The following is a 113,364-nucleotide window of genomic DNA, read 5'->3' on the forward strand; positions in this document are numbered from 1 at the left end:
GTAATGGATCTGGGATAGTATGCTTTTTGGTCCGGAAACAGGGATCGAGGGTTGTTCCAGCTTCCCATATCGATCGCGATGGATCTTGATCGTTCTACCCGCTACCTTTGGGCACCCATTGCCCTCAAGTAGCAAAGCGGTAGGGCATTATATCATGTCTGTCTCTTTCTGGATCAAATCAAGCGCGAGAAGGGCGTTTGGTGAATGCCTTGGCAGTAAGAGGCGATGAAGGACGTGATACTCTGCGATAAGTCCTGGGGAGCTGAGAATAAGCTTTGATCCAGGAATTTCCGAATGGGGCAACCCACCAGAAAGTTTGTTATAATTGCCTTATGGCAGCTTATAGCGGGCTTAATCTGGTACTTATTACCTGAATACATAGGGTTTTAAGAGCAAACCCGGGGAACTGAAACATCTAAGTACCCGGAGGAAAGGACATCAATAGATACTCCCCTAGTAGCGGCGAGCGAACGGGGACCAGCCGAGCCTTGAGAGTGAGAAGAACATGTTGGGAAGCATGGCCATAGCGGGTGACAGCCCCGTATTCTAAGCTCGATGGGACGTATTAAGTAGGGCGGGACACGTGAAATCCTGTTCGAAGATCGGAGGACCACCTCCGAAGGCTAAGTACTCCTTACTGACCGATAGTGAACCAGTACCGTGAGGGAAAGGTGAAAAGCACCCCGACGAGGGGAGTGAAACAGTACCTGAAACCGAACGCCTACAATCAGTCGGAGCCCTTCGGGGTGACGGCGTACCTTTTGTATAATGGGTCATCGACTTGGTCTCACGTGCAAGCTTAAGCCGTTAGGTGTAGGCGCAGCGAAAGCGAGTCTTAATAGGGCGTCGAGTTCGTGGGATCAGACCCGAAACCGAGTGATCTAGGCATGATCAGGCTGAAGGTTGGGTAACACCAACTGGAGGGCCGAACCCACACCTGTTGAAAAAGGTCGGGATGAATTGTGCCTAGGGGTGAAAGGCCAATCAAACTCGGAGATAGCTGGTTCTCTGCGAAATCTATTTAGGTAGAGCGTCATCCGAATACCCCGGGGGGTAGAGCACTGGATGGGTAATGGGGCCCCACAGGCTTACTGATCCTAACCAAACTCCGAATACCCGGGAGTACTAGATGGCAGACACACTGCGGGTGCTAACGCCCGTAGTGGAGAGGGAAACAACCCTGACCTCCAGCTAAGGCCCCCAATTCATGGCTAAGTGGGAAAGCAGGTGGGACGACCAAAACAACCAGGAGGTTGGCTTAGAAGCAGCCATCCTTTAAAGATAGCGTAACAGCTCACTGGTCTAAACAAGTTGTCCTGCGGCGAAGATGTAACGGGGCTCAAGCCATGAGCCGAAGCTGAGGATGCCGTAAGGCATGGTAGCAGAGCGTAGTGTGACATAGTCTCATGTCTCCTTAGCAGGTTCGCCTGCATTGGAGACAAGAGGCTTTCGATGAAGCCGGGGCGTGAGCCATCCGGTGGAGAGATCACTAGCGAGAATGATGACATGAGTAGCGACAAAGAGTGTGAGAGACACTCTCGCCGAAAGTCCAAGGGTTCCTGCTTAAAGCTAATCTGAGCAGGGTAAGCCGGCCCCTAAGCCGAGGCCGAAAGGCGTAGGCGATGGGAACCAGTTTAATATTACTGGGCCAGGAGGATGTGACGGATCGTGGCGGCGTGCGTATCTTATCGGATTGATGCGTATCCAAGACGGTTCCTGGAAATAGCCCTCCATCAGACCGTACCCTAAACCGACACAGGTGGACTGGTAGAGCATACCAAGGCGCTTGAGAGAACGATGTTGAAGGAACTCGGCAAAATACCTCCGTAAGTTCGCGAGAAGGAGGCCCGGTACATGAGTGCCGGGGGCACAAACCAGGGGGTGGCGACTGTTTATTAAAAACACAGGGCTCTGCGAAGTCGCAAGACGACGTATAGGGTCTGACGCCTGCCCGGTGCCTGAAGGTTAAAAGGAGGGGTGAGAGCTCTGAATTGAAGCCCAGGTAAACGGCGGCCGTAACTATAACGGTCCTAAGGTAGCGAAATTCCTTGTCGGGTAAGTTCCGACCTGCACGAATGGCGTAACGACTTCCCCGCTGTCTCCAACATCGACTCAGCGAAATTGAATTGCCTGTCAAGATGCAGGCTTCCCGCGGTTAGACGGAAAGACCCCGTGCACCTTTACTACAACTTCAGACTGGCAACAGGACTGGGATGTGCAGGATAGGTGGTAGGCTTTGAACCGGGAACGCCAGTTTCCGTGGAGCCTCCCTTGAGATACCACCCTTCGCATTCTTGTTGTCTAACCGCGGCCCGTTATCCGGGTCCGGGACCCTCTGTGGTGGGTAGTTTGACTGGGGCGGTCGCCTCCTAAAGCGTAACGGAGGCGCGCGAAGGTTGGCTCAGAGCGGTCGGAAATCGCTCGTTGAGTGCAATGGCAGAAGCCAGCCTGACTGCAAGACTGACAAGTCGAGCAGAGTCGAAAGACGGCCATAGTGATCCGGTGGTCCCGAGTGGAAGGGCCATCGCTCAACGGATAAAAGGTACGCCGGGGATAACAGGCTGATACTGCCCAAGAGTCCATATCGACGGCAGTGTTTGGCACCTCGATGTCGGCTCATCTCATCCTGGGGCTGGAGCAGGTCCCAAGGGTACGGCTGTTCGCCGTTTAAAGAGGTACGTGAGCTGGGTTTAGAACGTCGTGAGACAGTTCGGTCCCTATCTGCCGTGGGTGTAGGAGACTTGAGAGGAGTTGCCCCTAGTACGAGAGGACCGGGGTGAACGATCCACTGGTGGACCAGTTGTTATGCCAATAGCAGTGCTGGGTAGCTATGATCGGACAGGATAACCGCTGAAGGCATCTAAGCGGGAAGCCCCCCTCAAAACAAGGTCTCCCTGAGGGCCGTGGTAGACGACCACGTCGATAGGCCGGAGGTGTAAGCGTAGCGATACGTTCAGCTGACCGGTACTAATGGCCCGATAGGCTTGATTTGATCCAGTAACAGGCAGACTGTTACCCAAATCAGACCAAATCGCATACACATCACATGATGTACAAAACCTGGACAACACGTTGATATTGACTGCAGGCCGCATGTGACATCCTCACATGCGCGCCTGGAACGTCAACGTGCGCCAACGCGCCTTTTGCCATGCAAAAGACGCTGCCTGGCGCCCGTCGCGCAAAGCGCGACGTTGGCTTTTTACTCGGTTTGGTGGCCATAGCGCGAGCAAAACACCCGGTCCCTTCCCGAACCCGGAAGTTAAGTGCCGCCGCGGCAATGGTACTGCGTCTCAAGACGTGGGAGAGTAGCTCACCGCCAAACCTAGCAAAAAGCCAAGCCTCTCTAACGTGTAAATCGAAAAGTGTCGCGGGGTGGAGCAGCCAGGTAGCTCGTCAGGCTCATAACCTGAAGGTCAGAGGTTCAAATCCTCTCCCCGCAACCAACTTTCCCAAAAAAACAACAACACGCCCAGCCCGCATAATGCGGGCTTTTCTGCGTTTGTCCTGTCGTCTGCCGCTCGATCACCCCTCGATCGGAAAGAGGGGCACGGGCGCAAAGCCGGGTGCGGACAAGTCTGAGGTCGGGGCCGTCACGCAATAGGGCAGGCCGGTCGCCCGATCCTCGGCGAAACAGGTCAAGCCGCCATCACCCACCAATGGCGCGGTGATCTTGTCGTAATCGGGCGCCCCGAAATCGCGCAGGCGAAACACGCCCTCTTTCCAGGGCTGGTCGGGGTCTTCGCGTGCGACCTGGGCGCGATACCTTTCGGCAAAACGGGCGGGGTCTTCGATCACGCGATAGGCGCGGCCCCGGGCAAAATGCACCACTGCACGGGCCAGGATCACCGGCGCCTCGGACACCAGATCCGGCACCGCGGCGACCAGCGCCTCGACCGATGCGTATTCATCGTCGCCGACAAAGGCCACGCGCGCATCACCCTCTGAAAATCCCATTTCGATGTCAGCCAGATCGACCATCACGGCGCTTCCTTCAATTGATACCAGCCGCAGGCGGCGAAATCCGCCTCATTGGGCATTTTCGACAGTTTCCCCGGCGGTTCGGTCCATAAACCCAGGAAGGGTTCGCCCAGGACCGGATCGGCGGCAATGACAAAATACTCGTTCGAGCTGGCATCGCCCCAGTTGGAATCCGCCACGACAATGTGCGGGACCTGCAGATCGTTCATCAGCTCGTCTTCCGTGCCGGTCCGCAGGATATCCAGCAACTTGTCCTCGATCCTGGTCTGCTCGGCCGCCTGTTCACCTGCGGTGGGCGCTGCGGGTTGGGCCGCGATCCAGGCCTGCAATCGTGCCTGGGTCTCGAGGTTGCGGCAGGCGATTGTCGCGTTTTCCACATGTTGCAGGTATTGCGCGGGGGTCATCCGGTTCGCCGGCATGCCATTGTCAAGATCGGTGATCAGTTGTGCCCGCGCTCCGGCATCGGTCATCCGGCGATAGAGTGGGTTCAACGCCTTTTCGAAACTACGGCAAAGCCGCTCGGTCGCAACCGCCTGGTTCGACAAATTCTGTGCGGGTGTCACCAACTGGGCCTGGATATTCGCCAACAGATTCGGCGGGCCGCCGGCCTTGAGCGCGTCTAGATCGGCGTGGCCGGGCAACAGGTTGTAGGCATGTACATGGTTGAACGCCGTCGACATCGCATCCGGCGCGGCACCCGGGGTTTGGTCGGCCATCTGCACCGCGGATTTCAGGATTTCCTTGGCCCGGTCGCTGCGGCTGTGCCCCTGCATGGCGTTGTGACGGGCCATCTCATCTTCCTGGTAATTGCCTTCCAGCGCCAGGAAAGCATCCCGGGCCGACCCGCCACCAGACAGATCCCAGGGGAATTTGCCATTGATTTTTATCGCATCCGCGAACTCTGCCAGATTAACCTGATCGAGCACTTCATTGACGCTATGGAAATAGGGCGTATCGCTCTCACGGACCTCAGCCTGGACGATATCCTGAATCAACGCCTGGTATTCATTCAGGTTTTGGATCGGCCTGTCATTGCGCGTATCCTTCAGAATGTAGCCGCCGTGGCTCGACCGGCCATCGGGGCCCGGGGGCAGCACGCGCTCGGGATCGTAGATCAGCTTGACAGATTCGCTGATCACCCGGCGCAGGCGGGCGCCGACAGACTTGCGACGCGTGCGGCCGATCTTGCGATCCAGAAGAGCGCCCACCCGTTCGACCGACTGATCGAGCTGTTCGTTCCGGCGGGCCGGGGCCTGGCGCGCGCCGGCCGTGGCCAGGGTGTATTCAAAGCTGCGCATCAGCGCATTGCCTCGCCCGTGCATGTTGGTGACCGCGTGCACCGGATCGCCCTGCACCGGCTGGAAGGTGCCGTTGACGGCCAGATCGTGCAGGATCTGCATGGTTTCCAAAGGTTTGTTCCCGCGGTGCTTGATGACCGGCCCGGTGGCAAAACAGGATCCGACGTCGCCCTGGCGCGGCGGGGTCAGCATCGCCCCCAGTAGGGCCCGACGGGTGTGATCTGCCGTCAGGGGCGGCGGGGGAGCGCCGGCGGCAGGGGTCATCCCGGTATCTTTGCGCACCAGCGTGTCGCCCTGGCCCGGAGCGGGGGCCGTGGCATTCGCGATCAGCGCCTGGGCCTGTGGCGATTGTTCGAGCCAGTCCAGCGTGTCCTTCATGAAGGCGACCTGGGCCGCAGTCGGCGCGGCGGCGCAATCGGGATGATAGGTCAGGTCCTCCAGCGCAGCCCGGGCGCCGGCGAAATCCAGCGCGCCATTCGCGCCCAGAAGCGCCCTGCTCAGGAACCGCACGCGATCCTGGCCGACCTCTTCGACGCCCTTGCCGGCTGTGGCCAGTTGCGCGGGCAGGGGCTGCTGGTGGCGCCCGGCGTCCAGGTAGGCATCCAGCCCGTCCATATGTTCGGGCGGCAGGTTGGCGGCCAGGCGGGTCAACCGCCGGGCATAGGCCCGGGCAGCCCGGCCGGGCATCTGAGGCCCGCCATTGGCATCGGCAAAGCCGGCATCCAGCCGGTCGCACATCTTGGTGGCCTGCTTGACCACGTGTTCGGGATGGGGAGACCGGCCGGCCATTTCGACGGTGCTGGCGCCCAGCCCGTGATGACGGTCGAAGATGTCGATCATGTCGGACTTGGCGTCGCGCGGAATGGCGTTGGCCGGTTCGCCCGACAGCGGCCCCCCGGCCAGTGCCGACAGGAATTCCCGTTTCTGCACAAGCGCCACGTATTCGCGGGCCCGGTCGCGCCGGGCTTGCCGGGCCTGGTTGTACAGGGCCTGGGCATTGGCCGGTGGCGGCACCAATTGCGTGTCGGCATAGGCCTGCTGCTCGGCCTGTTCTGCCAACTCGAACTGTGTCCTTGCGGTGCTGACCGCCTGGCGGGTGGCCGGTCCACCGCCCGATGCAGCGTCCAGCCGGTTCAGCAATTGCCGGGCCTTGGCAAAGGCCGCAACATCGTCCTGGCCCATGGCGACCAGCGCGTCTTCTTCGTCGGGATCCAGGTTCAAGGCACCGACCTGGGCGCGGACCTCGGGGCCGAGATCGGTTTTCATGGCCGCGTCCAGCTGCTCGATCCGGGTCTGCAGCGCGGCCAGCCCGGCCGTATGGGCCTGGATCTGCACCGGGTCGTCCAGCAGCACGGCCATGCCGATCGGGGCAACGCCGTTGGTGCGGATGTCCTGCAACTCCTGTTGGTGCTGGGCAAAATTGGGAGCGTTCATCAGCCCTTGCAACTGGGCGTCGAGGAAATCCATCCGCTGGCGCAGGGCCGTGTGCTCTTCGGTCAGCCGGGCGCGGACGGCCGGGCGCGCGGCGATCTCGGCCAGGCTGGCGTCGATCCGCTGGCGCAAGGCAGCCAGGTCGGCCGCGGCCTGGGTCAGGTCGACCTGGGTCGGAAACTCGGCGGCCAGCAGCAGGGGGATCCCGTTGCGCAGCTGGTCCATCGCCTGGATGTCGGCGGGCAGGGCCCCGGCGGGATTGGCCGGCAATGCGGCCAGGTCGCGGGTCAGCTCTTCGCCGCGCACGCGCCGGGGGGCGAAGGTCAGCACCAGCTGGCGGGCTTCTTCGAGGATCGCCTGGGCCCGGGTCGTGGCCTGGTCGAGCTGGGCCGGCACAAGGCCTTCGGCCTGGGTGAGGTCGGTCGACAATTGCGCCACGCGCGGGTCGGCCCCGGTGATCATGCCCAGCTGGAACCGGGCCTGGTCGCGGATCCGTTCAAAGGCGGCCTGTTGCGTCGCCTGGTCGGGCGCACGGCCACGCCCGCCCAGCAGGTAGCTATTGCAGAAAAACCACCCAGTGACGTCCATCGCGCGACCTCGTCCCAAAAACCTTTCACCAATGCGCCCAGCCTGCCCGCCGAGCGTTGTCACCACCGTTGTAACCGGCCGGCGAAACGCCCCGATGACGGGGCGGTGGCCTGAATTGCCCGGAAAATGGGCAGATCAGATGCCGTGCCGGGCCAGGAAATCGCGGATCGCCGTCTCGCAGCTTTGCCAGGCTGGTTCATAATCGACCAAGACATGGTTGCGGCTGTCAAGCGGCACGAACTCGGCTCCCGGTATCCCCGAGGCCACGGCCCGGCCCTCGGCCAGCGGAATGCGCTGGTCGTCGCGCGAATGCAGCACGATGGTCGGCGCGCGCACATCGGCCAGCCGGTCGCGCACGTCGATCGTGCCAAAGGCCTCCTGGAACCGCGCGGCATTCTCGGGCGAGGTTGTCAGCCTCTGGAAATCGTCGAACCAGGCCAGCTCGGCCGGGGCGGCGTCGGGCATGAAGGTCTGCGAGAAGATATGGCGATAGGCCGGGTTGTCGGTGCCCCAGCCGACGCGGGTCAGGGCCTGGACGGCCTCGCGCCGGGCCTTTTCCTCGTCGGTCGCATGGTGCAGCCAGCCGGCGGCATAGCTGCCGATCAGGATCAGCCCGGACACCCGTTCGGGGTGGCGCACGGCATATTCGATCGACACCGCCGCCCCCTGCGAGATGCCCAACAGCGGGAACCGGTCCAGCCCCAGCCGGTCGGCCACGATTTCCAGGTCTTCGACAAAGGCGTCAAAGCCCAGGTCGCGCACGTTCCAGTCGGACAGGCCGCAGCCCCGCTCGTCATAGCGGATAAAGGTCCGGTCACGGGCCATGGCGGCAAAGCTCTTGCCCCAGATCGGGCTGGTCCAGTCGAATTCCAGGTGGGTCAGCCAGTTGGCCGCCTTGAGCAGGGGCGGGCCGGACCCGACGCTGGCATAGGCGATCTTGGTGCCGTCCGGCACGTCGCAGAACCCGATCCGCTGGGCCCGCAGCCCGGTTTCGGCGGGCGGGCGCGGTTGAGCAGGGGGCGGGGTGGCGGTATCGGCTTCGGCGGCCTCGGGATCGGCCTCGTGCCACAGCCGCCGCCATTTTCCGGCCTCGACGGCGGGCAGGTCGGGGTGGCGGGCCAGGGCGCGCAGCACCCGGATGCGCGCGCTTTCGGCATCGGCCCTCTCGGCGAACAGCCAGGTGTCAAAGCCATCGTCCCCGGCCCCGTCCAGCCCGTCGCAGGGCGGCTGGTCCAGCTGGCGGGCCATGTGTTCCAACAGGGTCACGGGCAGGTCCTCGGGCGGCTGGCGCAGGGCCGCGCGGATCTGGTGCAGGTCAACGGTCACCCCGGCCAGGTCCAGTGCCACCCGCTCGCGGTCGGCCAGGATGCGCGGATGGTCGGGCGCGTCCATCACCTTGCGCAGCTTGCTCAGCGACCAGCGCAGCGCGGCCTTGGGGTCGTCGGGCAGGTCCCAGAACAATTCGCACAGCCGCTCCCGCCGATGCGGCCGCTCGGTGGCCACCAGGAAGGCCAGCAGGGCGCGCGACTTGCGCGAGGCCGGCAGGGCAATGTCCTGGCCATCCCGGCTCAGCCGCAACTCTCCCAGAAGTGACACGTTCAGCGTTTGCCCGGTCTCCATGCGCGATGTCCCCCAGGATCATCCATGCGGGCGGCAAGGCCCTTGATCCGCCACGAAAATACACGGTTCGGTCACCGGATTACCACCGCGAAAGCGACGGCTTTGCCCGGGTGGGGCGCGCGGATGCGGGGCATGGGCAGGCCGGCGCCGAAGAGCCCGGCGCATGGGCCGGGCCGGATGCCCAAGGTCTGGGCGTTTGCGACCCGATCGGGCAACATCGGGGGAATGCGTCCCGCCTGCTGCCGCCCGATCTTGCGCCCGGCGCCCCGGATGATTGGGTGGCGGCCCGGCCCCAAGGTATCACGAAGGACAGCCCATGACCTCCACGCTCATCACCGGCGCCACGATCGTCAATGCCGACGGGCGCCAGGCGGCCGACATCCTGATCCGCGACGGCCTTGTCGCCGCGCTGGCCAAGCCCGGCCAGATCGCTCCCGAAGGCCACGAGGTCATCGATGCCACGGGGCTGTTCGCCCTGCCGGGGCTGATCGACGTGCATGTCCATTTCCGCGATCCGGGCATGACCCACAAGGAAGACTGGCTGACCGGCAGCCAGGCCGCCGCCCTGGGCGGGGTGACCACGGTCTTCGACATGCCCAACACCGTGCCGGCCGTCGACAGCCTGGCCAATTTCCGGGCCAAGGCCGCCGAGGCCGAGGCCAAGAGCATCGTCGATTACGGCATTTACGGGCTGCTGGGCGAACACAACCTCGACCAGCTCGACGACCTGGCCGAGGCCGGGGTCATCGGGTTCAAGCTGTTTCTCGGCAATACGACCGGCGATCTGCCCTGCCCGAATGACGGGGCCGTGCTGGAAGGCTTCGAGATCCTGGCCCGGCTGGGCCTGCGCTGTTCGATCCATGCGGAAAACTCGCCGATCCTGTTCTGGCGCCAGAACCGCATGAAGGCCGCCGGGCGCACCGATCCGCTGGCCCACCTGGCCGCGCGGACCGATGTCGTGGCTGTCGAGGCTCTGACCCGGTCGGCCGTGCTGGCCGAATGGACCGGCGCGCGTATCCACATCGTGCACGAAAGCTGCGCGGCCTCGATCCCGCATATCCGCTGGCACAAGTCGCGGGGTGTCGACATGACGGTCGAGACCCTGCCGCAATACCTGTACCTGTCGGCCGAGCAGATGCTGGAGCCGGGCGGCCATATCCTGCGGATGAACCCGCCGATCCGCCAGGCAACGCACCAGGAACCGCTGTGGCAGGCGCTGCTGGACGGCACGATCGACATGGTGGCCACCGATCACGCGCCCCATGCGCCCGAGGAAAAGGACGGCGCCACGATCTGGGACATGGCCTGTGGGTTCCCGGGGGTTCAGACCTCGGTGCCGCTGATGCTGGATGCCGTGTCGCGCGGGCGGATGACGCTGGAAGAGCTGGTGCGGATGATGACCACGGCCCCGGCCCGGGCCTTTGGCCTCTACGGGCGCAAGGGGGTGCTGCGGGTCGGGGCCGAGGCCGATATCGCCCTGGTCGATCCGGCCCGGCCTCATGTGATCACGGCGGCGGGGCTGGCCTCGCGGGGGAAGGTCACGCCTTATGACGGCTGGCAGGTCACCGGGTCGGTGGTGCGCACGCTGGTCCGCGGCCAGAGCGTGGCCGTCGACGGGCGGGTGGTGGGACGGCCGGGCAGCGGCCGCATGCTGCGCCCCGAGATGCCCGCACCGGCCCCGCGCAACGAGGCCACGACCACCCGGGCGATCCTGGAACCGGGCCGCCAACCGTGGTGACCGGCCCCGCCCGATGGTGAGGTGTGTCCCTGAAATCGGACAATGTCCCATTTCAGGGACACAAAGGATGCACCGGCGCGCACGCGGCATTTGACAGGCCGGGCCATTGTCGGAACTGTCACCGGACAGACCCAGGAGAATGCCCAGGAGCACCCATGTCCCAGGACCCGTTGCTGCAGCCCTACCGGCTGAAACATCTGACGCTGAAGAACCGGCTGATGATTACCAGCCACGAACCGGCCTATGCCGAAGACGGGATGCCCAAGGCGCGTTACCGGGCCTATCATGTCGAACGGGCACGGGCCGGGGTGGCCATGACCATGACGGCCGGCTCGGCCTCGGTCTCGCGCGACAGCCCGCCGGCCTTCAACAACATCCTGGCCTGGAAGGACGAGGTCGTCGGCTGGATGAAACAGCTGGTCGACGAATGCCACGACCACGGCGCGGCGGTGATGATCCAGCTGACCCACCTGGGCCGGCGCACCCGCTGGGACCAGGGCGACTGGCTGCCCGTGCTGTCCTCGACCGGCGATCGCGAGCCGGCGCACCGGGCCTTTCCCAAGCTGGTCGAAGACTGGGACATCGCGCGGATCACCCGCGATTATGCCGATGCGGCCGAACGGATGCAGGCCGCCGGGCTCGATGGGATCGAGCTGGAGGCCTATGGCCACCTGATGGACCAGTTCTGGTCGCCGCTGACGAACCAGCTGGATGGCGATTACGGGGGCAGTCTCGACAATCGGCTGCGGTTCACCTTTGACGTGCTGGGCGCGATCCGCGAGCGGGTGGGCCCGGATTTCATCGTCGGCGTGCGCTATTCGGGCGACGAGGTCATGGCCGGAGGGCTGACGGCGGCCGACGGGATCGAGATCTCGCGCCGGCTGCGCGACAGCGGGATGGTCGATTTCCTCAATGTCACGCGCGGCCATATCGACACCGACGCGGCGCTGACCGACGTGATCCCGGTGCAGGGCATGGCCTCGGCGCCGCACCTGGATTTTGCCGGCGAACTGCGCGCGGCGACTGACTTTCCGACCTTCCACGCCGCGCGCATCCAGGACGTGGCCACCGCGCGCCATGCCATCGCGGCGGGCAAGCTGGACATGGTCGGCATGACCCGGGCCCACCTGGCCGATCCCCATATCGTGGCCAAGATCCTGCGCGGCGAGGAAGACCGCATCCGGCCCTGCGTCGGGGCGAATTACTGTCTCGACCGGATCTACCAGGGTGGCATGGCCCTGTGCCTGCACAATCCGGCCACGGGGCGAGAGCTGGAACAGCCCCATGCCGTGCCCCGGGCCGACACGCCCCGGCGGGTGGTCATCGTCGGCGCCGGGCCGGCCGGGCTGGAAGCCGCGCGGGTGGCCGGTGAACGCGGGCACGAGGTGATCGTGCACGAGGCGGCCAGCGATGCCGGCGGCCAGGTCCGGCTGACCGCGCGCAGCCCGCGCCGGGCCGAGATGATCTCGCTGATCGACTGGCGGCTGGCCGAATGCGAGCGGCTGGGCGTGCGGTTCCACTTCAATTCCTATGCCGAGGCCGACACGGTCCTGGCCGAGGCGCCCGACGTGGTCATCGTGGCCACCGGCGGGCTGCCCCATACCGATGTGCTGGCCGAGGGCGAGGGGCTGGTGCTGTCGGCCTGGGACATCCTGTCGGGCGATGCCCGGCCGGGCAGCAACGTGCTGATCTACGACGATGCCGGCGATCCGGCCGCGCTGCAGGCTGCCGAGATGATCGCGGCCAGCGGCGCCCGGGTTGAGATGGTCACCCGCGACCGGGGGATTTCGTCCGAGGTGATGTCGATGTCGCTGACCCCGGCGATGCGGGCGTTGCAGCGGATGGACGTGACATTCACCGTGACATGGAAGCTGGACGCCGTGCGCCGCGAGGGCAACGGTCTGCTGGCCGTTCTGGGCAGCGATTTCACCGATGCCACCCGCGAGAGGCAGGTCGACCAGGTTGTGGTCAATGCCGGCACCCGGCCGATGCACGAGCTGTATCTCGACCTGCGCCCGCTGTCGTCCAACCTGGGCGAGATCGACCATGCCGCGCTGATCGACGGCCGGCCACAGGCGGTGCGGCGCAATGCCGACGGGGCTTTCCAGCTGTTCCGCATCGGCGATGCCGTGGCCGCGCGCAACACCCATGCCGCGATCTACGACGCCCTGCGCCTGGGCGCGCGGCTGTAGCCGGGGCGGGTCCGGTCGCGGACCTGCCTTGCTGGTTCAAATCCGGGCCAAGACCCTGTCCGGATGCGCGGGCCGCCGGCTTGGCGCTGCCTGTTTCGCCCTGTCCCTGCCGGCCATCTGTGCTTGATGCTGCACCTGCGGCAGAATTACGCGGCAACGCAGCATGATCCGTGCTAGACTGATCCGGCCAACGGATCATTCAGGCGCAGGGAGCGGGGACAGATGTTGGACCAGGAGCATGCCGGGACCGGCAGGCCGTATCTTGTTGCGGCCGGGCAGGCCGCGCTGGGGTTGGGGGCCGATCCCGACCGGGGGCTGAGCAGCGACGAGGCCGCCGCCCGGCTGGCCCGCCACGGGCCGAACAAGCTGGCCGAAGCGCGCCAGGCCTCGGCGCTGGACCTGCTGATCGAACAGCTGAAAAATCCCCTGCTGGTCATCCTGATGATCGGCGCGGTGATCTCGGCCTATACCGGCCATTGGGTCGATGCCGTGGCCATCTTTGTCATCGTGCTGATCAATGCGGGCATTGGCTTTTGGCAGGAATACTCGGCCCAGAAATCCATGGCCGCGCTCAGCGCCATGGCCGCGCCCCATGCCATGGTCCTGCGCGATGGCCAATGGGCCGACATCCTGGCCGCCGACCTGGTGCCCGGCGACATCCTGCGGCTCAAGGCCGGTGACATCGTGCCCGCCGATATCCGCCTGGTCGATGCCGCGCGGCTGGAAATCGACGAAGCCGCGCTGACCGGTGAAAGCGAGCCGGTCGACAAGCATACCGATCCGCTGGCCCCCGATGCCGGCGAGGACGACATCACCCTGGCCGACCGGCGCAACATGGGGTTCATGTCGACGCTGGTCACCGGTGGCACCGGGCTGGGCCTGGTCACGGCGACGGGCATGCAGACCGAGGTCGGCCATATCGCCGGGCTGATGGCCGCGGCCGAAGAGCCCCGCACGCCCCTGCAAGAGCGCATCGACGCCCTGTCGCGCGTGCTGATGGGCGCGGCCTTCCTGGTCGTGGCCATCGTCATCGGCATCGGGCTGAGCCATGGCATGGATGCCGTGGAAATGCTGAACACGGCCATTTCCCTGTCGGTCGCGGCCATCCCCGAGGGCCTGCCCACCGTGGTGACCATCGTGCTGACCCTGGGATCGCAGGCCATGGCCCGGGAAAACGCGCTGGTGCGCAAGCTGTCGTCGGTCGAGACCCTGGGCACGACGTCGGTCATCTGTTCCGACAAGACCGGCACGCTGACCCAGAACCAGATGCAGGTCATGCGGGTCTGGACCGGCGGGCAGGAATGGCAGGTCACGGGCGAGGGGTTCGACCCTCGCGGGGCCTTTGTCGACGATGCGGGCCAGGCCGTCGAGGTGGCGCCGGGCTCGGACCTGATGCGCATGTTGCAGATCTCGGCCTATTGCAACGAGGCCGTGCTGACCGAGACCGACGGCCGGGCCGGCGTGCAGGGCAACCCGACCGACGGCGCGCTGATGGTGGCCGCGGCCAAGGCCGGGCTGACCCGCGAAGGCATGGAGGCCGAACACGGGGTGCGCCGGTTGCGGGTCTTTCCCTTCGACAGCAGCCGCAAGATGATGAGCATCCTGGTCGACGTGCCGGGCATGGGCCGCATGCTGGCGGCCAAGGGCGCGCCGGATGTCATCCTGTCCCATGCCAGCCACCTGTTGCAGGACGGCCAGGCCGTGCCCCTGACGGATGATCACCGGGCCTGGATCGAGGGCATCATCGCCGGTTTCGGGGCCGAGGCCCTGCGCACCCTGGCCGTGGCCTACAAGGCCGTGCCCGACGATCACCCCGACAACGACATGGAACACCACGAACAGGATATCGTGCTGGTCGGCATCCACGGCATCATGGACCCGCCCCGGTCCGAAGTGCGCGACGCCGTGGCCGATGCGGCCTCGGCCGGGGTGCGCGTGGTCATGATCACCGGCGATCATGCGGTGACGGCCGAGGCCATCGCCCGGTCGATCGGCATCAAGACACGCGACGACCAGACCGTGCATACCGGGGCCGAGCTGAACGCGACGAGCGACGAGGAACTGGTCGAAAAGGTGCGCAACGCGGCGGTCTTTGCCCGGGTCACGCCGGAACACAAGCTGCGCATCGTCCGGGCCCTGCAGGAAAACCAGCTGGTCACGGCCATGACCGGCGACGGGGTCAACGACGCGCCGGCCCTGCGCACGGCCGACATCGGCATTGCCATGGGCATCACCGGCACGTCGGTGGCCAAGGACAGCGCGTCGCTGATCCTGCTCGACGACAATTTCTCGACCATCGTGGGCGCCGTGCGCGAGGGCCGGCGGATCTACGACAACCTGCGCAAGTTCGTGCGCCAGGGGCTGACGGCCAACGTGGCCGAGGTGTTCTCGATCCTGCTGGCCTTCCTGCTGATGGGCCAGGATCCCCAGCTGACCCTGGCGCCGCTGATGATCCTGTGGATCAACCTGGTGTCCGACGGGCTGCCGGCACTGGCCCTGGGGGTGGAGCCCGCCGAGGACGACATCATGCGCAAGGCCCCGCGCGGGCGGGGGGAATCGCTGTTTGCCGAAGGGCTGAAAGAGCGGATCATGATCCGCGGCCTGGCGATCGGGGGGCTGACCTATTATGCCTTCCACGCCGCGCTGCAATCGGGGGCCAGCGTCGATTATGCCCAGACCACGGCCTTTGCCACGCTGATCTTCGCCCAGCTCTGGCATATCTTCGACAGCCGCACGACCACCACGCTGTTCCAGCGCAACCCCTTGGAAAACCGTGTGCTTCTGGGCGCCGTGGCGCTGTCGGCCGGGCTGTCGCTGCTGGCCATCTACACCGCGCCGGGCCAGTTCGTTCTGGGAACGACCGGGCTGGCCCTGCACGACCTGGTCGGCTGTTTCTTCCTCGCCGCCCTGCCGACGCTGGGCCTGTCGGCGATCAAGGCCCTCTTCGGCTGGCGCTGGCTCTAGGCCGCCCTGTGCAACCGCAGCGCGCCTGAAAGGCGCGCTGCCCGGCCCAACGCCCTGGCCCGGCACGGCAAGGCCGTGGTGGGCCGGGGGGCGGGAGCATCATGCGGGGAAAAGGGGGAAAGGGCGCGCCGGCCGGGGGCCTGGCACGCGCCGGTCGTCCTGCCCGGGGTGCGGTCACCCGCCCGGGCAGGCCAGGCTCAGCGGCTGAGGCCGCCGGGCAGGGTCGGCACGTCGAGCGCCGAGAAACCGTAATGGCGCAGCCAGCGCAGGTCGCTGTCGAAGAAGGCGCGCAGGTCGGGGATGCCGTATTTCAGCATGGCAATCCGGTCGATGCCCATGCCAAAGGCAAAGCCCTGGTAGACCTCCGGGTCGATCCCGCCGGCCGCGATGACCTTGGGATGCACCATGCCCGAGCCCAGAATTTCCAGCCAGTCGTCGCCTTCGCCGACCTTCAGCGTGCCGCCTTCCCAGGAACAGCGGATGTCGACCTCGGCCGAGGGTTCGGTGAAGGGGAAGTGCGACGCGCGGAAGCGCAGCTCGACCTCGTCGACCTCGAAGAAGGCCTTCACGAATTCTTCCAGCACCCATTTCAGGTTGGCCATCGAAATGTCCTTGTCGAGCGCGAGGCCCTCGACCTGGTGGAACATCGGCGTGTGGGTCTGGTCGTAATCGGCACGATAAACGCCGCCCGGGCAGATGATGCGCAGCGGCGCGCCCATCTTTTCCATCGAGCGGATCTGCACCGGCGAGGTATGGGTGCGCAGCACGTGCGGCGGACGATTGTCGCCCTCGGCGCGGGCCATGTAGAACGTGTCCATCTCGGCCCGCGCGGGGTGGTGGCCGGGGATGTTCAGCGCGTCGAAATTGTACCAGTCGGTGTCGATCCGCGGCCCTTCGGCCACCGAAAAGCCCATCTCGGCGAAGATCGCCGTGACTTCCTCGGACACCTGGGAAATCGGGTGCAGCGTGCCCTGGCGGACGGGCCGCGACGGCAGGGTGACATCCAGCCATTCGGTGCGCAGCCGCTCGTCCAGCGCCGCATCGGCCAGCGCGGCCTTCTTGGCGGCCAATGCCGAGTTGATCTCGTCCTTCAGCGCGTTCAGCGCGGGGCCGGCCGTCTGGCGCTCTTCGGGCGTCATCTTGCCCAGTTCGCGCATCTTCAGGGCAACCTCGCCCTTCTTGCCCACGGCGGCCAGGCGGATCGATTCCAGAGCCGCTTCATCGGCGGCCTCGGCGATTTGGCCCAGGTATTTGCCCTTCAGATCGTCCATGTCGGCCTCATTCCTGCGTGTTGCGCCCTGCTATCACAGGGACCGTCAAACGCAAGGGTTCTGCCCCTGGCGGAGGGCCGGGGCGGAGGTCGCGTGGTCGGAGCCGAGTGGAGGGGGAACCGGTGGAGGGCAATGGCCGAGCGGGGGCAGGGGCAAGGCGTTGGCCCCGCCGGCGGCCACGCGCGGGTTGTCGGGAAACACCCCGGGGACGCCCCGCGGGCGCAGAGGCGATCATCCGCGGGCGCGGGGCATCAAGCCTGGGCCGCCCGCACCCGGGGAGAGGGCGGCGGTGGTCCGGCGATCCGGCGACATGGCGTCGGGGATCGCCGGTGGCGGGTCAATCGGTGAGCGTGATGCCCTTCTGGTCCAGCCAATGGTCGAAATCGATAACGATCTTGCCGTCTTCCGAGGCAAATTGCGACACGGCCTCGCGGGTGCCGGCATGGTGCAGCACGTCGTCGATGACATGGCCCTTGAACCGGCCCGCGGCATCGACCCGCTCCAGCGCGCCGTCCGGGATGTGGCTGCCATGGCCCAGCTCGGCGCTGCGGTAGGTCGGCCAGTTGCGCAGGACCTTGCCGCACAGGGGATCACCTTCGAAAACGGCGATGTCGATCTGCAGCACGTGATCGCCCCAATTGCCCATGCCTTCGACCATGAAGACCCGCGCGGCGGTGCCCCGGTCACAGGCCTCCTGGTCGAGGATCCAGTTCAGCACCCGGTCGCCGTGGTCGTAGTTCCAGGTCAGCACGACCTTGTGCCAGGTGTCGGCATCCTGCTGGCCCAGCCAGGCGATGATCTGGTCGGTCTCGCCGGCCGGGATGATCGTGGTTTCCGGGTCGGTCCAGTATTTCATCAGGGCGTCCATGCGGGTCATGTTCATGGTCTTCACGTCTCTGTCTGTGTCTGTCTGGCGCGGCCGTCACGCGGAAGGAGCATGGCTGGGCGCGCGCCGATCAGGGCGCGCACGGGGCGATCGGCGCGCTATCTCTGGCCCGGAACGGAGCAAAGATGCAAGCGGAGCGCGGGCTTGCCACGCCCTGGCGGGCGCCGCGCGCGATCTGTGGCGTGGTGAGTGCCGCGCGGAACCGATGGCGCGGCGGGGCTGGGTCAGTACAGCCGTTCGGTGTTCGACACCCGCACGATCTCTTCCAGCTCTTCGATGGGCTGGGGCAGCTCGGCATGGGCCTTGACCATCTCGGCCACCGAGGGCACGTCGGACGTGTCGGGCCAGGCCTCGGGCTCCCAGATCTTGCCGCGGATGAAGGCCTTGGGGCAATGGCCCATCACCCGGCTGACCCGGATCAGCAGGATGAATTGCGGCGGCTTGCCGTTCACGGCCAGGCGCTCGCCCAGGGCCTTGTCGCGCACCAGGCGGGCCGTGCCCGAGACGCGCAGCGTGTCGCGGATGCCCGGGATGACGAAGATCAGCCCGACCTGGCCGTTGTCCATGACATTGGCAAACATATCCATGCGGAAATTGCCCGGCCGGTCGGGCAGGGCCAGGGTCTTGGGGTCGAGCACGTGGACAAAGCCGGCGGGATCGCCGCGCGGGGTCATGTCGAGCACGCCATCGGGCCGGCGCGACGACACGAAGGCCAGCGGCGCGGCGGCGATGAACCGGGCGGCCAGCGGGTCGACGTGATCGGTGACCTTGTTGCGCACGACCTCCGAGGGGGCCTTGGCATGGGCGCGCAGGGCCTCTTCGCTGTCGATCGCCTCGTCGACATCATACCCGAATACCTGGTCCATGGTCCTGCTCCTTGGGTTGTCCGGCCTGGTGGCCCGCCGGGGCCCGGCAGGCAGTGACACGCGGCGTGGCCGGGCGCATCAGGTCATGGCCCGGCCGCCCGCGGCGGTCGTCGTGACGTTAGGGCCGGCGGCGGGCGGGCTCAATCCGATACTTGCGCCTTGGGCGCCCCGCCGCCCGGCCGCGCCCGGGCAATGGACAGAAATCAAGCGCCCGCCTAGGCTTGGCCGGCCGGACCGGGCGGCGCGGGCGATGCCCGTCCGGGGTCCGGCATGGGGAGGAGGCGCCGGGGAGGAATGGCCATGGACATGCGCAACACCACGCTGGACGACACGCTGGCCCGGGCGGTGGAGGACGGCAGCCTGCCCTTCGTCGTGGCCATGACGGGCGATGCGGCCGGGCCGCGTTGGGCCGGCAGCGCGGGTGACATCGCCCCGGATGCGCTGTTTCGCATCTATTCCATGACCAAGGCCATCGGCGCGCTGGCGGCGACGATCCTGGTCGATCGCGGCCAGCTGGCCCTGGACACGCCCGTCGCGCAGATCCTGCCGGAATGGGACGACCTGCCCCTGCTGGCCGGCTGGGACGGCGACCGGCCGGTGCTGCGCCGCCCGCGCCGGCAGGCCACGATCCGCCACCTGGCGACCCACCGGTCGGGGCTGGAATACGACATGTGGAATGCCGACGTGAAACGTTATGCCAAGGTGGCCGGCGTGCCGCGGGCCGGGTCGGGCCAGCTGGCCGCCCTGGCCGGCCATCCGCTGACCTTCGAACCGGGCACGCGCTGGGGCTATGGCATATCGACCGACTGGCTGGGCCGCGTGGTCGAAGCCGTGGACGGGCGGCGCATCGATGCCTTCTGCCGCGACGAGATCCTCGGCCCGCTGGGCATGCACGATACCCTGTTCGAACTGGGCGAAAGCGCCGGGCGGCTGGCCCCGGCCTATCGGCGCCAGGCCGACGGCGGGTTCGAGGCGCTCGACCTGGCCCCGCCGTCGCAGCCGGGGTTCTACGGCATGGGCCATGCGCTTTATTCCACGGCGTCCGATTACATGCGCTTTCTGCGGATGGTGCTGAACGGTGGGGTGCTGGACGGTCGGCGGCTGCTGTCGGCCGGGGCCATGCGGGCCTTTTGCGCCGACCAGATGGAGGGCGTGCCGATGACCCCACTGCGCAGTGTCATGCCCTGGATGACCGAAGACCTCGATCTGTTTCCCGGCGTGCGGGCCAGCCATTCGCTGGCCTTCCTGCGCATCGAAGAGGACATTCCCGGCCGCCGGTCGGCCGGCAGCCTGGGCTGGGCCGGAGTGTGCAACACCCATTACTGGATCGACCCGGCCCGCGACCTGGCCGCTGTTTTCATGACCCAATGCCTGCCTTTCATCGAACCGGGCGTGCGCGGGGCCTATGACCGGTTCGAACAGGCGGTCTATGCCGGGATCTGAGCGGGGCAGGGGGGCGGGTTAGCCCCAGGGGCCTTTCGGCTCGTCCTTGGGCCGGTCCGTCGGGGCCGCACGCCGGCCTGTCCGGGGCACCCGGCTGGGTGAGAGCGGTTCGGCGTCGGATTGCGGTTGCGGGGCCTGCGACTGAGGGGCCTTCGGGGCAAAGGCCCGGGCAGCCGGCCGGTCGGCCATCGGGCCGGGGCGCGGCGCCGCCGGTCGTCCTGCCGATCGGGCCGCAGGGGCGCCACCCGCCTGGCCGGCCATCGCCCGCAGCGCGGCCACCCGGTTTTCGGTCGCCGGATGGGTGGCAAAGAGATTGTCGCGCTTGTGGGCATGCAGCGGGTTGATGATGAACATATGCGCCGTGGCCGGGTGGCGCTCGGCCGCGTCATTGTCGATCCGCGCCGCGCCGCCGGCGATCTTTTCCAGCGCCGAGGCCAGCCACAGCGGATGGCCGCAGATCTCGGCCCCGGCCTTGTCGGCGGCATATTCGCGGGTCCGGCTGATGGCCATCTGCACCAGCGCGGCGGCCATGGGCGCCAGGAACATCATCAGCAGGCTGCCCACCAGGCCCAGCCTTTCGCGCGATCCGCCGAAGAACAGCGCGAAATTGGCCAGCATGGAAATCGCCCCGGCAAAGGTTGCCGTGACCGTCATGATCGCCGTGTCGTGGTTGCGGATATGGGCCAGCTCATGGGCCACGACCCCGGCCAGCTCTTCGCGGCTGAGGCTGTGCATCAGGCCGGTCGTCACGGCCACCGCCGCATTGGCCGGGTTGCGCCCGGTGGCAAAGGCATTGGGTTGGGGCGTGTCGATCAGGTAGACCCGGGGCTGGGGCAGGCCGGCATTGCGCGCCAGTTCGGCGACCATGTCATACAGCCCGGCGCGGTCGTTATGGGCCACCGGCTGGGCATTGTGCATGCGCAGGACCATGCGGTCGGAATTCCACCAGGTGAAGACATTCATCCCCGCCGCGACCACCAGGGCGATCAACGCCCCGCCCGATCCGCCGATCAGGTAGCCCACGCCCATGAACAGCGCCGTCATGGCTGCCATCAGCATTGCCGTCTTCACGTATCCCATCGTTTTCTCCGCGTTCCTGCCCTTGGGCAACGAAGCAGATATGTGCCCGGTTCCGCGCGGTGCAAGCGTCGGGGCGGTCATGTGGTGGCATGTGGCGCGCCGGGGGCAGGCTTCGGGGTGGCAATGTGGGGGACATGTGAGGTGCCGGCGCAGGCGTCGGGGCGGACAAACGGGGGCATGTAGGGCGCCGAGGCGGTCATGCGCGGGAGGTACGGGAAGCGGGGGCGTCTTGCCGGTGTCATGGGCGCCGAGGGGGATAGGTGGCCGGGGCGTCATGCTTGGGGACATGGGGCGTGGTGGCATTGAGGGCAGGCCTGGCCGAACCATAGGAGCGCCCTTTGGCCGGCGTTCTGGCGGACCGCTCGGGTCACTGTCTGACTGATTGCCCCGGCGGCCTGGCCATGCCCTCCGCCGGGCCCACCCCTGTCTTGAGGCCTCCCCTGGCCAACCTCCTGTCTTGAGGCTTCCGCCGGCCAACCCCCTGTCTTGGGGCCTCCTCCAGCCAACGTCGTGTCTTGGGGCCTCCCCCTGGCGTGTCTTGGGGCCTCCCCCTGGCGTGTCTTGAGGCCTCCCCAGTCAACCTCCTGTCTTGAGGCCAGCCTCGGGCTGACCGACAAACCTGCCACGGGGCCTCGTTGGCGTCGGCCTACGCACCTGCCCACGATCCTGCCCGAACATCTGCCCGAATCCGAGGCACTACGCCGCCCCGTTTTCACCCCGCGTTGCCCTGATTCCTACGGTCACCGGGCCATCATCCCGTCCGGCCGGAACAGTCCCGGCGGATGTGTCGCAATTGTCCCGCATTCGATAATTGCTCCATGTTCTCGCCGCATTCCTTCCCCATTGCCGTCCCTCCCTCCGGCCAGAACTTCAGGCGAAAGGCCGCCCACCCGGCGCGCCGCAGGACACAACGCAAGACACACCGCAAGATACGACCCGGAAGGACAGACATGACCCGCCTCGCCCTGATCTTCGCCCTCGGCCTGAGCACGCTCGGCCTGACCGCCACCGCCTCCCTGGCCCAGGGCAAGGCCGCCAAGGTCCAGCGCCCGCCGGTCACCCATGCCGGCCAGTGGTACACCGCGCCGAACGGCTGTTCCTACAGCCGTGCCCAGGCCCCGGGCTATCCTCCGACCTGGCATCTCATCCAGAACCCCCACCACATCGGCAAGCCCAATGCCCGTGGCGGTTGTCCGGCCATGCTCTGACCGCAGGCCATTGGCCCGAGACCTCGCCAACCGCGTCCCCCGGGGCGCGGTTTTTGCGTTGTGGGCCAGTTGCTTGAAATAATTTGAATTGCAAATCAAATTATTTGGGGCCATATGGCCCCCATGACCGATCTTCCCCCCGCCGATTCCCGGCGCTTTTCCTTCGGCATCCGCTTTTCCCTGCTTGCCCGGCGCTGGCGGCGCGGGCTGGATCGCCAGCTGGCCGCGGCCGGCCTGACCGATGCCACCTGGGTGCCCCTTGTCCATCTTCAGAACACCGGCGGCGGCATCTCGCAAAAGGTGCTGGCCGAGCTGGTCGGCGTCGACGGCTCCAGCCTGGTGCGCGTGCTGGACATTCTCGAACGCCAGGGCCTGGTTGAGCGCCGGCGCGATGCCCGGGACGGCCGTGCCCGGCTGATCCACCTGACGGCCACCGGCCAGAGCCGGGTGGACGCCATCCGGGCCGAGCTCTTTGCCGCCGAGCGCCGCATGCTGGCCGGGCTGGACGATGCCGCCATTGCCGCGATGCTCGGCCATTTCGATGCCATCGACGCGGCCATCACGGCCATGGAAGAGGACGCCCGCCCATGACAGCCGCCGCGCCCCGCATCCGCCGCATCGACGCCCTGCGCCAGCTTCTGCAACGGGACGAACTGCGCGCGTCGATGGCGCTGTCGCCCCAGCCGACCCTGCTGATGTCGGCCCTGGCCGGGCTGCAGGCCGGGGCGGCCATGGCCATTGCCCTGCCGCTGGCCCACCTGTCGCCCTGGCCGCACCTGATCGGCTATGCCGCGCTGGGCGCCATCGTTGCCCTGTTCGGCCGGTTCGAACCGGGGCGCAGCCGGCACCGCGTGGTGGCGCTCTGCGCCCTGACCCAGACCCTGGCCGTGCTGGCCATGTCGCTGGTCGCCTGGGCCGGCGCGCCCGATGCCCTGCGACTGGGGCTGCTGGCCCTGTCCTGCGGGCTGTTCTTCCTGGTCAGCGTGTCGGGGCGCTTTGGTCCGCCGGGCGCGCTGATCTTCGTCTTTGCGGCGGGCGCGGCGATGCAGGATGCCGACAGCCTGCGCGTGGTGATCGAACGCACCCAGGCCACCGGGCTGGCCGCCACGCTGGCCTGGGCGCTCTGCCTGGCCAGCGACGGGCTGCGCCGGCGGCTGGCCCCCGACACCCTGCCGCAGGAGCCGCTGCAACCCCTGTCCGAACGGTTGCGAGCGGCCCTGCGCATTGCCGCCGGAGCCGGGCTGGCCATCTTTGCCAGCCGGGCCCTGGGCGCCAGCTTTCCGGCCTGGGCCGGGATGGGCGCGCTGACCGTGATGCAGGGCGCGCATCTGCGGATCAGCCTGCACCGGGCGGTGCAGCGCATGGCCGGCACGCTGGTCGGCACCTTCATCGCCTTTGCCATCCTGATCCAGGAGCCGGGCCTCTGGGTCATCCTGCCCCTGCTGGTGTTGCTGCAATTTGCCACCGAACTGATCATCGGAGCGAATTACGGGCTGGGCCAGGTGCTGGTGACGCCGATGGCCCTGCTGATGACCCATCTGGCCGCGCCGCATGTGCCGGCGGCCCTGATGGCCCCCGAGCGGGTCATCGACACCATGCTCGGCGCGGCCATCGGCCTTGTCGCCGCCGTGGTCATGTCATCGGCCCGGGCCCGCCAGGACCTGGCCCGGAGACAGCCCGCCTGAAGGCGGGATAGGCGAGGCCGTGCGCCCCCCCGGTGCATGGCCCGTGACCACCCCTGGCCAACTGAAAACCGGCAATGGCCTTCCCCGAAACGAAAAATCCCCCGAAACAAAAAATCGCGCCGGGCCGCAGCCAGACGCGATTTCCAATTCCATCGGGCACGCCGGGCGTGCCCTGCCGGGGGCCAGGTCAGGCGGCCAGGGCACCCTTGGCCTGCTCGACGATGGCGCCGAAGGCTTCGGGCTCGTGCACGGCCAGGTCGGCCAGCACCTTGCGGTCGACCTCGATGCCGGCCAGCGTCAGGCCGTTGATGAAACGCGAATAGGTCAGCGCTTCGTCATGGGCCCGGACAGCGGCGTTGATCCGCTGGATCCACAGCGCCCGGAAATTCCGCTTGCGCGTCTTCCGGTCACGGGTTGCATACTGGTTGGCCTTGTCGACGGCCTGGGTCGCGGTCTTGAAGTTCGACTTGCGGCGGCCGTAATAGCCTTTTGCAGCCTTGATGATCTTCTTGTGACGGGCGTGGGTGACGGTACCACCTTTGACACGGGACATGTGCTAGTCTCCTTCCGATCAGCGGTCGTAGGGCATGTAGCCCTTGACGATCTTGGCGTCGGGGGCCGACAGGGTGGTCGTGCCGCGCGCGTCGCGGATGAATTTCTTGTGACGCTTGATCATGCCGTGGCGCTTGCCCGCCTGGCCTGCCATCACCTTGCCGGTGCCGGTCACCTTGAAGCGCTTCTTGGCGCTCGACTTCGTCTTCATCTTGGGCATTTCGGTCTCCTCATCTTTTCGAGTCCGGATTGGCGCGACTCGGCATGCCACTATCGGCCGGCCGCGCATGAGAGGCGCCCACTACAGCTTTCCGGTGAACTTGACAAGGGCCAATGCAGAGCCGGGCCGCCCCCGGATCGTGCTGGCCTGCGTTTATTCGGGCGCAGGCCCGTCGCGTCAATCCCGACCGGAGCGTGGTGCCGTCCACGGGCGGGATGTCGAGGTCGCGTCCGACCCACGGCCGAGATCAGCCCGGCGATTGGGGCGTCCTCGGACATCTCGGCGATGTCCAACTCGACAACCTTAACCTCCCGGTGCTGCGCCCGCACCCGGCAGGGCAGGTGGCCCCGGGCTGCCAGCCCCCGAAACGCAGACAGCACCGCGGGCAGATGCGCGCGGTGCTGTCTGGAAATCTCGGGTCCGGCCAGCCGTTTGCCAGCCCCGGCGCGGTCAGCGCCGGATGATCAGGTGATCACCCGGGCGATCACGTCGATGAACGCATTGGGCACGTCGGGCCAGGAATAGCCCCCGGGCTTGGACGTCACGGCCGAAAAGATCAGGTATCCGCCCCCTGCGGCCAGCAGAAAGGGCAGTTTCGGCAGCCGCCGCTCGACCACTCCGGCCAGAAAGCCGGGCACGGCCAGCCCGGCCAGCAGGATGCCGATGACAAGCGAAAGATCGGGGTCCATCACATCTCCTTCAACGTCGGGACATGCAGCTTATTCGCCCGGATCCATATAGTAAATCATCCGCTCGTCGCAGGGCGCGACCCGCAGGATGTTGGTCGTGCCGGCCACGTTGAACGGCACCCCGGCGGTGACCACGATCTGGTCGTCGGGCTCGGCATAACCTGTCTGGATCGCCGCGCGCACGGCGTTGACCACGGCCATCTTGAAGCGCGTCAGCTGCTCGGTCATCATCGGGCTGGTGCCCCAGGTCAGCGCCAGCTGGCGCGCCGTGCTGCGCATGTTGGTCATCGCGATGATCGGCACCGTCGGACGTTCCCGGGCCGTCAGCAGGGCCGTCGTGCCCGATTGGGTATAGGCCACGATGGCCTTGATGTCCGTCGTTTCGGCAATCTCGCGCGCGGCGGCCACGATCCCGTCGGCCACCCGGCTCTGCCGGCCTTCGCGCGAAGCGGCGATGATCTTCATGTAGTTCGGATCGGCCTCGACCTCGCGGGCGACGTTGTCCATCGTCTGCACGGCTTCGACGGGGTACTGGCCGGCCGCCGATTCGGCGCTCAGCATCACCGCGTCGGCGCCTTCGTAGATCGCCGTTGCCACGTCCGACACCTCGGCCCGTGTCGGCATCGGGCTTTCGATCATGCTTTCCAGCATCTGCGTGGCGATGACCACCGGCTTGGCCGCGGCCCGGCACTGGCGCACCAGCCGCTTCTGGATCGGCGGCACGGCATGGACGGGCAGTTCGACGCCCAGGTCACCCCGGGCCACCATGACGCCGTCGCAGACCGCCAGGATGTCTTCGAATTTCTCGACGGCCGCCGGTTTTTCGACCTTGACCATGATGTTGGCCCGCACGCCCACCAGCCCGCGCGCTTCCTGCACGTCCTCGGGCCGTTGCACGAAGGACAGCGCCAGCCAGTCGACACCCAGCCGGCAGGCAAATTCCAGGTCCTTGCGGTCCTTCTTGGTCAGCGCGGCCAGCGGCAGCACCACGTCGGGCACGTTCACGCCCTTGCGGTCGGAAATCGTGCCCCCGGCGATCACCGTGCAATCGGCGTGATCCTTGCTGCAGCTGTCCACCCGCAGGCGGATCTTGCCGTCATTGACCAAGAGCCGCGCGCCGGGTTCGAGGGCGGCAAAGATCTCGGGGTGGGGCAGGCCGACCCGCGTCTTGTCGCCGGGCGTGTCCTTGTCCAGGTCCAGCCGGAAGGCCGCGCCTTCCTCCAGCTCTTCCGAGCCGTTGGCAAAGGTCGACACCCGCAGCTTGGGGCCCTGGAGATCGGCCAGGATGGCGATCGTGCTTTCCAGGTCCTCCTCGACCTGGCGGATGATGGCATGACGGGCCTTGATGTCCTCGTGCGTGCCATGGCTCATGTTCAGCCGGAAGACATCGGCGCCCGCCTCGTGCAGGGCGCGGATCGTGTCATAGTCGCTGGAGGCCGGCCCGAGGGTGGCCACGATTTTCACTCGACGATTTCGGATCATGCGCCTTTTGCTCCCGAATTAAGGCTTGTTACCGCAAACATGGGTCTAGCGGGTTTCCGTGCGAATTTCCATCCCCGCCGCAATGCCATAAGCAGGCGGTCAAGGAAGTGACAGGCAGATGACATATACCCCCTTTTTCCTCGATGGCGATACACGCCCCGCCCGCTGGCGCGTGACCTGCGACCATGCGGCCAATACCGTGCCGCCGATGATCTCGGGCGGCGATCTCGGCCTGCCGGCCGCCGACATGGCCCGCCACATCGCCTGGGATGTCGGCGCCTGGGGCGTGTCGCTGGCCCTGGGCCGGCTGCTCGACGCGCCGGTTGCTGGGGCCAATTTCTCGCGGCTGGTCATCGATCCCAACCGGGGCGAGGACGATCCCACCCTGCTGATGAAGCTCTACGACGGCACGATCATCCCCGGCAACCGCCACGCCGATGCGGATGAATGCAATCGCCGGCTGGACCTGTGCTATCGGCCCTATGACCGGGTGCTGGCCGGGCTGATGGCCCCCGCGGGCAGCGTGCAATTGTCGATCCACAGCTTCACGCCGCAATTGCGCGGCCGCCCGCCCCGACCCTGGCATGTCGGTATCCTGCATGCCGGGGCCAATCCCCTGGCCGAGGCCCTGCTGAGACTGCTGCGCGCCGAGCCCGACCTGGTCATCGGCGAGAACGAGCCCTACGGCGGGCATCTGCCCGGCGATGCCATCGACCGCCACGCCCTGGCGCTCGGCCGGGCCAACGTGCTGATCGAGCTGCGCAACGACCTGATCGCCACGCCCGAGGGGCAACAGGCCTGGGCCGCCCGCCTGGCCCCGCTGCTGACCCGCGCCCTGGCCGACAGCGGCCTCTGACGCCGGGTGCCGCCCGTGCTCCCTTCGGGGGCCGGGCCCGGCCTGCTGCTTCTTTCTCTTTGAAAATATCCGGCGACCGGCCCGCCACGGGGCGCGCCGTTTCCAGAAAAGGGCGCCCCGGCCGTCGCCCCGATCTGCGCCGCCCGTTGAAGCGGTGCGGCCGGCTTGCTACCTCAGTCACAGCCCCGCATGAGACAAAGAGAGATGCCGATGGACACCCAGACCGAGATCGAGCTTCAGGCCGCCGCCTTCCGCCGCCTGCAGAAACACCTGATGGAAGACCGCCTGGACGTGCAGAACATCGACCTGATGAACCTGGCCGGGTTCTGCCGCAACTGCCTCAGCCGTTGGTACAAGGAAGCGGCGCTGGAAAAGGGCATCGAGATGGACGACGCCCAGGCCCGCGAGACGTTTTACGGCATGCCCTATGCCGAGTGGAAGGCCCGCCACCAGACCGAGACCAGCGCCGAGCAAAAGGCCGCCTTCGGCACGTCCTTCGCCGAGAACGTCACCGACCGGTCATGAAAAAGGCCCGGCGCCCCACCGGGCCCGGGCCTTTCCGAAATCGCGCGTGGACCCCTTCCGCCGCACCGGCCCTTCGGGGCCGGGCGGGTCAGGGCGCCCGGGCCGATCAGACGGCGGCCTTGCGGCTTTCGTCCAGGTAGATCTCGCGCAGGCGGCGGGCCACCGGGCCCGGCGTGCCGCCACCCAGGGCCGCGCCGTCGATCTCGACCACCGGCATGACGAAGGACGACGCCGAGGTGATGAAGGCCTCGTCGGCCGACTTGGCCTCGTCGATGGTGAAATTGCGTTCCTCGATTTCCATCTGCGCCTCTTCGGCAAAGCGCAGCACGGCGGCCCGGGTGATGCCGTGCAGGATGTCGGTCGACAGCGCCCGGGTGATGATCTTGCCGCCCTTCACGATATAGGCGTTGTTCGACGTGCCCTCGGTGACAAAGCCGTCCTCGACCATCCAGGCATCATCGGCCCCGGCCTTCTTGGCCATCATCTTGCCCATCGACGGATAGAGCAGCTGCACGGTCTTGATGTCGCGTCGGCCCCAGCGGATGTCCTCGATCGAGATCACGCTGATGCCCTTTTCGGCCTGCGGGCTTTCGGCCAGGCCGGGCTTGGACTGGGTGAAGAGCACGATGGTCGAACCGACCTCGGCCGGATCGGGGAAGGCGAAATCGCGGTCGCCGGCCGAGCCGCGTGTGATCTGCAGATAGACCAGCCCGTCAGTGATCTCGTTCCGGGAAACCAGCTCGCGGTGGATGGCCAGCAGCTCGTCCATGGTCACCGGCGCGGCCATGTCCAGCTCGGTCAGCGAGCGCTGCAGGCGCCGGGCATGGCCGTCGAAATCGATCAGCTTGCCGCCCAGCACGCTGGTCACCTCGTAGACCCCGTCGGCCATCAGGAAGCCGCGGTCGAAGATCGACACCTTCGCTTCGGTTTCCGGCAGGTACTCTCCGTTGACGTAAACGGTGCGGGTCATGGGCGTGTCTCCGAGAATTGGGTCGTGTCTCTGTCGTCGCTGCGCCGGGGCGCGTCAAGATCGGTGTTGCGAAGGGGGGCCGATGTCCGGCCGGATATTTGAGAAGAGAAAGAAGCAGCAGGACGCCGCTTCGATCCCGGCGTCATCCCCAGAGGGCGGCCCGGGGCGGGTGCACGCCCTTGTCGTCGTAGACCAGCGGCGTGTCGCGGTCGCGGGCCATCAGCAGGGGGCCGTCGAGATCGGTGATCATCGCGCCCTGGGCCACCAGCGTCGCCGGGGCCATGGCCAGCGACGAGCCGACCATGCAGCCGACCATGACCTTGTAGCCCTGTTCCAGCGCGGCCTTGCGCAGGGCCAGCGCCTCGGTCAGCCCGCCGGTCTTGTCCAGCTTGATGTTCACCACGTCGTACTTGCCCTTGAGATGCGGCAGCGAGGCCCGGTCGTGGCAGCTTTCGTCGGCACAGACCGGCACCGGGCGGTCCATCCCCGCCAGGGCCTCGTCATCCGCGGCGGGCAGGGGCTGTTCGACCAGCGCCACGCCCAGCCGGACCAGGTGCGGGGCCAGGTCGGCATAGACCTCGGCCGACCAGCCTTCGTTGGCATCGACGATGATCTTTGCGCCGGGCGCCCCGGCCCGCACGGCTTCCAGCCGCGGCATGTCGTCGGGCGTGCCCAGCTTGATCTTGAGCAGGGGGCGGTGGGCATTCTTTGCCGCCTGGGCCTGCATCGCCTCGGGCGTGTCCAGCGACAGGGTGTAGGCCGTGATCTCGGGCCCCGGTACCGGCAGCCCGGCAAGGTCCCAGGCACGTTTCCCCGCCCGCTTGCATTCCAGGTCCCACAGGGCGCAATCCACGGCATTCCGCGCCGCCCCGGCCGGCAGCAGATCGGCCAGGCCGACCCGGCCGAAATCCGACGGCAGCCCGCGGATCTCGGCCTCGACACTGTCCAGCGTTTCATCATAGCGCGCGTAGGGCACGCATTCGCCCATCCCGACGGCTTCGCCATCGGTCACCCGCACCGTCAGCACCTGGGCTTCGGTCCGCGAGCCCCGGCTGATCGTGAACACCTGTGCCAGCGGGAACACGTCCCGCGCGACCTCGATCCGCATCGCCGGACCTCCTGCTTCTTTCTCTTTCCAAATATCCGGCCGGCGGCCGGCCCGGGGGCCAGACTAGATCGCCTTCAGCGCCTCGACCAGCCGCATGGCGCCTTGGCGGAACGGATCCACCGTCGGCAGGCCCATGCGTTCCTCGACCTCGGCCATGTAGGCCAGGGCCTCGTCTTCGGACATGTGCTGGGTGTTGATCGAAATCCCCACCACCTGGCAGGACGGGTTGGCCACCCGTGCCAGCGCCAGCGCCGTGTCGCGCACCGCTTCCAGCGTCGGCATGGCATAATCTGGCAGGCCCCGCATGTGCGGCCGCGTCGGTTCATGGCTGAGGATCAGCGCGTCGGGCTGGCCGCCATGGATCAGCGCCATGGTCACCCCGGAATAGGACACGTGGAAGATCGAGCCCTGGCCTTCGATGATGTCCCAGTGGTCATCTTCGTTGTCGGGCGTCAGCCATTCCACCGAACCGGCCATGAAGTCGGCGATCACCGCGTCCAGCGGCACGCCTTCGCCGGTGATCAGGATGCCCGTCTGGCCGGTGGCCCGGAACGTGCTTTTCATCCCCGCTTCGCGCATGTCGCGGTCGACGGCCAGCGCGGTGTACATCTTGCCCACCGAACAATCGGTGCCCACGGCCAGCACGCGCTTGCCCGTGCGTTTCTTGCCGTTGGCGATCGGATAGACCACGCTCGGCACCCGCACGTCGTGCAGCGTGCGCCCGCAGGCCTTGGCCACGGCCACCAGGTCGGGCTCGTCGCGCAGCAGGTTGTGCAGGCCCGAGGCCAGGTCGAAGCCCTCTTCCAGCGCCTGGATCAGGACCTTCTTCCAGGTCTGGCTGATCAGCCCGCCCCGGTTGGCCACGCCGATCACCAGCGTCTTGGCCCCGGCGGCCTTGGCGTCGGCCAGGGTCATGTCGGTCAGGCCCACGTCGGCCTTGCACCCCTCCAGCCGCAGCTGCCCCACGGCATTGTCGGGGCGCCAGTCGCGGATGCCCTGGGCCACCTTGGCGGCCAGCTGGTCGGGGGCATCGCCGAGGAACAGAAGGTAGGGGGTCTGGATCATGGGGGGAGAACTCCTTGCGTCGGGCCACACTATCCCTTGCCGGGCCGTGGATGTCCTGCCGAACTTCGCCGCCCTGCGGCATGATTGGTGAAGATTGTGCGCCACTTGCGCGCATTTGTCGAAGAATCGTGCGCCGAAGAAACGGTTTGCGCCCCGATCCGTTCCGCGCCGGTGCAGCATTTTCCGCATCCTTGCTGCGCGCGCAAAATAGGTCTTGCGTGGCGCTGCGCAATTTAATAGCCGTTTTGCCAAAGTTAAACGCAACAATATGACCGAAAGGCCGCCTCATGAGCTTTCGCCTCCAGCCCGCCGCGCCGGCCCGGCCCAACCGCTGCCAGCTGTTCGGCCCGGGGTCGCGCCCGGCCATCTTCGAAAAGATGGCCGCCAGCGCCGCTGATGTCATCAACCTCGATCTCGAGGATTCGGTGGCCCCGTCCGACAAGGACGCCGCCCGGGCCAACATCATCCAGGCCATTTCCGACATCGACTGGGGCACCAAGACGCTCAGCGTGCGGATCAACGGGCTGGACACGCCGTGGTGGTATCGCGACGTGGTCGACCTGCTGGAACAGGCCGGCGAGCGGCTCGACATGATCATGATCCCCAAGGTGGGCTGCGCCGGCGATCTTTATGCCGTCGACGCGCTGGTCACGGCGATCGAGGCGGCCAAGGGGCGCAGCAAGAAGATCGCCTTCGAGGTCATCATCGAATCGGCCGCGGGCATCGCCCATGTCGAGGAGATCGCCGCGGCCTCGCCCCGGTTGCAGGCCATGTCGCTGGGCGCCGCCGATTTCGCGGCCTCGATGGGCATGCAGACCACGGGCATCGGCGGGACGCAGGAAAACTATTACATGCTCCAGGCCGGGGCCAAACACTGGTCCGACCCGTGGCACTGGGCCCAGGCCGCCATCGTCGCCGCCTGCCGCACCCATGGCGTTCTGCCGGTCGACGGCCCCTTCGGCGATTTCTCGGATGACGAGGGCTTTCGCGCCCAGGCCCTGCGCTCGGCCACGCTGGGCATGGTCGGCAAATGGGCGATCCATCCCAAGCAGATCGCCCTGGCCAACGAGGTCTTTACCCCCTCTGACGCCGCCGTCACCGAAGCGCGCGAGATCCTCGCCGCGATGGAAGAGGCCAAGGCCAAGGGCGAAGGCGCGACGGTCTACAAGGGCCGGCTGGTCGATATCGCCTCGATCAAGCAGGCCGAGGTCATCGTGCGCCAGTCGGAAATGATCGCCGGGGCCTGAGCCCGCGCGACATGAAAAGGGGCGCCGTGTCGAACCGGCGCCCCTGTTGATCCTTCCGGGGTCTTTCGGCGTCGGGGCGATCCCCCGGCGCCGTTACCGTTTCGGGCGTTTCGGCACCTGGTTGGCGCCCCGTCCGACACGGACCGAAGACCGCGGCTTGCCGCCCGGCGGGGTGAAGCGCTTGGACGTATCCGATGCATTGGCCTTCGGCTTGCTGTCGCCGTACGGTTTTCCGCCAGTTGGTTTGGCGCCGGTCGGTTTCGGGCCGGTGGGCTTGCCGCCAGTCGGTTTGCCGCCAGTCGGTTTGGCCCCCCCGGGCTTGGCCTTGTAGGGCTTGCCCGTGCCTTTCGGCTTGTCCGACGGGCCGCTGCGGTCAAATCCACCCGGCTTGCCCTTGGAATAGGGCTTGCCGGCCCCTTTCACCGGACCTTTCGCAGGCGCTTTCGACGGTTTGTTGCCGGTGCTCTTGGCCGGCCCCTTCGAGAACGGCTTGTCGCGGCGCGGCGCTTTCGGGGTCACCTCGGCCTTGCCATAGCGGCGCGGAGCCTCTTCGGTCGCCTCACCGGGCGCGTCGCTCCGATCTTCGGACTTGTGCGATTGCGGAGGGCTCTTCTTGTCGGACGACCAGCGCGACTTGCCCGGGCGCGGCCCGGCGGGCACGCGCGGCCCGGACGGCCGTCCCCGACCGCCATCCCGGCCACCTTCGCGACGCGGCTCGGATGCGGGCGGGCCATCCTGAGGCGCAACGCTCACGCCGTCTTCCAGCACGGCATCCGGCCCCAGCGTGTCCAGGAAACCCTGCACCTGCGCCTCGGCGATCTCGACAAAGGTTTCCGACTGGCGCACGCGGATGGCGCCGATGGCCTCCTTGTCCAGCCCGCCGGCGCGGCAGATCAGCGGCAGCAGCCAGCGTGCCTCGGCATTGTCGTCACGGCCCACGGACAGGCTGAACCAGCGGCTCGGCCCGAACTCCTTGCGCTCCTTCGGCTCGGGGCGGGCATTGGGGTCCGACAGCTCCTCGGGGGCGGAATGCTGGGTGCGGTACAGCCGAAGATAGGCCGCCGCCACCGTCTCGGGCGATTGCTGCTCAAGCAGGCGCGCGGCAAAGGCCGCCTCGTCTTCGGTGATCTCTTCCTGCCAGACCGGATTGGTCAGCAGGCGTTCTTCGTCCATCCGCAGGATCTCGTCGGCGCCGGGCGCGGTGATCCAGTCGGCGGAAATCTTCGCCCAGCCCAGCAGCCGCTGCGCCCGCTTCACCTGTTTCGGAGGCACCACCAGCGCCGAGATCCCCTTGCGCCCGGCCCGCCCGGTGCGGCCCGAGCGGTGCAGCAGCCCTTCGGTGTTCGACGGCAGCTCGGCATGGATCACCAGTTCAAGGTTCGGCAGGTCGATCCCGCGCGCCGCCACGTCGGTCGCCACGCAGACCCGCGCCCGCCCGTCGCGCATCGCCTGCAGCGCATGGCTGCGCTCCTGCTGGCTCAGCTCGCCCGAGAGGCACACCACCGCGAATCCCCGGTTGGAAAAGCGCGCCGTCAGCCGGTTCACCGCCGCGCGGGTATTGGCAAAGACGATGGCGTTCTGCGCGTCGTGATAGCGCAGCACGTTGATGATCGCGTTCTCGGCATCCTGCTGCGCCACCTGCAGCACCTGGTAGGTGATGTCGGCATGCTGGCTGCGGTCCGAAATCGTCGTGACCCGCTCGGCATTGCGCTGGAATTGCTCGGCCAGCTTGGCAATCGCCGGCGGCACGGTGGCCGAGAACAGCAGCGTGCGCCGCTCCTCGGGCGCCTCGCCCAGCATGAATTCCAGGTCCTCGCGAAACCCGAGGTCCAGCATCTCGTCGGCCTCGTCCAGCACGATGGCGCGCAGGCTGCCCATGTCGAGCGATTCCCGCTGGATGTGATCGACCAGCCGCCCCGGTGTGCCCACGACGATATGCGCGCCACGCTCCAGCGCCCGGCGCTCGTCGCGCATGTCCATCCCGCCCACGCAGGACGCCACCCGCGCGCCCGCCTTGGCATAAAGCCACTCCAACTCGCGCTTCACCTGGAAGGCCAGCTCGCGCGTGGGCGCGATGATCAGGGCCAGGGGGGCTGCGGCGGGGCCGAAATGGCCGCTCTCGTCCAGGATCGTCGGCGCGATCGCAAGGCCGAAGCCCACGGTCTTGCCCGACCCGGTCTGCGCCGAGACCAGAAGGTCGGCCTCTTGCAGGTCGGGGTTGGTGACGGCCTCCTGGACGGGGGTCAACGTGTCGTATCCGCGCTCGGCGAGCGCATCTGAGAGAGTCTGGATCATGAGGAAGCCGATCTGCGAGGTGCGGGCTGCGCCTGCCGGCGCGGCTGGTCGCCGGAAGAGGCGGAATGGACGCTCCTATCGCGTTCTCGTGCACATGTACACCGTGGATTGCATGACGTGGTTGAAAACCTGCCCGGCCCGTGGGGAAACCCTGGGCGGGACATCAGGAAGGGCTCGCGGCCCGGACCCCGGCCAGGCGTGGCCCTGCGCGGCCCGGGCAACGGCCGGGCAGGGGCCTCAGCTGCGCAGGTCCTTCGGCGAGCCCATCACCACGTAGGAGGTCAGCGCGTTGACATGGGGCAGGGTGCCCAGCACGTCGGTATGAAAGGTCTTGAAGCTGGGCAGGTCGGCGCATTCCACCCGCAGCAGGTATTCGATGGCCCCGGTGATATTGTGGCATTCCACCACCTCGGGCGACAGGGCCACCGCCCGTTCAAAGCTCTCCTGTGCCTGCTTGGTATGGCTGGACAGGCCGACCCCGATATAGGCCACAAAGCCCACGCCCATCGCCCCCGGGTCCAGGACGGCCCGGTAGCCGGCGATGACGCCCCGGCGCTCGAGTTCCTGCACCCGGCGCAGGCAGGCCGAGGGCGACAGCCCGACCCGTTCGGCCAGGTCGAGGTTGCTGATCCGCCCATCCTGCGACAGGGCCTGCAATATCCGGCGGTTTATCTGGTCCAGCTTCGTCATTTGTTGCAAAGAATGCCCTATCGGGCGCGATATCGCAATTTCATCGCCCTGTCTTTCGCCAAGTATTGCGCCGATACACCGATCCGCCCCGACCCGCATCCGACACCGCGCCGTAGCGGAACCGGGTGCAAGACCTGACGCTGAGCCCGACACAGGACCCGCCGAATGACCCATGACCTGCTTGTCGCCCTGGCGCTCTTTGCCTTTGTCTCGTCGATCACGCCGGGGCCGAACAACCTGATGCTGATGGCCTCGGGGGCCAATTTCGGCTTTCGCCGCTCGCTGCCCCACATGCTGGGCATCGGCATCGGCTTTACCCTGATGGTCCTGCTCGTCGGCATCGGCCTGTCCCAGGTCTTTGCCGCCTTTCCCGCCCTGCACCAGGTGCTGCGGGTGGTCAGCATCGTCTACCTGCTGTGGCTGGCCTGGAAGATCGCCCATGCCGCCCCGGCCCGTCCCGGGGCCGCCACCGGCCGGCCGATGACCTTTCTGCAGGCCGCGGCGTTCCAGTGGGTCAATCCCAAGGCCTGGACCATGGCCCTGACCGCCACGACGGCCTATGCCCCGGCCCAGACCCTTGCCGCCATGGCCCTGGTCGCCCTGGTCTTCGGCCTGGTCAACCTGCCGTCGGTCAGCACCTGGACCCTGGCCGGCCAGCAGCTGGCCCGCCTGCTGACCAGCCCGGCGCGTCTGCGGGCCTTCAACTGGACGATGGCCGGCCTGCTTGTCGCCTCGCTGATTCCCGTCATCCTGCCCTGACCCTGCTGCCCTGATCCCGCCGCCGGGCCCGTTGCCGCCGGCCCAGTTGCATCCCTCGCGCCGCTTGGCCATATACGGGCCAGACATGTTTCAAGGGGGCGCTGAATGACCCAGTACCTGGACTTCGAGAAACCGCTTGCCGAAATCGAAGGCAAGGCCGAGGAATTGCGCGCCCTGGCCCGCAAGAGCGAAGGCATGGACGTCTCCTCCGAGGCGGCCGCGCTGGACGCCAAGGCCGCGGCGATGCTCGTCGACCTCTACAAGGATCTCAGCCCCTGGCGGAAATGCCAGGTTGCCCGCCATCCCGACCGGCCCCATTGCCGCGACTATGTCGAGGCCCTGTTCACCGAATACACCCCGCTGGCCGGGGACCGGAACTTTGCCGACGACCATGCCGTGATGGGCGGGCTGGCCCGGCTGGGCGACCGGCCGGTCATGGTCATCGGCCATGAAAAGGGCTCGGACACCAAGTCGCGGATCGAACACAACTTCGGCATGGCCCGGCCCGAAGGCTATCGCAAGGCCATCCGCCTGATGGAAATGGCCGACAAGTTCGGCCTGCCCGTGGTGACCCTGGTCGACACGCCCGGCGCCTATCCCGGCAAGGGCGCCGAGGAACGCGGCCAGTCCGAAGCCATCGCCCGTTCGACCGAAGCCTGCCTGCGCCTGGGCGTGCCGCTGGTCAGCGTGATCATCGGCGAAGGCGGATCGGGCGGGGCGGTGGCCTTTGCCACGGCCAGCCGCGTGGCCATGCTGCAGCATTCGGTCTATTCGGTGATCTCGCCCGAGGGCTGCGCCTCGATCCTGTGGAAGGATGCCGAGAAGATGCGCGAAGCCGCCGAGGCCCTGCGCCTGACCGCCCAGGACCTGATCAAGCTGGGCGTGATCGACCGGATCATCGACGAACCCAGCGGTGGCGCCCATCGCGATGCCAAGGCGGCGATTGCCGGTGTCGGCCGGGCCATCGAGGCCATGCTGGCCGAATTCGACGGCAAGGACCGGGCCGATATCATCAGCGACCGGCGCAACAAGTTCCTCAAGATGGGCGATCGCGGCCTGGCGGCTTGATCGCCACGGTTGCGCCTGGCTCTCGCGCCCGCGCAACCGCCCGCGCCGTCACGGAATTTTCGAAAATTCCGGGCCCCTGGCGGATCGTGCCGCGCGGGCCCGGCCTCGCTCAGCTGGCCAGCAGCCGCAGGCCCTGGGTCACGTCCGAGCGCACGGCCAGCCGCAGCCCGGGCTCGTCGCCGGCCTTGAGCGCGGCCACGATCAGCTTGTGATAGCGCGGCGGCTCGGTGCGCCGCAGCTTGCCGTAAAGCGCATGCATCGTCGGCCCCAACTGCAGCCAGACCGTTTCCGCCATGGCCAGCATCGCCGGCGCCTGCGCCCGCAGGTAGAGCGTGCGGTGGAATTCGAGGTTGGTGCGGATATAGCCCGTCGCGTCGCGCTGGGCGATGCGCTCGGCAATGCTGGCATCGATGGTCTGCAACCGCTCGATCAGCGCGAAATGGGCCCGGGGCATCGCCCGCGAGGCCAGCTCGACCTCGATCAGCGCGCGCAGGGCGGCCAGTTCCTCGATTCGTTCGTTGGACAGCTCGGGCGTCGACACCCGGCCCGAGGACGACAGGAACAGCGCGCCTTCGGCCACCAGCCGGCGCACGGCCTCGCGGGCGGGGGTCATCGACACGTCGAAATCCTTGCCGATGCCGCGCAGGGTCAGCGCCTGGCCGGGCGAGATCTCGCCATGCATGATGCGCGTGCGCAACCCGCGGTAGACGCGGTCATGGGCCGAGGGCGTGGCGTTGTCGGATCGGGGGGCAGCTGTCATGGCGCATGTGTGATCACAAAATCCGCGCCCGTCAATGACGCGGTTTCACCCGGCGCTTTCAAAGCGGTAGCGGTGAAGGGTCGAGCCTTCGTTGCGCAGCCAGGCCCGGGCCCGGTCATGCGGGCCGTAAAGCCGGTCGACCTGGGCCCAGAAGGCCGGCGAATGGTTCATCTCGGCCAGGTGGGCCACCTCGTGCGCGGCGACGTAATCGAGGATCTCGGGCGGGGCCAGGACCAGCCGCCAAGAATACATCAGCGCCCCGGCGGACGAACAGGACCCCCAGCGGGACCGGGTGTCACGCAGGGTCAGCCGGGTATAGCCGCGCCCCAGCGTGGCGGCGTGGCGGTCCGAGGCGGCGGCCAGCCGGTCGCGGGCCATTTCCCGCAGAAAGGCCTGGGCGCGCAGGCCGGGCCGATCGGCCGGCAGGATCAGCGCATCCTCTTCCAGCCGCACCCGGCGCGTGGTCTCGCAGATCACCCGGCGCGGCCGGCCCTCGACCGGCAGAACGGCGCCCTGGGTGACGGCCACGTCGCCCTGGCGGCTGGCCAGGTGGCCGCGCACCCAGTCGGACTTGGACAGGGCGAAATCCAGGGCCTCGGCTTCGGACACCCCGCGCGGCACCGTCAGGGTCACCCGCCCGTCCAGCTGCGACACCCGCAGGCTGATTCGCCGGGCCCGGGCCGAGCGGCGCAGCAGGACCGGAACCGGCGGAGATCCGGGCAGGTGATGTTCGGCCATGGGGTGAGGCTCCTTGAAGGCGGGGGTCAAAGTCTTTGACAGCTTCGGCCCGCTGTGGCAGTTGGCCAGAATCTCCAAAGCGACTCATACCTCTTTGACAAGGATAGTGACATGCCCAAGGAAGAATGGGGCGTCAAACGCGTTTGTCCGACCACTGGCAAACGGTTCTATGACCTCAACCGCAACCCGATCGTCAGCCCCTATACCGGCGAGGTCGTCGAGCTTGATACCGGCAAGAGCCGGATGATCGCCGCCGACGCCGAGGATGCGGCCACGCTGAAGGCCAAGCAATCGAACGAGGACGACGATGTTGTCCTGGACGATGACGACGATTCGGTCGACGTCGACCTGGGCGATGACGTTCTCGACGATGACGACAACGAAGATAACGTCTCGCTGGACGACCTGGCAGACGTGGCTTCGGACGACGAGGACTGATCTGAAAATTTCCTCGCATCGGGTGGAATTTTTCGCTTGATCCCACCCGATGGAGGGCATAGACAGCACCTCACCTTAAGGGGCCTTAGCTCAGCTGGGAGAGCGCTACAATGGCATTGTAGAGGTCAGGAGTTCGATCCTCCTAGGCTCCACCAAATCCCCGCCAGACCGACCGGACGCCAGATTGGCCAGGGTCATGAACGTCGGGCGGGTCGGCGCAAGCGCCGGAAGACATTTCCGAAAATCCGGATCTCGTGGAACGCGCCAGGCATCATGCCGGCGTGTTTTTGCGTTTCGGGCCGGGCGATCCGGCCTGACGTCGGGGCAGGGCGCGGCGCTCAGGACGGCGGTGCGGCGGCGGGCGAATCACTGCCTTCCGGGGGCCTCGGCCCGGCGGCGCGCAGGACCAGGGTCCGGCCAAGCGCATCGAACCAGAAACTGGTGCCGGGCAGGACCATCAGCGCGCTCAGCAGCCAGCCGACCATGGCCATCGCGTCCCAGCGCGGCGGACAGACCAGCGCGGCGGCCATGGATGTCAGCCGCTCCCAGGGCGTGCAGATCAGCTTGTCTTTGGTTGGATCGGTGCTGGTGGCGCAGGCCTCGTCGATGATCACCCAGCCGATGGGCAGGGCGGGCGCCGGGGTGCCGTCGACGATGGTGGCGATCTTGCGCTGCAGGGCCGGGTCGGCCAGCAGCAGCTGTTCGACGGTCTGTTCGTCGGTCACCCGGGGCGCAAGTTCGGCGTGGAAGGCGGCGATCCGGGCAACCGAATCGTCCAGGGCAAAGCGGCCGGACCAGACGCTTTCGGTGATCTTGAGGAGATCGATGTTGAACCCCACGGCCAGCACCAGCCCGGCTCCGAACAGCCAGCGCCGGGCCCAGCGTTTGTAGGTGCCATGCAGCCGGGCCATCGTCTGGTCGTACCACATTTCCAGTTCCGAGCGCAGCCCGGCCAGGCCCTCGGCGTCGAGCCGGATGCCGGGGGCCCCGACCAGGGCGCGCAGGGCCGGGGGCAGATCGCGCGGGGTCAGCGGGTTCTGGTCGCGCAGGATGGCAATGACCGCCCGGGCAAAGCCATCGGCCGGCAGGTAGGACGGCAGCCGCCTGCCGGTGCCATAGGTCCTGAGCAGGGGCGAGCGGAACAGCAGCATGGCCATGCCGGTCTCGTCCTCGTCGTCGAACATGCGGGCGATCCGGGCGCGCAGCATCTTGCTGCGCTGGCCCAGCAGGCTGGCGATCATCTCGACGACCAGCGACGCCGCCAGGCTGAGGGCGAGGTAGATGAAGATGAGGACGATGAGGAAGTTCAGCATCGTCCCGAGTTCTGCAATGGTCATCGGGTGTCTCCGCTGGATTGCGGGCGGCCGCCGAACAGGCGCAGGCGGGTCGCCCCGGTCAGGCCGGGTTTCAGCTCGGCATGGGCATAGCGGCGCGAGCCGGTAAGCGGGCGGGCCGACCAGAGCTGGCCGGAGGCGACCAGCGCCCTGAGGTCGTCTTCGAGCGCGGCGGTCGAGGCAAAGCGGGGCGCGCCGGCCGGGAGCCCCTGCATCAGCTCGGCGGCGGTGGCGGCGGCATCGCCGCGGGCGATCAGGGCCAGCACGGCGGCCCGGCGTTCGGGCGTGGCATCGGCATATCCGGCATGCTGGTCGCGGGCGATCAGGTCGCTCATGACAATGGCCGTCATGGCCTTGCGGACGTCATCCCATTTCATCAGCCAGCCGATGTTCAGCCCCACCCGGGCAAAGAAACCGCCGGCCAGGTCGGCCAGCACCTTCCTGACCACCTTGCGCATGCGCACCCGGGCCTGGCGCATCAGCAGGTCCAGCCGCTCGGCGTCGATCCGGGGCCAGGGGCAGGCGGCGATCGGGCCGCCGATCCCGGGGCCGGGATCGAGGATGGCGCGCGGGGTCTCGGCCCGGGCCGTGTCGGGCACCTGGCCATCTGGGTAGAAGATCGGGTTGCGCTCGGACAGGACGAAATGATCCTGCAGGAACTTCTGGCAATTGCGCTGGCCCAGGACAAAATCGTGGCGGCGGAAGGTTTCGTCGACAAAGCCGCCAAAGCCGCCCAGCCCGCCCGAGGCGATGGCCTCGGCGCCGATCAGCTGGCGGTCATCGTCCAGGTTGCGCACCGGGGCGATCAGGAACCGCGAGCGGATGTCTGGATCGCCGGCGCTGGCCAGTTCCGAGGGCTTGAACCGGGCCTGGTTCATCAGGGCGGGCAACAGGGCCTTGAGTGCGGCCAGCAGGTCGCGCCGGGCCATGGGGTGGCCGTCCATCAGCGGGGTGTATTCCGGGCCTTCGGGGAACGGGTCGATCATGATCACCGCCCGGTCGGCGTTTTCCGGGTCGCGCGGGTTGGGTTCGAGATATTGCCAGCGGCTGGCGTCCTGGCCGTCCTGCTGGCGGTCATCCGGGGCAACGGCGTCGCGCAGGGTGAACCGGGCGTATTCGAAGGGCTCGTTATTGGCCACGCCGCCATCGACGGCGATATAGGGGATCGCCGTTTCGGACGGGCCGGCCACGCCGAAATCGGGCCGGGCATGGACCAGCCGGTCGGGCGGGATGTCCAGGGGCAGGGCGCCGCCGCGCGATGTCGCGGCGTCGAACCGGCTGAAATCGCCGGCCGTGGCATCGATCCGGCGGGCGGCAAGGCCGATGGGAAAGGCGCCGGTGGCGATCGCGGCCTGTTTCAGCAGCCCCCAGGGGCCCTCCCCGTCGAAGGGGATCGGCCCGTCGCCCAGCCCGGCCATGTCCAGGGCGATGCCCTCGTCGCCCCAATCGGTCAGCCAGTCGGACGGGCGGCTCTGGCTGCCCATGCCGCTGACCCGGAAATGGCGCACGGTGCTGTGCTGGGCCATGCGGTGTTCAAAGGCGCCTTCGCCGGCGGAAAAGCTGATCTTGTAGGGCACGCCCTGCAGGTTGGTCGTGGTCAGGAACAATTCGAGCTCGTCGGCCAGGAAGGGCAGGGGCCGTCCGCTCCAGCGGATGCCCGACAGCGCCTCGCCGGCCACGTCGTCGATATGGGTGCTGTCGAGCGCCGAGCGCAGGGGATCGTCGGGGTTGGCCAGGTCGTCGAGAGCCAGGAACCCAGCCTTGGGCACCGGGCGCCACAGGTCGAGCCCGCGGATCCAGACGTCGTAGAGCGGGCCGAGCGCAACCGACACATCGCAATCGGACCCGTCCGGCCCGGTGATCAGGGCCGGTGCGGGCGGGTTCAGCGCCGGCTCGCCGGGCCTGTCCGGCCCGTCGCGCTGCGCCCGGGCCAGGGCGGCGATGGCCAGGCCGGAACAGACCCCTCCGGCCGAGGCCCCGCTCATGACCTTGAGCACCACCCGGTGTTGCGGTGCGCCGGGGCCGCCGGCGGCCAGTCGCGCGGCATGGTGATCGAGGGCGCGAAAGAGGTAATCGAGCACGCCGGCCGTGTAGGCGCCGGCCGACACCGCTCCGGCCATGGTGATGCCGATGGTGAATGTCCGGGGTTCGGGCATCGGTCAGCCCCCGCGATGACGGGCGCCGGCCCGGGGGCAGCGGACAGGCGCGGAGAAATGGGAAAGACGTGGCTGCAATTGCGCGCCCTCCGGTGATTAAATAAATGGAATTCAATATTTCGAAAAATAATGGGGAATTGATTCTATAAAATCAACGATTCTATTTTTGCGCGAATTCAATTGCGAGGGCCGGAATGAAATGCCCCGGCCCGACATGGCAAAAGGGGCCCCGCGGGGCCCCTCGTGTCGTCCTGCAATGCCGTCCCTTGCGGGATCAGCCCTTGCCTTTCCAGGGCACCAGCAGCCGTTCGGCATAACGCATCAGGATGTCGATGCCGAAGCCGATGACGCCGATCAGGATGATGCCCATGATGACGATGTCGGTGTTCTGGAATTTCGAGGCCACCATGATCATCATGCCCGCGCCCTTTTCGGCCGCGACCAGCTCGGCGGCCACCACGGTGCCCCAGCAGACGCCCATGGCCACCCGCGCGCCGGTAAAGATCTCGGGCAGCGAATTGGGCACGATGACATGGCGCATGATCTGGGCCTTGCTGGCGCCCAGCGAATAGGCCGCGTGGACCTTGGATATCTTGACGCCCGACACGCCCGCGCGCGCGGCAATGGCCATGATCCAGAGCGCGGCCAGGAACAGCAGGATGATCTTGCCGGTCTCGCCGATCCCGGCCCAGATGATGACCAGCGGGATCAGCGCCAGGGGCGGCACCGGGCGCATGAATTCGACGATCGGGTCGAACCAGCCCCGAAACCAGTCGCTAAGGCCCATGGCATAACCCAGCGGTATGCCCACCAGCGCCCCGCAGACAAAGCCCAGCACCACGCGCATCAGCGAATAGCCCAGGTGTTCCCACAGCGTCGATCCGCGGAAGCCCTCCCTGGCGATCTCGACGATCCGCGCGACCACGGCCTCGGGCGGGGGCAGCCAGATCGGCTCCATCTGCCAGCCCTTCTTCGGTTCGAAGTTCAGCGTGCCCTTGGGTGACATGCCGACCCGGCCAAAGGGGGTCTGGACACTGTCGCCGGGGGCGATGGGCTGGCCGTCGACGGCCACCACCTGCGCGCCCTCGTCGCGGCCCAGCTCGTCGTTGCGGTCGACCCGGATCAGGCCCGAGCGCCAGACGCCGACGGTTGCGCTGTCGTCCTTGGCCCAGCCCTCGCCGGGCGCGACCTCGGGGGCGGCGACCTCCTGGTCGATCGGGTGGACCAGCACGGTGACCGTGGCGGTGTCTCTCTGGCCGTCGGGGGTTTCGGCCGTGTAATCAAAGGTTGCCACGCCTTCGAAGGGGCCGGGCGCATGCAGCCATCGCGGCAGCCAGTCCGACCCGGTGAAGGCCCCCCAGAGCAGGAAGATCGTGACGACGGAAATGACGCTTGCCGCCCGGTCCGGCCGCACCGCGCTTTCGTCGCCGAAGGTCACCGTCTTGAGCGAGGTGAAATCGGTGCGCCGGATGCGCCGGCGCAGCTGGTGGACGATGACATAGGCCACCAGGAAGATGGCCACGTAGATCAGCAGCGGGATCATGCCTCGTCCTCCGCCCGGCCCATGATCTCTTCTTCCATGTTCCAGATCATGTTCAGGATCTCTTCGCGGCGGGGGCCGAACTCGGGGTGTTTCTTGACCTCGCGCAGGTCAGCATTCACGCCCAGGTCGGCAAAGGGCAGGCGGTATTCGCGGTGGATCCGGCCCGGGCGCGGGGCCATGACCAGCAGGCGTTCGCCCAGCAGCAGGGCTTCTTCGACCGAATGGGTGATCAGGATGATGGTCTTGCCGGTCTCCTTCCAGAGCTTGAGCACCAGCGATTGCATCTTTTCACGGGTCAGCGCATCGAGCGCGCCCAGAGGTTCGTCCATCAGGATGACATCGGGGTCATTGGCCAGGCAACGGGCCAGGGCCACGCGCTGCTGCATGCCGCCCGAGAGTTCATAGACGGCCTTGTCCTTGAAATCCTGCAGGCCCACGGTTTCAAGCAGGTGATCGACGATCCGGGTCTTCTCGGCCCGGGGCATGCGTTTCATCGAGGGGCCAAAGCCCACGTTGTCGCGCACCGACATCCATTCGAACAGGGCGCCCTGCTGGAACACCATGCCCCGTTCGGCCGCCGGCCCGGTGACCGGGTGGCCGTTCATCTCGATGCGTCCTTCGGTCGGGGCCAGGAAACCCGCGACGATGTTCAGAAGCGTGGTCTTGCCACAGCCCGACGGGCCGAGGACCGACAGCAATTCGCCGGCCTCGAGGTCGAGAGAGACATCCTTGAGCGCCTGCACCGCGCCGCCGTTGGGCAGGTCGAAGCGCATGGAGAGGTTTTCGATGCTGAGCCCGTTCACCTAGTCCCCCAAAACTTTTGATGAAAGTTTTGCCAAAAGTTTCGGGGAAACTTTTGACGCCGGCGGGGCCGGGCACGATGCACCCGGCCCCTGTCCGTGTCACATGCCGTTGGCTGCGGCCAGCGGCCCGGTGTTGACGGCATTTTCATAGCTGGCGAGCGCGGAATCGATCGACCCGGCCGAGACGAAGACCTCGGCCACGCCTTTCATGAATTCCTGGCTGCCACCGCCCAGCCACTTGTCCGACAGCTGGGTGTCCACGTCGGGGAAGATGAAGGTGGCGATGGTCTCGGCCGTGGCGTCTTCGTCCATGCCGGCGTCCTTGGCGATGACCGGCAGCATCTCGGCCTCGTGTTCGCCGGAATTCCACATGGCATTGGCATCGGCCGTCACCTTGAGGAAGCTGGCCACCAGGTCGCTGTTCTCGGCGACAAAGGCCGCCGGGCCCGAGGTCACGTCGAAGACCAGGATGCCCAGCTCTTCCTTCTCGGCGCCGGTCAGCAGCACGTTGCCATGTTCCTTCATTCGCCGCAGGGACCCGCCCCAGCCGCAGGCCATGTCGACCGAGCCCTGGGCAATGGCCGCCGCCCCGTCGGGCGGGGCCATGTCGACGATTTCCAGGCTGTCGAGCGCCACGCCGAAATGATCCATCTGCTTGAGGAAACCGTAATGGGCCGCGGTGCCCAGCGGCACGGCAACCTTCTTGCCGGCCAGCTCGTCCGCGCTGTCCTTGTCGATTTCCAGGTCCGAGCGCACGACACAATTGTCGTTGTCGGAATAGCTGACCGCCACGTCCAGGACTTGCAGGTCCTGGCCCGCGCTGGTTGCCACGACGAAGGGCGGCACGCCCTGGCTGACCGACAGCTGCACATCGCCCGAGGCCATGGCCGCGCTCATCGCCGTGCCGGTGTCGAAGCTGACCCAGTTGATGGACACGCCCATCTCGTCTTCGTAGGTGCCCATTTCCTTGGCGTATTGGAAGGGCATCGGCCATTCGAGGAAATAGCCCACCGTGATCTCGTCCAGGGCAAGGGCCGGACCGGCCCCGGCGATCAGGGCCAGGGCGGCGGCGGCATTTCCGAAGCTGCGCTTGGTGATCAAAACTGCGTCTCCCGTGTTTGTGTCCGCCGGTTGCGGCGGGTGTCGTGGCGGCCGCGGGGGGCTCCCCGGCCGCATGGGGCGGGCGCCGTTCTGCCGAGCCCGGCCCGATCCGATCCGAAAACGCCTGTGTGATCAACATCTTTTCTGATGGCGCTTTTTTCGGCGCTGCCCCGGCGGCAGATCGCCGGGCGCTCGCAGGCCGGGCAGGGGCGGGGCAGGGGCCGGGCAAGTGGCTGATGTGGTTGAAAAGATGGGGCCGAGGGGAGGGCCTGGGCCACGATGGGGCGGCGGCTGGACTTAAGGGCCGTTGCATTCTGGACCTATAGTTTGCCGAAAAAACAGGATCAGCATCACAAAAGGCCAGGGCCGCTTCGGGCGGGCCGTGCGGCCTGTCATCCTGTCACCCGAAACCAAGAGGACCCCGCCATGGACGGCACGTTCCCGGAAAACGACATTTCCCACATCGTCGCGGCCGACAAGGCGCATGTCTGGCACCACCTGAGCCAGCACAAGGGCTATGAAACCGCCGACCCGCGGATCATCGTCGAGGGCCGGGGCATGAAGGTCTGGGACCAGTCGGGCAAGGAATTCCTCGATGCCGTGTCGGGCGCGGTCTGGACGGTGAACGTGGGCTATGGCCGGGAGCGCATCGCCGATGCGGTGCGCGACCAGATCCTCAAGATGAACTATTTCGCCGGGGCCATGGGCACGGTGCCGGGGGCGGTCTTTGCCGAGATGCTGATCGACAAGATGCCGGGGATGAGCCGGGTCTATTACTGCAACTCGGGGTCCGAGGCCAACGAGAAGGCCTTCAAGATGGTCCGCCAGATCGCCCACAAGAAATACGGCGGCACCAAGCACAAGATCCTCTACCGTGACCGCGATTACCACGGCACGACCATCGGCGCCCTGTCGGCCGGCGGCCAGGACGAGCGCAACGCGCAATACGGGCCTTTTGCGCCGGGCTTCGTGCGGGTGCCCCATTGCCTGGAATACCGCAAGCACGAGCAGGACGGCGCGCCGGTCGAGCATTACGGCGAATGGGCGGCCGAGCAGATCGAAAAGGTGATCCTGGCCGAAGGGCCCGAAACCGTGGGGGCGCTGTGCCTCGAACCTGTGACGGCCGGGGGTGGCGTGATCACCCCGCCCGAGGGCTATTGGCAGAAGGTGCAGGAGATCTGTGCCAAGTATGGCGTGCTGCTGCATATCGACGAGGTGGTCTGCGGCGTGGGTCGGACCGGCCAGTGGTTCGGCTATCAGCATTACGGGGTGAAGCCCGACATGGTGACCATGGCCAAGGGCCTGGCCTCGGGCTATGCGGCGATTGCCGCGCTGGTGACGACAGAAGAGGTCTTTGACGCGTTCAAGGCCCAACCGGACGATCCGATGGATTACTTCCGCGACATCTCGACCTTTGGCGGCTGCACGGCCGGCCCGGCGGCGGCGATCGAGAACATGAAGATCATCGAGGAAGAGAACCTGCTGGCCAATACCGAGGCCATGGGCGCGCGGCTGATGGACAACCTCGGGGCGCTGATGGAGAAACACGCGGTCATCGGCGACGTGCGGGGCAAGGGCCTGTTCTGCGGGGCCGAACTGGTGGCCGACCGGACAACAAAAGAGCCGGTGGCCGAGAAGCTGGCCCAGGCGGTAACGGCCGATTGCATGGCCCAGGGGGTGATCATCGGGGTGACCAACCGGTCGGTGCCCGGGCGCAACAACACGCTGTGTTTCTCGCCGGCGCTGATTGCCGGGGCCGAGGATATCGACCGGATCACCGAGGCCGTCGACGGCGCGCTGGGTCGGGTCTTTGGATAGGGCCGGTTGATCCGTCGGGCGCCTGACAGGCGGTCCGCCTCCGGGCGGGCCGGCCGCAGGGATATTTGGAAAGAGAAAGAAGCAGGATGAGCGCGATGTGGGCCGAACCGGTCGAGATGGTCGGGCAGAGCGGATCGCTGGTGCCATTGGACAGGGGCCATGCCGATGAGCTGGCCGAGGCGGCGGCCGATGGCGAGCTGCACCGGCTGTGGTACACGACGGTGCCGGCGCCCGAGGCGGTGGCGGATGAGATCGAGCGGCGGCTTGGGCTGTGGGCCGAAGAGCGGATGGCGCCCTTTGCCATTCTCGATAGCGGTGGCCGGGCGGTGGGCATGACAACCTACATGAACATCGACAAGGCCAACCGGCGGGTCGAGATCGGGTCGACATGGTACCGGGCGGCGGTGCAGCGCACGCCGCTGAACACCGAATGCAAGCGGATGTTGCTGGCCCATGCCTTCGAACGGCTGGGCTGTCACGGGGTCGAGTTTCGGACCCACCGTCTGAACACCCAGTCGCGCCGGGCGATCGAGCGGCTGGGCGCGCAGCTGGACGGGATCTTGCGCCAGCATACGGTGCTGGCCAACGGGACGGTAAGGGACACGGCCGTCTATTCGATCATCGCGCCGGAATGGCCGACGGTGCGGGCGCATCTGGATTGGCAACTGGAGAAGCCGCGGGGCTAGGAAGCGGCGGGACCCTTCGGCTGGCATGCGCCAAGGGCCGTGGGGTTGCTGTGCGCCAAGGGCCGTGGGGTTGCTGTGCGCCAAGGGCCGTGGGGCCGGGATGTGGCAGGCGCCACGGGGCCGGGATGTGGCGCTGCTGGGTCAGACAGTGACACGGCAGGTTATGGCGCGGCGGCGGCGGTGCCGCGGCAGGCGCGCGCAGCGCGCCTGCCGGGCCCAACGGGCAGCCCCGCATCTGTGATGCGGGGCAGACAGGCGGGAGGCGGCCCCTGGCCGGGCCGCAGGCGGTGCGTCGCGCGGATCAGCTGACCAGCTGGAACAGCAGGCCCGACAGGATGGCCCCGGAAATGCCCAGGCCCAGGTAGGCGGCAAAGACCCCCGGTTTGACCAGCGACCAGACCGCGGCCATGGCCGGGATCGAACTGACCGCCCCCCCGATCATGAAGGCCATGGCCGACCCGGCGCTCATGCCCTGGTCCATCAGCCCGGCCAGCAGCGGCGGGGCGACGTAGGAATTGAGATAGGCCGGGATGCCGACGACCGCCGCAATGGCAATCGGCACGATGCCCTCGCCCCCAACCAGCCCGGCGATGGCCTCGGCCGGGACATATTGCACCAGCAGGGCTTCGAGCACGTAGGCAAAGGCCAGCCATTTGACCAGGAACAGCCCGTTGGACAGCAACTCGGCACGGAACTGGGCGCGTCTTGGGGCCTCTTGCCAGAACCGCCAGACCGGCCGGGCATCCAGCCGGGGCCCGGCCCCGCAGCAGCCCGAGCGCCGGTAGACCTTGAGCGGGGCGCCCATGGCCCCGACCCCGCGCAGGGCGCGGATGGCAAAGCCTCCGAACAGGCCCAGCCCCACCGCCGCCACGGCCTTGGCCACGGCAAAGGGCCAGCCGAGCGCGGCGGCCGTGATCAGCAGGGTCGGCGGATCGATCAGCGGCGAGGACAGCCAAAAGGCCATGACGGCCGACAGCGGCGCGCCCAGGGCCAGCAGCCCGGCGATGAAGGGGATGACCTGGCAGGAACAGAAGGGCGCCAGCCCGCCAAAGATCGCGGCCAGGAAGATCATGTGGGTCTCGCGGCCTTCGAAGGCCCGGGCGACCATGACCTCGGCCCCGGCGGCCTTGAGCCAGGCCAGCAGCAGAACGGCCACGGCGATATAGGGCAGGGTGCCCAGCAGGGCGCGCAGGGCGAAGCCCATGGTAAAGCCCAGGTTGGCCGGATCGAGCAGGGCCACGCCGGCCAGCAGGACCAGGATAAAGGCCCAGGGCGTGCGCAGGAAGGCCGCGGCCTCGCGCCGCCAGGCCGGGGCGGCTGGTGTCGGGGCGGGGGGCGTGGAGGCGGGCGCTGTCGGGGTGGCGTCAGACATCGTTGGCCGCCTTTCGGGTCATGTCGGTGCAGCATTCGCTGAGGATGAACCGGGCCAGCCCGTCCAGCCGTTCGAAACTGGCCCGGTTGATCGTGCTGCGCCCGGATTTCTCCTGGGTGACCACCCCGCCGGCGGCGAGGAACTTGAGATGATGGGCCAGGGTCGAGGGCGCCATGCCCGTCCGCTCCTGGATCTCGCCGACGCTCAGCCCCGGCCGGCCCGCGCGGACCAGGCAGCGCAGAACCTGCAGGCGGGCTTCGGACCCCATGGCGGCAAAGCCCTGGGCCGCTTCTTCCCATTCCATGCGACTCACCTTTCCAAATAAACCACAAAACTAGTTATATGGATTTGATCGCCCGCTGCCAAGCCAAGATGTCGCCTTGCGCGCTGCCGCGGCTTGGCTAGGCTTTCGCGGTGAGCGGAGGGTTGGAATGGAATACGACTACATCATCGTCGGCGCGGGCAGCGCCGGCTGCGTGCTGGCCAAGCGATTGGGCGATGCCGGCCATGCCGTGCTGCTGCTGGAAGCGGGGAAGAAGGACAATTACCTCTGGATCCACATCCCCGTGGGCTATCTTTACTGCATCGGCAATCCGCGCACCGACTGGCAGTTCCGCACGGCCGAGGAACCCGGGCTGAACGGCCGGTCGCTGCTTTATCCCCGGGGCAAGACCCTGGGCGGCTGTTCGTCGATCAATGGCATGCTCTACATCCGCGGCCAGGCCGCCGATTACGACGGTTGGCGCCAGATGGGCCTGCCCGGCTGGGGCTGGGACGACGTGCTGCCCTATTTCCGCAAGTCCGAGGATTACGTCGACGGGCCGTCCGAGATGCACGGGGCAGGGGGCGAATGGCGGGTCGAGAACCAGCGCCTGCGCTGGGACGTGCTCGACCATTGGTCGCAGGCCGCCCAGGCCTGGGGCCTGCCGGCCAGCACCGATTTCAACACCGGCAACAACGAGGGCGTGGGCTATTTCCGGGTCAACCAGCGCAATGGCTGGCGGATGAACACGGCCAAGGCCTTTCTGCGCACGGCCGGGGGCGCCCGGCTGAAGGTCGAGACCGAGGCCCATACCCGCCGGCTGCTGATGGACGGCGACCGGGTGACCGGCGTGGAATACGACCGGGGCGGCAGCCGCCACCGGGCCACGGCCCGGGCCGAGGTCATCCTGTCGGCGGGGGCCATCGGCTCGCCGCAGATCCTGCAGCTGTCGGGCATCGGGCCGGGCGCGCTGCTGGCCGCACACGGGATCGACGTGACCCGCGACATGGCCGGGATCGGGGCCAACCTGCAAGATCACCTGCAGCTGCGCTGTGCCTGGCGGCTGAGCGGGGCCAAGACCCTGAACACCATGGCCGGTTCGCTGATGGGCAAGGCCCGGATCGGGCTGGAATACATGCTGAAACGCTCGGGCCCGATGTCGATGGCCCCGTCGCAGCTGGGCGCCTTTTCGAAATCGCGGCCCGATCTCGACACGCCCGACCTGGAATACCATGTCCAGCCCTTGTCGCTGGATGCCTTTGGCGGCGACCTGCATGCCTTTGATGCCATGACGGCCAGTATCTGCAACCTGCGGCCCGAAAGCCGGGGCGTGGTCGAGATCACCTCGTCCGACCCGCTGACCGCCCCGCGCATCGCGCCGAACTACCTGTCGACCGAAGGCGACCGCCAGGTGGCCGTGGCGGCCATCCGCCAGGCCCGGGCGATCATGGCCCAGGCCCCGATGGCCCGGTATACCCCGCAAGAGATCAAGCCGGGCGTGGACTCGGATGACGAGGCCGACCTGGTCCGCGCGGCGGGCGATGTCGGCACGACGATCTTCCATCCGGTGGGCACCGTGCGCATGGGCAGCGATGCCGCCGCGCCGCTGGATGCCCAGCTGCGCCTGCGCGGGGTCGACGGGCTGCGGGTGGTTGATGCCAGCGTGATGCCCGCGATCACCAGCGGCAACACCAATTCGCCGACGATCATGATCGCCGAACGGGCCGCCGACATGATCCTGGCGGGCGCCTGACCGGGGCGGTCAATGGCCGGGCTGCTGCCCGGCCCGTGGCGCGTCGGGCGTATCGTCGGGGGTGTCTTCGGGCGTCGGATCCTGCCGGGCGCAGAGATAGCCGTTGATCGAAATGGCCATCATGCTCAGCACCGATCCCAGCGAAGGATCGATCCGCCGGGTCTTCAGCGTGCAGGTCGAGAACTCGATCGTGCCGAAGGGCAGGCCGTTGCTGGTGATCGGCGCGCCAAAGAACGCCTCGGGCGCCCGGCCGAACAGGTCGCGGCGCAGGGGCTCGTCCCCCAGCGCCGTGTCGGGCTGGCAGATCTGGCGGTCCTGCAGCAGGATCTCGCCGGTATAGGTCTCGCCCACGGCAATCTCGGCCTTCAGCTTGTCGGTCGGGGCGTTCTTGCTGGCCGCCACGATCTGGGCCCGATTGCCCGAGATCCGCGTCAACACGCCGTAATCCGCCCGCAGCGCCGCGCAGCCGGCGTTCAGCACGGCCCGGAACCGCGCCGCGGCGGGCAGCCCGGGCGTGGCCATGGCCTGAAAGATCGCCTCGCGCTGGAAATTGTGCAGCCGTTCCCGTTCGAGCCGCTGGCGCAGCATGGAAATCTCGCCCGACTGGTCCGTGGTCAGCCGGCGCTGGCGCATCTCGCGCCCGACGATGGTGGCAAAGTCGCGCAGCGCGTCGAGATCGGCCTCGCTCCAATGGTGGGGCTCGTGATGGGCCAGGCACAGCGCGCCGATCATCCGCGACTGGCTGTCCAGGACGGGCACGCCCAGAAAGGCCAGGCAGCGGCTGGACCGGACCAGGGGCAGGGCGCCGAAATCCGACTGCATCCGCGAATCGGACAGGATCAGCGGCCTGAGGCTGCGCCGGATCAGGTCGTGCAGCTGGGTGCCGAAGGTCCGGGTCTCGGCATCGGTTTCGGGGTTGGGCAGCCCGTGGGTCGCGATCGAGATCTGCCCCGGCCGGGCCAGGTCGGGCAGCACCAGGATACCCACGGGCGCATGCATGCGCCGGGCGACAAGCCCGACCAGCTCGTCGAATCCCGCGGCCTGCTGGTCGCGGGGCCGGGCCCCACGGCCCCCCACGAAACTGGTCAGATTGGACGACACCATGCACTCTCCCCCCGGGAACCCGATAACGATCCCGGTTTTAGGTCGGAATAGGTTAGCGAAACCTTAACAGATCTGCGGTGACCGGACCATCGGGATGCTCGGCTTAAGTATTGCTCAGGGATTGCTTGCGGAAAATGCAACTTTCCGGTGCATTTTGCCTGAAATCACGGGTATCCGCGGCAGTTTGTCGGCCTCATCCTGCGCCGGCGGGCGCGGGGCCGGGGCGCAAAGGGGGGATACCCGGATGCCGGAAACGACAAACCCCCGCAGCATATGCCCGGGGGTCGTCAAATCTTCGGTGTCGGACGAACCGACCTGGCGTTCGGAACCAGCGGCTCAGAGAAGCCCTTCGCGCTGCGCCTTCTTACGCGCAAGCTTGCGCGCACGGCGGATCGCTTCTGCCTTCTCGCGCGCTTTTTTCTCGGACGGTTTCTCGAAATGCTGCTTGAGCTTCATTTCACGGAAAACGCCTTCGCGCTGAAGTTTCTTCTTCAGGGCACGGAGCGCCTGGTCGACATTGTTGTCGCGAACACTGACCTGCATGTGGTTGTCACCACCTTTCTGTGTAAGAGTTGCAAGGAAGATTGCAGGAAGCCGCCCTATAGCAAGGCCACCCCCGTCTTGTCCACCCCCTCTCCCGGGGGCGATGGGCGGCGGGTCGGGGGCGCCCGGGATGGGACGGCGTGGCCATCCGCCCTATATCCGGCGAAGGGCGCCTGGCATATCCTTCTGCCACCGGGGCGGAAGCCCGCCGCCGGGGCCGGCCCGAACCGGGGTGATCCGTGACCGCAAGGGCCGGGTTGAACGGGATGACATGGGCCGCAAGAACGGTTTGCAAGAACAGTTTGCAAGCCTGGGCCGCAAGAATGGACCGCAAGATCGGAGAACGCGCATGACCACGCCTTATGACGACATCAAGTCCTCGATCCTCGACGCCGCGATGATGCACGTGGCCTTTGACGGCTGGTCCGAGGCCACGCTGAAGGCCGCCATTGCCGATGCCGGGGTCGAGCCGGCCCTGGCCCGGGCCGTGCTGCCCCGCGGGGCGGTCGACCTGGCCCTGGCCTATCACCAGCGCGGCGACCAGCAGATGCTGGAGGCCATCCGGGCCATGGACATGACCGAGATGAAGATGCGCGACAAGATCATCGCCGCCGTCCGCGCCCGGCTGGCCGTCGGCGACAAGGAAGCCGTGCGCCGGGGCATGACGCTGTTTGCCCTGCCGCAGCATGCCGGCGACGGGGCCAAGGCGCTCTGGGCCACGGCCGACCTGATCTGGGACACGCTGGGCGATTCCTCGGACGACGTGAACTGGTACACCAAGCGGGCCACGCTGACGGCCGTGCTGTCCTCGACGGTGCTCTACTGGCTGGGGGACGACAGCGAGGGCGACGAGGCCACGTGGGCCTTTCTCGACCGGCGGGTGGGCGACGTCATGCAAGTCGAAAAGCTCAAGGCCCAGGTTGGCGACAGCCCCCTGCTCAAGCCGTTCATGGCCGGGCCGAACTGGCTGGCCCGCCAGATCCGCGCGCCGATGCGCCGCCCCCGCGGCGATTGGCCGTTGGGGGCTGGCCGGTCCTGAGTTCGCCGTGGAATGCGGTGTGTCGGGCCGTTGGGTGCGTCGGACCTGACCGCCCGGTCGTCCGATCCCTGCGCCGATATCCCGGTTCCGGGGCTTTGGGAGCCGGCCGATCCTGAATTGGCCTGGGGGTCGGCATGTTGGGCCATGAGGGTTGTCCGGTCTGGCCGCCAAGTGACCTGATCTGTCCGCCGATGTGCAGGCCGCTCGGCGGCAATGGTCGCCGTCCGGTCGTGATCTGGCGTGAGGCCATCCGGCCCGGCCGTCCCGCATATCACCGCGCCGTTTCGCCCGCTGCGTCCCTTGTCACTCCTTCCGGCCCATTTTCCGGGCGGATGCCCCGGCCGGGCCGCCTGTCACCGGCCAGCGGCCGCCGTCCCGCGCCCGGATCGGCTTTCGCCGGCCGGCCCGGGATGCTAGGGCACGGCCAACCAGGAGGACATCCATGACCGACATGATGCGCGCCGTCGAGATTTCCGCCGCCGGCGGCCCCGAGGTTCTGACCCTGACCGACCGCCCCGTGCCCCGGCCGGGCCACGGCCAGGTGGTGATCAAGGTGGCCTATGCCGGGGTCAACCGGCCCGACGCCCTGCAGCGGGCCGGCTCTTATGCCCCGCCTCCGGGCGCCAGCGACCTGCCCGGGCTGGAAGCCTCGGGCGAGGTCGTGGCCCTGGGCGCCGGCGTGACCGAGCTGGCCCTGGGCGACCGGGTCTGTGCCCTGTTGCCCGGCGGGGGCTATGCCGAATATGTCGCCACCCCGGCGGCCCATTGCCTGCCCGTCCCCGAGGGGCTGGGCCTGAAAGAGGCCGCCTGCCTTCCCGAGACTTTCTTCACCGTCTGGTCCAACGTCTTTGTCCGGGGCGGGCTGAAGGCCGGCGAGCGGTTTCTTGTCCACGGCGGGTCGTCGGGCATCGGCACGACGGCGATCCAGCTGGCCAAGCTGTTCGGCGCCCGGGTCTTTGCGACCGCCGGTTCGGCCGAGAAATGCAAGGCCTGCACGACGCTTGGCGCGGAACGGGCGATCAACTACCGCGACGAGGATTTCGTCGAGATCCTGCGGGCCGAGGGCGGCGCCGACCTGATCCTGGACATGGTGGGTGGCGATTACCTGCCGCGCAACGTCAAGGCCCTGGCCGATGACGGCCGGCTGGTCCAGATCGCCTTCCTGCAGGGGCCCAAGGTCGCGCTGAACTTTGCCCAGGTCATGATGCGCCGGCTGACCATCACCGGGTCGACCCTGCGCCCGCAATCCGACCTGGACAAGGCCCGCATCGCCGAAGACCTGCGCGCCCATGTCTGGCCGCTGCTGGATGCCGGCCGTCTGGCCCCGGTGATGGACAGCGAATTCCCCCTGGCCGAGGCCGCCGCGGCCCATGCCCGGATGGAAAGCTCGGGTCATATCGGCAAGATCGTCCTGAACGTCGCGGGCTGACGGCCGGCGCCTTGGCCCGCGCCCCGGCCAGATGTGGGCCAAGGGCTCGCCCCATGTCCGCCCAACGTCTGCCCCGTGACCGCCGCTTGGGGCCGGCGCCCGGGGCGGGGACGCGGGTGATGGACTATCGCGCGGATATCGGCATGAATGGCCCCCGACCGCCCGCGCGGCCCGGCCGGATCCGAACGGGCCTGCAAAGGCCCGACTGGCGTGGCCCGGACATCCGGCACGCGGCATCAGAACACCAAGGGGAGACGAAGGCATGGCCCTCACCGCAATCATCGAGGAACACGGCGGCTCGGACAAGCTCAAGCTGGTCGACCGCCCGGTGGGCGAACCCGGCCCCGGCGAGATCCGCATCACCCACAAGGCCTGCGGGCTGAACTTCATTGATGTCTACCAGCGCGACGGGCTCTACCCGTTGCAGCTGCCCCAGGCCCTGGGCATGGAAGCCGCCGGCGTGGTCGATGCCGTGGGCGAGGGCGTGACCCATCTGAAACCCGGTGACCGCGCGGCCTATGCGGCCATGCCCCCGGGGGCCTATACCGAGGCCCGGGTCATGCCCGCGGCCCAGGTCTGCCCGCTGCCTGACGGCGTGTCCTTTGACGAGGCCGCGGCGATGATGCTCAAGGGCCTGACCGTCGAGTACCTGTTCCACCGCACGACACCCCTGGCCGCCGGCGACACCGTCCTGTTCCACGCCGCGGCCGGGGGTGTCGGCCTGATCGCCTGCCAATGGGCCCGGTCCGAGGGCATCACCCTGATCGGCACCGCCGGGACCGACGAGAAATGCGCCCTGGCCGTCGAACATGGCGCCACCCATTGCATCAATTACAACCGCGAGAACTTTACCGAGAAGGTCCGCGAGCTGACCGGGGGCAAGGGCGTCGACGTGGTCATGGATTCGGTGGGCAAGGACACGTTCATCGGCTCGCTGGATTCGCTGCGCCCGCTGGGCATGATGATTTCCTTCGGCAATGCCTCGGGCGCGGTCGAGGCCTTCAACCTGGGGCTCCTGGCCCAGAAGGGTTCGCTCAAGGTCACCCGGCCGACGCTCTTTGCCCATATCGCCGATCACCAGGCCTGCCAGGACATGGCCCGGCATCTCTTTGACAAGGTGACATCGGGCGCGGTGAAGATCCGCATCGACCAGCGCTTCCCCCTGGCCGAGGTCGCCCGGGCGCATGACACGCTCGAAGCGCGCAAGACAACGGGATCGACGATCCTTGAACTTTGATCGCCCGGCTGCGGGCATGGTACTGGTACAAGACAGGAGAACGACCGGCATGGCTGGCATGACACGAACGATGGCCGCGACGCTCATCGCCCTGGCGGGGCTGGTCCCCGTCCTGGCCCCGGGCACGGCCCGGGCCGAGCTGGTCGACCTGGGGTTCTACGACGGCTGGAACGTCATGGTCGACCCCGACGTGGGCAACGGCTGCCTGATCCAGTCGGGCCGCGACGGGGTGTCGCTGACGCGGATCGGTTACGACCCGCGCAAGGGGGAAGGCTATATTGCCATCTTCAACCCCGATTGGAACAAGCTGCGGCGCAACCAGAGCTATCCGCTGGTCGCCGACCTGGACGGACAGGAATTCCCGGTCACGGCCACCGGCCTGCAGATGGGCAACGTGCATGGCGCGGGGGTGTTGTTCAGCGATGTCCAGGTCTATGACCTGATCGCCAAATCCAGCACCCTGACCATCCGCGACGATGCCGGGGCGGCGCTGTTCACGCTGGACCTCAAGGGCACCGGCCAGGCCATCGCCGCGGCGCGCAAGTGCCAGCAGGAACAGGGCTGACCACGGCAGGGCAGAGACCGCGCCGGCCCGTCCCCGGGCCGGAAAGGGCGGCGCCCGCGCGGCGCCGGAACGAGGACGAAGGCAGGACCGCGATGACCACGACCGAAATGACCCAGGCCGACATGGAACAGGCCATCCGCAAGCAGGCGGCGACCATCCGCCAGCTGCAGGACCGGCTGATCTCGATGCAGTCGATGATGCTGCAATACACCGAGACCAGCAGCGTCGACACCGGCAACCCCTATGCCGAGATGTCGCCCGTCGAGATCATGCGCGTCGACGGGGCCGAAACCACGGTCATCGCCTGCGCCGGGCTGATCACCCGCTTCGGCATGCCGCCCAAGGAATTCTTTCGGTCCTTCATCGATCGAGGCTGCAACGTCATGTTCCTCAAGGATTTCCGGCAATGCTGGTACCAGAAGGGCCTGCTGTCGCTCAGCCGCAACATCGGCGAGACGGTCGAGGTCCTGCAGGGTCTTCTGCCGGCCGGCACGAAATCGGTGCGCTTCACCGGCACCTCGGCCGGCGGCTTTGCCGCCCTGCAATTCGGCATCCGCATGAATGCCGACCGCATCCTGGCCTTTGGTCCCCAGACCCGCATCGGCCGGCCGACCTTTGACCGCTTTGCCAGTTTCGACAGCCGGCCGCACGACATCGATTACAACAGCCCCGATGTCGACGTGCGCAATGCCTTCACCGACCGGCCCGATTTCTCGGGGCGCATCGACATCCATTTCGCCTCGCAGAGCCGGCCGGACGTCAACCATGCCAACACCCTGGCCGGCTTCCCCGGCGTGCACCTGCACGAACATGACCACGATCAGCACATGATCGCCGCCCACCTGCGCGAGACCGGCGCGCTGGATGCCATCCTGGGCGATTTCGTCTCGTGACCGGCGGGCCGGCCCGGCCGCGCGTCGGAGCCGGCCCCGTCACATTTGCCATTCCCGGCTGACCCGCCGCCGCAAAGGATTTCACCTATGACCGGCCCGCGCCTCGTCCAGTTTCACGTCGGCATCGGCAAGACCGGCAGCAGCTATGTCCAATCGGCCCTTGGCGCCGGGCGCGCCCGGCTGGACGAGCTGGGCATCACCTACCCGATCGAGAAACGCGCCGAGGCCCGGGCCCGGGTCGGCCGGGTGACCTCGGGCAACCTGCGCCCCGCCGACAGCCTGGCCCAGACCCTGGCCCGCTATCCCGAGGTGGCCACCGCCGAGCGCCTGCTCTTTTCCAACGAATCCCTGCACCTGGTCCTGACATCGACCGAACGCGATTACGGGGCCGAGATCCGCGCGGCCTTCCCCGAGGCCCGGCTGGAGTTTCTCTGCTACATCCGCGATCCCGTCGAACATGCCGTGTCGGCCTATCAGCAGGTCGTCAAGCGCAACGGGTTCACCGGCGATTGCGCCACCTTCCTGCGCCGCTACGACCGGCCCCAGCGCCTGTTGCGCCTGGACGAGGCCGTGCGTGCCATCGGCGGCACGCTGACCATCCGCAATTACTCGCGCCACCGCGACCGGCTGCTGGCCACGTTCGAAGACTGGCTCGGCCTGCCCGCCGGCACCCTGCCCGAACCGGCCCGGCCGCAGATCAACCGCTCGCTCACCCGGGGCGAGCTGGAATTGCAGCGGGCGTTCAACCAGCACCTTGGCCTGCTATCCAGCCAGGTCGTGTCGGACCCGCTGTGTGAACACCTGCCCGACATCACCTCGCAGGTCCCGGCCGTGCCGCGCGACGAGCTGGCCGCCTTCATCGAGCGGATGGACACCGAGATCGCCGATCCCCGGTTGCAGGCCCTGGTGCCCGCCGCCGAGGCCTATCGCGTCGGCACCCTGGACGAACATGCCGCGCGTTTCCCCGACCCGGACGCGCCCGAGGCCTACAGCTTTACCCGCGACCAGATCGACATCCTGGCCCGGGCGATGTCCTTTGCCCTGACCCAGCGTGCGCCGCAGCTGGCCGCCGGGCGCAAGGGCGCCGGCGCGGCAAAGGGCGGGCCGGCCCGGGCCGATCGCGCGGCCGCCCGCGCCGCACGGCGTGCGGCCGCCCAGGCAGCTGACGCGCCCACGGGGGACGATCCGCAAGGCGACGGCTGAGCCGCGGCGGGGCAGGGCCCGGGTGCAAGAGGCCCGGGCGCAACAGGCAAGTCAGCGATCAGCGCAGGGGCGTGAACAGGGCGTCATCCAGCGTGCAATCGTGGCGCGTGTCGGCCCCGCAGGCCCGCGGCTCCAGCCCGCGTGTCAGGCAGACCCGCACTTCCTGCACGTATCCGTCCCGGCAGGTCACCGTCAGCATGTCGGGGCTCAGCCCGGGATTGTCCTTTAGAAAGGCCTCTTCGACCACCGAGGCCGGCAGCCGCACGGCATTGTCCAGCTTGCGAAACACCGCCGGCCGGGCGACCTTGTCATAGGCCACCCGCGACAGGGCAAAGTAGTCGCGCGCGGCCAGGCCGGAACAGGTGCCGTGTTTCTTCCACTGGTGCCAGGCCAGCCCCGAGGTGCCCATGATGTCGGCCATGCCCTCGGTCATCTTGCGCGACGGCGCCCGTTCGGCCGACGCACAGTAATCCGGCCAGCCGGTTTCGTATTGCGGCCACAGCCCGTGCAGGATCCAGCCGTGGTCCTCTTCACATTGCGGCGATTGCCGCCGGTCGCCTTCCAGCGCGCACCAGTTCGGCGACCAGCTCAGGGCCATGACGTAGTAATCGAATTCCCCGGCCGTATCGGCCCCGGGAGCGCTTGCGGCCATTGTCAGCACCGCCGCCAACAGCCCCGCGCCAAGCCTCTGCCGCATTCGCCTCTTCCCTTTCCGCCTGTCGCCGACTATACAGCCCCGAAGTTCCCCGACAACGGAAACCCGCCCGAGGCCGAAAACCCGGGCAGCCTGGCGCCCCAGGCAACGGGGAAGATGTATTTGCGAAGGAGCAACGAGAGACATGGCACGATTGATCAACGCGCGCGCTACGGCGGTCTGGCTCGTGGACAACACAACCATGACCTTCAAGCAGATCGCGGATTTCGTCGGCATGCACGAGCTTGAGATCCAGGGCATCGCCGATGGCGACGTGGCCACCGGTGTGCGCGGCTTCGACCCGATCGCCAACAACCAGCTGACCCAGTACGAGATCGACCAGGCCGAGGCCAACCCGCTCTACAAGCTGAAGGTCAAGCCGAACCCGGCCGCCGAGGGCGAAGAGAAACGCCGCGGCCCGCGCTACACGCCCCTGTCCAAGCGCCAGGACCGCCCGGCCTCGATCCTGTGGCTGGTCAAGTTCCACCCGGAACTGGCCGATGCCCAGATTTCCAAGCTGGTCGGCACGACCAAGCCGACGATCCAGGCGATTCGCGAGCGGACCCATTGGAACATCGCCAACATCCAGCCGATCGACCCGGTCGCGCTGGGGCTGTGCAAGCAATCCGAGCTGGACGCTGCCGTGCAGAAGGCCGCGGCCAAGAAGGCCGCCGAGGGCGAAGTGATGGACGACGATGCCCGCCGCCGGCTGGTCAGCACCGAGCAATCGCTGGGCATGGATCCCGAGCCGCGCATCCCGACGGCCATCGAAGGGCTGGAAACCTTCTCGCTGTCGGATGACGACGATGATGACGACAAGGGCAGCGATCCGATCATCGACGCGGATTCGTTCTTCAACCTGCCGTCCGGCGACGACGACGAACAACCGCGCTGAGACGCGGCGGCCCGCAAGGGCCGACAAGACGACCCCGCGCCCGCCCGGCTCTGCCCGGCGGGCGCTTGCATGTCCGGGCCATGCCGTTTGCGGGTGTCCGCGAGGTCGACCTCCGGGGTGTTCGGAGGCCGGGGGGCGGGTGCCTGCATATTTGAAGGGCTGCGCGCAGGGACGCCTGGATGGTCAGGCTCTGACGTGCCCGGGTGTCTGCATGTCCGAGTGCTGGCGTCCTTGGGCGCCCATACGGTCACGCTCTGACCTGTTGGGCGGCCTGCATGCCCGGGCCCCGGCACGTGCCGCCCCCCTCATCTGCGGCACGGACCATCCACGCCGGCCCCTGCCGCAATCCCGCGCCCCTGCGCCCAACCGCTGGGCAACGCGCCCCGCGCCGGGTGGCCAATCCTCCCCCATGCCTTGACCTTCGCCCCTTGCGACACGACCTTGGCAAGGTCCCTGAAAATGCCCCGGAGCGCCCATGCCCTCCCCATCCTCCCGCCGTGCCATCGCCCTGACCGCCGACCATGTCGAACGGGTCTTCCGCGAGATCCCCGATCCCGGCCCGTCGGATACCCACACACCGATGACCGACCAGGACAAGCACGACCTCGCCCGCCGGCTGCTCGATGAAAACGCCGGCCGGCCCTTCTGGGTCTTTGCCTATGGCTCGCTGATCTGGAAACCGGCCTTCGAATATGACGAACGCCGGCCCTGCCTGCTGCATGGCTGGCACCGGTCCTTCTGCCTCGACATGCGCGGCTGGCGGGCGACGCCCGAACAGCCCGGCCTGATGCTGGCCCTCGACAATGGCGGGGCCTGCAACGGCGTGGCCTTCAAGATGCCCGAAGACGACCAGATGGGCCGCATGATCCGCCTGATCGAACGCGAAGGCGCCTTCCGCGAGATGGTGCCCTGGATCCGCTGGGTCACCCTGCGCGCCGGCGGTGAGAGCTTCCGCGGCCTGGCGTTCTATTGCACCCCGGTCGTCGAAAAGCGCCACCACGGCGAGGGCCGGCTGATCCGCCTGCCGATCAAGGACCAGGTCCACCGCCTGGCCCGGGCCGTCGGCCATGCCGGCAGCTGCGCGGAATACCTCTTCAACACCGTTACCCATCTCGAAGACCTGGGCATCCACGACAGCTACATGTGGAAATTGCAGGCCCTCGTCGCCGACGAGATCGACGCCGTGCACGGGGCCGCCGTCTGTGGCACCCGGGCCGATGCCATGCCCTGCCCGGCGCAATAGGGCAGGGCGCGGCAGGGCAGGGCGCAAAGGGTTCGGCCCAACAGGATCAGGCTCAACAGGGCAGGGCGCGCAGGGGCCTTACAGCCCGCCGATCTCACCCAGCCCCAGCACCTCGCCCGAAGGCCCGTCCTGTGTCGAGCCGCCGGGCGGTTCCTCGGAAATGCCCATGGTAAAGGTGCCCGTGATCCCGCGCAGCGCGGCGGGCAGGGGCAGGCGCGCCGTCTCGCCGGTGCCGAACAGGCCCACCGAAATCGCCGGCTGGTCGTCGCCATGGGCCCAGACCTGCAACACCCGGCCCTCGGGCGCCTGGCCCGAAATCCGCGTCACCTGCAGGACACCTTCGGTCGCGTCCAGCACGGCCAGGTAGCGGAAATCGCCGTCGTCCGACGTGATCTCGGCCGCGCGCAACAGGTCCGGTGCCCGGCCGCCCGTGCCATTGACCAGCAGCGCGCCCAGCACGACGGCCAGCAGCACGGCCACCGCCGCGACCCGCCGCCAGAAGGCCAGCGACACCCGCAATCCGCCGGGGATCGCCCCGAGCGCGGTGTTGGCCTCTTCGTCGAACAGCCGCTCCTGCACCCGGCGCTTGGCCGCCGCCGGGACCGGCACCGGTTCGACCTCGTCGGCCAGCTCGGCCAGCGCCAGTTCCCAGCGCAGCACGGCATCGGCAAAATCGCGGTCCTCGACAACCAGCCGATCCGCCCGGGCCAGGTCCTGGCCGGTCAGCAGGCCCAGCACGTATTCGGCCGCCAGCATCTGATCGTCGTCGATATCCATCTCGTCACTCATCGGGACACGCACTCCCTGAGCGCCACCAACCCCCGCCGCAGCCAGCTGCGCACCGTGTTCAGCGGGATGTCGAACCGCCGGGCCAGGTCGGCATAGCTCTCGCCCTCCAGGTAGGCCCGCCGCACGGCCTCGCCGCGATCCACGGGCAGTTCCTTCAGGCAGGACCGGATCCTGACCGCTTCCGAGGCCGCCACGGCGGCGGCTTCCGGTCCGGCGCCGGTTCCGGTCAGGTAATGGGCGTGGTCGTCGATATCCTCGTGTCTGCGGCGCGCCCGCAGCCGGTCGATGGCCGTGTTGCGCGCAATGGTGATGAGCCAGCTCATCGGGTGGTGGGCCGTGACCTGGAACCGCTCCGCGTGGTGCCAGACCTTCACGAAACTGTCCTGCAATGCGTCCTGGGCTTCGGCCCTGTCCTTCAACACACGCAGGCAGAGGCCGAAAAGTTTCGGCCCGGTGCGATCGAACAGCCGGGAAAACGCCTGCCGGTCCCCCAGCGCGATCCGCCCGAGCAGCTGCTCGATCTCCTGCCTGTCGTCCATTGCCATCGTCGTCCCGGCCCCGGGTGGGAAATCTTGTGCCATTGTTACCCGTCTGACGTGCGCCGAACGCGAATAGTTCCCCTGTGCAGCCAGTGGTTTGCAGGTTTTTCGACTTTTTTTGCAACTTCCCCGGCCCGGGCTTCGTGCCTTCTGTCAGACCCGGCGGCATCACCGCGCGCCGGACGAACCCGACCGAAAGGGAGAATTCGATGAAGACCCAAGCACTTGCCGCCGCCCTGATCTGTGCCGCCACCACCGGTTTCGCCGCGTCCCACGCCATGTCGCCGGCCGTCACGGCCAGCGACCAATCGGTCGCCAACGGCATCGTCAGCGCCGACATGATCGCCGCCGGCGAGAACGGCTGGATGGTCGTGCATCGCACCGATGCCGAGATGAAGCCCGGCCCGGTCGTGGGCTATGCCCCCCTCCGCAAGGGTGAGAACATCGACGTCGCCGCGATCCTGACCGAAGAGGTCGCCCCGGGCGAGATGCTGATGCTGATGGTCCATTCCGAGGCCGGCGGCATGGAAACCGGCGTGTTCGAATACACGCTGGGCGCCACCGAAGACGGGCCGATCAAGATCGACGGCAACCTGGTGATGACCGTCATCACCGCTCAGTAAGACCCGGAAACCGCGAATCCGGGACCCTGCCGCAGTCTCACGCGGCGGGGTGCACGGCGGCCCGGTGTCTACCCCGGGCCGCCGGGTGTTCTTTCAGGGATCGGACAATCTTTCTGATCCGGGACACAACTTTCCCGAAATGGGACGCCCGCCCCGATCCGGGACAGGCGCGCCCCGATCCGGGACAATCTTCCAGCGGTGTCAGATATCCTTGCGCGCGCGCAGCGCGGCGGAAATCGTGCCGTCGTCCAGGTAATCCAGCTCGCCGCCGATCGGCACGCCCTGGGCCAGCGAGGTCAGCCGGACCTGGCCTTCCAGCTGGTCGGCGATGTAATGCGCCGTGGTCTGGCCATCGACCGTGGCGTTCAGCGCCAGGATGACCTCGGAAATCGCCTCTTCGCCGATCCGGTCGATCAGCTGCGGGATGCGCAGGTCTTCGGGGCCGACGGCATCCAGCGCCGACAGCGTGCCGCCCAGCACGTGATAACGGCCGCGGAACACGCCCGACCGTTCCATCGCCCACAGGTCGGCCACGTCCTCGACGACACACAGCTCGCCCGTCGCACGTTTCTCCGAGGCACAGATGTCGCAGATCTCGGCCGTGCCGACATTGCCGCAGCGCTGGCATTCGCGGGCCGTGGCCGCGACGTCCTGCATCAGGTCGGCCAGCGGGGTCAGCAACAGCGCCCGCTTGCGGATCAGGTGCAGCACCGCCCGACGGGCCGAGCGCGGCCCGAGACCGGGCAGCTTGGCCATCATCTCGATCAGCGCATCTATGTCACGGGTCGAGGACATGGGATCATCCGCCTCAGAACGGCAGTTTCATGTCCTTGGGCAGGCCCAGGCTTTCGCTCAGCTTGACCATCTCGGCCTGCTGCGCCTCGGATGCCTTGGACTGGGCGTCCTTGATCGCGGCCAGGATCAGGTCCTCGACCACTTCCTTGTCGTCGCCGCCCAGGATCGACGGATCGATGTCCAGCGATTTCAGGTCGCCTTTCAGCGAAGCCGTGACCTTGACCAGGCCCGCGCCGGATTCGCCGTCGACGGTCATCTCGGCCATCTGCTCCTGCAGCTCGCCCATCTTGGTCTGCATGTCCTGCGCGGCCTTCATCATCTTGGCCATGTCGCCAAGCCCGCCAAGTCCTTTCAGCATGTCTTTTGTCTCCATCTCAATTCGGGAATGCCTTGCAGAGGTGATAGGATCAGGCCGGGGCGGCGGCAAGGGGGCAGGGCCCCGGATCGCCCGTGGCTGCCGGCCCCGCCGCCTGCTGCCGGTCAGAACAGCCGGATCGTGGCGGGATAGACCGCGCCTTTCAGCGAAAGCTCGCCGTCGATCGTGTCGCCGAAGGAATAGGTCATGTCGCCGTTCAGCGTGTACCAGCGGCTGCTGTCCATCTTCATGCGGTTGAAGACGCGGATGCCCGGGCCCATCAGCATCAGGTGGTGGGTCTGGTTGCAGGTGGCCTTGCCCGGTGGCTGGAAGGAAATGCAGCCGGCCACGTCGTTCACCGCCTCGACGGGCATGTTGAGGATGCGGTTGCTGTATTCGCCGGCCGTCCCGTCACCGGCCCGGCCCTCGCCCAGTTCGACGCGGATGATCTGCTGTTGCGACAGGGCGCGGAACAGGATCTGGCTGCGCACATCCGCGCTGCCCGATGTCGCCCCGGCCTTCAGCGCCATGTTGCGCACGACCGGGCTGACCGAACACATCAGGTCCTCGAAGGCAAAGAGCTGGTCCAGCGGATCGGCCTCGGGCGCCACCAGCAAGGACATCAGCTGGCGGGTCTCGTCGCGGGTGAAATCGTTCATCTGTGCGCATTGCGCCTGGGCGCGCAAGGGCGGCGCGGCCAGCAGCAGGGCCGCGATCAGCAGGGCGGTGAAACGGGTCATTATGGTCAATCGGGTCATGAAACTGGTCCTCAAAACAGGCCGATCCAGGCCGGGAAGGCCAGGCCGCGGAAGGTGATCGTGCCGTTCAGCCGATCGCCGTGGTCATAGGTGAAACTGCCGAATGTGTTGACGTTGCCGTGGGTGATGCTGATGTCGACCCCGTTGCCGAACACGGTGCCCAACGACGTTGTCGAACATGTGCGGGTGTCGTGAAAGCTCATGCAGCCCTGGGCCGGGTCGCGAAACAGGATCGGCAGGGATTCGGTCGGATATTGCTCCAGCCGCCCCAGGTGCTCTTCGCCGGGTTCTTCCGGGGCCTGCAGGTGGATGACCAGCACTTCCTTCTCGAAAAGCGCCCGGCTCAGGACCTGGCTGCGGATCACCGGGTTCTGCGACAGCCCGGCGGTGCGCAGGGCCAGTTCCCGCACGCCGGGCTGGTCGGAACATTGCAGCTCCTCGAAGGCATAGAGCTGATCCAGCGCGGTCACCTCCGGCGAGATCATGTCGGCCAGCAGGGCCGAGGCCTGTTCGCGCGACAGGGTGATCATCGCCTCGCAGACCTGCGCCGAGGCCGCCCCGGGCAGGGCCAGCCCGGCCACCAGAAGGGCCGTGGCCGCCCGATGCGCGGCGCGGCGCCGGGCGGAGCGCGTTGGATTGGATGGGGAGAAACGGCGGGCGAAAAAGGGCGGGTAAAAGGGCACGGCAGACAATCCGAAGCAAAACGACAGATGAACAATTGCGAACAAGGTTAACCGATGCCCTGTTCTTTTCAACTCATCCTTGCATTCGCTGGGGCCCGGTTGTCCCGGGGGCGGCGCGCCGCACCCGCCACGCCACGCCGCCTCTGCGCCGTTCGCGCCCGGTCACCCGTCGTGCCAGGGAGCCCCGGCCGCCGTCGCCCACCGTCGAAACGGCGCGCCACGCTGCTGCTTCTTTCTCTTTGAAAATATCCGGCCGACCACCGGCCAATGGCGGGCCGCCTCAGAACAGGGCGCGCCCGGCACAGCCATGATCGCCCGGCCTCATTCGTCTTCGAACGGGTCCCATTCCTCGCTGACCTCGGGCAGGGCCTCGGTCTCGGCCACGGCCGTCAGCTGCGCCCGGGTGCGGATTTCCAGGATCTTTGCCTCGGGGAAATGTGCCCGCACGGCGCGCATCATCTCGGTCTCTTCCGCCTCGGCCTCCATGGCCAGCTTCTCGGCATCGCGCAGCTCGGCAATCGTCGGTGCGCCGCCCTCGCTGGTCACGATCACCGCCCAGCGATTGCCCGTCCAGCTCTGCAACTTGCCGCCAAGCCGTTGCGCCAGGTCGTTGGGCGCGCCCGGCGCCGGGCAGAACTCGATCCGCCCGGGTGAATAGGACACCAGCCGCACGCCCGTCTCGACCTCGACCAGCAGCTTCACGTCACGGTTCGACCGGATCAGGTCGACCACCCGTTCGAAGGTTGCGTAATGGGCCAGCGCCGCTTCGGTCTGCAGCGCCCGGGCCGCGGCCGGGCCGGCGCCGCCGGAGGACCGGGCCACGGGAGAGGATCCGCCCTGCGATCCGCCGGTCATGCCCGCCCCGGCGCCCGTGGGCGCCCCGCCGTTCGGCCCGTGCCCTGCGCTGCCCTGCGAAGGCGGCGGCCCGCCCACCGGCCCGCCGGCGTCCTGGATCCGCCGCACCAGTTCCTCGGGCGAGGGCAGGTCGGCCACGTGGGTCAGGCGGATCACGGCCATTTCGGCGGCCATCATCGCGTTCGGCGCGGCGGCGACCTCTTCCAGCGCTTTCAGCAGCATCTGCCACATCCGGGTCAGCACCCGCATCGGCAGCGCCTCGGCCATCGCCTGGCCCCGCGCGCGTTCGTCCGGCCCCACGGTCGGGTCTTCGGCCGCGTCCGGGGTGATCTTGACCACCGACACCCAGTGGGTGATCTCGGCCAGGTCGCGCAGCACGGCCAGCGGGTCGGCCCCGTCGGCATATTGCCCGCCCAGTTCGGTCAGCGCCCCGGCCGCATCGCCGCGCAGGATCATGTCCATCAGGTCCAGCACGCGGCCCCGGTCGGCCAGCCCCAGCATCGCCCGCACCTGTTCGGCCGTCGTCTCGCCGGCCCCGTGGGAAATCGCCTGGTCCAGCAGCGATGTCGCGTCCCGGGCCGAGCCTTCGGCCGCCCGGATGATCAGCCCCAGCGCATCCTCGGCGACCTGGGCGCCCTCGGCCGTTGCGATCCGCGTCAGCAGCCCGGCCATGTCCTCGGGCTCGATCCGGCGCAGGTCGAACCGCTGGCACCGCGACAGGACCGTCACCGGCACCTTGCGGATCTCGGTGGTGGCAAAGATGAATTTCACATGGGCGGGCGGTTCTTCCAGCGTCTTCAACAGCGCGTTGAACGCGCTGGTCGACAGCATGTGGACCTCGTCGATGATGTAGATCTTGTATCGCGCCGAGGCCGCCCGGTAGCGCACCGAATCGATGATCTCGCGGATGTCGCCGACACCCGTCCGGCTGGCCGCGTCCATTTCCAGGACGTCGACATGGCGGCCTTCCATGATCGCCTGGCAATGTTCGCATTGCCCGCAGGGCTCGGTCGTCGGCCCGCCGGTGCCATCCGTCCCGATGCAGTTCATCCCCTTGGCGATGATCCGGGCCGTCGTCGTCTTCCCCGTGCCCCGGATGCCCGTCATGATGAAGGCCTGGGCGATGCGGTCGGCCTCGAAGGCGTTCTTGAGGGTCCGCACCATGGCATCCTGGCCGACGAGGTCGGCAAAGGTCTCTGGGCGGTACTTGCGGGCGAGCACCTGGTAGGCGGGCTGATCGGTCATGAGACATCCTTGGGCCGGGTCGCGCGCAGGCTACCGGGTCGGCCGGGGGAACCGCAAGCACCCGCCGGTGTTTATCGCGGCCTTCCGGCCCATCGCCGGGCTTGCCCGGCCCGGTCCGAGGCGCTATGGCTGGTCGCGCCGCAAGGGGGCGGCACCCGGGTCCGCGGACAGCTGTATCGGCACCTCCTGACAGACGGACGACATCCAATCGGTTGATCTCCAGCCCGGCCGGCGGACCATCGGGCATGACGTGAGGGATACCGAAATGCCGGATCAATCCACCGATTCCACCCAACATCTGCGCCGCGAGGCCAAGGCCCTGCGCCAGGCCTTTGACCGGGGCGATGCCGCGGCCGTGGCCCGCGTGCAGGCCGTTCTGCCCGGGGCCGAGGCCCTGCGCCACGCCGATGCGCTGCATGTCATCGCCCGCGAGGCCGGGCATGACAGCTGGCCCAAGCTGAAATTCGCCAACGAGGCAGCGGCGCTCGTCCGCGCCGAGAAATCGGCGCGGCTCGCCGCGGCCCTGTTCCACGGGCGGGCCTGGGCCATCGAGGCCCTGCTGGCCGATACGCCCGACCTTGGGCGCGACAGCCTGGCCCTGGCCTGTGCCACCTATGACCTGGCCGAGGTCCGCCGCCGCCTGGCCGCCGATCCTGCGGCCGCCACCCGGGCCGAAGACGGTCGCCGGCCCATCGCCGTGCTGGCCTTCTCGCGTTATCATCAATGCGGCGGGGCCGAGGCCGACATGCTGGCCGTGGCCGATGCGCTGCTGGCCGCCGGGGCCGACGTCAACGACTCGATGCCCGACGAACATGGCCACGGACCCCTGCCGGTGCTCTACGGGGCGATCGGCCATGGCAACAACATGGCCCTGGGTGAATGGCTTCTGGATCATGGGGCGGATCCCAACGACAACGAATCGCTCTACCACGCGACCGAGCTGGGCCATCGCGGCGGGTTGCGCCTGTTGCTGGCCCATGGCGCCCGACCCGAAGGTACCAACGCCCTGCTGCGCGCGCTGGATTTCGATGATGCCGAGGCCGTGGCCCTGCTGCTTGCGGCCAAGGCCGGCGCGCAGCCCGATGAGGCAACGTCGGACCATGCGGCCGGCAGCCAGAGCCCGGGCAACCCCGGGGATGAAACCCCGTCGTCTGAGCAAGGCAATCCCGTCCTGTCCAATACCCAATCGGCCCCTCCATCCCCGTCCAGCCCCCAGCCGCCGCTGCTGACTGCCGCGCTGCACCATGCCGCCCGGCGCATGTGTTCGGCCGAGACCGTGCGCCTGCTGCTCGACCATGGCGCCGATCCGTCGGCCGTGGCCTTCGGCCATACGGCCTATGCCATGGCGCGCATCCATGGCAACGCGCCGGTGGCCCAGGTCATCGCCGAGGCTGGCGGTGACGTGACCCTGTCCGCGGCCGAGGCCCAGCTGGCCCGGGCCGCCGACGGTCCCGTCGCGCAGGGCGACTGGATCGACATGGACAAGCTCTCCCGCGAAAGCCGCCGGCTGCTCTGCCGCCTGGCCGGCCGGCCGGGCGCATTGCCCCAGATCCGCCGGCTGGTCGAGATGGGCTTCGATCCCAATGTCACCGACGAATCCCGCCTGCCGCCCCTGCAACTGGCCGGGTGGGAGGGCCTGCCCGAGACCTTTGCCTACCTGCTCGACCAGAAGCCCGACCTCGGCCATGTCAACGGCTTCGGCGGCACGGTCTTCGGCACCATCCTGCACGGCGCCGAAAACTGTCCCGACCGGGCGTCGCGCGATCACCTGGCCTGCATGTCACAACTCCTTCACCACGGCGCCGCCCTGCCGCGGCAGGCGCTCGCCCAGGCCAATGACCCGGCGCTCGCGGCCTTCCTGGCCGATTGGGCCGAACGCCATCCGGGCCAGGTTGTCGACGACCCGACCTGATCAGAACAGGCGCGGTGCCCGCCGCCGCGCCTGTCCCCCTTCGATAGGGCGCAATGGTGAAAAATGCATTGAGACCCGGCCAGCGATCCGCCCGACTGCTGTGCCCCCAACGAAGACCCACATCCCCGCCCCTGCCCCACGCAAGGGCCCGCGCCGCCCTGCTGCTTCTTTCTCTTTGAAAATATCCCGGGGTGTCATCGCCACGCGCGCAACACCCCGAGAGCGGGTGCGCAGCATGGCCAAGGCAAGGCGAAACAAGACAAGGGGAATAAGGTGAGAGGCTGGACAACGACCCAAGCGGGGCTCGTTACGGCTGCTTCCTTCCGGACCTGACCGGGTTGGCGAGGCGCTCGCCCGCGCCAACCTCTCGGCGGATTACCTAGGCAGAACCGCGCCGGATTGCAATCCCCCCATGGGACGATCCGTCAGGGACGCAGCCGCAGCTCGAGGAACCCGTCCGAGTCCACCCCCAGCGGTTCGGCCGCCAGCTCTGTCACAAGATCCCCGGCTCCGGGCCCCGTGCGCACCCGCACCGTCCCGCCTGCCAGCCCGGCCAGCCGCCAGGGCGGGGCAAAGCCGTCCCCGCCGCCGCCCGACCGAAAGTGATCCGCGATGGCCCGGCGCAGCTCGATGGGCGGAACCTCCAGCGCGGCCGCCTCCGCGAGCCCCGGGAAGTTGCCCCCGCCGCCCGTCCGATAGCTGTTGGTCACCACGAGCACATCCGCATCCCCGGCCAGCGCCCGCCCGCCCAGCCGCAGGTCGCGCACCCGCCGCGCGCCCGGGTCCAGCAACCGCCCGGCGGCATCGAACCGCGCCGGCCGGGTGGGGTCGATGCCATAACGCAGCCCGTGCAGCACGTCGAAATTATACCCCGCCACGTCATCGCCCAGCAGCCAGCCATCCCCGCCCCCGGGCGGCAGGTGGCGGAACAGCCCGGCCGACATCTCCAGCCAGTCGGCCACCTGCGCGCCGCTGACCCGCACCACCCGTAGCTCGTTGCGATAGGCATGCAGATCCGCCACGTGGCGCAGGGTCACCGGCCCCGCGGGCACATCGGTATAGGCCAGCGGCCCGCCCCGGGCGCCGAACTTGCTCGGTGCCACGGCCGACAGGACGGGCAGGTGGTCCAGCCCGGCCGCGGCGATGGCCGGGCGCATGGCCGCCAGCTGGGCATCGGCGGTCAGGGCCAGGGCGTGGTCGGGCCCGAACAGGGTGAAATAGCTGTGCAGCCGCCGCGCCGCATGGCCGACCGGCCGGTCCAGCGCCGCCGTCGTGGCCCGGTGCGCCGGGGCCAGCCGCCGGACCAGCGCGGGGTCGGCGGCATCATCGGGCATGGGCGCCCGTAGGGCGGATCGGGCCTGGCCGATCCGCCACCCGCCCGCCGCCAGGTGCAGCGTCAGGTCGATGACCCCCAGGTGCGATCCGGCCGCGCCTGGCATCACCACCGGCGTGCCATGCACCCGGCCGGTGTCGGCCTCCACATGGGCCAGGCCGGCATGGGCCGGCCCAGGCAGCAGCAGGTGGGTATGGCCGGCAATCACCGCATCCACCGCGCCCAGCCCGGCCAGGGGGATCACCGCATTCTCGGCCCCGGGCAGGGCATCGCCGCTGCCCAGCCCGGAATGGGCCAGCAGGATCACCAGGTCGCAGCCCCCGGCCTTCAGCCGCGCCGCCGCGCGCCGCACCGTATCGACCATGTCGGCCACGCCCAGCCGGCCGGCCAGGTGATGGGCGTTCCATTGCGCCGTCTGCGGTGGCAGCACGCTGAGCAGCCCGACGGTCACCGCCGCCCCGTCCGGCCCGGGCAGGGTCAGCCGCAGCTCGGCCCGCACGTCCGGCAACAGCCCGGCCAGCGTCTCGCCCCCTTCGGCCACCAGGTTCGAGCCGATCACCGGGCAGGGCGCCCGGCGCAGGATCGCGGCCAGCCGGGCGATGCCGAAATCGAAATCGTGGTTGCCCAGGCCGATGGCATCATAGCCCAGCTCGGCCATGGCCAGCATCATCGGATGGGCCGGCTCGCCATCCGGGCCGGGCGGGGGCGGGGGCGGGTGCAGGTCTTCCATCGGGGTGCCCTGCAGGCTGTCGCCATTGTCCAGCAACAGCACGGCATCGCCCCGGGCCCGGGCTTCGGCCCTGGCCGCCCGGACCAGGCTGGCCAGGTGCACCAGCCCGGTGCCCGGGGCCGGGCGATCGGTGAAATAATTATGCGCGCTCAGATGCATGTGCAGGTCGGTCGTGGCCAGGATACGCAGGCCGAACCGCCCGTCGCCGGGCCGGTCTGGTCCATCGTCCTGCGCCTGGGGGCGGATCATGCAGAGCGCCTTTTCGCTGTGTCCCTCGGCCCCACCCTGGCCCGGAATGCCCGGCTCCAGACTAGGGCCAGCCGCCCCCCGCCTGTCAAGCACGCCCCGGGCGGGGCGATGGGGTGATTGAATTGCCCGGGCAGAAGTGCCATCGACGGGGGCAACCGACGAGACAATCGGCACACCACGGAAACACCACGGGCAGACCAAGGGCAGGCAGGGGGCAGACGGCGATGAAACGGGCGGAACAGGTGACTTTCGGCGGCTCCGGCCTGGATCGCGTGGCCCATCTGCGGGGCGACCCGGCGGCCCTGGCCGCGGCGCGGGCCAACCCGGATGCGGCCTCGATCCTGATGTGGCGGGGCAAGCCCATGGTCAGCGGGCCCGATGGCGACCGGCTGGTCTTTGTCTCGATGCAACACCCGGCCATCACCTCGGGCCATGACAGCGCCATCGGCCAGCCGATCCTGCTGGGCCAGGACGACACCGGGCCGCTCTTTGCCACCGACCTGTCGGGCTGGGCGCCCGAGGGGCTGGACGAGGGCGAGCTGAACCGGTTCCTCGACACCAGCCTGCAAAGCTATCCGGGGTTCCCCGCCGATCACGTCTTTGCCGAGCTGCGCCAGGTCATGACCCGGCTGAACCCGCGCCATGCCGAGCTGGCCGCCACGGCCAAGGCGCTGATCGGCTGGCACGAGATCCACCCGTTCTGCGCCCGTTGCGGCGCGCGGTCGGACATCGTGCAGGCCGGCTGGCAGCGCACCTGCCCGTCCTGCGGGGCGCATCATTTCCCGCGCACCGACCCGGTGGTCATCATGCTGATCACCCATGGCCATTCGGTGCTGATGGGCCGCAGCCCGGGCTGGCCCGAGGGCATGTATTCGCTGCTGGCCGGCTTCATCGAGCCGGGCGAAACGCTCGAAGCGGCGGTGCGCCGCGAGGTCTGGGAGGAATCCGGCGTGCGCGTCGGCGAGGTCGAATACCTGGCCAGCCAGCCCTGGCCCTTCCCGGCCTCGCTGATGTTCGGCTGCCGGGGCCGGGCGGAAAGCGCCGAGATCAACATCGACCCGGTCGAGATCGAGGACGCGCTCTGGGTCAGCCGGTCGGAGATGATGGATGCCTTTGCCGGCACCCATCCCGTGATCAAACCGGCACGCAAGGGCGCCATTGCACATTTCCTGTTGCAGAACTGGCTTGCGGATACGCTGGATTGATCCCTAGACTTCCGGCGAAAAAGAGCAGGCAGACATGAAATTCTCCAGCAAGGAAGACGTCGAGGCCCCGATCGCGCAGGTGTTCGACATGCTTGCCGATTTCGGCAGCTACGAGCGCCAGGCCCTGCGCCGCGGGATCGAGGTGCACCGCACCGATACCCGGGCCGAGCCGGGGGTGGGCGTGTCCTGGCATGCGCTGTTCGACCTGCGCGGCAAGCGGCGCGAGGTCGACGTTGTGGTCTCGGCTTTCGACCGGCCCGACAGCATCCATTTCACCTCTGACTCGCAGGGCTTGCAGGGGCTCGTGACGCTGGAACTGGTGGCCCTGTCGCCGCGGCGGACCCGGCTGGCCATCGAGGTCGATCTCAAGCCCAAGACCCTGTCGGCCCGGCTGCTGGTGCAATCTCTGAAGCTGGCCAAGAAGAACCTGACCAAGCGGTTCAAGCTGCGGGTGGCCGATTATGCCAAGGGCCTGGAAGACCGCTATCGCCAGCAGAACGGCTGAGGCGGTCGGTCGGGGCGGCGGCACGCCGGTCGGACCGGGATCGGACAGCGGATCGGCCTGCATCGCCGGATCGGGGGGCTGTCTTGACAGCCTCGGGGCGCGAAACGCCCGGCGGTGCCGGGCGGGCGGATCAGAAGATCAGCACCGCGCCGCTGGTGAACAGCAGGGCAATCATCGAATAGCCGGCCAGGGCAAAGAGCCCGTCGCGCACCAGCAGGGTCAGCGACATCAGCACCACGGCCATGGCGGCCAGCGACGAGGTGAAGGGCAGCAGCTCCATGAAGGGCATGGCCGAACCGCACAGCATGCAGGCCAGGTAGATCAGCCGGTCGAAAGGCGCGGCGGCCAGGAATGTCAGGCGCGGCCGGGTGTGGCGGTCGAACCAGCGGGCCGGGCGCCACAGGCTGCGCGTGGCGCGTTCCAGCCAATGCGAGGGGATGCGCCGGCGGCGCAGGATGTCGGGCAGCCAGAGCTTCTTGCGCCCGACCAGCAGCTGGGCCGAGACCAGGGCAATGATGATGCCGGCCACGCTGGAAAATCCCGGCACGCCCGACAGCGGCGAAACCACGGCCAGGGCGGGCACCATCAGTACCGGCACAAAGGACGACCGGCCCATGGCGTCCAGCAGGTCACCGACATTGGTTTCTTCGCCGTCGTCGACGGCATCGTGGATCTCCTCGATCACGTCGGCCATCGCCTCGGGGGGGAAACTGTCACTCATCATGCTGTCCTTGGTTACCGGCCCTTCGCCGGAGCGGCGCGTGCTCATGGGGACAGAACGTCCGAACAGGCCCGGACGTTCCCGCCGGGGCAGGCGGGAGCGGTCGGACATGCTGGCCGGAGTGAGCGGGGCCGGGACCTGCGGGGTCGAAGCGGCACGGACAGCAGGGCCGGGCGCCTATTGCCGGCCGGGATCTGCCGGGTAGACGCCCAGGATGGTCAGGTCGGTGGTGAAATAGGACAGCTCGTCCAGGGCCAGGGCGACGTTGGGATCTTCGGGATGGCCTTCGATATCGGCATAGAACTGGGTGGCCGTGAAGGACCCGCCGACCATGTAGCTTTCCAGCTTGGTCATGTTGACCCCGTTCGTCGCGAACCCGCCCATGGCCTTGTAGAGCGCGGCCGGGATGTTGCGGACGCGGAAGACGAAGGTGGTGATCATCTTTTCCGCCCGCCGCGACTTGTCGGCCTCGCGCGACATGATCAGGAAGCGCGTGGTGTTGTGGGCATGGTCTTCGATGTGGCGGGCCAGGATATCCAGCCCGTAGATTTCGGCGGCCAGGTCGGAGGCCAGCGCGCCGACGCTGCGCGGCCCGGTCCTGGCCAGCTCGGCGGCGGCACCGGCGCTGTCGGCCGCGGCCTCGCCCTTGATCCCGTAGCGGGCCAGGAACGAGGCGCATTGCGGGATCAGCACCAGGTGGGCGCGCACGGTCTCGATTTCCTCGATCTGCACGCCGGGCAGGGCCATGAGCGAGATATGCACCCGCACGAAGGCCTCGTCGACGATGTGCAGGCCGGATTCGGGCAGCATGCGGTGAATGTCGGCGACCCGGCCATAGGTCGAGTTCTCGACGGGCAGCATGGCCTGTTCGGCCTCGCCCGAGCGCACGGCGGCAATGACATCGTCGAAACTGCGGCAGGGCAGGGCTTCGAAGCCCGGCCGCGCCTCTTGGCAGGCGGCGTGGCTGTAGGCGCCGGGTTCCCCCTGGAAGGCAATGCGACGTGTCATGGCATGGTCCGATCTGGCATTTGGTCGATTGGTCGCGGTGTCTATACCTTGCGCGACGGAGGGGGAAGCCTTAGACATCCCTGCGACACCTATCAGTAAGGACAGGCGATCCATGGACACGATGACCACCACCAAGGTTGCAGCTTCGCTTTGCGGTGCGTTGCTGGTCTTCATGCTGGCCGGTTGGGCGGCTCAGGGGATCTACCATGTGGGCGGTCACGGCGAAGCGGCCTACGTGATCGAGACCGGCGGTGACGACACCGGCGGCGAAGCGGTCGAGGAAGGCCCGGCCTTTGCCGAGGTCCTGGCCAGCGCCGATGCCGGCAAGGGCGCCAATGTCTTCAAGAAATGCCAGGCCTGCCACAAGCTGGAGCCGGGCGTGAACGCCACCGGCCCGTCGCTGGCCGGCGTTGTCGGCCGGCCGATCGGCGGGGCCGCGGGCTTTGGCTATTCCGATGCCATGGCCAGCCACGGCGGCGACTGGACGCCCGAGGCGCTGAACGAATTCCTGGAAAAGCCGCGCGACTACATGCCCGGCACGGCGATGAGCTTCAACGGTCTGAACAAGATCGGCGATCGCGCCAACCTGGTGGCCTATCTGCAGACCATCGGCGGCTGATCGCGGCCCGGCCGCCCGGCGGGTGGCCCACCCATTCCGACACGCCGTCGTGCGACCAGCGCGGCGGCGTTTTTCTTGGCCGCCCGGTTGCGCGCGCGCTGTCGTTCCGCGCCGTCCCGCCGGTTGGCGCGGCCCGGCCGACCTGGCCGGAGGCACCGTGATGCCGCAGGACGCCGACCGGCCGTTTCGCGCCGTCCCGCCGGTTGGTGTGATTGAACTGCGTGGTGCAGGGGGACGGCGTGGCGCGGTTCTGCTGCATGGCGCGGGGCGGGGCGGTTTGCGGGGCGATGCCTGCACGGGCCGTTCACGGGCTTGTGGCCCGATCCGGGGCAAAGGCGCGGTTGACAGCCTGCATTCAACCTGCGGTAGAGAGCCGCGCTCACATAAACTCACTTGAATGTTGGCGCCCGGGCCTTTTAGCCTATTGTCAAATCGACAATAGTTCCGGTTCCCACCCGAGAAAGCCCGATAGAGGATGAGCATCATGTCACGACGCCCTGCCGGTCCTGGCACCCCCGCATCCGTTGCCGCATCGCTGGTCTCGGACCTGCCCCGTGCCCTGCGCCTGACCCTGCTGGGCGGGCTGCTCCTGGTCGGTGGGGCGATGGCCGCCCGGGCCCAGGATGCGGGCGCGACAGCCGACGCGGCCCCGGCCGCCGACGCACCGGCCGAAGACGACCTGATCGTCAGCCACGGCTATTCCTTCTACGGCGACCTGAAATATCCGCCCGATTTCGCCCATTACGACTACGTCAATCCCGATGCCCCCAAGGGCGGCGAGATCTCCTTTGCCCGGCTGGGCACCTTCGATTCGATGAACCCCTATTCGATCAAGGGCCGGGCCGGCACGCTGAGCTGGATCATGTACGAAAGCCTGCTGGCCGACGGACCGGCCGATGCCTATGGCGAAGCCTATGGCCTGCTGGCCGAAAGCGTCGAATACCCGGCCGACAAGAGCTGGGTCATCTTCCACATGCGCCCCGAGGCCACGTTTTCCGATGGCACGCCGGTGACGGCAGACGACGTGGTGTTTTCCCACAACCTGCTGCTGGAACAGGGGCTTCCGTCCTATGCCGCGGCGGTCAAGAAACGCATCCCCAAGGCCGAGGCGCTCGATGCGCATACGGTCAAGTTCTACTTTGCCGACGGCATCTCGCGCCGGTCGTTGATCGACCAGGTCGGCGGTGTGCCGGTCTGGTCAAAGGCATGGTTCGATGAGACCGGCGCGCGGCTGGACGAAAGCCGGTTGGAAACCTCGCCGGGGTCGGGGCCCTACATGATCGACAAGGTCGACGTGAACAACCGCATCACCTACAAGCGCAACCCCGATTACTGGGGCTGGGATCTGCCGGTGAACCAGGGCCGGCACAATTTCGATACGATCCGCGTGGAATATTTCGCCGACGATGCCCCCGCCTTCGAGGCTTTCAAGGCCGGCGAGGTGACCTTTCGCAGCGAGGGCGATTCCAAGAAATGGGCCAGCAATTATGATTTCCCCAAGGTGCAGAACGGCCAGGTGATCAAGGCCGACCTGCCCGACGGCACGCCGCCGACGCCGGCGGGCTTCGTGTTCAACCTGCGCCGCGAGATCATGCAGGACAAGCGCCTGCGCGAGGCGCTGGCACTTGGCTACAATTTCGAATGGACCAATGAATCGCTGCAATACGGCCTGTTCCGGCAACGGGCGTCGTTCTCGCAGGATACCCCGCTGATGGCCACCGGCGTGCCCGAGGGCGACGAGCTGGCGCTGCTGGAAAGCCTGGGCGAGATCGTGCCGCCCGAGATGCTGACCGAAGAGGCCCGCATGCCGCACAGCTCGAACGGCGAGCGGCTGAACGACCGGCGCAACCTGCGCCGGGCCATGGCCCTGCTGGACGAGGCCGGCTGGCCCGTCGGGTCGGACGGCAAGCGCTACAATGCGGCCGGCGAGCCGCTGAAAATCACCTTCCTGTTCAACACGGCGGCCGAAGGCACGCTGGGCGCGGTGATCGAGAATTACATCAAGAACCTGGTGGCCATGGGCGTCGATGCCCAGCTGGAAAAGGTCGACCCCTCGCAATACACCCTGCGCGAGCGCGAGTTCGACTATGACATGGTCTATGACAGCTATGCGTCCTTCCTGGGCGCGGGCACCGGGCTGATGCAGCGGTTCGGCTCGGACGAAGCGGCGTTCTCGGTCTTCAACCCGGCCGGGCTGGCCAGCCCGATGGTCGACGCGATCATCGACGCGGCGCTCTTTGCCGACAACAAGGCCGACGAGGAAACCGCCCTGCGCGCGCTCGACCGGGCGCTGCGCCACGAGTTCTTCATGGTGCCGCTGTGGTACAACCCAAGCTACTGGGTGGCCTATTACGACGAATACGAACATCCCGATCCGCTGCCCCCGCTCGACCTGGGGTACCTGGATTTCTGGTGGTTCAACGCGGAAAAGGCGGCCGAGCTGAAAGCCTCGGGCGCGCTGAGGTAATCCGCGACCATGGGCGCCTATATCCTTCGGCGGCTGTTGCTGATCATCCCGACCCTGCTCGGCATCATGATCATCAACTTCACGCTGGTGCAGTTTGTCCCCGGCGGGCCGGTCGAACAGGCCATCGCCCGCGCGCAGGGGCAGGGAGACGTGTTCGGCAGCTTTGCCGGTGGCCAGGGTGATACCGAGATGGCCGGCGAGAACGCCTTCGAGGACCGCTATGTCGGGGCCCGGGGGCTGCCGGAAGAATTCATCCAGGAGCTCGAACGCGAATACGGGTTCGACAAGCCGCCGGTTCAGCGGTTCCTGATCATGCTCGGCAATTACGTGCGCTTCGACTTTGGCGAAAGCTATTTCCGGTCGATCGGCGTGACCGAACTGGTCGTCGAAAAGCTGCCGGTGTCCATATCGCTGGGCCTGTGGTCGACGCTGATCGCCTACCTGGTGTCGATCCCGCTGGGCATCGGCAAGGCGGTCAAGGACGGGTCGAAATTCGACACCTGGACCAGTGGCATCATCATCGTGGCCTACGCGATCCCGGGGTTCCTGTTCGCGGTGCTGCTGCTGGTGCTGTTTGCCGGCGGCTCATACTGGCAGATCTTCCCGCTACGGGGGCTGACATCCGACAATTGGGACCAGCTGAGCCTGCTGGGCAAGATCGGCGATTATTTCTGGCACATCACGCTGCCGGTCATCGCCTCGACGATCTCGGCCTTTGCCACGCTGACCCTGCTGACCAAGAACAGCTTCCTCGACGAGATCAAGAAGCAATATGTCATCACCGCCCGGGCCAAGGGCCTGTCGGAACGGCAGGTGCTCTATGGCCATGTCTTCCGCAACGCGATGCTGATCGTCATTGCCGGTTTCCCGGCAGCCTTCATTGGCATCTTCTTCGGGTCCTCGGTGATCATCGAAACGATCTTTTCGCTCGACGGCCTGGGCCGGCTGGGGTTCGAGGCCGCGGTGGCCCGCGATTACCCGGTGATCTTCGGCACGCTCTTCATCTTCGGCCTGATGGGCCTGGTGGTGGGCATCATCTCGGACCTGATGTACGTGCTGGTCGATCCTCGGATCGATTTCGAAAGCCGGCAGGGGTAAGACCATGGACGACATCAAACCCGCGCGCCGCCAGTTCCTGTCGCCGCTGAACCAGCGGCGCTGGCGGAATTTCAAGCGCAACCGGCGGGCCTTCTGGTCGCTGATCCTGTTCTCGGTGCTCTTCGGCCTGTCGCTCTTTGCCGAGTTCATTGCCAACGACAAGCCGATCCTGGTCAGCTACCGCGGCGAGCTCTACACCCCGATCTTCCGCTTTTACCCCGAAACCGCCTTTGGCGGCGATTTCCGCACCGAGGCCATTTATCGGGATCCCGAGGTCGAATGCCTGATCGTGTCGGGCGGGCTGGACAGCTGTTTCGACGATCCCGAGGGCATCATCGAAGAGGCCCGGACGGGCATGGTCGACGGCGAGGAGATCGAGAAGGGCTGGACCCTGTGGCCGCCGATTCCCTATTCCTACGACACCTCGGTCGAACGGCCGGGCGCGGCGCCGTTGCCGCCCGGGGGCAACAACCTGCTGGGCACCGATGACACCAAGCGCGACGTGCTGGCCCGGGTGATCTATGGCTTCCGCCTGTCGATCCTGTTCACGATCATCGTCACCGGCTTTGCCTCGCTCATCGGCGTTGCGGCGGGGGCGGTGCAGGGCTTTTTCGGAGGCTGGCTGGACCTGATCTTTCAGCGCGTGATCGAGATCTGGTCGGCGACGCCGTCGCTTTACATCATCATCATCATGTTCGCGATCCTGGGCCGAAGTTTCTGGCTGCTGGTCTTCCTGCTGGTGGCGTTTTCCTGGACGTCGCTCGTGGGCGTCGTGCGGGCCGAGTTCCTGCGGGCGCGGAATTTCGAATATGTCCGCGCGGCGCGGGCCCTGGGCGTGAGCAACCGCACGATCATGTTCCGCCACATGCTGCCCAATGCCATGGTCGCCACGGTCACCATGCTGCCCTTCATCATCACCGGCACCATCGGGTCGCTGGCCTCGCTGGATTTCCTGGGCTTCGGCCTGCCGTCCTCGGCCCCGTCGCTGGGCGAGCTGACCCTGCAGGCCAAGCAGAACCTGCAGGCGCCCTGGCTGGCCTTCACGGCCTTCTTCACCTTTGCCATCATGCTGTCGCTGCTCGTCTTCATCTTTGAAGGCGTGCGTGATGCCTTCGACCCGCGAAAGACCTTTTCATGAGCGCACTTCTCGAGGTGACGGACCTGACCGTGGCCTTCCGCCAGGATGGCCGGGTGATGCAGGCGGTCAAGGGCGTGTCCTTTGCCGTCAACCGGGGCGAGACCGTGGCGCTGGTCGGTGAAAGCGGGTCGGGCAAGTCGGTGTCGGCCCTGTCGACCGTGTCGCTGCTGGGCGAAAACGCCGTGGTCGGCGGGTCGGCGCGGTTCGATGGCACCGAGCTGATCGGGGCCGGGACCGAGGTGCTGCACAAGGTGCGGGGCAACGACATCAGCTTCATCTTCCAGGAGCCGATGACCTCGCTCAACCCGCTGCACACGCTGCGCAAGCAGCTGGGCGAGGTGCTGGCGCTGCACCAGAAGCTGACGGGCAAGGCGGCCGATGCGCGGATCGTCGAGCTGTTGACCAAGGTGGGCATCCGCGATCCCGAGACCCGTCTGGATGCCTATCCGCACCAGCTGTCGGGCGGGCAGAGGCAGCGGGTGATGATCGCCATGGCCCTGGCCAACGAACCCGACATCCTGATCGCCGACGAGCCGACAACGGCGCTGGACGTGACGATCCAGGCGCAGATTCTCGAATTGCTGGCCGAGCTGAAGCGCTCGGAAGGCATGGGCCTGTTGTTCATCACCCATGACCTGGGCATCGTGCGGCGCTTTGCCGACACGGTCTGCGTGATGAAGGACGGCGAGATCGTCGAGACCGGTCCGGCGGCCGAGATCTTTGCCAACCCCCGGCACGACTACACGCGCAAGCTGCTGGCGGCCGAGCCGTCGGGCGCGCCCGATCCGGTGGCCGGGGATGCGCCGCAGATCGCAAGGACCGAGCATCTGAAGGTCTGGTTCCCGATCCAGCGCGGCTTCCTGCGCAAGACGGTGGGCCATGTGAAGGCGGTGAACGATGCCAGCGTCGATGTCCGCGCGGGCGAGACGCTGGGCATCGTGGGCGAAAGCGGGTCGGGCAAGACCACGCTGGCGCTGGCAATCATGCGGCTGATCGCGTCCGAAGGGCCGGTGGTCTTCATGGGGCGGGATCTGCGCGAGGCGTCGACGCGGGAACTGCGGCGTCTGCGCAAGGACATGCAGATCGTCTTCCAGGATCCGTTCGGATCGCTCAGCCCGCGGATGACCTGTGCCGAGATCATTGCCGAGGGGCTGACGATCCACAAGGTCGACCCGCACCGCTCGCAGCGCGAGCTGGTGGCCGAGGCGATGGTCGAGACCGGGCTGGACCCGGCGGCGATGGACCGCTACCCGCACGAGTTTTCCGGGGGCCAGAGGCAGCGGATCGCCATCGCGCGGGCCATGGTGCTGCGGCCGAAGCTCTTGGTCCTGGACGAGCCGACCTCGGCGCTGGACATGACCGTGCAGGTGCAGATCGTCGAGCTGTTGCGGGGATTGCAGCGGAAATACGGGTTGGCCTACCTGTTCATCAGCCATGACCTGAAGGTCGTGCGGGCGATGAGCCATCGCATCCTGGTGATGAAACAGGGCGACGTGGTGGAAAGCGGTTCGGCCGAGGCCGTGTTCGACCGGCCCGAGCATCCCTATACGCGGGAATTGCTGGCCGCGGCGGGCTAGGGCCGGTTGCGGCGCTGCGCGGTCTGCCGGACGGCGGGCCGTGTGGCGGCGCCGGGCAGTGGTACTTTTACCAAGAAGAAGACAGGGGACGGGGCCCATGCCGGGTGTCGGTCCGGTGGGGAAGGCGGGGCGCGGCGGGTGCGCGCCCCGGCCGGTTGGTCGTGGGAATCCGGGCCGTGGTCACGCGCCATGGGTGTCCTTGGCCGGGGTCGTGGGTTTCAGCCAGTGCTGCGGCGCGTTCCAGCCCTTGGGCTCGGGCAGCGGGCGTTCGGCGTCGCGCGGGGGCTCGAACCGGGCGGCGGTGTGCAGGCTTCGTGCAAGTATGGTCAACATGGGGCTGTCCTTTTCAGCGTCTGATGCCTTGTGAATTAAGGGGTGGGCGGCCATCCTGCGACTCAGGAATTTTCGGGATAGTTAAGCAGGAGTTACATGTGAACTGGCGGGACCTGCCTCCGTTCTCGGCGCTGCGCGCCTTTGCTGCCTATGCCGAGACCCGGTCGGTGGAAGAGGCCGGGGCGTTGCTGAATGTCAGCCATGCGGCGATTTCCCAGCAATTGCGGCGGCTTGAGGATCACCTGGGCGTGGCGCTGCTGGACCGGTCGGGGCGCCAGCTGGCTCTGACGGCGGACGGGGCCGAGCTGGCCATGGCGCTGTCGGAGGGGCTGGAGACCATCGGGCGGGGGGTGGCGGCGATCACCCGGCGCGAGGATGACCGGCCGTTGCAGATCACCGTATCACCGACCTTTGCGGCGGTCTGGTTGGTGCCGCGCCTGCCGCGGTTTCGCCATGCCCATCCCGAGATCAGCCTGATGGTCGATCCGTCGGTGTCGCTGCGGGGGCTGGAACCCGGAGGGTTCGACGTGGCCCTGCGCCATGGCGATGGCGACTGGCCGGGGCTGGAGGCCGAGCTGATCGTGTCGTCGCCGATTGCCATCGTGGCCGCGCCCGGCCTGGTCGGCGCGCGGGAGGTGACCAGCCCGCGCGACCTGCGGGCCTTTCCCTGGCTGCAGGAACTGGGCACCAACGAGGCGTCGGTCTGGATGCAGGGCTATGGCGAGGACGGGATGTTCGAGAGGGGCGTGACCTCGCTGCCGGGGAACCTGGTGCTGGAGGCCGCGCGGCAGGGGCAGGGGGTGGCGATCACGGCGGCGATCGCGGTGGCCGAGGACGTGCAGGCCGGCCGGCTGAGGCTGTTGTTCGAGGAGGACACCCACAAGGGGTACTACATGGTGACCCGCCCGGGGGTGCAGCGGCAGGTGCTGCGGGCCTTCGTGCGCTGGATCAGGTCGGAAGCGGCGCGGATGGAATAGCAGCCGGCCCGAGAGACCGGAGAGCGCGGGCGGGGGAAGGCCCCCCGCCGCGACGGTGATCAGCCGGGGCCCATCATGAAGCAGGTCACGTTGCGGGCCTGCAGGCGGCGGCAGGCCATGTCGGCCATGTCGCGGGTCATGCCCTGGAAGGTGGCGTCGTAGCCGCGGGCGCTTTTGAGCACCTGGCGTTCGACGCCGTCCAGCGTGGCCATTTCCGACAGGGCGGTGGTCAGCAGCACCTTTTCCGCCTGGTAGCGGCTGGTGTAGCGGCCGACGTTGATGCCCCAATGGGCATCGCCCTTGGTCGACAGCCGGGTGACGATTTCCTGGTCCGGGGTGGGGGCGACGCGGGCCTTGGCCGAGGTGCCGCCGGCGGCGGTTTCGGCCACCAGCGAATCGATCTGGTCCTGCAGGGCGTCGTTGGCCACGTTGGCCACGGCCGGCAGGGGCCGCGCGGTCGGGCGCAGGCTGCGCGAGACCAGGCCGCTGACGCGGACCTCGCCGCCACCGGCGATGGCATTGCCGGCATAGGCCGGTTTCGACGGCCGGTTGACCGGCGCCCGCGACGGTGCGCGGCTGAAGCCCATGTCGAGCAGCTCGGCCACCCGGGCGTTGCGCGCGGCGGTCGAGGTGCCGCCGAAGACGGTGGCGATGATGCGCTCGTTGCCCCGTTCGGCCGAGGCAACCAGGTTGAAGCCGGCGGCCCGGGTATACCCCGTCTTGATCCCGTCGGCGCCCTTGTAGGCATCCAGCAGGCGCCGGTTGGTATTGGGCACCTCGCGGATGCCGGCATTGGTCGAGCGGCGCGAGAACAGGTTGTAATACTCGGGGTAATCGTAGAGCAGGTGACGGCCCAGCGTGGTCATGTCGCGGGCGGTCGACAGGTGGCCGTCGGTGGTCAGGCCATGGGCGTTCTTGAAGGTCGTCCGGGTCATGCCCAGCTGCTTGGCCGTGGCCGTCATGCGCTTGGCAAAGGCCGCTTCGCTGCCCGAGATCGCCTCGCCGATGGCGGTGGCCGCATCATTGGCCGATTTCACGGCCGCGGCGCGGATCAGGTAACGGAAGGCGATCGTCTGGCCGGATCGCAGGCCCAGTTTCGATGGCGGCTCGGACGCCGCGTGCGACGAGATGCGGACCTTGTCGTCCAGGCTGATCTCGCCGTTTTCCACCGCCTGGAAGGCGATGTAGAGCGTCATCATCTTGGTAAGGGATGCCGGGTGTAGTCGGGCGTCCGCGTTTCGGGAATGCAGCACCTTGCCGGTGCGTGCGTCGATGACCATGGCCGCGTAAGGGGCTGCAAATGCGGGTAGCGCGGCGAAAAGCGCGACCGCGAACAGCAGCACGAACCTCAGACGGGCCGGCGAAGATAGCCGAACCTGCACGATATTTGCCTCTGTCTGCCTCGTGGCGCCAGCTTATCGCAGCGCCGTTATCGGTTTATTGACCGAAAGGTAACACAGCGGATTTTTGAAAGAAACCTGCGAGTTGCAATGCTTGGACGATGTATTTCAAGCACGAATCAAGATGTAGCGGTCGACTCGGCCCCTGCCGCAACAGAGGCCGTTTCCTCGGCTTCGGCGGCCAGGCGGCGGCGCTCGGTTATGATGCGTCTTTGCAGCAGGTCTATGTGAACTCGGGCCTGAAACGCCGTCTGGCGATAGGCCGCGGGCAGCCTGAGGTGGGCCAGGTGGTCGTCGAGCTCGGTCAGGCGTTCGGCCATTTCGTCCAGCGTGACCGGATCCGAGCCTGATTCGAGCTCGTCCTCGATGGTGCGCATGACGGGATAATTCTGCCAGACCCGGTAGTTCTGGGCATAGGCATAAAGTCCGGGCAGGGCGCGCAGCAGGGGCAGGACGATGAAGAACAGGGGCAGCAGCAGGATGACCACGCGGTTCAGCTGGGCGGCCATCCAGTAGGGCAGCCAGTCGTGCCAGGTTGACGGGCCGTTGACGATCAGCTGGCGGGCCGAGTTGTTGACGGGCAGGACGGTGCCGCTGACCGAGGGGAAATCGCCTTCGTCCTGCAGGATGTCGCGGCCGCCATGCAATTCGAGCGCGGCCATGGTCAGCCGGTTCATCAGCGCCGGATGCATGTCGTGGCGCACGGCCAGCCGGGCCTCGAGCGCCAGCATCTGGCGCGGGCCGGACGGGATCGGCGGGTCGAGGCTGACGGTGCCGGGCGGGATCTGGACCAGCGAGGCATTGTCCATCCGGCGCGAGATGGCTTCGATGAAATCCAGCTGCAGCACGCCGATCGCGCCACTTTCGAAGGCCGCGCGCAGGTAGGGCGCATCGATCGGCGCGACAAAGACGGCCAGGTCGAGCTGGCCGTCGAGCAGGGCGGCGATCGAGTCGCTGTATCCCAGCGCGCTGTGTTCGTTGGCATCCGGGCGCAGCCCGACGGCCTGTTCAAAGGCGTCAAAGGCCGCCCGCGTGCCCGAGCCCTCGACGCCGGAATTGATGCGCAGGCCGGCCCAATGGGTGGGGTTGGGGCTGATCAGGGCATTGGCGGCATAAAGCAGGACCAGCGGTTCATAGAAGATCGTGCCGATGGCCTCGACGGTTTCGCCGGCCACGTCGATGCCCCCCTGCAGGATGGCCACGTCGGCCGTGCCATCGGCCAGCAGCCGGGCATTTTCGGCAGACCCGGCTGTTTCCAGGATGCGCAGGGCAATGTCGTCGCGGGCCAGGATGGCGCGGTATTGCACGGCGATGCGGTGATAGGCGCCGTCTTCGGGCCCGGCCGCCAGGGTCAGCTGGTTCGGTGGGCGCAGCAAGAGGATGGCCCAGGTGACGCCGCCGACCAGGCATGCCGCGATCAGGAGGCTCCAGAGCAGACGGGTGGGCAGGGTCATCGGCGGATCCGCTGTGCAATCACGCGTTGAACGCTAGCCGCCGCCCCGTCCCCGGGCAAGCCCGGGTGTCAGCCGATCTCGGCAATCAGCTCCGGCAGTTGCGCCAATCCCTCGATCTCGCGGAACCGCGGCGAGTGGGCGGGCGTTGCGGCCCGTTCGATCTCCCAGACCAGGTCGTGGGGCACATGCACGCCCCAGCCCCCGGCCTCGATGCTGGGCACGACATCCGAGCGCATGGAATTGCCGACCATCATCGCCCGGTCCGCACCGTCGCCGTGGCGCTCGAAGATGCGCCGGTAGACGGCCGGGGTCTTTTCCGACACGATCTCCACCCCGTGGAACAGCTCGCCCAGCCCCGATTGGGCCAGCTTGCGTTCCTGGTCCAGCAGGTCGCCCTTGGTGATCAGCACGACCCGGTGGGTCTGCGCCGCGGCCTCGACGGCGGCACGGGCATCGGGCAGCAATTCGATCGGATGGGCCAGCATCTCGCGCCCGGCGGCCATCAGCTCGGCGATGACCCCGGCCGGCACCCGGCCGTCGGTGACCTCGATGGCGGTTTCGATCATCGACAGGACAAAGCCCTTGATGCCATAGCCGTAATGGCCAAGGTTGCGCCGCTCGGCATCGAGCAGGCGCCGGGCCAGGTCGTCGGGCGCGGCATGGTCGGCCAGCAGGGCGGTGAACCGGTCCTGGGTCAGGCGAAAGAACCGCTCGTTGTGCCACAGCGTGTCATCCGCATCGAAGCCGATGATCGTGACGTTGTTACCCATCCGTTAGCTTTCTGTTTTCCATTCGGGCGTATCGGTTATATAACGTCCACCAGCCCTGCGAAACCGGATCCGGGTACCTTGCCCATGATGAACGCGCCATTGATGATGTCGGACAAGAAAGATGACGGGTCCGACGCCTCTATCCTTGTCGAAACGCGTCCCAAGACCAAGCGCCCGCCTCTCTACAAGGTGCTTCTGCTCAACGATGACTACACGCCGATGGAATTCGTCGTGCACGTTCTGGAACGGTTCTTCGGCATGAACCATGCCCAGGCGTTCGAGGTCATGCTGACCGTCCACAAGAAGGGCGTGGCCGTGGTTGGCGTGTTCAGCCACGAGATCGCCGAAACCAAGGTGGGCCAGGTCATGGATTTCGCCCGCCGCCATCAGCATCCGCTGCAATGCACGATGGAAAAGGAAGACTGAGCGTCTTCGCCCGCCGTGATGCGCCCCCGCCCGCGCCCGCATTCGCCCGTTTCCGCCCCGCCGCGGCCGTCCCGCCGGTGGGTCGTTGCGCTGCCCCGATGACTGGGATCTGACATGTCCGCCCGCCTGAGCCTTGCCCTCGACAGCGGCCTGGAGCTGCCCGAAGCCGGGCGCATCCTGCTGTTGCACCCCGCCGGGGCGGCCGATCTGTCGGCCCTGCCGGCCGACCGGCTGCTGGCCGTCCAGCCCCTGCGCCCCGACTGGGTGGCGCTGGACCGGCGCGGCATCGCGGCCGTGCCCGAGCTGGACGGCGAAGAACGTTTTGCCGCGGCGGTGGTCTTTGTGCCCCGGGCCAAGGACCTGGCCCGGGCGCTGGTTGCGCTGGCCTGCCGGGTGACCGACGGGCCGGTGGTGATCGACGGGGCCAAGACCGACGGGGTCGAGCCGCTGCTCAAGGCGCTGCGCCCGCGCGCCGACCTGCAGGGCAACCTGTCCAAGGCCCATGGCAAGATCGCCTGGTTCGATGCCGGCCCGGTGGCCGAGGACTGGGCCGAAGCACCGCGCGAGGTCGACGGGTTCCGCACCCGGCCCGGGGTGTTCTCGGCCGACGGGATCGACCCGGCGTCGGCCATGCTGGCCGGCCATCTGCCCGAGAGGCCGGGCGGCCATGTCGTCGACCTGGGCGCGGGCTGGGGCTATCTGTCGGCCGGGCTGCTGGGGGATGCAGGGCTGAAGCGGCTGGACCTGGTCGAAGCCGACCACCGGGCGCTGTCCTGTGCCCGGGCCGTGATCGACGACCCGCGCGTGGCGTTCCACTGGGCCGATGCCCGCGAGTGGCGGCCCGAGGGCGCGGCGGATGCCGTGGTGATGAACCCGCCCTTCCATGCCGGCCGGGCGGCCGACCCGGGGCTGGGCCGGGCCTTCATCGAGGCCGCGGCGCGCATGCTGACCGGCTCGGGCCGGCTGTGGATGGTGGCCAACCGCCACCTGCCTTATGAACAGACCCTGGCCGAATTCTTTGCACAGGCCGAGGAAATCGGCGGCGACGGCCGGTTCAAGATCCTGCGGGCCGAACGGCCCTCTCGCCGTCGCCGCTGAACATCGTTACCAAGAACCGGACCTGAAAGGGAGACCGTCTCATGTCCTTTGCCATATCCGGCAAGACCGCCATCGTGACCGGTGCCGCCAATGGCATCGGGCTCGCCATCGGGCGGCTGTTCGTCGAGAAGGGGGCGAACGTCATGTTCGCCGACGTGGATGAAAAGCGCCTGAAGGAAGAGCTCGGCAAGGCCGAGGAAGCCGACAACGTGCGCTATTTCGCCGGCGACCTGCGCGAAAAGCTGACCATTGCCAACCTGCTGTCGGCCACGATCGACGCCTTCGACCAGGTCGACATCCTGGTCAACGGCGCCCGCCAGGTCGTGCCGTCGGACCCGCTGGACCCCGATGACGACAGCGTCATCGCCCTGCTGAACCAGAATGTCATGCCCTCGCTGCGCCTGTCGCAGCTGGTGGCCAAGCGCATGATCAAGCAGAGCGAAGGTGACACCGACCGGCCGGCCGGTTCGATCATCAACCTGTCGTCGATCGCCGCCCGGCGCACCCATCCCGACCTGATGGCCTATTCGGTGGCCTCGGCCGCGCTCGACCAGATGACCCGCTCGCTGGCCGTGGCCCTGGCGCCCAGCCGCATCCGGGTCAATGCCGTGGCCTTCGGGTCGGTCATGAGCGCCTCGCTGATGTCGACGCTCAAGGACAACCGCGAATACCGCCGCGACATCGAGGACCACACCCCGCTGTCGCGCATCGCCGCCCCGACCGAGCTGGCCGAGGCCGTGCAGTTCCTGGCCTCGGATGCGGCGGGCTTCATGACCGGGCAGATCCTCACGCTGGACGGCGGCCGGACGCTGCTTGATCCGGTGGCCGCACCGGCACATTGACCAGGGGTAGAACCATGGACACGACCGACACGACATCCGCCACGGGCCAAGATTTTTCGGCCGAAAAATCTCGGGCCGCGGCGTGGTTCCGGGCGCTCCGGGACGAGATCGTCGCCGCCTTTGAAGGCCTCGAGGACAGCCACCCCGACACCTCCGCCCCGGCCGGCCGGTTCGAGGTGACCGAAACCCGGCGCGCGGCGCCCGATGGCGGTGATGCCGGCGGCGGGCTGATGAGCGTCATGCGCGGCGGCCGGGTCTTTGAAAAGGTCGGGGTCAATGTCTCGACGGTCTACGGCACCTTGGGCGAACGGGCCCAGGCCGCCATGGCCGCGCGCAAGGGCCTGCCCGGCATGCAGGACGATCCGCGGTTCTGGGCCTCGGGCATCTCGCTCGTGGCCCATATGCAGAACCCCCATGCCCCGGCCGTGCACATGAACACGCGCATGTTCTGGACCCCCCATGCCTGGTGGTTCGGCGGCGGGTCCGACCTGAACCCCTGCATCGAATATGACGAGGACACGGCCCATTTCCATGCCACCCAGAAATCCTGGCTGGATCCCCATGGCGCCGATCTCTACCCGCGGCTCAAGGCCTGGGCCGACGACTATTTCTACATCCCCCACCGCAAGCGGGCCCGGGGCGTCGGGGGCATCTTCCTCGACGATCACAACACCGGTGACTGGGCCGCCGATTTCGCCCTGGTCCAGGACATCGGCCGGGCTTTCCTGCCGGCCTACCTGCCGCTCGTCGAAACCCGCCGGGCCCGGCCCTGGGATGCGGCCGACAAGGACGCCCAGCTGGTCCATCGCGGGCTCTATGCCGAATACAACCTGGTCTATGACCGGGGCACCAAGTTCGGCCTGGAAACCGGGCATGACGCCAATGCCGTTCTCATGAGCCTGCCGCCCATGGCCAAATGGGTGTAACGCTTCACACAAGACCGTGATCGCCCGATGACCCGGCCGCCCCGGACCTTTAGCTGGGTGGCAACGTCACTTCAGCCCTGACAGGACATCCCCATGACCGATACCTACACGCCTCCCGCCGTCTGGACCTGGGACAAGAGCAACGGCGGCCAGTTCGCCTCGACCAACCGGCCGATCGCCGGACCGACCCATGACAAGGACCTGCCCAAGGGCGCGCATCCGTTCCAGCTGTATTCGCTGGCCACGCCCAACGGCGTCAAGGTCACGGTTCTCTTCGAAGAGCTGCTGGCCGCGGGCGAGACCGGGGCCGAATATGACGCCTGGCTGATCAAGATCGGCGACGGCGACCAGTTCGGGTCGGGCTTTGTCGGGGTGAACCCCAATTCCAAGATCCCCGCGCTCGAGGACCGCTCGGGCGCCACGCCGATCCGGGTCTTTGAAAGCGGGGCGATCCTGCTGCACCTGGCCGAGAAATTCGGCAAGTTCCTGGGCAAGCCCGAAACCCGGCCCGAGATGCTGTCCTGGCTGTTCTGGCAGATGGGCTCGGCGCCCTACCTGGGCGGCGGGTTCGGCCATTTCTACGCCTATGCGCCCGAGAAATGGGAATACCCGATCAACCGCTTTGCCATGGAAACCAAGCGCCAGCTCGACGTGCTGGACCGCGAACTGGCCGACAAGCCCTTCATCGCCGGCGATGAATACACCATCGCCGATATCGCGATCTGGTCCTGGTATGGCCAGCTGGTGCTGGGCCGGCTCTACAATGCGGCCGAATTCCTCGAGGTCGACAGCTACAAGAACGTCATGCGGTGGGCGACCGAGATCGACGCCCGCCCGGCAGTGCAGCGCGGCCGCATGGTCAACCGGGTCTTCGGCGAGCCGGAAACCCAGCTGCACGAGCGCCACGATGCCTCGGATTTCGACACCAAGACCCAGGACAAGCTGGCCGCCGAATAAACGCGGCCCGGCCGCCCTTGCGGCGGTCACATGTCACAGATCCTGCAATGCCCGGCCATCGCGCCGGGCATTTGCCGTTTGGTCATATGGGTGAAAGGGCGGGGCGGCTCAGCCCCGCCAGTCGAAGAACCCCGGCCCGGCCCGTTCCAGCAGGTCCAGCGCCATGGCACGGCCCATCTCGGGCCCGTCGAGCAGGGTGCCCGTCACGTCGCCGGTCACCGATTCCGACCCGTCCGGGCGCAGGACCTCGCCGCGCAGGCGCAGTTGGCCGCCGTCAAGCTCGGCCAGCCCGGCGATGGGTGTTTCGCAGGAACCGTCCAGCGTGGCCAGAAAGGCCCGTTCGGCGGCCAGGCGCTGGCCGGTCTGGGCGTCGTGGATGGCCTCCAGCAGGCCGGCCACCCGGGTGTCGTCGCTGCGCCGTTCGATGCCGATGGCGCCCTGGGCCACCGCCGGCAGCATGCTCTCGGCGGCGATCGGCGTGGCCGGCACGTCCTGCATGGCCAGCCGGTTCAGCCCGGCCATGGCCAGGAAGGTGCAATCGGCCACCCCGTCGGCCAGCTTGCGCAGGCGGGTCTGAACGTTGCCCCGGAATTCGACGACCGCCAGGTCGGGTCGGCGGTTGAGCAGCTGGGCCTTGCGGCGCAGGCTCGACGTGCCGACCACCGCGCCCCGGGCCAGCCCGTCGATCCCGGTGCCCGCGGGCGACACGAAGGCATCGCGCGGATCCTCGCGGGGCAGGTAGGTCTCAAGCACCAGCCCCGGGGGCTGGTCGACGGGCATGTCCTTCATCGAATGCACGGCGATGTCGATGCGCCCGGCGATCAGGTCGGCCTCGATCTCGCGGGTGAACAGGCCCTTGTTGCCGATTTCCTTCAGCGGCCGGTCGGCGGCGATCATCGCCCGGTCGTCGCCGGTGGTGCGGATGACCACGATCTCGAAGGCCGCGCCGGGCAGGTCGAAGGCCGCGGCCAGCCGGTCGCGTGTCTCGTGGGCCTGGGCCAGCGCCAGGGGCGAGCCACGGGTGCCGATCCGCAGGGGGGCGTCGGGGGAGGGAAGCGGTTGGGTCATGGTGCCCTTGTCTAAGCCGCCGCCCGGGCCGTGACAACGGGCCTTGATGGCGGACCATAAGGGCGGGCCTTGAAGCCTGTCCATGATGGCGGGCCGCGGCGCTTGTCATGGCCCGCAACGGCCGGGGGCAGCGGCAGGGCAAAGGGCCGGGGCTGTCGGTGGCGGCGAGCGGGGCACGGCGCAGTTGGCCCGGGCCCACCGCGACAATGGCCCGAAAAGGCCCCGTGGGCCTGGCCCGTGACGGCGCACCGCAGGGCGGGCCGGGGCGCGGGGTGTTGACATCCTGTGCCGCAAACGAGACCCAAGGGCGATCAGGAGGGGCTTCATGACCACGAACAAGACGATCTTGCGGGCGCTCTCGGGCGAGGTTCTGCCCGTGCCGCCGATCTGGATGATGCGCCAGGCCGGCCGTTACCTGCCGGAATACCGCGCGACACGGGCCCAGGCCGGCGATTTCCTGTCGCTGTGTTACAATCCCGAACTGGCGGCCGAGGTCACCCTGCAGCCGATCCGGCGCTACGGGTTCGACGCGGCCATCCTCTTTGCCGACATCCTGCTGCTGCCCCAGGCCCTGGGCATGGACCTGTGGTTTGTCACCGGCGAGGGCCCGCGGCTGTCGACGATCACCGGCCAGGCCGATTTCGACGCGCTCAAGCCGGTCGGGGCGATCCACGACACGCTGGGCCCGGTCTATGAGACCGTGCGCATCCTGTCGCGCGAATTGCCGGCCGAGACCACGCTGATCGGCTTTGCCGGGGCGCCCTGGACCGTGGCGACCTACATGATCGCCGGGCGGGGCACGCCGGACCAGGGCCCGGCCCATGCTCTGAAGGATGGCAACCGGCCGCTCTTCGAGGCGCTGATCGACCGGCTGACCGAGGCGACGATCGATTACCTGTCGGCCCAGATCGAGGCCGGGGCCGAGGTGGTCAAGATCTTCGACAGCTGGGCCGGGTCGCTGAAGGGCGACGATTTCCGGGCCTTTGCCCTGGAGCCCTGCCGGCGGATCACCCAGGCGCTGAAGGCGCGCCACCCGGGCGTGCCGGTAATTGCCTTCCCGCGCGAGGCGGGGGCGGCCTATGAGGGCTTTGCCCGGGCCACCGGGGCCGATTGCGTGGCGCTGGACAATTCGGTCGATGCGGCCTGGGCCGCGGCGCATGTCCAGGTGGATGGCTGCGTGCAGGGCAACCTGGCCTCGCGGCACATGGTGACGGGAGGCCAGGCGCTGGTCGACGAGACCCGGGCCATCGTCGAGGCGTTTTCGAAGGGGCCGCATATCTTCAACCTGGGCCACGGGATCACGCCCGACGCCGATCCCGAGAACGTGGCGCTGATGATCGAAACGGTGCGCGCCGGGCGGGGCTGAAGCCCGGGCACCCGGATGTGAAAGGCGCGCCGGGCGGCGGATGGCCGGCCGGATATTTTCAAAGAGAAAGAAGCAGGAGCGCGGCGCAAGGGCCGGATGCCGCGAGGTCGGGCCGGCCGGGGGACAGGAATCGGGGAAGGGATGAGATTTCCCCCTTGACGGCCCCCGGCGCATTCCTTAGGTCCACGCTCACTTCTGGCGGAGTAGCTCAGTTGGTTAGAGCAGCGGAATCATAATCCGCGTGTCGGGGGTTCAAGTCCCTCCTCCGCTACCAAGTTCCCCTTCCCGAGACATGATCTGATGAGCGCCGGACATGCCGCATGTCCGACGGGTTCCCCGGTAAGCGCCAAGTCCTGGGGCGAGGCGACTGGCCTTGGTCAATGGCCGGCGCGGACCCTGACATATTGCCGATCCGGTGTGGCCGGCGGCAGTCCTGGGATATCGACCGGAATGTCGTGGCCGGGCAGGTGGTGTGCCGTGATTGCCGCCATCAGGACGTCCTGCGCAGAAGGCCGAGCACGCTGGGCAATGCGGTGATGCGCCCGCGCGGGGCATTGGTCTTGAGGCCGTTTGCCATCGAAAGGGCGTTCACGTTCCACAAGCCGGCGCGGATGGCGGTGGCCCTGGTGCGACAAGTCAGAGGTGTCGAGGGGGGCGGCGAGCATCCTTGGGGGTGGTCTTGGCCTGTTCGGTGGCTGAGGTTTCGTCTTCGTCTTCGTCTTCGTCTTCGTCTTCGTCTTCGTCTTCGTCTTCGTCTTCGGAAGTAGTATGTCCCGGCTTGACCGATCCCCTTCGCTTGTCGTGCCGCAGGGAGAGCGTTGCAGCATTGCGCGGGCGCGCAACGTTCCGGCTTTCGGAAGCAGATAGCCCGGGCATCGATAGCTCTCCGATCGGCAGTCTATTTGCGGAAATCATGAATCAAGGCACACTGCCATCGGCGGGAGTGCAGGTCTCTGGGTCCGGGAGGTGTGGGTGCGATGATTACGAGGGAGTATCGGGAGGGGCCTGGCGCGGATACGCCACGGCTGTTCACAAGCACCCGGCATTTCAACTTTTCCGGGAAGGATGGCCGGCTTGTTCACAGGATCCTCGACGACGGGGCGCGCGGGTTCCGGATGGTGGCCGTGCGATCGTCGGGGCACCGGGCCAGCTTTGTCGAGGATGCCCGGCTGGCTGTCACCATTCCCTTGAGGGGATCGGCTCGGGTCAGGGTAAGCGGTCGGGAAATTGTCGTTTTGCCGGGGCAGATGCTGTCGCTGTCCCCATCCGAACGAGACTCCGTGCTGTCACCTGAACCGGACGGCGGAAGCTACGAAAGCTATACGGTCATGGCCCCGTCCGGCTGGGCCCGGCAGCCGGAAAGCGAAGAGATGTGCCTCCGGGCCAGGCCCAGCGGGCATGCGCTCAAGGCCTTCCTGGACTTTGCCTTCCTGCACCTGCGCGACAGCGGACGGGCCGGGAGCCTGTCATTCATGCTTGCCGAGGCGCTTCTGGAGGACACCTTGCTGCAGGTCCTGGCGCAGCCGGGGCAACAGGCTGAACACAGAGCAGATGCACGGATGAAGCAGATCGTCGACAGGGCCTGCGAGGTAATGGCCGCGCGGTTCAGCCATCCGCTGTCCATTCTGGATATCGCGCGGTCGGTCGGGGTTGGCGAACGGACCCTGCAGAAGGCCTTCAGGGCCTGTCGGGGCAACACCCCGCGGGAGGTCCTGGCCGAAATGCGCCTGTCCGCCATGCGCCGGGATCTTCTGTCGGGACGGCCGGGGGTGTCGGTCACGACGGCCGCCCTGAACGCGGGCCTCTGCCACCTGGGGCGCAGCAGCGCGGCCTACAAGGCGCGCTATGGCGAAGCACCGTCGGTCACGCTGCGCCGCAATTCCGCCGGTTGATCGCCGGCCCTCCATGAGGTGCGCGCGCCACAAGTGGCTTTTCGGACAGGACCAGGAAGCTGCCGGCGATCAGGCGGGCAAAGACGCGCTCCCCGCATGGTTTGTGCTGGCAGGACGTCGAACAGGGGCAGCGCCGAACCGCCGTGAAACCCGCACATGCCCCCAAGGGCTGCGGTGCGGGCCATGTCGAGCGCAGGCGGGACGCAGGTGCCGACCGGGGACCGGCAAGAGATGCGATATCCTCGCCGGTCGCGGTTTCGCGCATCCCGGGATCAGAAGGTGATCGTGCCGCCGCCCTCGCCGTTGACGGCATAGACAACCCGGTCCGGCGTGGCGTCGTCTGCATAGACAACGGTTGCCGTTCCCGCGCCGCCGCCGCTGCAATTCAGGTTCGAAAGCTCGGTGTCGCCCGCCGCGGGGGGGGCGTCGAAGACGGCCGTGCAGACGCCGCCATCGCGGTTGAGAACAAAGGTGTAGCCGCCGCTGGACCGTTCGTTGATGCTGCCGGTGACATTGCCTGAGCCGCTGTCATTTCCGGTGCCCGTCGCAATCGAACTGGTGCTTCCGGATGTTTCCATGCAACCGGCCACCAGGGCCGTCATCGCCAGGCAGGCCAAACCGGCGAGGGGCCGTTTCCCGAGGGGCCGTTGGTTTTCGATGGTCACGTCTTTGCTCTCCCGTTCTGTTGAGTCGGCGTTGGATGCGAAATGCGGGTTCGGGAGCGTCGGGCCGGGCGTCACCAGGCCTGACCGCGCTTGTCGGGGGGCAGCCACATCGGGTCGCCGTGCTTGATCCCGAAGGTGTCGTAGAAGGCATCGACGTTCTGCAGGGCGGCGGTCGAGCGATAGAAATCCGGCGCATGGCCGTCGTTGGTGACAAGCGCCGTCAGGTACTGGTCCGTCGCCTTCATCGTCCAGAACTGGGACCAGGCGATGAAGCAGCGTTCGGACGGGGTCAGCCCGTCGATCTCGACATTCTGCTCGGGGTGGTCGGCCAGGTACTCCATGAGCGCCTCGTGGGCGAAGGTGATCCCGCCCACGTCGGCCATGTTCTCGCCCACGCCAAGGGCGCCATTGATGTGGATGCCGGGCAGGACCTCGTAGGCATCGGCCTGTTCGATCAGCTTGCGGGCTTCGTCCATGAAGGCCGCCGTATCCTCAAAGGTCCACCAGTCGCGGTAGTTGCCGTCCGCGTCATAGTTCCGGCCCGAGAAATCGAAGCCATGGGTCATCTCGTGCCCGATCACCGCGCCGATCCGGCAGAACTTCAGCGGCGCGTCCATGTCCGGTGAAAAGGCCGGGGGCTGGGTGATGGCGGCGGTGACCTCGAAGCCGTTGATCGTGGGCGTATAGGCCGCGTTCATCGCGATGGGCAGGGTCGAGCTGGCGTTGAATTCCTCGTGCTCGGGCGGGCGTTTCAGCTTGTCCAGCTCGCGGTCCATGTCGAACCGGCCAAGCGCCATGATATTGGCGACGGGGTCGTCCGAGGCGATGTCGACGCTGCTGAAATCGATCCAGGTATCGGGATAGCCGACCTTGTAGTAGAACTGGTCGATCTTGCGCAGGGCCTCGGCCCGGGTCGGGTCCGACAGCCAGTCGCTGCCCTCGATGCGCCGCCGGAAGACCGCCTTGATGCGTTCGATCATGTCGAGCAGCTCGGCCCTCGTCTCGTCGGGATAATAGGCCTCGACATATAGCTGGCTGACCGGATGGCCGAGCTTTTCGACGAAGAGCTGATAGAGCTGTTCGGCGCGGGGCTGGTCGTTGCGCGCGCCCAGCAGCGCCTCTTGCAGGGCAAGCCCCGGCTCGCGCAGGCGGGTCGTCAGGAAAGGCGCGTATTCGTGGATCAGCCGGAACGCCATGTAATCCTTCAGGTCGTCCAGCGGCGTCGTCTGCAATACCTCGGACAGCCCGACCAGCGCGCGGGGTTCGTACATGTAGAAGCTGTCGGGTTTCGGAAAGCCGATGGTGTCGAGGTAGAGATCCAGGTCGAACTCGGGCACCTGGGCCTTGACCTGCGCATAGGGCAGCGTGCCGAACTTGTTGGCGGGATCCTTGGCCTCGGCCGGGGTCAGGAAGACGGAATAGAGGCGCGTCTCGATGTCGATGGAGGCATCGGCCACCTGGCCGGCCTTCTCGGCATCGTAGCCGGCGGCGATCAGCAGGTCGCGGATGTAGGCGTGATAGGCCAGCAGCGGCGGGCTGTCCGGGGCCATGCGCAGGATTTCGTTGAAGTGGCGGTCGGTCCCGAAGGTCTGGCCAAGCGCGAACATGGCAAAGCGGCTGCCGTCGGCCGGATCCTGCGAGGGTCCGAACATCGCCAGAAGGCCGGGTCCGGCCGACGCCGCCTGTTCCGCGGCAATGCGGGTCAGATCGGTCAGCGTTTCCGCCGCGGCCACGTCGTCCAGCATGGGCCGGATCGGCTCGATCCCGGCGGCGTCGATGGCCTCGACATCCATGAAGGCGTTGTAGAAATCCCCGACCAGCTGGGTCGGCGAGCCTTTCGGCGCCTCCGCTGCCGCCTTGCCCGCCGCTTCGGCCACCTGGGCCACCTGTTTCGTCAGCCGCTCGGTCATGATGTAGAAGATGCCATAGGCGGGGTATTTCGCCGGCCGGTCGACCCGGTCCATCCAGCCGCCCGAGCTGTAGCGGTAGAAGTCCACCCTGGGGTCGGCGGTCAGGTCCATGTTCTCGACCGAAAAGCCCAGCTGGTCCGGGCCGGGGTCGGGCAGGCCCTCGTGCTGGGCAGAGGCCGCGCTGGCCAGAAGGCCGGTCAGGGCGGTCGTGCGGATCAGGTTGGCAAGCATGTCCTGGCTCCTTGCTGGGGTGCTTCAGCCGCCGTAGAGCACGGCATCGGGCAGTTCGTAGCGTTCGGTTCCGTTGATCGAGACCATGTTCAGGTCGCCGTTCCGGCTATGGCTGGCGGTGGTTCCCGGGTCGCTTCCGACAAGCTGTCCCTCGCGGAAGTCGAGATACCGTTCCCCACCGCCCGGCAGGGCCACCCAGACGCTCGCGGTGCCCCCGCTGCCGCGCGAGACACGGAAGGAACAGGTTCCCATGGGTTGCCCCGACGCCGTCGCGCAGGGGACCATGCCCCGTGCTTCGTGTTGTGCTTCGTGTCCTGCCGGGGCGCCCGCTTCGGCCAGGTAACGGCCTGCCGCCCAGCCGGTCACGCGCATGTCGCCCTGGATCTCGACCTGGCACCATCTGGTCTGGCCGTTCATCCGGCAGCCCAGGTTGCGTACCCGGTCGCCATTGGCCAGCTGCCCGACCACCGCATTGCCGGTCCCGGGGCCGGCCCGCACGTTCAGCGTATCATTCGCCGCGACGCCGGTGACCTGCCACCAGTCCGGCCCGCCGGCCAGCCCATCGGCATAATCCTCGGTGACCGGAGCCGGCTTTGCCGCGCCGCCGATGGACACGCTCAGCGTATAGTCGGCGCTTTCCCCCCGCCGGGCGGCGCTGCGCATCAGGTAGACGCGGATGCGATAATCGCCCGAGGTGGGCAGCACGCCGGAATAATGGTTGCCGGCCACCGATCCGATATGGATGGCCGCCGGATCGTTGCCGATCATCAGGTTGAAATAGCCGGCCGGGTTGGTGGTCGAGAAATCCACGTTCATGGTCTGACCGGCGCTGGCCCCCAGCAGGTAATCGGTGATCTGCTCGCCCTTCAGCGCCCCCCGGATCGTCGCGCCAGACGTCCCGGTCGCGAAGGAGACCCGCTTTTCCTCGATCGGCTGCGCCTGGGCCGCCGGCGTCAGGGCCAGGCAGATCAGGGCTGCAAGGCGGAACGGCTTTGGTGCTTTGATCATTGACCGCGTCTCCACGTGTTACGATGGCCGCAATGGTTCCTTGGCCGGGGCCGAACCAGTGAGACGACAGCCGCGTCCTTCGAATCGGCTTGTCCACTGTCTGTCCATTCGAGATGCGATTCATGCTGCGTGCTATCCGGAACGCGTCCAGAGCTATCCATCATCCGCATTTTCGACTGGTCGGGCAGGCTGGCCAGTGCCGGGCGGCCAGAGATGTCAGAGCCCTGTATTCGCGCGATGAAACAGGCGATGCGGCTGAGCACGATGAGACCTGGGCGCCCGGATCGAAATCCCGCGCAGATCAAGGTTCAGGAGGGGCGTGGCCTCCCCCGTTTGTCAGGCAAGGTCTCGGACATGGCGCGGTGTTGCTTGCCGTGGACCCGCGCTATCCGAAGAAAACCCCGCGCGCAGAGGGTGCGTTGCTGCGCGCGGGGATGGGATCAGGCGACCAGGTCCTGGGCCGCGAGGGCGTGATAGACCGCCATGTCGATGATGCCGTCGGTCGAACCATCGGCCCCGTCCAGGTCGGCCAGGGTGTCGGCGCCGCCGTAGACCACGTAGGTCGCGCCGGTAGGATAGTGCGGGCTCGGCGCGCCTGCGTTGGTGGTGGCACCGATCAGCATGTCGCTTATGCCGTCGCCGTTGATGTCGCCCGCGCCCGAGACCGCCGCGCCGAATGCGTCGTCCGGTTGGACCCCGGTGAAGACATAGCCATCGGTTCCGTCCAGTGCGCCGAGGTCGACGCTTGCGAGGAAGTCGCCATCCACGCCGGTGTCCTTGCCGAAGACCAGGAAGGCCTGGCCGGCCATGTCCAGCCCGTTGGCCGTGTCCGATGCGGCACCGATCAGCATGTCGTCGATCCCGTCGCCGTTCACGTCCCCGACCGATGTGATGGCCTCGCCGAGATAGGAGCCGTCCTGCAGGCCGGTCATCACGAAGCCGTCGGTGCCATCGAGATCGGCCAGGTAGGTGACGGCGTCGAAATCGCTGCCGTTCACGGTGTCCTGGCCAAAGACCACAAAGGCCGCGCCGGCATCCGTGGCATCAGCCGTGTCCAGCCCGGCGGCGCCCAGCAGGATGTCGTCGATCCCGTCGCCGTTCAGGTCACCGGCGTCGGCCACGTATTCCCCGGCCCAGCTGTCGTCTGCGGGCCCGACGAGGGCAAAGCCGTTGGTCCCGTCCAGCGTTCCAAGGTCGATGTCGGACGGGAAGCCGGTGGCCTCGCCAAAGACGACATAGGCCTCGCCTTCGCCGGTGCCGTAGACCTCGGCATCCGTCGACCCCAGGATGTAATCCGCGATCCCGTCGCCGTTGACGTCGCCCAGCAGGTCCAGCGCATAGCCAAGGCGGGTGTCGTCTTGGGGCCCGTAAAGGGCAAAGCCGTTGGTCCCGTCCAGGTCGGCCACGTTCAGCGTTGCGTCGAACCCGTCTTCCGTGCCGTAGATGAAATAGACGGCGCCGGTCTGGTCACTGCCATCGGCTTCGGCCCCGAAGGCACCGACCATGAGGTCGTCGATCCCGTCGCCGTTGACGTCGCCCGCGGCCGAAACCGCGGTGCCCATGTAGTCCATGAAGTCTTCGCCTTCGATGACAAAGCCCTCGGAGCCGTCGAGGTCATCGAAGTCGGAAAGCAGCACCTCGGCGGCAAAGTCGCCGTCACGCGCGGTGTCCTTGCCAAAGACCACGTAGGCCTCTCCCTCGAAATCGTAGGCGCCGATGATCAGGTCGTCGATCCCGTCGCCATTGACGTCTCCTGCCGAGGCCACGGAATAGCCCGCCTCGTTGGACCCGCTCAGAACGACACCATTCGTGCCGTCCAGATCCTCGACGGACAGCGTGGCCGGGGTGTAGCCGTCGGCGCCGGTGTCCTGGCCAAAGATCACGTAGGCGCTGTCATTGCCCGGAGCACCCACCGCGAAATCGTCGATGCCATCGCCGTTGAAATCCCCGGCGGCCGAAAGCGCGGCGCCAAGATCGCCCAGGAACGTATCGCCCAGGACCATGTAGCCGACCGACCCCGCGGTGATGTCGGTTTCAAAGATCTCCGGGGCGTGCTGCGTCCAGACCAGGTCGATCTCGCCGTCTTCGAACCCGTCCAGCGCGTCGTAATAGGCCAACCGGTCGGCGCCGCCGTAGATCAGGTAGGTTTCGCCTTCGAAATCGCTCGACCCGATCAGGATGTCGGCAAAGCCATCCGCGTTGACGTCTCCGGCGTTCGAAACGTCATAGCCGGTGAATGAATTCATCCGGAAGCCGGTGAACTTGTAGCCGATGCTGCTGTTGAAGCTGGCAAGATTGATCGCGGCATCGAAATCGCCGTTGGTCGCCGTGTCCTGGCCAAGGATCAGGTAGGCCGCACCGGTGGTGGTTTCCGAGTAGAGGTTCGGCATCTCGTAGGGCTTGCCGATCAGGATGTCGTCGATCCCGTCGCCGTTCACATCGCCCGCCGGGCTGGCCGAGACCCCGAGGGTTTCGAAATACGTGTCGCCCAGGATCTGAAAGCCGTTCGTCCCGTCCAGGCTTTCCAGGTCGAGCGTGGGCTCGAACTCGGTGTCGGTGCCGAAGACGACATAGGCTTTGCCCTCTTCGGCGGTGCCGGCATATTGCGCGGTCACCACGAAATCGTCGATGCCATCGTTGTTGATGTCACCGGCCGAGGACACGGCCGTTCCAAGACTGTCATAGCTGTCGCCACCGGACATGGCGAAGCCGTTCTTGCCGTTCAGCGTGGCAATGTCGAAGCTGTCGCCAAAATCGCCGCCACCGGTGCTGTCGACGCCAAAGATCACATAGGTCTCGCCCGTCCGGGAACCGCCGTCGACCTCACGGGTGTTGGCGGTGACGGCAAAATCGTCGATGCCGTCGGCGTTCACGTCGCCGAGTGCCGACACGGCCCAGCCCAGTTGGTCGTATTCGGCCAGACCTTCGATGACAAAGCCGTTCTTGCCGTTCAGATCGGCCAGGTTGTAGCTGGCCTGGAACCCTTCGTCGGTCGCGTCATGGCCAAAGAAGACATAGGCCGCCCCCACGCTGTCGACCCCGCCGAGCTCGGCGTTGTAGGCGCCGATGATGATGTCGTCATAGCCGTCGTTGTTGATGTCTCCGGCGGCCTCGACCGCCGCGCCGGTGTAGTCATCGACCCCCGCACCGTTCAGGACAAAGCCGTTCTTGCCGTCCAGGCTGGACAGTTGAACCGAGGCGGCAAAGGCGCCGTCTGCGTCCGTGTCCTTGCCAAAGACCACGTAGGCCGCACCGGCTTCGTCATTGCCATTGGCCTCGGCAAAGGCTGCGCCCACGATGAAATCGTCGATCCCGTCGCCGTTGACGTCGCCGGCGGAAGAGACCGACAGACCTGCCCGGGCGTAGAGTTCGGAGCCTTCCACGACAAAACCGTTGGTCCCGTCCAGCGTGCCGACGTCGAAGGTCGGGTCGAACCCGCCATCCGCTTCGGCATTTCCGAAGACGACAAAGGCCAGCCCGGCACCGTACATGCCGGTGCCAAAGCTTTCCGGGGCGCCGACCACGAAATCATCGATGCCGTCGCCGTTGACATCGCCGATCCCGGACACGCTTGCGCCAAGGTAATAGACCTCGGTTGTCGGGGTCAGCGTCACGCCCAGCTGCATGGTCTGGACCGGCTCACCGCCCGTGACGGTGATCTCGTAGGTTTCGCTGTCGCTGCCGCCCTGGGGGTCGGAATAGGTGACCGTGAACGTGTCGGTCGCGGTTTCGCCATAGCCCAGGTAATCGAAGGCGCCGTTGCTGTTGTAGCTGTATTCCCCGGTCTGGGCGTCGTATTCCAGCAGGCCCTGGGTGGCCGAGGTGTCGAGGTCCTCCAGCGTGACATCGTACCCTTCGGCGTCGGTGACCGGCACTTCGAAGGTGATGGTCTCACCCTTCTCGGCCGTCAGGTCCAGGGCGCCGAAGTCGGGCCAGTTGTTAAAGCCCATGACGGTGATGTTGTAATAGCCGGTGGTGATGTTGCCTTCTTCATCTGCGAAATCGACAGAGAAGGTATCGACCACGGACTCGCCTTCTTCCAGGTAGTCAAAGTTCCCGGACGTGGACCAAAAGATGTTCTCGCCGCCCTCATTGAGGTGAACGTTGGCATTGCTGGTGCTGAAGTCGAAACTGACGACCTTCACCTCGCCACCTTCCGGATCATAGGCGTCCAGAATGCTCAAGGTGCTAAAGACGCTGCTGCTGTAGACGGAAGACTCGAAATCCGTGACGACCGGCGCGTCGTTCACCCCGATGATCGTGACATTCGCCGTGCCCGTGCCGGTCTTGCCTTCGTCATCGATATAGGTGACCTCGAAACTGTCGGTCGCGGTTTCGCCTTCGGCCAGGCCGATGAACGTGTCGTCGGTGGCATAGGTGAAGGTGTCGGTGCCGGCATCATACTTGACCCGGGCCTTGGTGTCGCCGAGGTCGACCTCCTGGAACCGGACGTCGTCGCCATTGGGGTCGTAGACGGTGAAGGAGACCGTTGTATCCTCGCCGGCGACGATTTCGAATTCCGGGTTGCTGACGATGGGCGCGGTGCTTTCGCCTGTAACGGCAATGGTGATCAATGCGGTCGAGGTCTCGCCTTCCGGGTCCGCGTATTCGATCGAGAGGTAGTCGTAGGCCACCTCGCCATCGTCCAGATCGTCGAAATGGCCGTAAGCGGTATAGGTGAACGTGTTGGAAGATACGTTGTACTGCACCTCGCCCGTGAGACTGGCGGCGTCATAACTCACCATCGTCACTTCACCGCCCTCGGGGTCGATGGCTTCGGGCGCGGCAATGACGATGGACTCGTCGGATTCCATCTCGACCTCGACATCCTCGACCACCGGCGCATCGTTGCGACCCCAGATCGTGATCATGGCGGTAACAGTCGTCTCGTTACCGTCCTCGTCAGCGTAGGTGACGACAAAGCTGTCGGTCGCAGTCTCGCCCTCGTTCAGATAGTTGAAGGGGTGGCCGCCTTGTCCGTCATCACTCGGGTCATAGTAGAACTCGTCGGCGCCCTCGTCGTAAATGACCGTGCCCAACGTGGCCGAATTGTCGTAGCTGACCATTGTGGTTTCGCCGCCTTCGGGATCGACGGGGTCGAAATCGATGTAGTTGGCATAATCTTCCCAGACGCCGTAAGGGCCGTTGGTGAGCACAGGATCCTGCGCCGCCCCTTCGACGATGATCGTCACCCAGCCGGTCGCGGTATTGCCCTCGGCATCCGCATACTCGACCGAGATGTGATCGTAATAGTCTTCGCCGGCTTCCAGGTCGTCGAAATACCCGTCGGCGGTATAGGTGAAGGTCCCGTCCGCTTCGTTGTATTGCACGTCGCCCAGGGCATAGGTCGTGTCATAGCCCAGAACGGTCACCTCGCCGCCCTCGGGGTCGATGGCCTCGGGAAGGGCGATGACCATGGACTCGTCGGACATGATGTCGACGGTGACGTTCTCGGGCTCGGGCGCATCGTTGATGCCGTTGATCGTGATGGTCGCGGTGGCCGTAGTCTGGTTGCCGTCTTCGTCCTCGTACGTGACGGAAAAGCTGTCGGTCGCGGTTTCGCCATCGGTCAGATAGGCGAAGTCGTCGTTCACCCAGTCGTCCGAGTAATAGATGAACTGCGTGGAGGTCGCGTTCAGTTCGACAGCTCCCAGCGTGGTCGTGGTGTCGATGTCGACCAGCGTCACGTCGCCGCCTTCGGGATCGGTGGGGGCGAAGTCGATCCAGGTGGCCGCACCTTCGTCGACCTCGGTTTCAACATCGTCGACGACGGGCCCGTCGTTCACCCCTTCGACGGTGATGATATAGCCGCCTTGCCCGACGTTGCCGTCTTCGTCTTCGTATTGGAAGTAGATGACGTCCAGGGCCGTTTCGCCCTCGTCCAGCTCGTCGAAATAGCCGGCGGTCGTGTAGGTATAGGTCCCGCTGACCTCGTCGTAGACAAAGCCGCCGATGTTGTTGGTCAGGTCGAGTCCCACGAAGGTCACGTCGCTGCCTTCGGGATCGTAGGCGCCCGGATCTTCCAGCTGAAGTTCGGTGCCGGCCTCCACGTCAAGGTAGATGTAATCGGAAACCGGTGCATCGTTGTAGCCGACAACGGTCAGGTAACTCGTGGCGGTTGTCTCGTTGCCGTATTCATCGGCATAGGTGACGGTGAAGGTGTCGGTATAGGTTTCACCTTCTTCGAGGTATTTGAAGTAATCGCCGGAGACGTACCTGATGTACTCTTCGTCTTTGTAGATGTCGTAACGGATCTCGACATCGCCCACCGTTCCGGTGTCGTCGACCCCCACGATGTGCACGTCGTCCCCTTCCGGGTCCGAGACATCGAATGGTATGGTCAAGTTCATTCCGGCCTCGATGTCGGCCACGTAATCTTCGACGACGGGCGCATCGTTCACGCCGGTGACGGTGATGATATAGCCGCCTTGCCCGACGTTCCCGTCTTCGTCTTCGTATTGGAAATAGATGACGTCCAGGGCCGTTTCGCCCTCGTCCAGCTCATCGAAATAGCCGGCGGTCGTGTAGGTGTAGGTCCCGCTGACCTCGTCGTAGACAAAGCCGCCGATGTTGTTGGTCAGGTCGAGTCCCACGAAGGTCACGTCGCTGCCTTCGGGATCGTAGGCGCCCGGATCTTCCAGCTGAAGTTCGGTGCCGGCCTCCACGTCAAGGTAGATGTAATCGGAAATCGGCGCGTCGTTGTAGCCCAGGACGGTCACGTAACCGGTGGCGGTGGTCTCGTTGCCGAGGTCGTCGGCATAGGTGACGGTGAAGGTGTCGGTATAGGTCTCGCCTTCGTCGAGGTAGTCGAAGCTCGCGCCGGAGACGTACCTGATGTAATCTTCGTCTTTGTAGATGTCGTAACGGATCTGGACTTCGCCTAGCGTTCCGGTGTCGTCGACCCCCACGATGTGCACGTCATCCCCGTCGGGATCCGAGACCTCGAATGGTATGGTCAAGTTCATTCCGGCCTCGATCTCGGCCACGTAATCTTCGACGATCGGCGCGCCGTTGGTGCCCTGGATGGTGATCGTGACAACGGCCACGTCGGTGTCGCCGTCGTTGTCGGTGACCTCGTAGACGAACTGGTCGGTCAGCGTGTCGCCATCGCTCAGGCCGGCCACGACGGCATTGTCCTGGTCGAGGGTGTAGACATAGGTGCCGTCGTCGGACAGCGACACCGTGCCGTAATCGGCATGGACCACGATATCGATGCTGGCCACCCCGTCGGGCACGACGTCGTTGTCCAGCACGTTGCCGGTGGTGCTGGCCTGGTCGTCGCTGATCGTCGCCGTGTCCGCATGGGTGCGGAATTCCGGCGGGTCCAGGTCCCTTTCGACGCCGTCCACGTAAACGGTCACGGATTCGATGCGCGACACCCGAAGGCCCAGCGTCTCGAAGGTGAAGGGCCGGCGGCCGGTGTGATCGAGAAAGGCGGCCAGTTCGGCCTGAAAGGCCGCGTCGTCCCAGATATCCTGGGTCAGGTTCAGCTGAAGCGTGTCCTGGCCGGGCCCGCCGCGATACCGGTCGAAACTTCCGCTGTTGGAGGCCGCGTCATAGATCAGCGTGTCGTCGCCGAAGCCACCTGAGACAAAGTCGCTGCCCGCGCCGCCGGCAAGAATGTCGTCGCCGCGATTGCCCAGGACAATATCGTTGGCGCCGCTGCCGTTCAGGTTGTCATTGCCGAAGCCGCCGATCTGGAGAGTTCCGAGATTCAGGACGGATTGCAGTCTGGAAATGTACTTCATTCAATCGCTTTCCCCGGCACACCAACAAACTTTGGCTACCCAACAAGCGGGCGGAGCACTCAATAACACCTTGTATTCACTTCCGGGGCAGGTGCCGTCCAACCCCGACAATAGGCAGCCTTCCTATGAACTGACCGTATGTTTTCGCTGACATCCTGTTGCCATTGGTCTTGGCGATGCGGGCTTCGAGCCGATGAACTTGGCTCGGGAACGGTTCAAATCACCGCATACTTGTCTTGCGAAGCAATTTCCGGTCAACCCGGGCGCCCCGATCTTACGTAACGTAATTTGAGGGTGCGGCGGCCTGGTGGTGACTTTGGGTCATTTGCCGATTGCTTGTGCAATTGCGGGGGGTTGGCTGTGCCCCGGATCGGCGGCCCGGGCGTCGGAACGATGGGCTCCCGGGCCAGGTCGCCGCGCGCGCCCGGGGCTCTTCATGCGCGCAATGCTCAGGGGCTGGCGACCCCGGCCCGGCGGTCGGGCAGGCCGGCGCGCAACATGTCGAGGCTGCGCTGAAGCTCGGGCCGGGTCATGTCGCGTGCGATGATCACGATGCGCGAGCGCCGGTCGTCCCCGGACCAGTCCTCCAGCCGGACCGGCGGGTCAAAGAGATGCTGAACGCCGTGAAAGACAAACGGATCGTCGATGTCTTCGATGAAGGCGATCCCCTTCAGGCGCAGGATATCCGGCCCGCGCAGGGCGATCAGCGTGTCGAGCCAATAGTCGAAGACATGGGCGGGGATGGGCGCGTCCAGCACGACCGAAACCGTTCCGATCCGGGCGTCATGCGGGGAAAGATCGACCTGGGGCGCGGCCGGCCGGTCCAGGCCGGACAGGTTGGCGAGCGGATCGGCCGCGGCCGTCGGCCCGGTGGCCCAGGCAAGCGCCTCGGCCGAGGCAACGCCCCGCCGCAGCCCGCTCAGCCCCCGGATCCGGGCCGCCGTTCCCGCGCCCCGGACCGCCCGCAGGATCTGGGCGGTGGGGCTGATGGCCCGCAGCCGGGTTTCAAAGGCCGCGACCTTGGCCTCGGGCACCAGGTCGGTCTTGGTGATCACGATGAGGTCGGCCATGGCCACCTGCGAAACGGCTTCGAACTGGGCGTCCAGGGTGGCCGGGCCGTTGGCCGCATCGACCACCGTCACGACCCCGTCCAGCCGGGTTTCGCGCGCGAGGTAGGGATCGGCGGTCATCGTCTGCAGGATCGGCCCCGGATCGGCGAGGCCGGTGGTCTCGATGACGATCCGCCCGAAGTCGAGCAGGCCGTTGTCCAGCCGGTCCAGCAGGCCGGCGATCGTATCGGAGAGATCGCCGCGCACCGAGCAGCACAGGCACCCCGATTGCATCAGGACGATCTCTTCGCTGGAGGTCTCGATCAGGTCGTGATCCAGCCCGGCCTCGCCGAATTCGTTGACGATGATGGCGATGCGCTCGGTCCCTGCATCCGTCAGCAACGTGTTCAGCAGCGTGGTCTTTCCCGCGCCGAGGAAGCCGGTCAGCAGGGTGACGGGGATGCGGCTGTCCGTCATGGCCGTGCCTTCCGGGCCTGCGCGGGCCATTGGCCGGGCATCCCGTCACCGGCCGGCGGGCGCCGGTTGGTCATACCGCCCGTGCCCGGCCGGTCGGCCCGGGCGTGGCACAGGGCGGCCAGGCCGCCGCGCGGGAAGATGGCGTCGACCGAACCGCTCATCTCAGGACCCCAGCGCCTGTGTCAGGGTCACAGCATTATGGCGCATCATGTCGAGATAGGTGCCGGCCGGCCCTTCGGGTTCGGACAGCGCGCCGGGATAGAGCGTGCCCCCGATCGTCGCCCCGGTTTCCCGCGCGATCTGCTCCAGCAGGCGCGGATCGGCGATGTTCTCGATGAAGACGGCCGAGATGCCGTCGGCCCGGATGCGCTGGATGAGCGCGGCCATGTCCTTGGCCGAGGCCTCGGATTCGGTGCTCAGCCCCTGCGGCGCGAGGAAGGTCAGCCCGTAGTCGCGGCCGAAATACTGGAAGGCATCGTGCGAGGTCACCACGATGCGCCGGTCGGCCGGCAGCGCCGCGGTCATCGCGCGGATCTCGGCGTCGAGCGCTTCCATCTGCGAGATGTAGACCGCCGCATTGGCCTCGTAGATCACGGCATTGCCGGGGTCGGCCCGCGACAGGGCGCGGGCGATGTTGGTGGCATAGACCCGGGCATTGGCCAGGCTTTGCCAGGCATGGGGATCAAAGGCGCCGTGGTGGTGGTGACCTTCGGCTTCGGCGTGGTCCTGGTCGTCGTGATGTGCGTCGTCGTGGTGCTCGGCGTCGTGACCGGCGTCCTCGTCATGCGCGTCCTCGTGATGGGCGTCGTCATGATCGGCATCATCGTGATGCGCGTCGTCATGCTCCTCGTCGCCGTGTTCGTCATGATCCGCGCCATCGTGGTGGCCTTCTTCCTCGAAGGCCATCGGCGTGATGCCCTCGGTGGCCACGACCCGGGTGCCGTCAAAGGCCGAGGCGTCGATCAGCCGGTCTAGCCAGCCTTCGAACTCCAGCCCGTTGACGAACAGCAGGTCCGCCTCGCTCACGGCCCGGGCATCGGCCGGGGTGGGCTGGTAGACATGGGCGTCGCCGCCCCGGCCGACAAGCGTGGTGACGGCCACGCTCTTGCCGCCGATCCGTTCCACCATGTCGCCCAGGATCGAAAAGGTCGCGACCACGGGCATCGGCGCATCCGACTGGGCCGACAGCGGGCCGGCAAGCGTGAGGGCGGTCAGTGCGGCGGCAGAGCCGAGGAGATGTCTGCGGGGGATCATGTCTGTCCTTTCAGGCTTCTAGATGGGCGCGGGGCAGGGCCCGCGCGACAAGTCCGCCCGCCGTCCCAAGGACCAGCGACGCCCCATAGGCGATACCCGCCACGAGGATGATCGCCGGCCCGGACGGCAGGCTGTAATGGTAAGAGAGCAGCAGGCCGGCGATGCTCGACAGCAGGGCGATGGCCACGGCCACAAGGATCAGCCCGCCGATGCCGGTGGCCCAGAACCGCGCGGCGGCGGCGGGCAGGATCATGATGCCGACGGCCATCAGCGTCCCCAGCGCATGGAACCCGCCGACGAGGTTCAGGACGACCAGCGACAGGAAGGTGAAATGCGTCACGGCGCTGAGCCCGCTGACCGAGCGCAGGAACTGCGGATCGGCGCATTCCAGCACCAGCGGCCGGAAGAACAGGACCAGCACGAACAGCGACAGGCTGGCGATGGAGCAGAGCAGGACAAGGGCCGCATCGTCCAGTGCCAGCACCGTGCCGAAGAGCACGTGCATCAGGTCGACATTGCTGCCCCGCATCGACACGATCAGGACGCCCAGGGCCAGCGAGATCAGGTAAAAGGCGGCAAGGCTGGCATCCTCGCGCAGGGCCGTGACCCGGGTCACCAGCCCCGACAGCAGGGCCACGGCCATGCCGGCCACCAGCCCGCCGATGGTCATCGCGCCTAGCGACAGGCCGGACACAAGGTAGCCGACGGCCGCGCCGGGCAGGATGGCATGGGCCATGGCATCGCCGGTCAGGCTCATCCGGCGCAGCATCAGGAACACGCCGACGGGCGTGGCGCCGACGGAAATGGCGATGCAGCCCAGAAGCGCCCGGCGCATGAAGCCGAAATCGGCGAAGGGCTGGACGAGGATGTCCCAGATCATGCCGCATGCCTCCCGCAGACATGGGGCGTCTCGGCGCAGGCCT

The 113,364-nt window shown here is 67.3% G+C and carries 92 protein-coding genes, 3 tRNA genes, 2 rRNA genes, 1 other RNA gene and 1 pseudogene (1 of these 99 running past the window's edge); 46 read left to right on the forward strand and 53 right to left on the reverse strand.

What is annotated here, in order from left to right; all coding sequences use genetic code 11:
• Positions 1–176: 176 nt before the first annotated feature.
• The 3 genes from ACK3BB_RS04940 (at position 177) to ACK3BB_RS04950 (ending at position 3,446) form a co-directional block, all read left to right on the forward strand.
• Positions 177–2,992 (forward strand): 23S ribosomal RNA (locus ACK3BB_RS04940).
• Positions 2,993–3,210: 218 nt separating this feature from the next.
• Positions 3,211–3,325, forward strand: a 5S ribosomal RNA gene (gene rrf / locus ACK3BB_RS04945).
• 44 nt (positions 3,326–3,369) lie between these two features.
• Positions 3,370–3,446: transfer RNA gene (locus tag ACK3BB_RS04950), tRNA-Met, on the forward strand.
• Between the two features lie 79 nt (positions 3,447–3,525).
• Here ACK3BB_RS04950 and ACK3BB_RS04955 read toward each other — a convergent pair.
• The 3 genes from ACK3BB_RS04955 to ACK3BB_RS04965 all read right to left on the reverse strand — a co-directional run bounded on the left by ACK3BB_RS04955 (position 3,526) and on the right by ACK3BB_RS04965 (position 8,918).
• Entirely contained in the window at positions 3,526–3,981 is a 456-nt protein-coding gene (locus ACK3BB_RS04955; protein WP_428927619.1) for a hypothetical protein, read from the reverse strand.
• Positions 3,981–7,298, reverse strand: coding sequence for a hypothetical protein (locus ACK3BB_RS04960; RefSeq protein ID WP_428927620.1), 3,318 nt, complete (start codon positions 7,296–7,298; stop codon positions 3,981–3,983). The genes ACK3BB_RS04955 and ACK3BB_RS04960 overlap by 1 nt, the downstream gene beginning before the upstream one ends.
• Positions 7,299–7,433: 135 nt before the next feature.
• Positions 7,434–8,918, reverse strand: a complete 1,485-nt coding sequence (locus ACK3BB_RS04965; RefSeq protein ID WP_428927621.1) for an alpha/beta fold hydrolase — start codon at positions 8,916–8,918, stop codon at positions 7,434–7,436.
• Between the two features lie 316 nt (positions 8,919–9,234).
• Between ACK3BB_RS04965 and allB the strand changes: the two genes are divergently transcribed.
• The 3 genes from allB (at position 9,235) to ACK3BB_RS04980 (ending at position 15,812) form a co-directional block, all read left to right on the forward strand.
• Positions 9,235–10,656 carry an allantoinase AllB gene (gene allB / locus ACK3BB_RS04970; protein ID WP_428927622.1) on the forward strand — a complete coding sequence of 474 codons (1,422 nt, stop codon included), beginning with the start codon at positions 9,235–9,237 and terminating at the stop codon, positions 10,654–10,656.
• 155 nt (positions 10,657–10,811) lie between these two features.
• Positions 10,812–12,848 (forward strand): FAD-dependent oxidoreductase, encoded by a 2,037-nt coding sequence (locus ACK3BB_RS04975; RefSeq protein ID WP_428927623.1) that lies wholly within the window; start codon positions 10,812–10,814, stop codon positions 12,846–12,848.
• Positions 12,849–13,070: 222 nt separating this feature from the next.
• Positions 13,071–15,812: a cation-translocating P-type ATPase gene (locus ACK3BB_RS04980; RefSeq protein ID WP_428927624.1), complete on the forward strand. Its 2,742-nt coding sequence runs from the start codon at positions 13,071–13,073 to the stop codon at positions 15,810–15,812.
• Between the two features lie 197 nt (positions 15,813–16,009).
• Here ACK3BB_RS04980 and pheS read toward each other — a convergent pair whose 3' ends face one another.
• The 3 genes from pheS to ACK3BB_RS04995 form a co-directional block, all read right to left on the reverse strand.
• Entirely contained in the window at positions 16,010–17,083 is a 1,074-nt protein-coding gene (gene pheS, locus ACK3BB_RS04985; protein ID WP_428927625.1) for a phenylalanine--tRNA ligase subunit alpha, read from the reverse strand.
• Positions 17,084–17,420: 337 nt separating this feature from the next.
• A complete protein-coding gene (locus ACK3BB_RS04990; protein WP_428927626.1) occupies positions 17,421–17,960 on the reverse strand; it encodes a DUF4274 domain-containing protein in 540 nt (179 codons plus the stop codon).
• Positions 17,961–18,193: 233 nt separating this feature from the next.
• On the reverse strand, positions 18,194–18,835 hold the full coding sequence (locus ACK3BB_RS04995) for an MSMEG_1061 family FMN-dependent PPOX-type flavoprotein (protein ID WP_428927627.1): 642 nt from the start codon (positions 18,833–18,835) through the stop codon (positions 18,194–18,196).
• Positions 18,836–19,135: 300 nt separating this feature from the next.
• Here ACK3BB_RS04995 and ACK3BB_RS05000 point away from each other — a divergent pair, with 300 nt between their 5' ends.
• Entirely contained in the window at positions 19,136–20,278 is a 1,143-nt protein-coding gene (locus tag ACK3BB_RS05000; protein WP_428927628.1) for a serine hydrolase domain-containing protein, read from the forward strand.
• A gap of 183 nt (positions 20,279–20,461) precedes the next feature.
• Here ACK3BB_RS05000 and htpX read toward each other — a convergent pair.
• A pseudogene (htpX, locus tag ACK3BB_RS05005) lies at positions 20,462–21,358 on the reverse strand (zinc metalloprotease HtpX); the annotation flags it as partial.
• 950 nt (positions 21,359–22,308) lie between these two features.
• Between htpX and ACK3BB_RS05010 the strand changes: the two are divergent.
• From ACK3BB_RS05010 to ACK3BB_RS05020, 3 genes are all read left to right on the forward strand, one after another.
• Complete coding sequence (locus ACK3BB_RS05010; protein WP_428927629.1) at positions 22,309–22,566, forward strand: hypothetical protein; 258 nt, start codon at positions 22,309–22,311, stop codon at positions 22,564–22,566.
• Positions 22,567–22,689: 123 nt separating this feature from the next.
• Positions 22,690–23,157, forward strand: a complete 468-nt coding sequence (locus ACK3BB_RS05015) for a MarR family winged helix-turn-helix transcriptional regulator (protein WP_428927630.1) — start codon at positions 22,690–22,692, stop codon at positions 23,155–23,157.
• Positions 23,154–24,251 carry an FUSC family protein gene (locus ACK3BB_RS05020; protein WP_428927631.1) on the forward strand — a complete coding sequence of 366 codons (1,098 nt, stop codon included), beginning with the start codon at positions 23,154–23,156 and terminating at the stop codon, positions 24,249–24,251. The genes ACK3BB_RS05015 and ACK3BB_RS05020 overlap by 4 nt, the downstream gene beginning before the upstream one ends.
• 187 nt (positions 24,252–24,438) lie before the next feature.
• Here ACK3BB_RS05020 and rplT read toward each other — a convergent pair whose 3' ends face one another.
• The 4 genes from rplT to pyk form a co-directional block, all read right to left on the reverse strand.
• Positions 24,439–24,804, reverse strand: coding sequence for a 50S ribosomal protein L20 (gene rplT, locus ACK3BB_RS05025; RefSeq protein ID WP_428927632.1), 366 nt, complete (start codon positions 24,802–24,804; stop codon positions 24,439–24,441).
• Between the two features lie 18 nt (positions 24,805–24,822).
• Positions 24,823–25,023 (reverse strand): 50S ribosomal protein L35, encoded by a 201-nt coding sequence (gene rpmI / locus ACK3BB_RS05030; RefSeq protein ID WP_428927633.1) that lies wholly within the window; start codon positions 25,021–25,023, stop codon positions 24,823–24,825.
• Positions 25,024–25,487: 464 nt separating this feature from the next.
• On the reverse strand, positions 25,488–25,712 hold the full coding sequence (locus ACK3BB_RS05035) for a hypothetical protein (protein WP_428927634.1): 225 nt from the start codon (positions 25,710–25,712) through the stop codon (positions 25,488–25,490).
• Between the two features lie 30 nt (positions 25,713–25,742).
• Complete coding sequence (gene pyk / locus ACK3BB_RS05040; RefSeq protein WP_428927635.1) at positions 25,743–27,194, reverse strand: pyruvate kinase; 1,452 nt, start codon at positions 27,192–27,194, stop codon at positions 25,743–25,745.
• A gap of 118 nt (positions 27,195–27,312) precedes the next feature.
• Between pyk and ACK3BB_RS05045 the strand changes: the two genes are divergently transcribed.
• Together ACK3BB_RS05045 and ACK3BB_RS05050 are read left to right on the forward strand one after the other, a co-directional pair.
• Entirely contained in the window at positions 27,313–28,050 is a 738-nt protein-coding gene (locus ACK3BB_RS05045) for an N-formylglutamate amidohydrolase (RefSeq protein ID WP_428927636.1), read from the forward strand.
• Positions 28,051–28,260: 210 nt separating this feature from the next.
• The gene (locus ACK3BB_RS05050; protein ID WP_428927637.1) at positions 28,261–28,575 is read left to right on the forward strand and encodes a DUF1244 domain-containing protein; all 315 of its coding nucleotides are present in this window, start codon (positions 28,261–28,263) and stop codon (positions 28,573–28,575) included.
• 106 nt (positions 28,576–28,681) lie between these two features.
• Here ACK3BB_RS05050 and ACK3BB_RS05055 read toward each other — a convergent pair whose 3' ends face one another.
• The 3 genes from ACK3BB_RS05055 to dgcN form a co-directional block, all read right to left on the reverse strand.
• The gene (locus ACK3BB_RS05055) at positions 28,682–29,545 is read right to left on the reverse strand and encodes a D-amino-acid transaminase (protein ID WP_428927638.1); all 864 of its coding nucleotides are present in this window, start codon (positions 29,543–29,545) and stop codon (positions 28,682–28,684) included.
• 142 nt (positions 29,546–29,687) lie between these two features.
• On the reverse strand, positions 29,688–30,653 hold the full coding sequence (gene dgcA / locus ACK3BB_RS05060) for an N-acetyl-D-Glu racemase DgcA (protein ID WP_428927639.1): 966 nt from the start codon (positions 30,651–30,653) through the stop codon (positions 29,688–29,690).
• Between the two features lie 63 nt (positions 30,654–30,716).
• Positions 30,717–31,718, reverse strand: coding sequence for an N-acetyltransferase DgcN (dgcN, locus tag ACK3BB_RS05065; RefSeq protein ID WP_428927640.1), 1,002 nt, complete (start codon positions 31,716–31,718; stop codon positions 30,717–30,719).
• 287 nt (positions 31,719–32,005) lie between these two features.
• Here dgcN and ACK3BB_RS05070 point away from each other — a divergent pair, with 287 nt between their 5' ends.
• Positions 32,006–32,965, forward strand: coding sequence for an L-malyl-CoA/beta-methylmalyl-CoA lyase (locus ACK3BB_RS05070; protein ID WP_428927641.1), 960 nt, complete (start codon positions 32,006–32,008; stop codon positions 32,963–32,965).
• 93 nt (positions 32,966–33,058) lie between these two features.
• On the opposite strand, the gene ACK3BB_RS05075 is transcribed toward ACK3BB_RS05070, so the two are convergent.
• Positions 33,059–35,260: a DEAD/DEAH box helicase gene (locus ACK3BB_RS05075; protein ID WP_428927642.1), complete on the reverse strand. Its 2,202-nt coding sequence runs from the start codon at positions 35,258–35,260 to the stop codon at positions 33,059–33,061.
• 237 nt (positions 35,261–35,497) lie between these two features.
• Complete coding sequence (locus ACK3BB_RS05080; protein WP_428927643.1) at positions 35,498–35,950, reverse strand: Lrp/AsnC family transcriptional regulator; 453 nt, start codon at positions 35,948–35,950, stop codon at positions 35,498–35,500.
• A 165-nt stretch (positions 35,951–36,115) separates the two neighbouring features.
• Here ACK3BB_RS05080 and ACK3BB_RS05085 point away from each other — a divergent pair, with 165 nt between their 5' ends.
• Both ACK3BB_RS05085 and ACK3BB_RS05090 read left to right on the forward strand, forming a co-directional pair.
• A complete protein-coding gene (locus ACK3BB_RS05085) occupies positions 36,116–36,709 on the forward strand; it encodes a LysE family translocator (RefSeq protein ID WP_428927644.1) in 594 nt (197 codons plus the stop codon).
• Between the two features lie 105 nt (positions 36,710–36,814).
• Positions 36,815–37,777 carry an acetyl-CoA carboxylase carboxyltransferase subunit alpha gene (locus ACK3BB_RS05090; protein WP_428927645.1) on the forward strand — a complete coding sequence of 321 codons (963 nt, stop codon included), beginning with the start codon at positions 36,815–36,817 and terminating at the stop codon, positions 37,775–37,777.
• A gap of 109 nt (positions 37,778–37,886) precedes the next feature.
• Here ACK3BB_RS05090 and ACK3BB_RS05095 read toward each other — a convergent pair whose 3' ends face one another.
• Together ACK3BB_RS05095 and ACK3BB_RS05100 are read right to left on the reverse strand one after the other, a co-directional pair.
• Positions 37,887–38,537: a GntR family transcriptional regulator gene (locus ACK3BB_RS05095; RefSeq protein ID WP_428927646.1), complete on the reverse strand. Its 651-nt coding sequence runs from the start codon at positions 38,535–38,537 to the stop codon at positions 37,887–37,889.
• Between the two features lie 45 nt (positions 38,538–38,582).
• Complete coding sequence (locus ACK3BB_RS05100; RefSeq protein ID WP_428927647.1) at positions 38,583–39,275, reverse strand: M48 family metallopeptidase; 693 nt, start codon at positions 39,273–39,275, stop codon at positions 38,583–38,585.
• Between the two features lie 111 nt (positions 39,276–39,386).
• Between ACK3BB_RS05100 and ACK3BB_RS05105 the strand changes: the two genes are divergently transcribed.
• Both ACK3BB_RS05105 and ACK3BB_RS05110 read left to right on the forward strand, forming a co-directional pair.
• On the forward strand, positions 39,387–39,713 hold the full coding sequence (locus ACK3BB_RS05105) for a TIGR02300 family protein (RefSeq protein ID WP_428927648.1): 327 nt from the start codon (positions 39,387–39,389) through the stop codon (positions 39,711–39,713).
• Positions 39,714–39,792: 79 nt separating this feature from the next.
• Positions 39,793–39,868 (forward strand) — tRNA-Ala (locus ACK3BB_RS05110).
• A gap of 183 nt (positions 39,869–40,051) precedes the next feature.
• Here the strand turns inward: ACK3BB_RS05110 and ACK3BB_RS05115 are convergent.
• The 5 genes from ACK3BB_RS05115 to ACK3BB_RS05135 all read right to left on the reverse strand — a co-directional run bounded on the left by ACK3BB_RS05115 (position 40,052) and on the right by ACK3BB_RS05135 (position 46,650).
• On the reverse strand, positions 40,052–41,050 hold the full coding sequence (locus ACK3BB_RS05115) for a hypothetical protein (protein ID WP_428927649.1): 999 nt from the start codon (positions 41,048–41,050) through the stop codon (positions 40,052–40,054).
• Positions 41,047–43,203 (reverse strand): hypothetical protein, encoded by a 2,157-nt coding sequence (locus ACK3BB_RS05120; RefSeq protein ID WP_428927650.1) that lies wholly within the window; start codon positions 43,201–43,203, stop codon positions 41,047–41,049. The genes ACK3BB_RS05115 and ACK3BB_RS05120 overlap by 4 nt, the downstream gene beginning before the upstream one ends.
• 274 nt (positions 43,204–43,477) lie before the next feature.
• Positions 43,478–44,746, reverse strand: coding sequence for an ABC transporter permease (locus tag ACK3BB_RS05125; RefSeq protein WP_428927651.1), 1,269 nt, complete (start codon positions 44,744–44,746; stop codon positions 43,478–43,480).
• The gene (locus tag ACK3BB_RS05130; RefSeq protein WP_428927652.1) at positions 44,743–45,549 is read right to left on the reverse strand and encodes a taurine ABC transporter ATP-binding protein; all 807 of its coding nucleotides are present in this window, start codon (positions 45,547–45,549) and stop codon (positions 44,743–44,745) included. Before ACK3BB_RS05130 ends, ACK3BB_RS05125 begins: the two co-directional genes overlap by 4 nt.
• A gap of 99 nt (positions 45,550–45,648) precedes the next feature.
• A complete protein-coding gene (locus ACK3BB_RS05135; protein WP_428927653.1) occupies positions 45,649–46,650 on the reverse strand; it encodes an ABC transporter substrate-binding protein in 1,002 nt (333 codons plus the stop codon).
• Between the two features lie 426 nt (positions 46,651–47,076).
• On the opposite strand from ACK3BB_RS05135, the gene ACK3BB_RS05140 reads away from it, so the two are divergent.
• Together ACK3BB_RS05140 and ACK3BB_RS05145 are read left to right on the forward strand one after the other, a co-directional pair.
• Positions 47,077–48,468 (forward strand): aspartate aminotransferase family protein, encoded by a 1,392-nt coding sequence (locus ACK3BB_RS05140; RefSeq protein WP_428927654.1) that lies wholly within the window; start codon positions 47,077–47,079, stop codon positions 48,466–48,468.
• 95 nt (positions 48,469–48,563) lie between these two features.
• Positions 48,564–49,154, forward strand: a complete 591-nt coding sequence (locus tag ACK3BB_RS05145; RefSeq protein ID WP_428928685.1) for a GNAT family N-acetyltransferase — start codon at positions 48,564–48,566, stop codon at positions 49,152–49,154.
• A gap of 301 nt (positions 49,155–49,455) precedes the next feature.
• Here ACK3BB_RS05145 and ACK3BB_RS05150 read toward each other — a convergent pair whose 3' ends face one another.
• Together ACK3BB_RS05150 and ACK3BB_RS05155 are read right to left on the reverse strand one after the other, a co-directional pair.
• On the reverse strand, positions 49,456–50,526 hold the full coding sequence (locus ACK3BB_RS05150; RefSeq protein WP_428927655.1) for a permease: 1,071 nt from the start codon (positions 50,524–50,526) through the stop codon (positions 49,456–49,458).
• Complete coding sequence (locus tag ACK3BB_RS05155; RefSeq protein WP_428927656.1) at positions 50,519–50,830, reverse strand: ArsR/SmtB family transcription factor; 312 nt, start codon at positions 50,828–50,830, stop codon at positions 50,519–50,521. Before ACK3BB_RS05155 ends, ACK3BB_RS05150 begins: the two co-directional genes overlap by 8 nt.
• Positions 50,831–50,957: 127 nt before the next feature.
• Here ACK3BB_RS05155 and ACK3BB_RS05160 point away from each other — a divergent pair, with 127 nt between their 5' ends.
• Positions 50,958–52,541: a GMC family oxidoreductase gene (locus ACK3BB_RS05160; protein ID WP_428927657.1), complete on the forward strand. Its 1,584-nt coding sequence runs from the start codon at positions 50,958–50,960 to the stop codon at positions 52,539–52,541.
• A 9-nt stretch (positions 52,542–52,550) separates the two neighbouring features.
• Here ACK3BB_RS05160 and ACK3BB_RS05165 read toward each other — a convergent pair whose 3' ends face one another.
• Positions 52,551–53,645, reverse strand: a complete 1,095-nt coding sequence (locus tag ACK3BB_RS05165; protein ID WP_428927658.1) for a GAF domain-containing protein — start codon at positions 53,643–53,645, stop codon at positions 52,551–52,553.
• Between the two features lie 336 nt (positions 53,646–53,981).
• Positions 53,982–54,188: a 30S ribosomal protein S21 gene (gene rpsU, locus ACK3BB_RS05170; RefSeq protein WP_005614280.1), complete on the reverse strand. Its 207-nt coding sequence runs from the start codon at positions 54,186–54,188 to the stop codon at positions 53,982–53,984.
• Positions 54,189–54,537: 349 nt separating this feature from the next.
• Here rpsU and ACK3BB_RS05175 point away from each other — a divergent pair, with 349 nt between their 5' ends.
• The 6 genes from ACK3BB_RS05175 (at position 54,538) to ACK3BB_RS05200 (ending at position 60,554) form a co-directional block, all read left to right on the forward strand.
• Positions 54,538–55,227, forward strand: a complete 690-nt coding sequence (locus ACK3BB_RS05175) for a COQ9 family protein (RefSeq protein WP_428927659.1) — start codon at positions 54,538–54,540, stop codon at positions 55,225–55,227.
• Positions 55,228–55,669: 442 nt separating this feature from the next.
• On the forward strand, positions 55,670–56,656 hold the full coding sequence (locus ACK3BB_RS05180) for an NAD(P)H-quinone oxidoreductase (RefSeq protein ID WP_428927660.1): 987 nt from the start codon (positions 55,670–55,672) through the stop codon (positions 56,654–56,656).
• 262 nt (positions 56,657–56,918) lie between these two features.
• A complete protein-coding gene (locus ACK3BB_RS05185) occupies positions 56,919–57,893 on the forward strand; it encodes a quinone oxidoreductase family protein (RefSeq protein WP_428927661.1) in 975 nt (324 codons plus the stop codon).
• A 49-nt stretch (positions 57,894–57,942) separates the two neighbouring features.
• Positions 57,943–58,458, forward strand: coding sequence for a hypothetical protein (locus ACK3BB_RS05190; RefSeq protein ID WP_428927662.1), 516 nt, complete (start codon positions 57,943–57,945; stop codon positions 58,456–58,458).
• A 92-nt stretch (positions 58,459–58,550) separates the two neighbouring features.
• Positions 58,551–59,351 carry a hypothetical protein gene (locus tag ACK3BB_RS05195; protein ID WP_428927663.1) on the forward strand — a complete coding sequence of 267 codons (801 nt, stop codon included), beginning with the start codon at positions 58,551–58,553 and terminating at the stop codon, positions 59,349–59,351.
• An 87-nt stretch (positions 59,352–59,438) separates the two neighbouring features.
• The gene (locus tag ACK3BB_RS05200) at positions 59,439–60,554 is read left to right on the forward strand and encodes a hypothetical protein (RefSeq protein WP_428927664.1); all 1,116 of its coding nucleotides are present in this window, start codon (positions 59,439–59,441) and stop codon (positions 60,552–60,554) included.
• A gap of 58 nt (positions 60,555–60,612) precedes the next feature.
• On the opposite strand, the gene ACK3BB_RS05205 is transcribed toward ACK3BB_RS05200, so the two are convergent.
• Positions 60,613–61,251, reverse strand: a complete 639-nt coding sequence (locus ACK3BB_RS05205) for a ribonuclease T2 family protein (protein ID WP_428927665.1) — start codon at positions 61,249–61,251, stop codon at positions 60,613–60,615.
• A 142-nt stretch (positions 61,252–61,393) separates the two neighbouring features.
• Between ACK3BB_RS05205 and ACK3BB_RS05210 the strand changes: the two genes are divergently transcribed.
• A complete protein-coding gene (locus tag ACK3BB_RS05210; RefSeq protein ID WP_428927666.1) occupies positions 61,394–62,143 on the forward strand; it encodes a DUF1013 domain-containing protein in 750 nt (249 codons plus the stop codon).
• Positions 62,144–62,618: 475 nt separating this feature from the next.
• Positions 62,619–63,386, forward strand: coding sequence for a gamma-glutamylcyclotransferase (locus ACK3BB_RS05215; RefSeq protein WP_428927667.1), 768 nt, complete (start codon positions 62,619–62,621; stop codon positions 63,384–63,386).
• A 78-nt stretch (positions 63,387–63,464) separates the two neighbouring features.
• On the opposite strand, the gene ACK3BB_RS05220 is transcribed toward ACK3BB_RS05215, so the two are convergent.
• Both ACK3BB_RS05220 and ACK3BB_RS05225 read right to left on the reverse strand, forming a co-directional pair.
• Positions 63,465–64,175: an anti-sigma factor gene (locus ACK3BB_RS05220; RefSeq protein WP_428927668.1), complete on the reverse strand. Its 711-nt coding sequence runs from the start codon at positions 64,173–64,175 to the stop codon at positions 63,465–63,467.
• Entirely contained in the window at positions 64,172–64,714 is a 543-nt protein-coding gene (locus ACK3BB_RS05225) for a sigma-70 family RNA polymerase sigma factor (protein WP_428927669.1), read from the reverse strand. Before ACK3BB_RS05225 ends, ACK3BB_RS05220 begins: the two co-directional genes overlap by 4 nt.
• 209 nt (positions 64,715–64,923) lie before the next feature.
• Here ACK3BB_RS05225 and ACK3BB_RS05230 point away from each other — a divergent pair, with 209 nt between their 5' ends.
• Complete coding sequence (locus ACK3BB_RS05230; RefSeq protein WP_428927670.1) at positions 64,924–65,337, forward strand: DUF7282 domain-containing protein; 414 nt, start codon at positions 64,924–64,926, stop codon at positions 65,335–65,337.
• 201 nt (positions 65,338–65,538) lie between these two features.
• On the opposite strand, the gene recR is transcribed toward ACK3BB_RS05230, so the two are convergent.
• The 5 genes from recR to ACK3BB_RS05255 form a co-directional block, all read right to left on the reverse strand.
• The gene (recR, locus tag ACK3BB_RS05235) at positions 65,539–66,132 is read right to left on the reverse strand and encodes a recombination mediator RecR (protein WP_428927671.1); all 594 of its coding nucleotides are present in this window, start codon (positions 66,130–66,132) and stop codon (positions 65,539–65,541) included.
• Positions 66,133–66,145: 13 nt separating this feature from the next.
• The gene (locus ACK3BB_RS05240; RefSeq protein ID WP_428927672.1) at positions 66,146–66,490 is read right to left on the reverse strand and encodes a YbaB/EbfC family nucleoid-associated protein; all 345 of its coding nucleotides are present in this window, start codon (positions 66,488–66,490) and stop codon (positions 66,146–66,148) included.
• Between the two features lie 122 nt (positions 66,491–66,612).
• On the reverse strand, positions 66,613–67,245 hold the full coding sequence (locus ACK3BB_RS05245; RefSeq protein WP_428927673.1) for a hypothetical protein: 633 nt from the start codon (positions 67,243–67,245) through the stop codon (positions 66,613–66,615).
• A gap of 11 nt (positions 67,246–67,256) precedes the next feature.
• On the reverse strand, positions 67,257–67,928 hold the full coding sequence (locus ACK3BB_RS05250; RefSeq protein ID WP_428927674.1) for a hypothetical protein: 672 nt from the start codon (positions 67,926–67,928) through the stop codon (positions 67,257–67,259).
• A 321-nt stretch (positions 67,929–68,249) separates the two neighbouring features.
• The gene (locus ACK3BB_RS05255; RefSeq protein WP_428927675.1) at positions 68,250–70,028 is read right to left on the reverse strand and encodes a DNA polymerase III subunit gamma/tau; all 1,779 of its coding nucleotides are present in this window, start codon (positions 70,026–70,028) and stop codon (positions 68,250–68,252) included.
• Positions 70,029–70,293: 265 nt separating this feature from the next.
• Between ACK3BB_RS05255 and ACK3BB_RS05260 the strand changes: the two genes are divergently transcribed.
• A complete protein-coding gene (locus ACK3BB_RS05260) occupies positions 70,294–71,940 on the forward strand; it encodes an ankyrin repeat domain-containing protein (protein ID WP_428927676.1) in 1,647 nt (548 codons plus the stop codon).
• A 272-nt stretch (positions 71,941–72,212) separates the two neighbouring features.
• Here the strand turns inward: ACK3BB_RS05260 and ffs are convergent.
• An RNA gene (gene ffs / locus ACK3BB_RS05265) (signal recognition particle sRNA small type) lies at positions 72,213–72,309 on the reverse strand.
• Positions 72,310–72,365: 56 nt separating this feature from the next.
• A complete protein-coding gene (locus ACK3BB_RS05270; RefSeq protein WP_428927677.1) occupies positions 72,366–74,252 on the reverse strand; it encodes a 5'-nucleotidase C-terminal domain-containing protein in 1,887 nt (628 codons plus the stop codon).
• 224 nt (positions 74,253–74,476) lie between these two features.
• Between ACK3BB_RS05270 and nudC the strand changes: the two genes are divergently transcribed.
• Together nudC and ACK3BB_RS05280 are read left to right on the forward strand one after the other, a co-directional pair.
• Positions 74,477–75,457, forward strand: a complete 981-nt coding sequence (nudC, locus tag ACK3BB_RS05275) for an NAD(+) diphosphatase (protein WP_428927678.1) — start codon at positions 74,477–74,479, stop codon at positions 75,455–75,457.
• A gap of 34 nt (positions 75,458–75,491) precedes the next feature.
• Positions 75,492–75,962, forward strand: coding sequence for an SRPBCC family protein (locus tag ACK3BB_RS05280; protein WP_428927679.1), 471 nt, complete (start codon positions 75,492–75,494; stop codon positions 75,960–75,962).
• 130 nt (positions 75,963–76,092) lie between these two features.
• Here the strand turns inward: ACK3BB_RS05280 and ACK3BB_RS05285 are convergent, their stop codons facing one another.
• Both ACK3BB_RS05285 and ACK3BB_RS05290 read right to left on the reverse strand, forming a co-directional pair.
• The gene (locus tag ACK3BB_RS05285; protein WP_428927680.1) at positions 76,093–76,683 is read right to left on the reverse strand and encodes an exopolysaccharide biosynthesis protein; all 591 of its coding nucleotides are present in this window, start codon (positions 76,681–76,683) and stop codon (positions 76,093–76,095) included.
• A gap of 177 nt (positions 76,684–76,860) precedes the next feature.
• Positions 76,861–77,691: a prephenate dehydratase gene (locus tag ACK3BB_RS05290; RefSeq protein ID WP_428927681.1), complete on the reverse strand. Its 831-nt coding sequence runs from the start codon at positions 77,689–77,691 to the stop codon at positions 76,861–76,863.
• Between the two features lie 112 nt (positions 77,692–77,803).
• On the opposite strand from ACK3BB_RS05290, the gene ACK3BB_RS05295 reads away from it, so the two are divergent.
• The 5 genes from ACK3BB_RS05295 to ACK3BB_RS05315 all read left to right on the forward strand — a co-directional run bounded on the left by ACK3BB_RS05295 (position 77,804) and on the right by ACK3BB_RS05315 (position 84,590).
• On the forward strand, positions 77,804–78,310 hold the full coding sequence (locus ACK3BB_RS05295) for a c-type cytochrome (protein WP_428927682.1): 507 nt from the start codon (positions 77,804–77,806) through the stop codon (positions 78,308–78,310).
• Positions 78,311–78,794: 484 nt separating this feature from the next.
• Positions 78,795–80,777, forward strand: coding sequence for an extracellular solute-binding protein (locus tag ACK3BB_RS05300; RefSeq protein ID WP_428927683.1), 1,983 nt, complete (start codon positions 78,795–78,797; stop codon positions 80,775–80,777).
• Positions 80,778–80,786: 9 nt separating this feature from the next.
• Positions 80,787–81,875 (forward strand): microcin C ABC transporter permease YejB, encoded by a 1,089-nt coding sequence (locus ACK3BB_RS05305; protein WP_428927684.1) that lies wholly within the window; start codon positions 80,787–80,789, stop codon positions 81,873–81,875.
• Positions 81,876–81,879: 4 nt separating this feature from the next.
• Positions 81,880–83,013 (forward strand): ABC transporter permease, encoded by a 1,134-nt coding sequence (locus tag ACK3BB_RS05310; RefSeq protein WP_428927685.1) that lies wholly within the window; start codon positions 81,880–81,882, stop codon positions 83,011–83,013.
• A complete protein-coding gene (locus ACK3BB_RS05315) occupies positions 83,010–84,590 on the forward strand; it encodes an ABC transporter ATP-binding protein (RefSeq protein WP_428927686.1) in 1,581 nt (526 codons plus the stop codon). Before ACK3BB_RS05310 ends, ACK3BB_RS05315 begins: the two co-directional genes overlap by 4 nt.
• A gap of 180 nt (positions 84,591–84,770) precedes the next feature.
• Here the strand turns inward: ACK3BB_RS05315 and ACK3BB_RS05320 are convergent, their stop codons facing one another.
• Positions 84,771–84,923 carry a hypothetical protein gene (locus ACK3BB_RS05320; RefSeq protein WP_428927687.1) on the reverse strand — a complete coding sequence of 51 codons (153 nt, stop codon included), beginning with the start codon at positions 84,921–84,923 and terminating at the stop codon, positions 84,771–84,773.
• Between the two features lie 98 nt (positions 84,924–85,021).
• On the opposite strand from ACK3BB_RS05320, the gene ACK3BB_RS05325 reads away from it, so the two are divergent.
• A complete protein-coding gene (locus ACK3BB_RS05325; RefSeq protein WP_428927688.1) occupies positions 85,022–85,900 on the forward strand; it encodes a LysR family transcriptional regulator in 879 nt (292 codons plus the stop codon).
• Between the two features lie 59 nt (positions 85,901–85,959).
• On the opposite strand, the gene ACK3BB_RS05330 is transcribed toward ACK3BB_RS05325, so the two are convergent.
• From ACK3BB_RS05330 to ACK3BB_RS05340, 3 genes are all read right to left on the reverse strand, one after another.
• Positions 85,960–87,282, reverse strand: coding sequence for a D-alanyl-D-alanine carboxypeptidase family protein (locus ACK3BB_RS05330; protein ID WP_428927689.1), 1,323 nt, complete (start codon positions 87,280–87,282; stop codon positions 85,960–85,962).
• Between the two features lie 137 nt (positions 87,283–87,419).
• Complete coding sequence (locus ACK3BB_RS05335) at positions 87,420–88,754, reverse strand: TAXI family TRAP transporter solute-binding subunit (RefSeq protein WP_428927690.1); 1,335 nt, start codon at positions 88,752–88,754, stop codon at positions 87,420–87,422.
• A gap of 68 nt (positions 88,755–88,822) precedes the next feature.
• A complete protein-coding gene (locus ACK3BB_RS05340) occupies positions 88,823–89,524 on the reverse strand; it encodes an HAD family hydrolase (protein WP_428927691.1) in 702 nt (233 codons plus the stop codon).
• 84 nt (positions 89,525–89,608) lie between these two features.
• Between ACK3BB_RS05340 and clpS the strand changes: the two genes are divergently transcribed.
• From clpS to yghU, 5 genes are all read left to right on the forward strand, one after another.
• Positions 89,609–89,950 (forward strand): ATP-dependent Clp protease adapter ClpS, encoded by a 342-nt coding sequence (gene clpS, locus ACK3BB_RS05345; RefSeq protein WP_428927692.1) that lies wholly within the window; start codon positions 89,609–89,611, stop codon positions 89,948–89,950.
• Between the two features lie 114 nt (positions 89,951–90,064).
• On the forward strand, positions 90,065–91,048 hold the full coding sequence (locus ACK3BB_RS05350) for a class I SAM-dependent methyltransferase (RefSeq protein WP_428927693.1): 984 nt from the start codon (positions 90,065–90,067) through the stop codon (positions 91,046–91,048).
• A 41-nt stretch (positions 91,049–91,089) separates the two neighbouring features.
• Positions 91,090–91,890, forward strand: coding sequence for an SDR family NAD(P)-dependent oxidoreductase (locus tag ACK3BB_RS05355; RefSeq protein ID WP_428927694.1), 801 nt, complete (start codon positions 91,090–91,092; stop codon positions 91,888–91,890).
• A gap of 14 nt (positions 91,891–91,904) precedes the next feature.
• Positions 91,905–92,816, forward strand: coding sequence for an oxygen-dependent coproporphyrinogen oxidase (gene hemF, locus ACK3BB_RS05360; protein WP_428927695.1), 912 nt, complete (start codon positions 91,905–91,907; stop codon positions 92,814–92,816).
• Between the two features lie 93 nt (positions 92,817–92,909).
• The gene (gene yghU / locus ACK3BB_RS05365) at positions 92,910–93,773 is read left to right on the forward strand and encodes a glutathione-dependent disulfide-bond oxidoreductase (protein WP_428927696.1); all 864 of its coding nucleotides are present in this window, start codon (positions 92,910–92,912) and stop codon (positions 93,771–93,773) included.
• Positions 93,774–93,881: 108 nt separating this feature from the next.
• Here yghU and hemC read toward each other — a convergent pair whose 3' ends face one another.
• Positions 93,882–94,841 (reverse strand): hydroxymethylbilane synthase, encoded by a 960-nt coding sequence (hemC, locus tag ACK3BB_RS05370; protein ID WP_428927697.1) that lies wholly within the window; start codon positions 94,839–94,841, stop codon positions 93,882–93,884.
• Positions 94,842–95,166: 325 nt separating this feature from the next.
• Here hemC and hemE point away from each other — a divergent pair, with 325 nt between their 5' ends.
• Together hemE and ACK3BB_RS05380 are read left to right on the forward strand one after the other, a co-directional pair.
• Entirely contained in the window at positions 95,167–96,207 is a 1,041-nt protein-coding gene (gene hemE / locus ACK3BB_RS05375; protein ID WP_428927698.1) for a uroporphyrinogen decarboxylase, read from the forward strand.
• A 197-nt stretch (positions 96,208–96,404) separates the two neighbouring features.
• Positions 96,405–96,481 (forward strand) — tRNA-Met (locus ACK3BB_RS05380).
• A gap of 362 nt (positions 96,482–96,843) precedes the next feature.
• Here ACK3BB_RS05380 and ACK3BB_RS05385 read toward each other — a convergent pair.
• The gene (locus ACK3BB_RS05385) at positions 96,844–97,083 is read right to left on the reverse strand and encodes a hypothetical protein (protein WP_428927699.1); all 240 of its coding nucleotides are present in this window, start codon (positions 97,081–97,083) and stop codon (positions 96,844–96,846) included.
• Positions 97,084–97,184: 101 nt separating this feature from the next.
• Between ACK3BB_RS05385 and ACK3BB_RS05390 the strand changes: the two genes are divergently transcribed.
• The gene (locus tag ACK3BB_RS05390) at positions 97,185–98,099 is read left to right on the forward strand and encodes a helix-turn-helix domain-containing protein (protein WP_428928686.1); all 915 of its coding nucleotides are present in this window, start codon (positions 97,185–97,187) and stop codon (positions 98,097–98,099) included.
• Between the two features lie 272 nt (positions 98,100–98,371).
• Here the strand turns inward: ACK3BB_RS05390 and ACK3BB_RS05395 are convergent, their stop codons facing one another.
• The 8 genes from ACK3BB_RS05395 to aztA all read right to left on the reverse strand — a co-directional run.
• Positions 98,372–98,764 (reverse strand): hypothetical protein, encoded by a 393-nt coding sequence (locus ACK3BB_RS05395; RefSeq protein ID WP_428927700.1) that lies wholly within the window; start codon positions 98,762–98,764, stop codon positions 98,372–98,374.
• A gap of 71 nt (positions 98,765–98,835) precedes the next feature.
• Positions 98,836–100,905, reverse strand: coding sequence for a M13 family metallopeptidase (locus ACK3BB_RS05400; protein ID WP_428927701.1), 2,070 nt, complete (start codon positions 100,903–100,905; stop codon positions 98,836–98,838).
• Between the two features lie 24 nt (positions 100,906–100,929).
• On the reverse strand, positions 100,930–101,913 hold the full coding sequence (locus ACK3BB_RS05405) for an SH3 domain-containing protein (protein WP_428927702.1): 984 nt from the start codon (positions 101,911–101,913) through the stop codon (positions 100,930–100,932).
• A 440-nt stretch (positions 101,914–102,353) separates the two neighbouring features.
• Positions 102,354–109,661: a VCBS domain-containing protein gene (locus tag ACK3BB_RS05410; protein ID WP_428927703.1), complete on the reverse strand. Its 7,308-nt coding sequence runs from the start codon at positions 109,659–109,661 to the stop codon at positions 102,354–102,356.
• A gap of 449 nt (positions 109,662–110,110) precedes the next feature.
• Positions 110,111–111,187, reverse strand: a complete 1,077-nt coding sequence (locus ACK3BB_RS05415) for a CobW family GTP-binding protein (protein WP_428927704.1) — start codon at positions 111,185–111,187, stop codon at positions 110,111–110,113.
• Between the two features lie 162 nt (positions 111,188–111,349).
• Positions 111,350–112,441, reverse strand: coding sequence for a metal ABC transporter substrate-binding protein (locus ACK3BB_RS05420; RefSeq protein ID WP_428927705.1), 1,092 nt, complete (start codon positions 112,439–112,441; stop codon positions 111,350–111,352).
• A gap of 10 nt (positions 112,442–112,451) precedes the next feature.
• Positions 112,452–113,321, reverse strand: a complete 870-nt coding sequence (locus ACK3BB_RS05425; protein ID WP_428927706.1) for a metal ABC transporter permease — start codon at positions 113,319–113,321, stop codon at positions 112,452–112,454.
• Positions 113,318–113,364, reverse strand: partial view of a zinc ABC transporter ATP-binding protein AztA gene (aztA, locus tag ACK3BB_RS05430; protein ID WP_428927707.1) — the 3' portion only. The gene runs 697 nt beyond the window's last position; the window shows 47 of its 744 coding nt (coding positions 698–744); its start codon lies beyond the right edge, outside the window; the stop codon is at positions 113,318–113,320. Before aztA ends, ACK3BB_RS05425 begins: the two co-directional genes overlap by 4 nt.

It is taken from the genome of Marinibacterium sp. SX1 (assembly GCF_050389775.1).
In the GTDB taxonomy this organism is placed as follows: domain Bacteria; phylum Pseudomonadota; class Alphaproteobacteria; order Rhodobacterales; family Rhodobacteraceae; genus Marinibacterium.

Coding starts and splice junctions, on each gene's coding strand:
- ACK3BB_RS04955 (WP_428927619.1), bottom strand. CDS start 3,981: ATGGTCGATCTGGCTGACATCGAAATGGGATTTTCAGAGGGTGATGCG.
- ACK3BB_RS04960 (WP_428927620.1), bottom strand. CDS start 7,298: ATGGACGTCACTGGGTGGTTTTTCTGCAATAGCTACCTGCTGGGCGGG.
- ACK3BB_RS04965 (WP_428927621.1), bottom strand. CDS start 8,918: ATGGAGACCGGGCAAACGCTGAACGTGTCACTTCTGGGAGAGTTGCGG.
- allB (WP_428927622.1), top strand. CDS start 9,235: ATGACCTCCACGCTCATCACCGGCGCCACGATCGTCAATGCCGACGGG.
- ACK3BB_RS04975 (WP_428927623.1), top strand. CDS start 10,812: ATGTCCCAGGACCCGTTGCTGCAGCCCTACCGGCTGAAACATCTGACG.
- ACK3BB_RS04980 (WP_428927624.1), top strand. CDS start 13,071: ATGTTGGACCAGGAGCATGCCGGGACCGGCAGGCCGTATCTTGTTGCG.
- pheS (WP_428927625.1), bottom strand. CDS start 17,083: ATGGACGATCTGAAGGGCAAATACCTGGGCCAAATCGCCGAGGCCGCC.
- ACK3BB_RS04990 (WP_428927626.1), bottom strand. CDS start 17,960: ATGACCCGCATGGACGCCCTGATGAAATACTGGACCGACCCGGAAACC.
- ACK3BB_RS04995 (WP_428927627.1), bottom strand. CDS start 18,835: ATGGACCAGGTATTCGGGTATGATGTCGACGAGGCGATCGACAGCGAA.
- ACK3BB_RS05000 (WP_428927628.1), top strand. CDS start 19,136: ATGGACATGCGCAACACCACGCTGGACGACACGCTGGCCCGGGCGGTG.
- ACK3BB_RS05010 (WP_428927629.1), top strand. CDS start 22,309: ATGACCCGCCTCGCCCTGATCTTCGCCCTCGGCCTGAGCACGCTCGGC.
- ACK3BB_RS05015 (WP_428927630.1), top strand. CDS start 22,690: ATGACCGATCTTCCCCCCGCCGATTCCCGGCGCTTTTCCTTCGGCATC.
- ACK3BB_RS05020 (WP_428927631.1), top strand. CDS start 23,154: ATGACAGCCGCCGCGCCCCGCATCCGCCGCATCGACGCCCTGCGCCAG.
- rplT (WP_428927632.1), bottom strand. CDS start 24,804: ATGTCCCGTGTCAAAGGTGGTACCGTCACCCACGCCCGTCACAAGAAG.
- rpmI (WP_428927633.1), bottom strand. CDS start 25,023: ATGCCCAAGATGAAGACGAAGTCGAGCGCCAAGAAGCGCTTCAAGGTG.
- ACK3BB_RS05035 (WP_428927634.1), bottom strand. CDS start 25,712: ATGGACCCCGATCTTTCGCTTGTCATCGGCATCCTGCTGGCCGGGCTG.
- pyk (WP_428927635.1), bottom strand. CDS start 27,194: ATGATCCGAAATCGTCGAGTGAAAATCGTGGCCACCCTCGGGCCGGCC.
- ACK3BB_RS05045 (WP_428927636.1), top strand. CDS start 27,313: ATGACATATACCCCCTTTTTCCTCGATGGCGATACACGCCCCGCCCGC.
- ACK3BB_RS05050 (WP_428927637.1), top strand. CDS start 28,261: ATGGACACCCAGACCGAGATCGAGCTTCAGGCCGCCGCCTTCCGCCGC.
- ACK3BB_RS05055 (WP_428927638.1), bottom strand. CDS start 29,545: ATGACCCGCACCGTTTACGTCAACGGAGAGTACCTGCCGGAAACCGAA.
- dgcA (WP_428927639.1), bottom strand. CDS start 30,653: ATGCGGATCGAGGTCGCGCGGGACGTGTTCCCGCTGGCACAGGTGTTC.
- dgcN (WP_428927640.1), bottom strand. CDS start 31,718: ATGATCCAGACCCCCTACCTTCTGTTCCTCGGCGATGCCCCCGACCAG.
- ACK3BB_RS05070 (WP_428927641.1), top strand. CDS start 32,006: ATGAGCTTTCGCCTCCAGCCCGCCGCGCCGGCCCGGCCCAACCGCTGC.
- ACK3BB_RS05075 (WP_428927642.1), bottom strand. CDS start 35,260: ATGATCCAGACTCTCTCAGATGCGCTCGCCGAGCGCGGATACGACACG.
- ACK3BB_RS05080 (WP_428927643.1), bottom strand. CDS start 35,950: ATGACGAAGCTGGACCAGATAAACCGCCGGATATTGCAGGCCCTGTCG.
- ACK3BB_RS05085 (WP_428927644.1), top strand. CDS start 36,116: ATGACCCATGACCTGCTTGTCGCCCTGGCGCTCTTTGCCTTTGTCTCG.
- ACK3BB_RS05090 (WP_428927645.1), top strand. CDS start 36,815: ATGACCCAGTACCTGGACTTCGAGAAACCGCTTGCCGAAATCGAAGGC.
- ACK3BB_RS05095 (WP_428927646.1), bottom strand. CDS start 38,537: ATGACAGCTGCCCCCCGATCCGACAACGCCACGCCCTCGGCCCATGAC.
- ACK3BB_RS05100 (WP_428927647.1), bottom strand. CDS start 39,275: ATGGCCGAACATCACCTGCCCGGATCTCCGCCGGTTCCGGTCCTGCTG.
- ACK3BB_RS05105 (WP_428927648.1), top strand. CDS start 39,387: ATGCCCAAGGAAGAATGGGGCGTCAAACGCGTTTGTCCGACCACTGGC.
- ACK3BB_RS05115 (WP_428927649.1), bottom strand. CDS start 41,050: ATGACCATTGCAGAACTCGGGACGATGCTGAACTTCCTCATCGTCCTC.
- ACK3BB_RS05120 (WP_428927650.1), bottom strand. CDS start 43,203: ATGCCCGAACCCCGGACATTCACCATCGGCATCACCATGGCCGGAGCG.
- ACK3BB_RS05125 (WP_428927651.1), bottom strand. CDS start 44,746: ATGATCCCGCTGCTGATCTACGTGGCCATCTTCCTGGTGGCCTATGTC.
- ACK3BB_RS05140 (WP_428927654.1), top strand. CDS start 47,077: ATGGACGGCACGTTCCCGGAAAACGACATTTCCCACATCGTCGCGGCC.
- ACK3BB_RS05145 (WP_428928685.1), top strand. CDS start 48,564: ATGTGGGCCGAACCGGTCGAGATGGTCGGGCAGAGCGGATCGCTGGTG.
- ACK3BB_RS05150 (WP_428927655.1), bottom strand. CDS start 50,526: ATGTCTGACGCCACCCCGACAGCGCCCGCCTCCACGCCCCCCGCCCCG.
- ACK3BB_RS05155 (WP_428927656.1), bottom strand. CDS start 50,830: ATGGAATGGGAAGAAGCGGCCCAGGGCTTTGCCGCCATGGGGTCCGAA.
- ACK3BB_RS05160 (WP_428927657.1), top strand. CDS start 50,958: ATGGAATACGACTACATCATCGTCGGCGCGGGCAGCGCCGGCTGCGTG.
- ACK3BB_RS05165 (WP_428927658.1), bottom strand. CDS start 53,645: ATGGTGTCGTCCAATCTGACCAGTTTCGTGGGGGGCCGTGGGGCCCGG.
- rpsU (WP_005614280.1), bottom strand. CDS start 54,188: ATGCAGGTCAGTGTTCGCGACAACAATGTCGACCAGGCGCTCCGTGCC.
- ACK3BB_RS05175 (WP_428927659.1), top strand. CDS start 54,538: ATGACCACGCCTTATGACGACATCAAGTCCTCGATCCTCGACGCCGCG.
- ACK3BB_RS05180 (WP_428927660.1), top strand. CDS start 55,670: ATGACCGACATGATGCGCGCCGTCGAGATTTCCGCCGCCGGCGGCCCC.
- ACK3BB_RS05185 (WP_428927661.1), top strand. CDS start 56,919: ATGGCCCTCACCGCAATCATCGAGGAACACGGCGGCTCGGACAAGCTC.
- ACK3BB_RS05190 (WP_428927662.1), top strand. CDS start 57,943: ATGGCTGGCATGACACGAACGATGGCCGCGACGCTCATCGCCCTGGCG.
- ACK3BB_RS05195 (WP_428927663.1), top strand. CDS start 58,551: ATGACCACGACCGAAATGACCCAGGCCGACATGGAACAGGCCATCCGC.
- ACK3BB_RS05200 (WP_428927664.1), top strand. CDS start 59,439: ATGACCGGCCCGCGCCTCGTCCAGTTTCACGTCGGCATCGGCAAGACC.
- ACK3BB_RS05205 (WP_428927665.1), bottom strand. CDS start 61,251: ATGCGGCAGAGGCTTGGCGCGGGGCTGTTGGCGGCGGTGCTGACAATG.
- ACK3BB_RS05210 (WP_428927666.1), top strand. CDS start 61,394: ATGGCACGATTGATCAACGCGCGCGCTACGGCGGTCTGGCTCGTGGAC.
- ACK3BB_RS05215 (WP_428927667.1), top strand. CDS start 62,619: ATGCCCTCCCCATCCTCCCGCCGTGCCATCGCCCTGACCGCCGACCAT.
- ACK3BB_RS05220 (WP_428927668.1), bottom strand. CDS start 64,175: ATGAGTGACGAGATGGATATCGACGACGATCAGATGCTGGCGGCCGAA.
- ACK3BB_RS05225 (WP_428927669.1), bottom strand. CDS start 64,714: ATGGACGACAGGCAGGAGATCGAGCAGCTGCTCGGGCGGATCGCGCTG.
- ACK3BB_RS05230 (WP_428927670.1), top strand. CDS start 64,924: ATGAAGACCCAAGCACTTGCCGCCGCCCTGATCTGTGCCGCCACCACC.
- recR (WP_428927671.1), bottom strand. CDS start 66,132: ATGTCCTCGACCCGTGACATAGATGCGCTGATCGAGATGATGGCCAAG.
- ACK3BB_RS05240 (WP_428927672.1), bottom strand. CDS start 66,490: ATGCTGAAAGGACTTGGCGGGCTTGGCGACATGGCCAAGATGATGAAG.
- ACK3BB_RS05245 (WP_428927673.1), bottom strand. CDS start 67,245: ATGACCCGATTGACCATAATGACCCGTTTCACCGCCCTGCTGATCGCG.
- ACK3BB_RS05255 (WP_428927675.1), bottom strand. CDS start 70,028: ATGACCGATCAGCCCGCCTACCAGGTGCTCGCCCGCAAGTACCGCCCA.
- ACK3BB_RS05260 (WP_428927676.1), top strand. CDS start 70,294: ATGCCGGATCAATCCACCGATTCCACCCAACATCTGCGCCGCGAGGCC.
- ACK3BB_RS05270 (WP_428927677.1), bottom strand. CDS start 74,252: ATGATCCGCCCCCAGGCGCAGGACGATGGACCAGACCGGCCCGGCGAC.
- nudC (WP_428927678.1), top strand. CDS start 74,477: ATGAAACGGGCGGAACAGGTGACTTTCGGCGGCTCCGGCCTGGATCGC.
- ACK3BB_RS05280 (WP_428927679.1), top strand. CDS start 75,492: ATGAAATTCTCCAGCAAGGAAGACGTCGAGGCCCCGATCGCGCAGGTG.
- ACK3BB_RS05285 (WP_428927680.1), bottom strand. CDS start 76,683: ATGAGTGACAGTTTCCCCCCCGAGGCGATGGCCGACGTGATCGAGGAG.
- ACK3BB_RS05290 (WP_428927681.1), bottom strand. CDS start 77,691: ATGACACGTCGCATTGCCTTCCAGGGGGAACCCGGCGCCTACAGCCAC.
- ACK3BB_RS05295 (WP_428927682.1), top strand. CDS start 77,804: ATGGACACGATGACCACCACCAAGGTTGCAGCTTCGCTTTGCGGTGCG.
- ACK3BB_RS05300 (WP_428927683.1), top strand. CDS start 78,795: ATGTCACGACGCCCTGCCGGTCCTGGCACCCCCGCATCCGTTGCCGCA.
- ACK3BB_RS05305 (WP_428927684.1), top strand. CDS start 80,787: ATGGGCGCCTATATCCTTCGGCGGCTGTTGCTGATCATCCCGACCCTG.
- ACK3BB_RS05310 (WP_428927685.1), top strand. CDS start 81,880: ATGGACGACATCAAACCCGCGCGCCGCCAGTTCCTGTCGCCGCTGAAC.
- ACK3BB_RS05315 (WP_428927686.1), top strand. CDS start 83,010: ATGAGCGCACTTCTCGAGGTGACGGACCTGACCGTGGCCTTCCGCCAG.
- ACK3BB_RS05320 (WP_428927687.1), bottom strand. CDS start 84,923: ATGTTGACCATACTTGCACGAAGCCTGCACACCGCCGCCCGGTTCGAG.
- ACK3BB_RS05335 (WP_428927690.1), bottom strand. CDS start 88,754: ATGACCCTGCCCACCCGTCTGCTCTGGAGCCTCCTGATCGCGGCATGC.
- ACK3BB_RS05340 (WP_428927691.1), bottom strand. CDS start 89,524: ATGGGTAACAACGTCACGATCATCGGCTTCGATGCGGATGACACGCTG.
- clpS (WP_428927692.1), top strand. CDS start 89,609: ATGATGAACGCGCCATTGATGATGTCGGACAAGAAAGATGACGGGTCC.
- ACK3BB_RS05350 (WP_428927693.1), top strand. CDS start 90,065: ATGTCCGCCCGCCTGAGCCTTGCCCTCGACAGCGGCCTGGAGCTGCCC.
- ACK3BB_RS05355 (WP_428927694.1), top strand. CDS start 91,090: ATGTCCTTTGCCATATCCGGCAAGACCGCCATCGTGACCGGTGCCGCC.
- hemF (WP_428927695.1), top strand. CDS start 91,905: ATGGACACGACCGACACGACATCCGCCACGGGCCAAGATTTTTCGGCC.
- yghU (WP_428927696.1), top strand. CDS start 92,910: ATGACCGATACCTACACGCCTCCCGCCGTCTGGACCTGGGACAAGAGC.
- hemC (WP_428927697.1), bottom strand. CDS start 94,841: ATGACCCAACCGCTTCCCTCCCCCGACGCCCCCCTGCGGATCGGCACC.
- hemE (WP_428927698.1), top strand. CDS start 95,167: ATGACCACGAACAAGACGATCTTGCGGGCGCTCTCGGGCGAGGTTCTG.
- ACK3BB_RS05385 (WP_428927699.1), bottom strand. CDS start 97,083: ATGCCCGGGCTATCTGCTTCCGAAAGCCGGAACGTTGCGCGCCCGCGC.
- ACK3BB_RS05390 (WP_428928686.1), top strand. CDS start 97,185: ATGATTACGAGGGAGTATCGGGAGGGGCCTGGCGCGGATACGCCACGG.
- ACK3BB_RS05400 (WP_428927701.1), bottom strand. CDS start 100,905: ATGCTTGCCAACCTGATCCGCACGACCGCCCTGACCGGCCTTCTGGCC.
- ACK3BB_RS05405 (WP_428927702.1), bottom strand. CDS start 101,913: ATGATCAAAGCACCAAAGCCGTTCCGCCTTGCAGCCCTGATCTGCCTG.
- ACK3BB_RS05410 (WP_428927703.1), bottom strand. CDS start 109,661: ATGAAGTACATTTCCAGACTGCAATCCGTCCTGAATCTCGGAACTCTC.
- ACK3BB_RS05415 (WP_428927704.1), bottom strand. CDS start 111,187: ATGACGGACAGCCGCATCCCCGTCACCCTGCTGACCGGCTTCCTCGGC.
- ACK3BB_RS05420 (WP_428927705.1), bottom strand. CDS start 112,441: ATGATCCCCCGCAGACATCTCCTCGGCTCTGCCGCCGCACTGACCGCC.
- ACK3BB_RS05425 (WP_428927706.1), bottom strand. CDS start 113,321: ATGATCTGGGACATCCTCGTCCAGCCCTTCGCCGATTTCGGCTTCATG.